Annotated in this window: 113 protein-coding genes, 2 tRNA genes and 1 pseudogene (2 of these 116 cut by a window edge); 39 read left to right on the top strand and 77 right to left on the bottom strand. The window is 72.3% G+C overall.

Annotated elements, in window-relative coordinates:
• The 8 genes from FB454_RS24915 to FB454_RS24880 all read right to left on the bottom strand — a co-directional run.
• A protein-coding gene (locus FB454_RS24915) for a hypothetical protein (RefSeq protein WP_145823609.1) crosses the window boundary here: on the bottom strand, nt 1-70 show its start. 467 nt of this gene lie to the left of the window's left edge; only the first 70 of its 537 coding nucleotides appear in the window; it begins with the start codon at nt 68-70; its stop codon lies beyond the left edge, outside the window.
• Nucleotides 67-1,089: an AAA family ATPase gene (locus FB454_RS24910; RefSeq protein WP_145823608.1), complete on the bottom strand. Its 1,023-nt coding sequence runs from the start codon at nt 1,087-1,089 to the stop codon at nt 67-69. The genes FB454_RS24915 and FB454_RS24910 overlap by 4 nt, the downstream gene beginning before the upstream one ends.
• 1,126 nt (nt 1,090-2,215) lie before the next feature.
• Nucleotides 2,216-2,518 carry a hypothetical protein gene (locus FB454_RS24905; protein WP_145823607.1) on the bottom strand — a complete coding sequence of 101 codons (303 nt, stop codon included), beginning with the start codon at nt 2,516-2,518 and terminating at the stop codon, nt 2,216-2,218.
• Between the two features lie 63 nt (nt 2,519-2,581).
• Nucleotides 2,582-3,508 (bottom strand): hypothetical protein, encoded by a 927-nt coding sequence (locus tag FB454_RS35040; RefSeq protein ID WP_186461658.1) that lies wholly within the window; start codon nt 3,506-3,508, stop codon nt 2,582-2,584.
• 202 nt (nt 3,509-3,710) lie between these two features.
• Complete coding sequence (locus tag FB454_RS24895; protein WP_145823605.1) at nt 3,711-4,649, bottom strand: glycine-rich domain-containing protein; 939 nt, start codon at nt 4,647-4,649, stop codon at nt 3,711-3,713.
• On the bottom strand, nt 4,646-5,728 hold the full coding sequence (locus FB454_RS24890) for a hypothetical protein (protein WP_145823604.1): 1,083 nt from the start codon (nt 5,726-5,728) through the stop codon (nt 4,646-4,648). Before FB454_RS24890 ends, FB454_RS24895 begins: the two co-directional genes overlap by 4 nt.
• Entirely contained in the window at nt 5,706-9,476 is a 3,771-nt protein-coding gene (locus FB454_RS24885) for a hypothetical protein (RefSeq protein WP_145823603.1), read from the bottom strand. The genes FB454_RS24890 and FB454_RS24885 overlap by 23 nt, the downstream gene beginning before the upstream one ends.
• Nucleotides 9,477-12,302 (bottom strand): hypothetical protein, encoded by a 2,826-nt coding sequence (locus FB454_RS24880; RefSeq protein WP_145823602.1) that lies wholly within the window; start codon nt 12,300-12,302, stop codon nt 9,477-9,479.
• 156 nt (nt 12,303-12,458) lie between these two features.
• Here FB454_RS24880 and FB454_RS24875 point away from each other — a divergent pair, with 156 nt between their 5' ends.
• The 11 genes from FB454_RS24875 (at nt 12,459) to FB454_RS24830 (ending at nt 17,796) form a co-directional block, all read left to right on the top strand.
• Nucleotides 12,459-12,833 (top strand): hypothetical protein, encoded by a 375-nt coding sequence (locus tag FB454_RS24875; RefSeq protein WP_145823601.1) that lies wholly within the window; start codon nt 12,459-12,461, stop codon nt 12,831-12,833.
• Nucleotides 12,830-13,351, top strand: coding sequence for a DUF6879 family protein (locus FB454_RS24870; RefSeq protein WP_145823600.1), 522 nt, complete (start codon nt 12,830-12,832; stop codon nt 13,349-13,351). The genes FB454_RS24875 and FB454_RS24870 overlap by 4 nt, the downstream gene beginning before the upstream one ends.
• Complete coding sequence (locus FB454_RS24865; RefSeq protein WP_145823599.1) at nt 13,348-14,196, top strand: Scr1 family TA system antitoxin-like transcriptional regulator; 849 nt, start codon at nt 13,348-13,350, stop codon at nt 14,194-14,196. The genes FB454_RS24870 and FB454_RS24865 overlap by 4 nt, the downstream gene beginning before the upstream one ends.
• Nucleotides 14,197-14,421: 225 nt before the next feature.
• Entirely contained in the window at nt 14,422-14,679 is a 258-nt protein-coding gene (locus FB454_RS24860; protein WP_145823598.1) for a hypothetical protein, read from the top strand.
• A complete protein-coding gene (locus FB454_RS35035) occupies nt 14,676-14,879 on the top strand; it encodes a hypothetical protein (RefSeq protein ID WP_186461657.1) in 204 nt (67 codons plus the stop codon). Before FB454_RS24860 ends, FB454_RS35035 begins: the two co-directional genes overlap by 4 nt.
• On the top strand, nt 14,876-15,250 hold the full coding sequence (locus tag FB454_RS24855; protein ID WP_145823597.1) for a recombinase zinc ribbon domain-containing protein: 375 nt from the start codon (nt 14,876-14,878) through the stop codon (nt 15,248-15,250). Before FB454_RS35035 ends, FB454_RS24855 begins: the two co-directional genes overlap by 4 nt.
• Nucleotides 15,251-15,307: 57 nt before the next feature.
• The gene (locus tag FB454_RS24850; RefSeq protein WP_145823620.1) at nt 15,308-15,526 is read left to right on the top strand and encodes a DUF397 domain-containing protein; all 219 of its coding nucleotides are present in this window, start codon (nt 15,308-15,310) and stop codon (nt 15,524-15,526) included.
• A gap of 173 nt (nt 15,527-15,699) precedes the next feature.
• The gene (locus FB454_RS24845; RefSeq protein WP_145823596.1) at nt 15,700-16,563 is read left to right on the top strand and encodes a peptidoglycan-binding domain-containing protein; all 864 of its coding nucleotides are present in this window, start codon (nt 15,700-15,702) and stop codon (nt 16,561-16,563) included.
• A 29-nt stretch (nt 16,564-16,592) separates the two neighbouring features.
• On the top strand, nt 16,593-16,925 hold the full coding sequence (locus FB454_RS24840; protein WP_145823595.1) for a hypothetical protein: 333 nt from the start codon (nt 16,593-16,595) through the stop codon (nt 16,923-16,925).
• A complete protein-coding gene (locus FB454_RS24835; RefSeq protein WP_145823594.1) occupies nt 16,903-17,463 on the top strand; it encodes a hypothetical protein in 561 nt (186 codons plus the stop codon). Before FB454_RS24840 ends, FB454_RS24835 begins: the two co-directional genes overlap by 23 nt.
• Before the next feature lie 18 nt (nt 17,464-17,481).
• A complete protein-coding gene (locus FB454_RS24830; protein ID WP_145823593.1) occupies nt 17,482-17,796 on the top strand; it encodes a hypothetical protein in 315 nt (104 codons plus the stop codon).
• Between the two features lie 200 nt (nt 17,797-17,996).
• Here FB454_RS24830 and FB454_RS24825 read toward each other — a convergent pair whose 3' ends face one another.
• From FB454_RS24825 to FB454_RS24775, 11 genes are all read right to left on the bottom strand, one after another.
• Nucleotides 17,997-20,669 carry a DEAD/DEAH box helicase gene (locus FB454_RS24825; RefSeq protein WP_186461656.1) on the bottom strand — a complete coding sequence of 891 codons (2,673 nt, stop codon included), beginning with the start codon at nt 20,667-20,669 and terminating at the stop codon, nt 17,997-17,999.
• 153 nt (nt 20,670-20,822) lie between these two features.
• Nucleotides 20,823-21,122: a hypothetical protein gene (locus tag FB454_RS24820; protein ID WP_145823591.1), complete on the bottom strand. Its 300-nt coding sequence runs from the start codon at nt 21,120-21,122 to the stop codon at nt 20,823-20,825.
• A complete protein-coding gene (locus FB454_RS24815) occupies nt 21,083-21,433 on the bottom strand; it encodes a transglycosylase SLT domain-containing protein (RefSeq protein WP_145823590.1) in 351 nt (116 codons plus the stop codon). The genes FB454_RS24820 and FB454_RS24815 overlap by 40 nt, the downstream gene beginning before the upstream one ends.
• A gap of 12 nt (nt 21,434-21,445) precedes the next feature.
• Nucleotides 21,446-21,877, bottom strand: coding sequence for a hypothetical protein (locus FB454_RS24810; protein WP_222433940.1), 432 nt, complete (start codon nt 21,875-21,877; stop codon nt 21,446-21,448).
• Entirely contained in the window at nt 21,877-22,140 is a 264-nt protein-coding gene (locus tag FB454_RS24805) for a hypothetical protein (RefSeq protein ID WP_145823589.1), read from the bottom strand. The genes FB454_RS24810 and FB454_RS24805 overlap by 1 nt, the downstream gene beginning before the upstream one ends.
• The gene (locus FB454_RS24800; protein WP_145823588.1) at nt 22,140-22,688 is read right to left on the bottom strand and encodes a hypothetical protein; all 549 of its coding nucleotides are present in this window, start codon (nt 22,686-22,688) and stop codon (nt 22,140-22,142) included. Before FB454_RS24800 ends, FB454_RS24805 begins: the two co-directional genes overlap by 1 nt.
• Nucleotides 22,685-23,464: a hypothetical protein gene (locus tag FB454_RS24795; protein WP_145823587.1), complete on the bottom strand. Its 780-nt coding sequence runs from the start codon at nt 23,462-23,464 to the stop codon at nt 22,685-22,687. The genes FB454_RS24800 and FB454_RS24795 overlap by 4 nt, the downstream gene beginning before the upstream one ends.
• Nucleotides 23,465-23,472: 8 nt before the next feature.
• Nucleotides 23,473-24,417 carry a hypothetical protein gene (locus tag FB454_RS24790; protein ID WP_145823586.1) on the bottom strand — a complete coding sequence of 315 codons (945 nt, stop codon included), beginning with the start codon at nt 24,415-24,417 and terminating at the stop codon, nt 23,473-23,475.
• A gap of 126 nt (nt 24,418-24,543) precedes the next feature.
• Nucleotides 24,544-24,735, bottom strand: coding sequence for a hypothetical protein (locus FB454_RS35030; RefSeq protein WP_186461655.1), 192 nt, complete (start codon nt 24,733-24,735; stop codon nt 24,544-24,546).
• A gap of 305 nt (nt 24,736-25,040) precedes the next feature.
• Nucleotides 25,041-25,445 (bottom strand): PIN-like domain-containing protein, encoded by a 405-nt coding sequence (locus FB454_RS35025; protein ID WP_222433939.1) that lies wholly within the window; start codon nt 25,443-25,445, stop codon nt 25,041-25,043.
• Nucleotides 25,446-25,464: 19 nt separating this feature from the next.
• A complete protein-coding gene (locus FB454_RS24775; protein WP_145823585.1) occupies nt 25,465-26,124 on the bottom strand; it encodes a DUF433 domain-containing protein in 660 nt (219 codons plus the stop codon).
• 209 nt (nt 26,125-26,333) lie between these two features.
• Between FB454_RS24775 and FB454_RS24770 the strand changes: the two genes are divergently transcribed.
• Nucleotides 26,334-26,723, top strand: a complete 390-nt coding sequence (locus tag FB454_RS24770; protein ID WP_145823584.1) for a hypothetical protein — start codon at nt 26,334-26,336, stop codon at nt 26,721-26,723.
• Between the two features lie 146 nt (nt 26,724-26,869).
• Here FB454_RS24770 and FB454_RS24765 read toward each other — a convergent pair whose 3' ends face one another.
• From FB454_RS24765 to FB454_RS24685, 19 genes are all read right to left on the bottom strand, one after another.
• Nucleotides 26,870-27,154: a hypothetical protein gene (locus FB454_RS24765; RefSeq protein WP_145823583.1), complete on the bottom strand. Its 285-nt coding sequence runs from the start codon at nt 27,152-27,154 to the stop codon at nt 26,870-26,872.
• On the bottom strand, nt 27,154-27,540 hold the full coding sequence (locus FB454_RS24760) for a hypothetical protein (RefSeq protein ID WP_145823582.1): 387 nt from the start codon (nt 27,538-27,540) through the stop codon (nt 27,154-27,156). The genes FB454_RS24765 and FB454_RS24760 overlap by 1 nt, the downstream gene beginning before the upstream one ends.
• Nucleotides 27,537-28,043, bottom strand: a complete 507-nt coding sequence (locus FB454_RS24755) for a hypothetical protein (RefSeq protein WP_145823581.1) — start codon at nt 28,041-28,043, stop codon at nt 27,537-27,539. The genes FB454_RS24760 and FB454_RS24755 overlap by 4 nt, the downstream gene beginning before the upstream one ends.
• Nucleotides 28,040-28,588, bottom strand: a complete 549-nt coding sequence (locus tag FB454_RS24750; protein ID WP_145823580.1) for a hypothetical protein — start codon at nt 28,586-28,588, stop codon at nt 28,040-28,042. The genes FB454_RS24755 and FB454_RS24750 overlap by 4 nt, the downstream gene beginning before the upstream one ends.
• Before the next feature lie 147 nt (nt 28,589-28,735).
• Nucleotides 28,736-28,924 (bottom strand): hypothetical protein, encoded by a 189-nt coding sequence (locus tag FB454_RS24745; RefSeq protein WP_145823579.1) that lies wholly within the window; start codon nt 28,922-28,924, stop codon nt 28,736-28,738.
• Nucleotides 28,925-28,953: 29 nt separating this feature from the next.
• Nucleotides 28,954-29,130 carry a hypothetical protein gene (locus tag FB454_RS35020; protein WP_186461652.1) on the bottom strand — a complete coding sequence of 59 codons (177 nt, stop codon included), beginning with the start codon at nt 29,128-29,130 and terminating at the stop codon, nt 28,954-28,956.
• A 118-nt stretch (nt 29,131-29,248) separates the two neighbouring features.
• On the bottom strand, nt 29,249-30,259 hold the full coding sequence (locus tag FB454_RS24740; RefSeq protein ID WP_145823578.1) for an N-6 DNA methylase: 1,011 nt from the start codon (nt 30,257-30,259) through the stop codon (nt 29,249-29,251).
• Between the two features lie 93 nt (nt 30,260-30,352).
• Nucleotides 30,353-30,634: a hypothetical protein gene (locus FB454_RS24735; protein WP_145823577.1), complete on the bottom strand. Its 282-nt coding sequence runs from the start codon at nt 30,632-30,634 to the stop codon at nt 30,353-30,355.
• Nucleotides 30,635-30,664: 30 nt separating this feature from the next.
• Nucleotides 30,665-30,976, bottom strand: coding sequence for a hypothetical protein (locus FB454_RS24730; RefSeq protein ID WP_145823576.1), 312 nt, complete (start codon nt 30,974-30,976; stop codon nt 30,665-30,667).
• Between the two features lie 165 nt (nt 30,977-31,141).
• Nucleotides 31,142-31,744: a hypothetical protein gene (locus FB454_RS24725; RefSeq protein WP_145823575.1), complete on the bottom strand. Its 603-nt coding sequence runs from the start codon at nt 31,742-31,744 to the stop codon at nt 31,142-31,144.
• A gap of 163 nt (nt 31,745-31,907) precedes the next feature.
• A complete protein-coding gene (locus FB454_RS24720) occupies nt 31,908-32,246 on the bottom strand; it encodes a hypothetical protein (protein WP_145823574.1) in 339 nt (112 codons plus the stop codon).
• 9 nt (nt 32,247-32,255) lie between these two features.
• Nucleotides 32,256-33,083, bottom strand: coding sequence for a hypothetical protein (locus FB454_RS24715; RefSeq protein WP_145823573.1), 828 nt, complete (start codon nt 33,081-33,083; stop codon nt 32,256-32,258).
• A 65-nt stretch (nt 33,084-33,148) separates the two neighbouring features.
• Nucleotides 33,149-34,858, bottom strand: a complete 1,710-nt coding sequence (locus FB454_RS24710; RefSeq protein WP_486485452.1) for a major capsid protein — start codon at nt 34,856-34,858, stop codon at nt 33,149-33,151.
• A 676-nt stretch (nt 34,859-35,534) separates the two neighbouring features.
• A complete protein-coding gene (locus FB454_RS35015; RefSeq protein WP_186461651.1) occupies nt 35,535-35,693 on the bottom strand; it encodes a hypothetical protein in 159 nt (52 codons plus the stop codon).
• A gap of 11 nt (nt 35,694-35,704) precedes the next feature.
• The gene (locus FB454_RS24705) at nt 35,705-37,912 is read right to left on the bottom strand and encodes a phage minor head protein (protein ID WP_145823571.1); all 2,208 of its coding nucleotides are present in this window, start codon (nt 37,910-37,912) and stop codon (nt 35,705-35,707) included.
• Between the two features lie 3 nt (nt 37,913-37,915).
• Entirely contained in the window at nt 37,916-38,176 is a 261-nt protein-coding gene (locus FB454_RS24700; protein ID WP_145823570.1) for a hypothetical protein, read from the bottom strand.
• A complete protein-coding gene (locus FB454_RS24695) occupies nt 38,169-38,399 on the bottom strand; it encodes a hypothetical protein (RefSeq protein WP_145823569.1) in 231 nt (76 codons plus the stop codon). The genes FB454_RS24700 and FB454_RS24695 overlap by 8 nt, the downstream gene beginning before the upstream one ends.
• Nucleotides 38,396-40,282, bottom strand: a complete 1,887-nt coding sequence (locus FB454_RS24690; RefSeq protein ID WP_145823568.1) for a hypothetical protein — start codon at nt 40,280-40,282, stop codon at nt 38,396-38,398. The genes FB454_RS24695 and FB454_RS24690 overlap by 4 nt, the downstream gene beginning before the upstream one ends.
• Nucleotides 40,283-40,285: 3 nt before the next feature.
• Complete coding sequence (locus FB454_RS24685; RefSeq protein WP_145823567.1) at nt 40,286-40,600, bottom strand: hypothetical protein; 315 nt, start codon at nt 40,598-40,600, stop codon at nt 40,286-40,288.
• 196 nt (nt 40,601-40,796) lie between these two features.
• Here FB454_RS24685 and FB454_RS24680 point away from each other — a divergent pair, with 196 nt between their 5' ends.
• The 4 genes from FB454_RS24680 (at nt 40,797) to FB454_RS24665 (ending at nt 49,137) form a co-directional block, all read left to right on the top strand.
• Nucleotides 40,797-42,371, top strand: a complete 1,575-nt coding sequence (locus FB454_RS24680) for an HsdM family class I SAM-dependent methyltransferase (protein ID WP_145823566.1) — start codon at nt 40,797-40,799, stop codon at nt 42,369-42,371.
• Entirely contained in the window at nt 42,364-43,560 is a 1,197-nt protein-coding gene (locus tag FB454_RS24675) for a restriction endonuclease subunit S (protein WP_186461650.1), read from the top strand. The genes FB454_RS24680 and FB454_RS24675 overlap by 8 nt, the downstream gene beginning before the upstream one ends.
• A gap of 3 nt (nt 43,561-43,563) precedes the next feature.
• Entirely contained in the window at nt 43,564-46,665 is a 3,102-nt protein-coding gene (locus FB454_RS24670) for an HsdR family type I site-specific deoxyribonuclease (protein WP_145823564.1), read from the top strand.
• 375 nt (nt 46,666-47,040) lie between these two features.
• Nucleotides 47,041-49,137, top strand: coding sequence for an AIPR family protein (locus tag FB454_RS24665; RefSeq protein WP_222433938.1), 2,097 nt, complete (start codon nt 47,041-47,043; stop codon nt 49,135-49,137).
• Nucleotides 49,138-49,290: 153 nt separating this feature from the next.
• Here FB454_RS24665 and FB454_RS24660 read toward each other — a convergent pair whose 3' ends face one another.
• Complete coding sequence (locus FB454_RS24660; protein ID WP_486485451.1) at nt 49,291-50,379, bottom strand: ATP-dependent DNA ligase; 1,089 nt, start codon at nt 50,377-50,379, stop codon at nt 49,291-49,293.
• A 169-nt stretch (nt 50,380-50,548) separates the two neighbouring features.
• Here FB454_RS24660 and FB454_RS24655 point away from each other — a divergent pair, with 169 nt between their 5' ends.
• Nucleotides 50,549-50,944 (top strand): hypothetical protein, encoded by a 396-nt coding sequence (locus FB454_RS24655; RefSeq protein ID WP_145823562.1) that lies wholly within the window; start codon nt 50,549-50,551, stop codon nt 50,942-50,944.
• A 239-nt stretch (nt 50,945-51,183) separates the two neighbouring features.
• Here FB454_RS24655 and FB454_RS24650 read toward each other — a convergent pair whose 3' ends face one another.
• On the bottom strand, nt 51,184-51,519 hold the full coding sequence (locus tag FB454_RS24650; protein ID WP_145823561.1) for a CBS domain-containing protein: 336 nt from the start codon (nt 51,517-51,519) through the stop codon (nt 51,184-51,186).
• A 138-nt stretch (nt 51,520-51,657) separates the two neighbouring features.
• Nucleotides 51,658-52,089, bottom strand: a complete 432-nt coding sequence (locus FB454_RS24645; RefSeq protein ID WP_145823560.1) for a rhodanese-like domain-containing protein — start codon at nt 52,087-52,089, stop codon at nt 51,658-51,660.
• A 205-nt stretch (nt 52,090-52,294) separates the two neighbouring features.
• On the opposite strand from FB454_RS24645, the gene merA reads away from it, so the two are divergent.
• Nucleotides 52,295-53,683, top strand: coding sequence for a mercury(II) reductase (gene merA / locus FB454_RS24640; protein ID WP_145823559.1), 1,389 nt, complete (start codon nt 52,295-52,297; stop codon nt 53,681-53,683).
• 71 nt (nt 53,684-53,754) lie between these two features.
• Complete coding sequence (locus FB454_RS24635) at nt 53,755-54,039, top strand: hypothetical protein (protein ID WP_145823558.1); 285 nt, start codon at nt 53,755-53,757, stop codon at nt 54,037-54,039.
• Between the two features lie 47 nt (nt 54,040-54,086).
• On the opposite strand, the gene FB454_RS24630 is transcribed toward FB454_RS24635, so the two are convergent.
• Nucleotides 54,087-54,497 carry a heavy metal-responsive transcriptional regulator gene (locus FB454_RS24630; protein WP_486485450.1) on the bottom strand — a complete coding sequence of 137 codons (411 nt, stop codon included), beginning with the start codon at nt 54,495-54,497 and terminating at the stop codon, nt 54,087-54,089.
• A 72-nt stretch (nt 54,498-54,569) separates the two neighbouring features.
• Between FB454_RS24630 and merB the strand changes: the two genes are divergently transcribed.
• A complete protein-coding gene (merB, locus tag FB454_RS24625) occupies nt 54,570-56,234 on the top strand; it encodes an organomercurial lyase (protein ID WP_145823556.1) in 1,665 nt (554 codons plus the stop codon).
• A 54-nt stretch (nt 56,235-56,288) separates the two neighbouring features.
• A complete protein-coding gene (locus tag FB454_RS24620) occupies nt 56,289-56,771 on the top strand; it encodes a YdeI/OmpD-associated family protein (protein WP_145823555.1) in 483 nt (160 codons plus the stop codon).
• A 37-nt stretch (nt 56,772-56,808) separates the two neighbouring features.
• Here FB454_RS24620 and FB454_RS24615 read toward each other — a convergent pair whose 3' ends face one another.
• The 16 genes from FB454_RS24615 to FB454_RS24545 form a co-directional block, all read right to left on the bottom strand.
• A complete protein-coding gene (locus FB454_RS24615; RefSeq protein WP_145823554.1) occupies nt 56,809-57,144 on the bottom strand; it encodes a YnfA family protein in 336 nt (111 codons plus the stop codon).
• On the bottom strand, nt 57,141-57,407 hold the full coding sequence (locus FB454_RS24610; RefSeq protein ID WP_145823553.1) for a hypothetical protein: 267 nt from the start codon (nt 57,405-57,407) through the stop codon (nt 57,141-57,143). The genes FB454_RS24615 and FB454_RS24610 overlap by 4 nt, the downstream gene beginning before the upstream one ends.
• 28 nt (nt 57,408-57,435) lie before the next feature.
• Nucleotides 57,436-57,885: a MerR family transcriptional regulator gene (locus tag FB454_RS24605; protein ID WP_145823552.1), complete on the bottom strand. Its 450-nt coding sequence runs from the start codon at nt 57,883-57,885 to the stop codon at nt 57,436-57,438.
• Entirely contained in the window at nt 57,882-58,238 is a 357-nt protein-coding gene (locus FB454_RS24600) for a hypothetical protein (RefSeq protein ID WP_145823551.1), read from the bottom strand. The genes FB454_RS24605 and FB454_RS24600 overlap by 4 nt, the downstream gene beginning before the upstream one ends.
• Nucleotides 58,239-58,419: 181 nt before the next feature.
• On the bottom strand, nt 58,420-58,713 hold the full coding sequence (locus FB454_RS24595) for a hypothetical protein (protein ID WP_145823550.1): 294 nt from the start codon (nt 58,711-58,713) through the stop codon (nt 58,420-58,422).
• 11 nt (nt 58,714-58,724) lie between these two features.
• Complete coding sequence (locus FB454_RS35010) at nt 58,725-59,465, bottom strand: hypothetical protein (protein ID WP_186461649.1); 741 nt, start codon at nt 59,463-59,465, stop codon at nt 58,725-58,727.
• A gap of 2 nt (nt 59,466-59,467) precedes the next feature.
• Complete coding sequence (locus tag FB454_RS24585; protein WP_186461648.1) at nt 59,468-61,099, bottom strand: ParB N-terminal domain-containing protein; 1,632 nt, start codon at nt 61,097-61,099, stop codon at nt 59,468-59,470.
• 88 nt (nt 61,100-61,187) lie between these two features.
• Complete coding sequence (locus FB454_RS24580; RefSeq protein WP_145823548.1) at nt 61,188-62,582, bottom strand: terminase large subunit domain-containing protein; 1,395 nt, start codon at nt 62,580-62,582, stop codon at nt 61,188-61,190.
• A gap of 3 nt (nt 62,583-62,585) precedes the next feature.
• The gene (locus tag FB454_RS24575; RefSeq protein ID WP_145823547.1) at nt 62,586-62,969 is read right to left on the bottom strand and encodes a hypothetical protein; all 384 of its coding nucleotides are present in this window, start codon (nt 62,967-62,969) and stop codon (nt 62,586-62,588) included.
• Nucleotides 62,966-63,124 (bottom strand): hypothetical protein, encoded by a 159-nt coding sequence (locus tag FB454_RS35005; RefSeq protein WP_186461647.1) that lies wholly within the window; start codon nt 63,122-63,124, stop codon nt 62,966-62,968. The genes FB454_RS24575 and FB454_RS35005 overlap by 4 nt, the downstream gene beginning before the upstream one ends.
• Nucleotides 63,102-63,719: a hypothetical protein gene (locus tag FB454_RS24570; RefSeq protein WP_145823546.1), complete on the bottom strand. Its 618-nt coding sequence runs from the start codon at nt 63,717-63,719 to the stop codon at nt 63,102-63,104. The genes FB454_RS35005 and FB454_RS24570 overlap by 23 nt, the downstream gene beginning before the upstream one ends.
• Before the next feature lie 56 nt (nt 63,720-63,775).
• A complete protein-coding gene (locus tag FB454_RS24565) occupies nt 63,776-64,066 on the bottom strand; it encodes an Acb2/Tad1 domain-containing protein (protein ID WP_145823545.1) in 291 nt (96 codons plus the stop codon).
• 186 nt (nt 64,067-64,252) lie between these two features.
• Nucleotides 64,253-65,173, bottom strand: a complete 921-nt coding sequence (locus FB454_RS24560; protein ID WP_222433937.1) for a ParB N-terminal domain-containing protein — start codon at nt 65,171-65,173, stop codon at nt 64,253-64,255.
• A complete protein-coding gene (locus tag FB454_RS24555; RefSeq protein ID WP_145823544.1) occupies nt 65,170-65,628 on the bottom strand; it encodes a hypothetical protein in 459 nt (152 codons plus the stop codon). Before FB454_RS24555 ends, FB454_RS24560 begins: the two co-directional genes overlap by 4 nt.
• Nucleotides 65,625-66,971 (bottom strand): putative antirestriction adenine methyltransferase, encoded by a 1,347-nt coding sequence (locus FB454_RS24550; RefSeq protein WP_145823543.1) that lies wholly within the window; start codon nt 66,969-66,971, stop codon nt 65,625-65,627. Before FB454_RS24550 ends, FB454_RS24555 begins: the two co-directional genes overlap by 4 nt.
• 34 nt (nt 66,972-67,005) lie before the next feature.
• A tRNA-Gly gene (locus FB454_RS24545) sits at nt 67,006-67,078 on the bottom strand.
• Between the two features lie 174 nt (nt 67,079-67,252).
• On the opposite strand from FB454_RS24545, the gene FB454_RS24540 reads away from it, so the two are divergent.
• Nucleotides 67,253-67,432 carry a helix-turn-helix domain-containing protein gene (locus FB454_RS24540; protein WP_176737422.1) on the top strand — a complete coding sequence of 60 codons (180 nt, stop codon included), beginning with the start codon at nt 67,253-67,255 and terminating at the stop codon, nt 67,430-67,432.
• Between the two features lie 192 nt (nt 67,433-67,624).
• Here the strand turns inward: FB454_RS24540 and FB454_RS24535 are convergent, their stop codons facing one another.
• Both FB454_RS24535 and FB454_RS24530 read right to left on the bottom strand, forming a co-directional pair.
• Nucleotides 67,625-68,845: a site-specific integrase gene (locus FB454_RS24535; protein ID WP_145823541.1), complete on the bottom strand. Its 1,221-nt coding sequence runs from the start codon at nt 68,843-68,845 to the stop codon at nt 67,625-67,627.
• A 252-nt stretch (nt 68,846-69,097) separates the two neighbouring features.
• Nucleotides 69,098-69,184, bottom strand: a tRNA-Leu gene (locus FB454_RS24530).
• A 158-nt stretch (nt 69,185-69,342) separates the two neighbouring features.
• On the opposite strand from FB454_RS24530, the pseudogene FB454_RS35510 reads away from it, so the two are divergent.
• From FB454_RS35510 to FB454_RS24495, 6 genes and pseudogenes are all read left to right on the top strand, one after another.
• Nucleotides 69,343-69,558, top strand: a pseudogene (locus tag FB454_RS35510) (hypothetical protein); the annotation flags it as partial.
• A 2,907-nt stretch (nt 69,559-72,465) separates the two neighbouring features.
• On the top strand, nt 72,466-73,296 hold the full coding sequence (locus tag FB454_RS24515) for a hypothetical protein (protein ID WP_486485453.1): 831 nt from the start codon (nt 72,466-72,468) through the stop codon (nt 73,294-73,296).
• Between the two features lie 197 nt (nt 73,297-73,493).
• The gene (locus tag FB454_RS24510) at nt 73,494-76,058 is read left to right on the top strand and encodes a fibronectin type III domain-containing protein (protein WP_186461659.1); all 2,565 of its coding nucleotides are present in this window, start codon (nt 73,494-73,496) and stop codon (nt 76,056-76,058) included.
• 24 nt (nt 76,059-76,082) lie between these two features.
• The gene (locus FB454_RS24505; protein ID WP_013287288.1) at nt 76,083-77,078 is read left to right on the top strand and encodes an AAA family ATPase; all 996 of its coding nucleotides are present in this window, start codon (nt 76,083-76,085) and stop codon (nt 77,076-77,078) included.
• Between the two features lie 2 nt (nt 77,079-77,080).
• On the top strand, nt 77,081-78,235 hold the full coding sequence (locus tag FB454_RS24500) for a DUF58 domain-containing protein (protein ID WP_121686565.1): 1,155 nt from the start codon (nt 77,081-77,083) through the stop codon (nt 78,233-78,235).
• Complete coding sequence (locus tag FB454_RS24495) at nt 78,229-80,553, top strand: transglutaminase TgpA family protein (RefSeq protein ID WP_145823539.1); 2,325 nt, start codon at nt 78,229-78,231, stop codon at nt 80,551-80,553. Before FB454_RS24500 ends, FB454_RS24495 begins: the two co-directional genes overlap by 7 nt.
• Nucleotides 80,554-80,638: 85 nt before the next feature.
• Here the strand turns inward: FB454_RS24495 and FB454_RS24490 are convergent, their stop codons facing one another.
• Complete coding sequence (locus FB454_RS24490; RefSeq protein WP_145823538.1) at nt 80,639-81,439, bottom strand: SDR family oxidoreductase; 801 nt, start codon at nt 81,437-81,439, stop codon at nt 80,639-80,641.
• A 1-nt stretch (nt 81,440) separates the two neighbouring features.
• A complete protein-coding gene (locus FB454_RS24485; protein ID WP_145823615.1) occupies nt 81,441-82,415 on the bottom strand; it encodes an LLM class F420-dependent oxidoreductase in 975 nt (324 codons plus the stop codon).
• 144 nt (nt 82,416-82,559) lie between these two features.
• On the opposite strand from FB454_RS24485, the gene FB454_RS24480 reads away from it, so the two are divergent.
• Both FB454_RS24480 and FB454_RS24475 read left to right on the top strand, forming a co-directional pair.
• Nucleotides 82,560-83,771: a low temperature requirement protein A gene (locus FB454_RS24480; protein ID WP_145823537.1), complete on the top strand. Its 1,212-nt coding sequence runs from the start codon at nt 82,560-82,562 to the stop codon at nt 83,769-83,771.
• A 46-nt stretch (nt 83,772-83,817) separates the two neighbouring features.
• The gene (locus FB454_RS24475; protein ID WP_071098520.1) at nt 83,818-84,657 is read left to right on the top strand and encodes a DUF1028 domain-containing protein; all 840 of its coding nucleotides are present in this window, start codon (nt 83,818-83,820) and stop codon (nt 84,655-84,657) included.
• A 4-nt stretch (nt 84,658-84,661) separates the two neighbouring features.
• Here FB454_RS24475 and FB454_RS24470 read toward each other — a convergent pair whose 3' ends face one another.
• Nucleotides 84,662-85,333: a maleylpyruvate isomerase N-terminal domain-containing protein gene (locus FB454_RS24470; RefSeq protein ID WP_071098518.1), complete on the bottom strand. Its 672-nt coding sequence runs from the start codon at nt 85,331-85,333 to the stop codon at nt 84,662-84,664.
• A 6-nt stretch (nt 85,334-85,339) separates the two neighbouring features.
• Entirely contained in the window at nt 85,340-86,221 is an 882-nt protein-coding gene (locus tag FB454_RS24465) for a phosphatase PAP2 family protein (RefSeq protein WP_145823536.1), read from the bottom strand.
• 93 nt (nt 86,222-86,314) lie between these two features.
• Here FB454_RS24465 and FB454_RS24460 point away from each other — a divergent pair, with 93 nt between their 5' ends.
• A complete protein-coding gene (locus FB454_RS24460; protein ID WP_071098514.1) occupies nt 86,315-87,004 on the top strand; it encodes a DUF3159 domain-containing protein in 690 nt (229 codons plus the stop codon).
• 288 nt (nt 87,005-87,292) lie between these two features.
• Here FB454_RS24460 and FB454_RS24455 read toward each other — a convergent pair whose 3' ends face one another.
• Nucleotides 87,293-90,190, bottom strand: a complete 2,898-nt coding sequence (locus FB454_RS24455; protein ID WP_030272767.1) for a glycoside hydrolase family 48 protein — start codon at nt 90,188-90,190, stop codon at nt 87,293-87,295.
• Nucleotides 90,191-91,042: 852 nt separating this feature from the next.
• Between FB454_RS24455 and FB454_RS24450 the strand changes: the two genes are divergently transcribed.
• Nucleotides 91,043-92,536, top strand: a complete 1,494-nt coding sequence (locus FB454_RS24450) for a GH1 family beta-glucosidase (RefSeq protein WP_071098512.1) — start codon at nt 91,043-91,045, stop codon at nt 92,534-92,536.
• A gap of 46 nt (nt 92,537-92,582) precedes the next feature.
• Here FB454_RS24450 and FB454_RS24445 read toward each other — a convergent pair whose 3' ends face one another.
• Genes FB454_RS24445 through FB454_RS24435 form a run of 3 tightly spaced genes read right to left on the bottom strand, consistent with a single transcriptional unit; the run spans nt 92,583 to nt 97,061 of the window.
• Nucleotides 92,583-93,005, bottom strand: a complete 423-nt coding sequence (locus tag FB454_RS24445) for a roadblock/LC7 domain-containing protein (RefSeq protein ID WP_013287300.1) — start codon at nt 93,003-93,005, stop codon at nt 92,583-92,585.
• A complete protein-coding gene (locus tag FB454_RS24440) occupies nt 93,002-95,659 on the bottom strand; it encodes a sensor histidine kinase (RefSeq protein WP_013475985.1) in 2,658 nt (885 codons plus the stop codon). Before FB454_RS24440 ends, FB454_RS24445 begins: the two co-directional genes overlap by 4 nt.
• A gap of 31 nt (nt 95,660-95,690) precedes the next feature.
• Nucleotides 95,691-97,061, bottom strand: a complete 1,371-nt coding sequence (locus tag FB454_RS24435; RefSeq protein WP_013287302.1) for an FGGY family carbohydrate kinase — start codon at nt 97,059-97,061, stop codon at nt 95,691-95,693.
• A 259-nt stretch (nt 97,062-97,320) separates the two neighbouring features.
• Between FB454_RS24435 and FB454_RS24430 the strand changes: the two genes are divergently transcribed.
• The gene (locus tag FB454_RS24430) at nt 97,321-99,240 is read left to right on the top strand and encodes a chorismate-binding protein (protein WP_030272760.1); all 1,920 of its coding nucleotides are present in this window, start codon (nt 97,321-97,323) and stop codon (nt 99,238-99,240) included.
• 66 nt (nt 99,241-99,306) lie between these two features.
• Here FB454_RS24430 and wrbA read toward each other — a convergent pair whose 3' ends face one another.
• Complete coding sequence (wrbA, locus tag FB454_RS24425) at nt 99,307-99,924, bottom strand: NAD(P)H:quinone oxidoreductase (RefSeq protein WP_013287304.1); 618 nt, start codon at nt 99,922-99,924, stop codon at nt 99,307-99,309.
• Nucleotides 99,925-100,009: 85 nt separating this feature from the next.
• Here wrbA and FB454_RS24420 point away from each other — a divergent pair, with 85 nt between their 5' ends.
• Both FB454_RS24420 and FB454_RS24415 read left to right on the top strand, forming a co-directional pair.
• The gene (locus tag FB454_RS24420; RefSeq protein ID WP_071098507.1) at nt 100,010-100,501 is read left to right on the top strand and encodes a GNAT family N-acetyltransferase; all 492 of its coding nucleotides are present in this window, start codon (nt 100,010-100,012) and stop codon (nt 100,499-100,501) included.
• 202 nt (nt 100,502-100,703) lie between these two features.
• On the top strand, nt 100,704-101,807 hold the full coding sequence (locus tag FB454_RS24415; protein ID WP_083395327.1) for a winged helix DNA-binding domain-containing protein: 1,104 nt from the start codon (nt 100,704-100,706) through the stop codon (nt 101,805-101,807).
• A 120-nt stretch (nt 101,808-101,927) separates the two neighbouring features.
• Here the strand turns inward: FB454_RS24415 and FB454_RS24410 are convergent, their stop codons facing one another.
• From FB454_RS24410 to FB454_RS24395, 4 genes are read right to left on the bottom strand one after another with little or no spacing between them, the layout of a single operon-like run.
• Entirely contained in the window at nt 101,928-103,136 is a 1,209-nt protein-coding gene (locus FB454_RS24410; protein ID WP_013287307.1) for an ABC transporter ATP-binding protein, read from the bottom strand.
• Between the two features lie 9 nt (nt 103,137-103,145).
• The gene (locus tag FB454_RS24405) at nt 103,146-103,982 is read right to left on the bottom strand and encodes a carbohydrate ABC transporter permease (protein ID WP_013287308.1); all 837 of its coding nucleotides are present in this window, start codon (nt 103,980-103,982) and stop codon (nt 103,146-103,148) included.
• A gap of 1 nt (nt 103,983) precedes the next feature.
• The gene (locus FB454_RS24400) at nt 103,984-104,985 is read right to left on the bottom strand and encodes a carbohydrate ABC transporter permease (RefSeq protein WP_013287309.1); all 1,002 of its coding nucleotides are present in this window, start codon (nt 104,983-104,985) and stop codon (nt 103,984-103,986) included.
• Complete coding sequence (locus FB454_RS24395; RefSeq protein WP_030272752.1) at nt 104,982-106,265, bottom strand: ABC transporter substrate-binding protein; 1,284 nt, start codon at nt 106,263-106,265, stop codon at nt 104,982-104,984. Before FB454_RS24395 ends, FB454_RS24400 begins: the two co-directional genes overlap by 4 nt.
• A gap of 397 nt (nt 106,266-106,662) precedes the next feature.
• Between FB454_RS24395 and FB454_RS24390 the strand changes: the two genes are divergently transcribed.
• The 3 genes from FB454_RS24390 to FB454_RS24380 all read left to right on the top strand — a co-directional run bounded on the left by FB454_RS24390 (nt 106,663) and on the right by FB454_RS24380 (nt 107,770).
• Entirely contained in the window at nt 106,663-107,094 is a 432-nt protein-coding gene (locus FB454_RS24390; protein WP_013287311.1) for a RusA family crossover junction endodeoxyribonuclease, read from the top strand.
• 47 nt (nt 107,095-107,141) lie between these two features.
• Nucleotides 107,142-107,417 carry a hypothetical protein gene (locus tag FB454_RS24385; protein ID WP_013287312.1) on the top strand — a complete coding sequence of 92 codons (276 nt, stop codon included), beginning with the start codon at nt 107,142-107,144 and terminating at the stop codon, nt 107,415-107,417.
• 71 nt (nt 107,418-107,488) lie between these two features.
• Nucleotides 107,489-107,770: an SCO0607 family lipoprotein gene (locus FB454_RS24380; RefSeq protein ID WP_225319692.1), complete on the top strand. Its 282-nt coding sequence runs from the start codon at nt 107,489-107,491 to the stop codon at nt 107,768-107,770.
• A 38-nt stretch (nt 107,771-107,808) separates the two neighbouring features.
• Here FB454_RS24380 and FB454_RS24375 read toward each other — a convergent pair whose 3' ends face one another.
• The 3 genes from FB454_RS24375 to FB454_RS24365 form a co-directional block, all read right to left on the bottom strand.
• Entirely contained in the window at nt 107,809-108,510 is a 702-nt protein-coding gene (locus FB454_RS24375) for an AMIN-like domain-containing (lipo)protein (RefSeq protein WP_013287314.1), read from the bottom strand.
• A 389-nt stretch (nt 108,511-108,899) separates the two neighbouring features.
• Complete coding sequence (locus tag FB454_RS24370; protein WP_123111099.1) at nt 108,900-109,685, bottom strand: DUF4184 family protein; 786 nt, start codon at nt 109,683-109,685, stop codon at nt 108,900-108,902.
• 22 nt (nt 109,686-109,707) lie between these two features.
• Nucleotides 109,708-110,406, bottom strand: a complete 699-nt coding sequence (locus FB454_RS24365) for an HAD family hydrolase (protein WP_013475977.1) — start codon at nt 110,404-110,406, stop codon at nt 109,708-109,710.
• A 138-nt stretch (nt 110,407-110,544) separates the two neighbouring features.
• Between FB454_RS24365 and FB454_RS24360 the strand changes: the two genes are divergently transcribed.
• Nucleotides 110,545-111,870, top strand: coding sequence for a hypothetical protein (locus FB454_RS24360; protein WP_486485449.1), 1,326 nt, complete (start codon nt 110,545-110,547; stop codon nt 111,868-111,870).
• Between the two features lie 101 nt (nt 111,871-111,971).
• Here the strand turns inward: FB454_RS24360 and FB454_RS24355 are convergent, their stop codons facing one another.
• Nucleotides 111,972-114,464, bottom strand: the 3' portion of a protein-coding gene (locus FB454_RS24355) for an MGH1-like glycoside hydrolase domain-containing protein (RefSeq protein ID WP_145823535.1). Its footprint extends 228 nt past the window's final position; 2,493 of the gene's 2,721 nt are visible here — the last part of the coding sequence; its start codon lies off the right edge, out of view; it ends in the stop codon at nt 111,972-111,974.

Raw genomic sequence — 114,464 nt, 5'->3', positions numbered from 1 at the left:
CCTTGCGCACCTCGTCGAGCAGCGCCTTCAACACCGCCGCCAGCATGGCCTGCTGCTGCACGTCGCTCACCGAGCCGCTCCCGCCGTCTCCGGCTGCCGGCCGTTGACCTGCGCCGGCCCGGCCGCCTCGGTGAGCGCCTGGTCCAGCTGCGACCCCGGGACCGCCGCCGCGTTCCGGGCGGCCGCGATCTCCGCGCCCCGCTGGTTGAAGGCGTCCCGCAACCTCTGCGTCTTGCCGAGCCGCTGCGCCCGCTGCCACAGCACCGCGAGGTCCTCCCGCGACGCGCACGCCGCGAGGGCCTTCGGCCAGTCGACGTCCTTCGGCGGCTCGCCGTTGTCCAGCCAGTCGAGCAGCTGGTGGCCCAGCTCCGCGCCCGGCTTGTGGATCACCTGGTCGGCCAGCGCGTCGCACCGGCTCTTCGTCACCCGCAGGTAGTGCCCCTGGTCGAGGTCACCCACCAGGTCGAACTCGTACTCCAGGCCATCGCGCTGGTCGGGCTGCATGCCCAGCTTGGACACCTGCTTCCGCCCGTCGGCGCCCTCGGTGATCTCGTACTTCTGCTTCGACCGCAGGCACACCACCACGTGACCGGGGAAGCTCATCAGCGCCTCGATGTACGCCCGCTCGACCGGGCGCACGTCCTTCCAGCCGTCCATCGACCGGCCGCCGTGGTTGCGGGCGAACAGGTCGACCAGCTCCAAGATGCCGCCCGGCCCGAACCAGTAGTGCGAGGCCGAGTCGAGCATGAAGCCCGTGAAGCCGGCCAGCGCCGCCTCGTCGATCAGCTCGACGAGCTGCCGCGGGTCGTACTTGATCGGCGAGAACTTCATGAAGCCGTAGCCGCCGGCCTCCTCGGGCGTCATGTCGCCGACGCCGGGCAGCTCCGGGTTGACCGCGTACTTGTCGGCCGAGTCCCGCTCGGTGTCGACGAACGCGATCCGCTCCAGGCCGTCGGCGATCGTCACCGAGCCGGTCAGCGTGTACAGCAGCTTCAACCCGGTCAGCGTCTTGCCTGCCCCGCTCGGCCCGGCGAGGGCGATCCGCGCCTTCGCCTTCTTGCGGCTGGCGGGCATGAACCGTGAACTCATCCTTCGTCCCTTTCCACGTGAACGAACGTCCTACATAGACTTTATACGGTCGCCGTCGGGTATTGCGACCCGACATCTCGCGACGACGAAAAGGCACCCGCGCAGCCCGCGCAGGCCTCACTCCCGACAGCGGCCGGCAGGTCGCAGTCCGGGTGCCGGCAGATCACCGGCGAGGCCAGCTCGGTGCAACCCGTGCCCTCGCGGTGCCGCCAGTCGTCTCCGGCGGCCACGAGCACGCCGCTGCACGCCGCGCACTGCGCAACGTCTACCGGCGCGAGGATCACCCTCACTCCCCCATCACTCTCCTTCCCTCCTCGGGCACCGCGCGAAGGCTCGCGCCGTGCAGCGGGGCCGACTTGGAGCACCCAGGGTGGGCGCACCGGCCGTTCGGCCCCTCGACGTACCGATGGTCGGCGCCGCTCGCGGTGCGGCGACCAACCGTTTCTTGTTCCCTGTATGTCTTGAGTCCGCGTGGCGGACCAACTCGGTCCGCCTGGCGGACTAGTTCTAGTCCGCGACCCGGACTAGAAGCGCCCTTCACTGGTCCGCTCACCGGACTACCAGACCCGGGCGATTCGGGCGCGGCTGGTCCGGCACGCGGACCAACTACCCCCAGCTCGGTGAGTGCTCGCAACAGGTCCGGCGGCACTCCCATCCGGTAGACCGTCCGGGCCTTCTTGCGCCGCGCGTCGGCCACGGTCGGCCGGTCGCGCCACACCCACTGACCCTCCAGCTTGTTCAGCCACGCCGCGACCGTCGACCGGGCGAGCCCGGTCCCCTTCTCCAGGTCGGTCAGGCTTGGCGTGAACTGCTCGGGGATCGTCGCCGTGGCCGCGTCGGACCACGTGAGCAGCGTCAGGACGAGCTGCCGGCCAGGCGGGTCGAGCGTGCAGAGCTCGTGCCTCACCGCGCGCTCGACCGTCCAGCGGTCCACCATGCAGGCGGCCTCTCTGTGCAGCGCCGCCAGCGCACCGCCGCCCGAACTGGCGTACGATGCGCGTGCGACCCGTTCTCCGTTCCGGGTTCACCTTCGGCCCCGCCAGATGACCGCCTGGCGGGGTCGACGCGTTTTCCGGCACCCTACACCCCATGTGTACGGCCGCAATGGCTTCGACGCTGCTCATACCTACGCCGCCTCGTCGGCCTCTTCGAGCACGTCCCACGGGTCCCACACAATCTTCCGGCCGGTCTCCTCGGCCCAGGCGTAGATCGTCATGAGCTTCCACTGCGGGTTGTTGCTGACCTCTCCGTCCTCCTTGGGCAGCTGGCCCTTCGACCGCCACTGGTAGGGCGTGTTGTCCTTCACGCCGAACATCCGGACGATCTCCTTGAGCCCCACCATCGAAGGAATCTCCACCGGGCCCGGCGTCATCAGGTCGGCCGCGATCCTCCGCGTGACCGCCTTCAGCTTCACCTGGTTCACCTTCACTGTTCCTCTCCTCCCACGGCCGGATGCCATACAAGGTCAATGTACGGCACCCGCCGGGGACGGTCAGGCCGCCACCCGGGCGGCGAAGTACGGCGCGCTGCGCAGCAGGTCCCGCGCCAGGTCGAGCAGGCCGCAGCGGTCGATCAGGTGCACTCGCCCGTCGGAGAAGACCGACACCGGCTCCAGCGGCACCTCGGCCATGAACCGGACCCCGAACTCGCGGGCCATCTCCTGCGCCGTCGTGTCGTGCATCCACGTCGGCACCAGCGCCCACCGCACGCCCGCCTCGGACAGCTTGGCGGCGACCCGCCGGCTGGCCATCGCGTTGCGCCGCGCGTTGGCGACCAGCAGCACCACGTCGCACTGCCGGGCCACCTCGATCTGCCCGGCGTCCAGCGCCCGGTCCAGGTCGACCACCTTCACGTCGGCCGCGTGCCGCTCGACCGCCCGCAGCGGCCGGAACGGCTCGTCGACCACCCGCAGCAACTCGGCCGGCATTCCCAGCCGGTCGTCCACGCCGCCGCGCCCGGCCGCGTCGACGAGCAGCGCGCGCCGCCCCTCCTCGGCCGCGACCAGCGCCAGCGCCACCGCCAGGGTCGTCGCCCCGGCGCCGCCGTGGCCACCGACCACGCCGACGCGCACCTCGGCCGCCTGACCCTTGGCCGCCTCGGCGACCAGCTGGCTGACCGCCTGCGCGCCGGTCGGCAGGTGGTACACCGGCACCTCCGGGTAGTCGGCCTGCCAGCCGCGGTACGCGGCGGCCAGCCGGTCGCCGTCCAGCTTCTCCGGCGCGACGACCACCATCCGCGGGTGCGCCGGCATCCCGGCCGCGAGGGTCTGCACGCGGGCGTCGACCACCACGAGCGGCGCACCGCGCCACTGCGCGACGGTCGGCTTCCCGACAACGACGTCCACTTCCACGTCGCCGATGGCGTCCACCACCTCGTCCACGTACTCGTGGCCCCAGGCCACGACCAATGCCTTGCCCATCCATTCCTCCTCGTAGAGACGGCGAGACGTACAAAGACATTGTATAGGAATCGGCCCCTGGCGTCAATGTTGTATGTACGGGCGGCGCGGCGCTTTGCTCGCTGTCCGACCCGGCCGCTATGCTGGTGTCTCCACGTGAACGCAGCACAGCCCCGGATTTCGCGGTCCGGGGCTGCGCTGTTTCCAAGGCCAGGTCAGACGGTCAGTAGACGACCTCCACGACGCACAGGCCGCCCCCACCCTTGCCGCCCGACCGGGACACCGAGCTGCCGATCGCGCCGGCACCGCCGCCGCCCCACCCGTCCGCGTTGTTCCCGTTCCCACTGACCGACCCGGACTGCGGCGCGCCGAACCCCAGCAGCGAGTTGCCGCCCTGCCCGAGGAACAGGTGCCGGTTGTCGAGGGTCCGGTTGTAGGCACCCCAGCCGCCCGGCGAGTTCACCGCGTTCCCACCAACCGCGGTGCCGCCGCCGCCGCGCGCACCCACGGTGTCCCCGGCGCTCGCCGCGATCCCGCCGCCACCCTGGCCGCCGCCGGCCGTCCACAGCCCGCCGAAGCTCGTCGCTCCACCCTGCGCGCCAGTGCCGAACGCCCCGCCGGCCCCGCCGATCCCGACCGTCACGTCCACCTCGGCCGGCAGGTCCCCCGGCTCGAAAACGCTCTCGCAGTAGCCACCGCCGCCGCCACCGCCGCCCGCGCCGTTGCCGCCGGCCGCGCCGGTCACCCCGCCGCCGCCACCGCCGCCGCCGACGCCGTACGCCCGGATCAGCCGCGCGCCCGCCGGCACGGTGAACGTCCCGCTCTGCGTGAACTGCTGCACCAGCAGGCCCGGCGGCTGCCCCGGCGCCGGCGTGCCGACCCACCCGACGATGTGGTTCCCGGCCGGCGGCGTCTTGAGCACCATCACCCGCGCCTGCACCGCGACCGGGCCGACCATCGACGCCACCCGGATCGGCACCTGGTCGCCGTCGTGCAGCGCGCGGATCGTCCCGTCGCTGCCGACGCTCGTGACCGTCGCCGGCCGCAGCCGCCACGTCAGCCCCAGCCGGATCGCCTTCTCCAGCACCGCCTCGGCGATCGCCTTCACCTGCACGGCACTGACGGCCGGCTGCTGCTTGCCGCCGTCGCCCTTCCCGGTCATGCCTCCCCGCCTTCCGTCTCCGGGTACGCCCGCCGCAGCGTGTGCCGCATCGCCCCGCCCGGCACCAGCGGCATCGTCCAGGCCACCTCCAACCACCGCACCCCGTCCCAGCGCACCACCTCGTAGGCGTCGTGCCGCGGGTCCACCGGGGTGCTCAGCTCCACCGACTCGTACACCGTCTGCTGGAGCCCCAGCGTCCGCGCGTACACCGTCGCCTGCGCCTGCGACCGCACCTGCACGTCGACCGTCTTCGGCAGCACGAACCCGCGCTGCGCGATCGAGTGCGGCGCCGACGCCGGCACGTCGTACACGCCCACCACCGGCTCCGCGTCCGAGCCCGGGTCGTTGGACACCACCACGAACCGGTTCGGCGCGGTCAGCAGGTCGTTCACCCGCGAGATCGACCCGCGGATCACCCGGCGGGAGGCGTCCAGGTCGATCGTCACCGCCTGGTGGGCCGGGTCGAACGCCCGCCGCAGCCGCAGCCGCCCCTGATGGTTGAACCACGGCATGAAGTACCCGCCCGACGCGGCCAGGTCCCGCAGCGCGTTCGCCCGCGACGTGCCCGGCGACCACGCGGCCACCGACGTGAACTCCGTCGCGTCGACCCACACCTCCCCGATCGGCAGCCCGTCGACGAGCCGCACGACCGCCTGGTCGACGAGCTGCCCGTCCGCGTCGAAGCCGACGTCCAGCTCCTGGTCGACCACGAACATCTCGTCCAGCAGGGTCAGCGGCGCCGTCGACCCGGCGCTGGTCACCAGGTCCGCCGAGTCCGCCACCATGTAGCGGCCCAGCGGGTACGCCGCGCGGTCGCCCAGCACCATCCACGGCGCGATCCGGTCGGTCAGCTGGTTGACCCGCGCCGCGTCGGCCACGCCGAGGGTCACCCCGGACAGCCGCCGCGGGATCGTCGACGTGCTGTCGTGGCTCAGGCTCGGCGACGTGTCCCGCAGCGGCGTCAGCTGACCCCGCCGCACCCCGGTCCGCCCGTCGATCAGGTCGAACCGGAACGACGCCGACCGCTGCCCGACGTGCCCCGGCAGGTCGAGCAGGTCAGGCGGGCGCGCAGATGCCACGGCCGTCCACCTCCCACACGTTGCCCTGCGCGTCGGCGAACTGCGTCGTGCCGGCCGGCTGGCCCTCGAAGTCGGGGCTGGCCAGCAGCGGCCCGTTCTCGCCGTGGCGTATCTCGGCCCTGGCCACCGTCACATCGCCGGACAGCACCAGCGACCACCGCCCCGGGTCGAGCGTCGGCGGCTCCGGCGCCGCCGGCCCGCCGCCGAGGTCCGTCCAGTTCACCCCGTCCGCCGACCAGTAGAGCGACGCCGCCCCGTCGCCGGCGATGTCGTTGCGGTACACCGCCCGCAGCCACCGCCGCTGCCGGGTCGCCACCAGGTCCCGCGTGTCCAGGCACTGCTCGTAGCCGACGCCGCCCCACAACTTCATGCACGTCGACACCGGGTCGGCGGTCAGCTTCCACCCGATGCCGTCGTCGAACTCCGTGACCGGTGCGTCGGTGGTGCGCGACAGCTCCGCCGACCAGTCGTCGCCGGTCGGGCGCAGCTCCACCCGCACGTCCAGGTCGTTCGTGGGCGGCTCCAGGACCGTGAAGTCCGCGACCGACACGGTGGGGGCGGCGTTCGTGTTACCGGAGGACAGCACGCCCCGCACGCCCACCTTGCCGACGCCCTGCACCGAGAGGTCCTTCACGGACTGCTCCCACCGCAGCATCTGCTTCCCGTCCGGCCACACCGCCACCCGCACGGCCCCGTCGCGGATCTGCAACCGCATCCGGTACCAGGGCCCCACCTGGTAGGTCTGGAAGCCCATCCACTCGTCGCGCACCGCCGTCAGCTGCGTCAGCGCGGTGAGCGCGCCGCCCGACACGGCCTCCAGCTGCACCGCCAGGAAGTTGTCGGTCTGCGCCGCGAGCCGCGCCCGGTATTCGGTCCCGCCGTTGACGTGCCGGCCGATCAGGTACGCGTTGATCGGCGCGCCCGTCGCCTTCGCGCTGAACCGGAACCGCGCCTGCACGTCGACGTCGGCCCAGCCCGCGCCGACCACTGCCCGCCGCTCGCCGGCCAGGGTCAGCTCGATCGTTGCCGCCTCCGCGGCCACCGAGAAGTCCGCCGGGGCCCCGTCGACGATCGTCCAGTCGCCGCCCAGCCCGTCCGGCACCGACCGGTTGAACCCGTCGCCGAACACCAGCGGGGCGAGGGCGGCGGCCGGGACCGGGCTGCTCGCCGTCACCGACTCCACCTGCCCCTCCGGGCGCAGGCCCTCGCACGGGGCCGGCCCGCCGTCCATCGGGGCCGGCGTGCCGGTCACCTCCACCACCGTCAGCTGCGCCAGGTGCAGGTGGCCCGCCTTGCGGCTGCGCTTCACCGACGCCGACGGCACCAGCAGCGTCGACAGCCACCGGTTGTTCAGCTCGTCGCGCACGCACACGTACGGCACCGTGTCCCACGCCAGGTCCCGCAGGTCGCGGAAGCCGCGGTCCATCGTGGCCGGCGGCACCGCCGCCGCGTTCACCAGCACCGTCCGGGTGAACTCGACCCCTCCGCGCTCCAGCGGCCGGAACGCTGCGCGGTAGTCCCGGTCGAACATCTCCTGCAGCTCGACCTGACCCGCCTCGGGGAACGCGAAATCCTCCACCGCCTGCCGGTCCCAATTCATCACGTACGCCAGGTTCCCGGCCGGGTTGTGGTTGCTGGTCAGGATCAGCACGCCGGTGTCGACGTTGCGGCCCTCCACGCCCGGCGCGGCGATCGTCGCCGCCACCGGGGCCGACCACGGCCCGGCGATGCCGAGCCGGTGCACCATCCTGATCCGGTACCGCGACGCGACACCCACCCGCGCCTCGTAGTCGTCGACCGCCGCCACGGACGGCTCGACGACTTTCGCGATCGTCTCCCACTCGTCGGCGGCCATCGTGTCGTCCTGGCGCTGCACCTCGTAGTGGCCCCAGCCGGCCACCACCGCCGAGTTGACCGCCGTCCACGACAGCCGGTGGTAGCGGATGCCGGTCGGGATCTTGGCCGCCGGCCGGTCGCACTGGTCGTCGACGACGGTCAGCGGCTGCACCGCCGGGGCCACCGTCAGGCCCGTCACCGCGTCCATCTCCTGCGCGAACATCAGCGTCAGGTCGGCGCTCGCGTCGGCGTTCCCGTCGACGGTGGCACTTCCGCCATAGCCCGACGCCTCGTCGATCGCCGTGGTGACCGGGTTGGCGTCAGCGCCGAGGACCTGCCACGGCGACTGGCCGTCCGCGCTGCTGGAGAACGACCACCAGGTCAGCTCGCCGATGCCGTCAGACAGGTACGGCGGGTCGAGGCGCACCGTGACCTCCCGCCAGCCTTCGGCGATCTCCGGCAGCGCGTCGAACTCCTCCACCGTGATCCGCGCCTGCGGGCCGACCCGCTCGGTCGTGTTCAGCTCGTTCACCTGCGCCAGCTCCAGCGGCGCGCGGGTGCCGGGCAGGTGCCGGGCGTAGAAGCGGGCCCACACGAAGTCGGCGCTGGCATCCTCGACGATCTTCTGCATCGTGTAGCCCTGCGGCGTCAGCTCCGACACCGTGGCGACGGCCTGCGTCAGGTAGGCGTGGCCGCTCAGGTCCTTGGTGCCGGGCGGCCCCGGCCACGCCCCGTCCCACAGCTCGATCGACGGCAGCTCGTCGATCGTCTCCACCGTCGGCGTCGACCCGGCGCGCAGCGTCTTGCGCAGCAGCACCCCACGGTGGGCGGGGAACGGCTCGACCTGCCCCAGCCGGTCCGCCTTCACCGGCACGGGCGACGCCACCGACAGCTGCCCGGCGTACGCCTGCCCGACGGTCACCGTGTACTCGCGCCCGGCGACCAGCTCCACCCCGCCCATCATCAGCTCGGTGTCCCACATCGGGATCTCGTAGTAGAAGCCGCTGATGTTCGTCGCGCCCTGCGACAGCTCCAGGCCGCCGCCACCGATCCGGTTCTCGACCCCGTACGTCACCTCCAGCGCCAGGTAGTGCACCTGGAACACCGCGCCGGCAGCCGCGTTGGCGGCGACCTGGAGCCGCACGTTGATGTTCGTCGAGCCCGACTGCGACAGCGACGTCAGGCCGCCGGTGAGCGACCCGGTGCCGCTGACGGTCCGCGCCCGCCACGGGAGGCGGCCCCGCTCCGTCGTCGGGGCGGCGCTGCTGTTCCACCACGGGTTCAGCTCACCGAGCCGGGACCGGCCGACCGCCGTCACCCCGTTGTGGACCGCCGGCCCCGTCAGCGTCTCGTCCATGATCCAGTTGACGCCCATCGACGGACGCTCGAGGCCGAGGGCCACCGCCGGGGCCAGGTCGGCGAACGGACCCGAGATCACGTACAGCACCGACACGTCGAGGATCCGCCGGCCGTCCAACGCCGCGTGGGTCAGCGCCGAGTTCGTGTCGAACCAGAACCTCGCCGCCGCGTTCGGCCCGGTCAGGGTGATGTGCCGCGGGTCGGACGGGTTGCTCACCGCGTCCGGCGGTGCCGTCGAGCCGCCCGCCAGGGCAGCGCCGGTGACCAGCGCGCCCTCCCGCACCGGGATCACCAGCTTCCGCACCGGCCCGGTGCCGCCCACCTTCCCGGCCGGGTACAGGTTGACCAACAGCTCCTTGCGGGTCGGCAGGCCGGGCGGCGGCAAGGTCACGTTCAGCCGCACTCGCTTGAGGCCCTGGCCGTCCGCGTGGCCGCGGCGGGCCCGGAACGTGTAGCCGACCTCGCTGGCCGTGTCGAGCAGCACCGCGTCGGCCACAAGCGGCGCCCACTGCATCCCCAGCACGTAGGGCCGGTCAGGGTTGTACTCGCCCACTCAGATCGTCCTCACGGTCGTGGCCACGTCGCGGCGGGCCAGCGTCTCCAACACGCCCTCGCCGACCGCGCGGCCGGTGTCCAACGCTTCCTGCCGCGTCGGCAGGACACCCTCGAAGGTCACGCGGATCGCGTCGCGCCCGAACACCACCGACGCGCCGCCGCCGCCCTCGCCGAGCAGCCGCATCAGCCCGGACTGCTCGGCCAGCTCCCGCGCCCGGCGCGGCCGGGTCAGCGGCACCACCACCTCGTCGCCGGCCTCGCCGCCGAGGAACAGCGTCGGCCGGCGCAGGATCGCGCCGTTCGCCAGCGCCGGGATGCGGGGCAGCGACCCGGGGAGCTTCGCGTCGACCGCCGCGATACCCGAGTTGATCTTGCCGATGACCCGGTTGATGAACCCCGTGATCGCCGACGTGATCGACCCGGCGACGTCGCCGATGAACCCGCCGACGTTCTTCAGCCCGTTCATGAACCCGCTGATGAGGCTCTTCCCGGCGGACACGAACTTCCCGGCCAGCCCGGCGATCCGGCCCGGGACGCCGCTGATGTACGACACCAGCCCGTTCACGCCGCTCGTCGCCGCGCTGCGGGCCGCGTTCAGCGCCGACGACAGGGCGCTGGCCATGATGCTCGGCAGCCGCGACAGCCCCGACATGATCCGGCCGGGCAGCCCGGTCACGAACGTCACCACCGCGTTCACGCCCGCCGTGGTCAGCGACCGCGCGCTGGCCCACAGCTGGGTGAAGAACCCGGCCAGCAGGCCGGGCAGCGCCGCGAGCCCGTTGAGGACGAGGCCGGGCAGCTGCGTCACCGAGAAGATCAGCAGGCCGATGCCCATGCCGACCGCCTGCAACGCCATGCTCAGCGCCGACGTGAACAGGCTCCACAGCAGACCCGGCAGGCTCGCCAGGAACCCGCCGATCTTCCCCGGCAGCTCCGCGAACCACTGGCCGATCGACGTGAAGAACCCGGCCACGGCGGTCCACGCCGAGGAGAAGGCCCCGCCGATCGCCGACCCGACCCCGGCCCAGTCGATGCTCGACAGCCACCCGCTGATCTGCGACAGCCAGCCCGACACCCCGGACAGCGGTTGCAGCAGCCACACCAGGGCGCTCGCGATCCCCGAGAGCAGCGGCGCGATCGCCTGCGCCGCCAGGAACTGCAACAGCAGCGCCGCGAGCTGGATCAGCGGCGCCGAGACCTGGATCGCCATGGTCATCAGCTGCGCCAGCACCCCGATCAGCGGGGTCAGCGCCACCACGATCTCGATGATCGGCGGCAGCAGCGACAGGATAGTCGGGATCAGCGGCATCAGCGCGTTCACCAGCACCCCGGCCAGCGGCGCGACCTGCGCCAGGATCGGGGCGAGCGCACCACCCAGCGCCGTCACCACCTGGCCGAGCGGCGGCCCCAGCTGGGTGAACAGCTGCACCAGCAGCCCGGCGGCCGGCGCGAGGATCGCCGCGATGGTCTGCCCGACCTGGAGCAGGATCGGCGCCAGCGCGGTCACCAGCGGCCCGACCAGCGGGCCCAGCGCGGACAGGGCCTGCGCCAGCGGGCCGACCAGCATCGTCACCAGCTGCCCGATGACCGGCAGCAGCGGCGCGACGGCCAGCGCGATCGACGCGATCACCTGCGCGATCGGGCCCAGCGCCGGGGCGAGCGCCTGGATGCCCGCCGACACGGCGGCCAGCACCGGACCGAGGGCCCCGGCCAGCGTGGCGATCGCCGGGCCAAGCGCCGTCGCGACGGCCTGCAACGCCGGCACGACCGCCTGCACCAGCGGCATCAGCGCCGGCACGATCGACTGGCCGATGATCCCCAGCAGCGTCATCAGCACCGGCGACAGGCCCGACGCCGCCGCGCCCAGCGCGGTGAAGATCCCTTGCAGCGCCGCCCCGCCCTCCGCCGAGGCGAAGAACCCCCGCAGCGTGCCGGTGGCCAGCACCAGGCTGCCGAGCAGCCCGCCGCCGCCGCCCGCCGCCTGGCTGACCGCCTGGAAGACCGAGCTGAGGATGCCGCCGACGTTTGCCGCGACCTGGCCGAGCTGCCGCACGATGCCGACCGCCGTCTGGATCGCCGCGGTGGCCGCGCCGCTCTGCGCCATCGCCGTCAGCCAGCCGCCGAACTTCGCCGCCAGCCCACCGGCCACGCCGGACAGCTGACCCAGCGACGGCAGCGCCACCACGGCGATGTCGCGGAACCCGGCCAGCAGCGGCCCCACCGCCACACCGAGGTTGGCCACCGCGCCCCTCGCGGTGTCGAGCACCCCGCGCAGCACCGACACCGTGGCGCCCTGGCGGGCGAACTCCAACGCCTGCCGCGCCGCGTTGCCGTACTCGGCGGCGATGCCGGCGAGGCCGGTGCGCAGCGGGCCGGCGAGCACCGAGGCGGTCTGCTTGACCTGCCCGACCATCGGGCCGGCGAAGGCGTCCTGCGCCGCGTTGCGGATGCCGTCGAGGGCAGGCTTCACGCCCCGGAACTCGCGGGCCAGCTTCTGCGCCTGCGGGGACAGCCCCTCGATCGCCTTCTCGAAGGCCGCCATGTCGCCGCCGGCCGCCGCCTTGAAGGCGTCCCCGAGGCCCGCGGTGGCGACCCGCAGCGCGCCGACCGCCGCCGCGCCGACGGCGAGGGCCCCCGGCAGGGCGAACGCCGCGCCGCCGACCTGCGACAACGCACCGGTCAGGCCGACCAGGGCGCCGGTCGCGCTCGCCGCGAGCGCGGGCACCGCCCCGATCTTCAGCGCCTTCTTCAGCCCGCGCTTCAGGTCCGGCGCGAACTTACTCACGTCGCCGACGATCTCGATGTACGCACGCCCCAGCGCCACGTCCCCAGCGTAGGCCAGCTCCGGCGGTCGCATTCATCCACTGCGGCCGTATATCTCGACCGCAACCGACGAAGACGATCCCTTGACGTTGCACGCGCAGCGGCTCACGATCAGCGGACGGGCAACAACGTGCAACTATCGCTAGGAGGCAGGGGCATGCGGTTAACGTTCTTGGGCAAGGAGTCGACGGGCGGGCAATCCCCCACGCTGTATGCCACGGACCGAGACAGCTACGTTGTGCAGGGCTGGAAGGTTGCCGATCCCGCGGTCCTCGCCCTAGAGACAGACCAGGAGACAGTCGTTGAGGTGCCCGCTCCACTGATGCGCCACTTGGCCAAGAACGGTCTCGACGGGGAAGTGACCCGGATCGAGGCGCCCATCATCGACGTCACCGCGGAAGGCAACTACATCATCCAGGGCGCGCGGGTAACCGACGAGGCCGCTCTCGCTCTCATGGACATCCCGAGTCACGAAACCTGTGTCGAGGTTCCGGCTCGCCACATGCAGAATCTGGTGGCCAGCAGTCGATGAAACCCATCACCAGTGCCGAGTTTCGGTCGATGTTCCGCCCCGGCACCCGTGCCTGGCATTTGGAGCTGCGTGACACGTACCACGTCGAAGACGAGGACGTTCCGTTTGACTTGTGGCTGCGCGGCATACCGGACGACTTCGCATGGCGGAAGGACTGGCTGTCCTTCATGAGCCAGGTGACGTCGGCAGGGACTCAGGTTCAGCGGCTGCGCATCGTGACGGAGCCCCTGTCGGACTACATGCGCTGGGCGATGGAGCTGGACCCGGGCAACATCGAGGCCGGCGAGGAAGTCAGGTACCTTCCGCGTGCGCAGGTAGCCGAACACACCCTGCCCGCCGAGGACTGCTGGCTCTTCGATGACCACCTGCTCGTCCTCAGCCTGTTCAAGCCGGATGGGCGTGGTGCCGGCTACGCCGTAGAGGACGATCCAGAGCAGCTGAACCTGTACCGGGCAACCCGTGACGACCTGTGGCCGCGTGCGGTTCCGTACGCCGAGTACCGACCTGCAACGACGTGAGCACACCTGCCCGTCAGGCCCGGGAAGCGCTGGGGGTCAGGCTCAGGGACATCCGGCAGGACGCCGGCCTGACGGGCAGAGCGCTTGCCGCAGGCGCCGGTTGGCACTACACGAAGGTCTCCAAACTGGAGCACGGCGTCATCAACGCCTCCGAGGAGGACGTACGCACGTGGTGCCGGCTTTGCAGGGCCGACGACCAGGCGGCGGACCTCGTCGCGGTCGTGCGCTCCATCGACACCATGTTCGTCGAGTGGCGGCGGCTGCTCAGGTCCGGCACGCGGACACGGCAACGGGAAAGCGTCCGCTTCGAGGCTGACACGAAGCTGTTTCGCGCGTTCGAGCCGCAGGTCATCCCGGGACTCCTGCAAACAGCCGAGTACGCCGCCGCCATCCTCAGCGCGTTCATCGACTTTCACGATCTGCCGGACGACGTGGAAGAAGGCGTCGCCGCGCGAATGGAGCGTCAGAGCATCCTCTACCGGGGTGACCACCGGTTCCACATGGTGTTCTGCCAGGCCGCTTTGACTCTGGGCGTCGCGCCTCCCGACGTGCTCGCCGGTCAACTGGACCGGCTGCTCGCCCTTTCCACCCTCCCCCGCGTTCACCTGGGTGTCATTCCCACCCGCGCCGCGCACGGTTTTCTCCCCTTGCACGGGTTCTGGATCCTCGACGCGAAGACCGTCCTCGTCGAAACCATCTCCGCAGAACTCAAGCTGACCCAGCCCCGGGACATCGCCGTCTACAGTCGGGCCTTCGAACGGCTCGCCGGGTCAGCCGCCTACGGCCGGGAGGCGCGGTCCCTCATCACGGGGGCGCTCCGGGATCTGAACGACGACGCGAGTTGATGCAACATCGTGCAACATCCTCGCACGCCATCGGCGACCGCCCATACGGTCGCTGGTGGGCGTGATGCACAGTGACCGCTCGATCACTGATGAGCGCCCGGGTTCAGAGAAGGCTGGGGGCTACTCGTGGTCGTTCTATCTACCGGTCGGGGCCAATCACACAGCGGCAGGTCCGGCGCCGCCTCGGCAGGCCGCTCGGGCTCCCCTCCATTTCGGGAGCAGCTCGTGGTCCCGCCCCCGCCGCCCGGCGAGGTCGTCCCCAGCTACGGCTATCTCGTGCTCAGCCCCGGCGAGAGGCTGATCCTTGCCGGGCACATGCTCGCCACGCACCAGCCCGACGGCCCTGTCGTCCGCGTCGGCTTCGCCTGGCCGTTCATCGCCGTCAACGACCGCCGCTGCACCTGGTGCCGTAACGCCTGGCCGTGCGGCGCCGCTAGCTGGGCGGAGCAGGTCCAGGTCGACGCCTACGGCTGGGCGCTGTGACCGCCCCCGCGAGGCACCGCCGCTGGTCCCGCTGGCTGCGCCGCCGCTCCATCCCCGACCGCCGGGCGTCGGTACCCGAAGCCGACGCCCGGCCCACCCCCCCGGCCACCCCCTCCTGGAACGGGCCGACCGTCATCCTCTCCACCGCGGTGCTGACCACGCCCGCGCAGCGGTGGCGCGGCAACGGGGGGCGGCCGTGAACGCCAACCGCCCCAGCCTGATCTCCGGCGGCTCCCTGTGCGGCCGGGCCGCCGCCTGGAGCCGGCGAAACATGGCCGCCAGCACCGACCCGTACCTGCTGCGCACCCTGCTGTGGTGCGGCCGGTGCGACGTGCCCATGCACCCGCACCCGCACTGCGGCGAGCGCACCTACAAATGCCCGCTCGGCTGCCGGAAGGTCCCCCTCTCCGCCGAGGCCATCGAGGCGGTCACCTGGACCGCCGCCGAGCGCCGGGCCACCCTCTCCGGCATCGCCCCGCCCTTCCGCAAGTCGGTGCTGGAGCAGCTGCTGGTCAAGGTGATCCTCCGCGCCAACGCCCCCGACGACCTGCGCTACATCTGGCGCACGTAGACCCGCCCGCCGCGACGGGAGCGGCCGGCAAGCAACCGAAGGAGCACCACCGTGGACATGCAGGCCCGCCCGACCGGCCAGTGGTTCAAGTCCAGCAAGTCCGGCCCCAACTGCGACAACTGCGTCGACGTGCGCTTCCTCGGCGGCGGCAACGTCGAGCTGCGCAACAGCCGCGACCCGCAGGGCCCGACCCGCGTCTTCGACGCGGGCGAGTGGGACGCCTTCATCGCCGGCGCGAAGGCGGGCGAGTTCGACCTGCCCGCGCAGGCCCGCTGACCCGGGGGCCGGCCCCAGCGTCGTGGCCGGCCCCCGCACGACCCCCGCCGGTCGCCGCTGCCCGCGCAGCGGCGGCCGGCGGGCCTCATTCCCGGCCCGCGCCCGTCACCCCAGGCCGCTACCGTAGAGCCGCTGTCCCCCGACAGACGATCCACGCTGCCGGGAGGACACCAGTGGACATCATCAGCCGCGCCGAATGGGGCGCCCGCCCACCCGAGTCCCGCTCCACCGTGCCCTGGTCCAAGCGGACCGTCTTCATGGGCCACTACTCAGCGGCTAGCGCGACGCAGACGCCCCGCCAGATCCAGGACTACCACATGCGGGTCCGGGGCTGGTCGGACGTGGGCTACAACTTCCTCATCAACTCGATCACCGGCCACATCTATGAGGGCCGCGGGTGGACGACGGTGGGCGCTCACTGCGCCGGCCACAACACCGAGGCCATCGGCGTGTGCATCATCGGCAAGGACCAGGCCGGCCGCCAGGACGTCTCCGACGCCGCCCGCCGCGCCTTCAAGTGGCTTTACGACGAGGCCAATGACCGCAAGGGCCGGCGGCTCACGCTCCTCGGCCACCGCGACCGCGGGAACACCTCCTGCCCCGGCGACGAGATCTACGCCTGGCTCAAGGCGGGCCTGCCCCTCGTCGGCTCGTTGACGCCGCAGCCACAGCCGCAGCCGAAGCCGCCAACCGCCGGACGCCCCGCGCCCGGCACGCCGATCGCCTTCCCCTTGCCCGCCGGCTGGTACTTCGGCCCGGCGTCCGGTCCCGACTACTCGGTGTCCGGCCTGCACGAGCGCTACTTCCGGGGCCGCACCGACCGGGCCTGGCTGCGCGAGTGGGCCAGTCAGCTGTCCCGCCGGGGCTGGTCGGTCGGCAAGGGCATGCGGTGGCTCGGCGGCGCCGGCAACGACGGCATCTACGGCCCCGAGTACCGCGCGCTCGCCGAAGCGTTCCAGCGCGATCAGCGCTTGGACGTCGACGGGCTGATCGGCCGCAACACCTGGAACGCCGCCTACCGCAACCCGGTGCGGTGAGCGCCCCGCCGATCCGGTGAGGGGGCAGCGTGTGGCTGGCAGGGCAGATCATCCGTGCTGCCGGCGGGGACGTCTCCGGCCTCACCGTGGCCGTCGGGGCGCTGGCGGTGCTGGCGACGCTGGCCACCGCGCTGCTGGGACTGCTCGGCACGCGCCGCACCGCCGACGTGCAGCGGGAAGCCAACTTCGACAGGCGGGTCGACGACCGGCTGACCCGGCTGGAGGAGCGCAACCAGTTCCTGGAGTCGGAGGTGGCCCGCTACCGGGAGATGTACGCCCGGCTGCGGCTGGACGTCTTCGCCGCCGGTCTCGACCCCGACGCGCTCGGCGGGAGGCCCGGTGACCACGCCCAGAACCGATGACACCCGGCGGCTCGCGACGGTGGCCGACGACCCGGTGGTGGCGCACGACCGCCGCAGGCTGGGGCGACTCCTCGCGCTGTACGCGCTGCTGCCGCTGATCTGCGCGACGGCGGCCACGGTCATCGCCTACGACCTGGCCAGCGGTCGCATGGATCGGCGGGTGCAGGCCCTGGAGGCCGACCAGGCCGGACGGCGGGCGGCCGAGGCCAGCGCCAACCGGCAGCGGGACGACCGGCTGGAGCAGACCCGGAAGGACCTGTGCGTGGTGCTCGACCGCCTGACCGCCAGGGACGAGCCGGTGCAGGACATGCGCCGGCGGTACGGCTGCACCGCCCCGGATCCGGCCCCGCTCCCGTCGACGGGCGCACCGGGCCGGGCCGGGCCCCGGCCGCCCTCGAGTACGCCCCGCCCGGCACCAGCCCCCGGCCCGGCCGGACCCGGAGGCCCCAGCGGGCCACCCGGCCCGCCGGCACCCAACTCCACGCCCCAGCCCACCCCGGCGCTGGTGTGCGTGCCACTGCTCGACCTGTGTGTCTGACCAACCCGAGGAGGGACCATGACCCCCACCACCACGCAGACCCGCCACCCGTGGCGGGCGACCGCGCGGACCATCTTCGCGGCCGTCGTCGCGCTGCTGTCGCTGCTGCCGACCATCGCCGCCGTCGCCGGCATCGACGCCGTGCCGCTCATCGCCCAGGCCATCGCCGCGGCGGCTGCGGTGACCCGCGTCCTCGCCATCCCCGGCGTCGACGACTTCCTGCGACGGTACCTGCCGTTCCTGGCGTCCGCGCCCGTCCACGAGGAGCCACCGGTCCCGCTGCCCCGCCGCGAGCCCGGCTCCACCCTGTTCCGGGGCGACGGCTTCCGCTGATCCCCGATGGAAGGGAGACGGCCCCGGTCCGGGGCCATCTCCCTTCTATCTGGAACCCGCGCCGGCCATGCTGCCCAGCGCGCCCGGGCGACTCCTGTCCTTTCACGACTGTCTGACGTCCCGCATCCCATCCGACGCTTGATGATCCCCAGATCAGCGACGATGAGCCCGACGAACCGAAGCACGGAGGCAGACGGCACTCAAGTTCCGCGGACCGAGTCCCGGCACAGACGTTCCCGCACCTGCGTCGGCAACACGCGGTGCTCCCATTGGACGCGGGCGACGTCGGCATGCAGTATCTCGCCCGACACCCCCTTGGCCATGCCCCGCAGTTCTTTCCACGCCCGCACCGTGTCGTGCGCGACATCCAGGACGAGCTTCGGCGTCGCCAGGTAGACGTGCGGGGCCGCGATTGGTACGGCGTCCGGGTCAACCACACTGCGCGGCGTCACAACAACCGAGGCGCTGCCGTCGGGTGGTGCATCTACGTCACGGTCACCAGCCAGGGAAGCGAGTTGAGTGTTGGTCTGCCGCACATAGTCCATGCTCAGCATGCCTTCCGACTCTTGCTCACTCTTGGCCTCGACGGTTATCCACAGCGGGCTCCACACCCACGCGGCGTCGGCTCGCCCCTTTCCGGGCGGCTTGAACGACTCTGCGCCCAGGAGCTCACCCAGCGCCACGAGCCCTTGCTCGTATTTGGGGGCCTCCCGTTGGTTCAGGTTCGCGAGCATGGTCGAGGACTCGCGCTCGAACTTCGCGGGCGAACTCAGCCTGCCCTTGAGCAGGGCGATGATGCGCTCCACACCTTCCTCGTCGATGGGGTCGGAGTCGTAGGTAGCACTCGGGAGCGGCTGGACCTCCTTGAGCCATGTGGTCCCGACGGCGGCGCTGTGTGCCTTACGCAGCAGGTCAGCGCTGCGCAGGGCGGCGGGGGAGGCGTCGTCCGTGGAGGCCTGGGCGGACCAGGCGCTGCCGAGGTAGGCCCACAGGGCGCGGTATGGCCGGAGGCCGGCCGCCGTCAGGTTCTCGAACACCTCAACGGCCGTGCGGGCTGCCGACTCCCAGTCCTGCTGCCAGGCATAGGTCCAGGCCCGCACTTCGCGCACCGCGCTCGCAGCCAGCTCAGCCACGTTCGGCTGCGGGGCGCGGGTGGCCTCGCGACGCAACTTCGCCAGCTCCGGCTCGGCGTCTTCCTGCCAGATTTCGTCTTGGTTCAGTGCACTCTCGGCGAGGTAGAGCAGATCATCGGCTGGTGCCTGGCTCTGCTCAAGGCCAAAGGTGATCTCGGCCTGCAGCTCGACCGGCAACGACTTCCTCACCTCCGCACGCGACAAGAAGCGCAGGATGTCCTCGCCGGTCACCACGACGACGGCCCAGTCCTTTGGGCCGCGGGTGCATCGGCCGGCACCCTGGAGCACGCGGGTGCGGATCCGCTCGTGGAGCACCTCGGAGGCACGCAGCTTGGTCTCCAGGAACCGGTCCTGTAGATGAGATGCCATCGGCAAACCGGACATGAGCATCATCCGGCAGGCGTCGTCGGCCAGGTCCATGCCGTCGTAGCGGTTGGGAGCGAGCAGCGTGCCAGTGTCTGCGTCGATGAACGGTTGGATGCCAGTGTCCGAGTCCTTGGCGGTGAAGCGCTTCTCAGCAGGAACGCCGAGCAGGTCGGCGATCCGGGTGGCCGAGTCGTTGTCAGGCGTCAGCACTAGTCGCTTCTTGGCCAGGTCGAGCAAGCCGCCCACCAAGCCTGCGTCTGGCTCCTTCGCGTCCTCAAGGTCCTCATCGGCCGGAGCCTCGCCCGCCGGAGCTTCGGCCGCCGGAGCTTCGGCCGCCGGCGCCTCGGCCGTGAGAGCCGCGAGCTCGGGGAAGACGAAGAAGCGCCGCCCACTGCCGGTCCTGTCCCACGCCGTTGGCACGGGGACACGCTTGATGCCGGTGCGACCGAAGGCGCGTTCCAACTCGCCGGCGTCACCGAGGGTCGCCGATAGGTAGAGCCGCTGGGCCGGTCCGGTGAAGGGCTCGTGCTCAAACGTCGGAGGAATCAGGGGGCGGATGTAGAACTCGCGCCGCGACACGTAGAAGAGGCACGAACTGAGGTTGGCGCGCAGCATCCTGAACCGGTAGGAGGCGCTGTCCTTCAGCCCAGCCAGGACCCGGTCTATGTCCTCGGCGTGGCGCGCGACCGCACCGATAGGAATGAGCCGTACCTCTCCGGCGTCGGCAGCTGGCCCAGCAGGCGCGGCCATCCGTGCGACGAAGGACGGCTCGATGGAATCGCCGAGCGCGTCGAAGAGCTGCTCGTACTGGTCCAACTCGCGGTCGACGCTTAGCGCCCACGCCTCGGCGACGAAGCCCTCCCCGGCGTGGGCGTCGTCGAACACCAGGGTTTGGGCGTCACCCAGGTATGAGTTGAGGTTGAAGATGGCGCTGTAGGTGCTGACGGCGATGGCGTCGCCTCGGGTGTACCGGGCGAGCTCGGCCTGGTCCCAGTCCCAATGTGAGCCGATCAGGAGCACAGCCGGGAGGCCCTGAGCCGTCGCCTTCTGCAGCACCTGGCGGGCGAGCTGCTTGGTCGGGCAGGCGTAGACCACCCGCTGACCGAGCGTTCGGCGCCTCCACTCCGAGATGAGGAGACCCACGAGGGTCTTGCCAGACCCAGTCGGGAGTTCGAGCGCCACGTCCGGGGTGCCGGAGTGCTCCTTGGCGTACGTCCGAAGCTGGTCGGCCTGATGCGACCACAGGGCACCCACGCCGCTAGGTGTCCGGGGAAGCTCGCCAAACAGGGCTTCCGGATCGACCGCGCCTACCACCGGCTCGGTGCGCCGCCTGAAGCGTGGTCGTGGGCGGCGTTCGTCGTCGTTCGTCGTCACCTCTACAGTCTTCCGCACCGCACAAGCCCTAGCTGGTCACGCAACTACCCTGCGTGCTCATCGGCTATGACAGCTCGGAACGCGTCCCATCAAACATGAGCTGCGACGGGTCTGGAGGCAGCCAGCTAAACAGGCTGGCACCCAGCCCGGACATCAACTGGAGCCTGACAGCGCCCGGGCGAAACTCTGGTCGGTCTCCTCGTCGGACCACTCCTCGCGGCCCTCCATCTCCGCGTCGACGGGCGGGGCCTCCAACGCCTGCCGGAACTTCGCCACGTCCTTCTCCGTGCCGCCCTCCACCCACCAGGCGTAGATCACGTCCAGCAGCGACGGCAGCGGCAGGTCCAGCGGCTCCCGCCCGGTGCGCAGCAGCAGCGTCCCGTGGAACTCGGGCCAGCGCCTGACCGCCAGGGTCAGGAGGCGCTGCCCGACCCAATAGGGCGGCCGGACCACTCCTCGCACACGTGCTGGAAGATCGCCATGGCGTCGGTGAAGTCGAAGCTGTCCTCGGTGGACAGCAGCCGCTTGCGGAACACCGCCAGGCTCGCCGGCTCCAGCGTCTGCTCGAAGAAGTCGAGCACCGCCGCCACCTGGTCGGCCTCTGTCCGGCTCGACGACGCCGCCGCCATCAGGTACGCCAGCTGCGCGTCCTTCGGCGCCCGGCACACCATGTCCACTCCGTCCAGCTTGAATGGCACGTCCGGCAGCTTCTTCTCGCCGCCGTCCTGCTTCGCCACCTTCGCGCTGGTCGTGAACTCCCGCATCCTGTCTCCTCACTACGAGCGAACGAGCCGGAACCCCTCCGGCACCGCCACCTCTTCCATCGCCTCCCGCAGCCACGGCTGCGCCCGCGTCCCCGGGTGGTTCACCAGGCTGGTGAACACCACCTGGCCGCCCGTCGCGAACCGCAGCATCCCGCCCGGCCGGCGGGGCCGGATGACGTGCGCCCCGGTGCCGTCGTGCACCGCCGCCGCGTACTCGACGTCGTTCTCCACGAACCCGTACACCTGGCCCGCCCGCACGCCGACCTCCTCGCGGTGCGCCGCCCGCAACCGGCCCGTGTCCACTGGGCACTTGAGCACCGCCCGGGTCCGCACCTTCCGGGTCACGCTGCGGACGAACGCCAGCACCGGCCCCGTCGGGCCGGTCAGCAGCTTGCGCACCTCGCCGGCGAACAGGTCGACGCGGGGTCGGACCACGACCGCCATCAGCGGCCCCGTGCTCGTCTCGTCCTGCCGTCGCCGTCGCCGTCGCCCGGCGTTGTCGGCGCCGGGGTCGGCTCGGTGCCGTCCGGCGCGTCGGGCGCCGCGGTGGCCGCCTGCTCGGCGTCCTCGCCCTCCAGGACCTCGTACCGGCCGGCGTCGACGAGCGTCGCCAGCCGCGGCCCCCACTCCAGGTGCTGCACCGCGCCGTCCTCGACGCCGGGCATCGCCGTCAGCGCCCGCACCGTCACCTTCTGGCCCTTGCGCATCAGCCGTCCTCCTCGCACACGCAGATGTTCGTCATCACCGCGACCAGGACCTCCTGGCCGACGCAGCCGCCGGACGGGCCGACGCTGGACTGCTCCCCGATCCACACCGCCTCGACGGCCGGCAGCTTCTGCATCTCGCACAGCACCGTCCGCCGGATCCGGCCGGCGTCGTCGGCCAGCTCCGCCGCGCTGCGCTCGAGCTGCGCCGCCGTCGGCGGGTTCCCCGCGTCGTCGATCGTCGGCGCGCACCGGGCGCTGCCCGCCCCCAGCTCCACCGCCCAGAACACGCCCGGGTCGGCGCCCTCGTCGAGCGCCGAGCCCCGCCCGTTCGGGAACTCGCCGGGATCCACCGGGTACGTCCGCACGATCCGCACCCACGCCTGGCCCTCGCAGCACGAGTCGATCGCCACATCCCGGCCGGGCACCACCGACACCACCGCCGGGGTGCCGCCGAGCGCCCCGTCCAGCGCGCCGCCGACGAGCTCGCGCAGCTTCACCGCCACCGGCCACGCCACGTCGTCGACGGGCTCCACCACAGGCTCGGTCACGACGTCCTCCTTCGTCCACGGTCCAGGTCCGGCGACCACACCACCGAGTCGCGCGGCAGCCGGTTCGGGTTCACCACCCGCAGCCACTGGTCGACCTCCGGCAGCCCGGTCATGCCGTCGCGGGCGAGCTGCGCCGGGTCGACGAACGACGCCTGCACGCCCTGCCGCACCAGCGTCTGCACCCGCCGGGGCAGCCGGCACGTCGTGTCGGCGACCATCGCCTTCGCCACCTCGCACGCGTACGTGCCGGCGGCGACCTTCCCGCCGGCCGGCACCTCCACGCCCCGCTGGTAGGTGACCGCCCACGCGCCCGGCTGGTCGTCGGCCTTCGTCAGGTCCTGCCCGCTCGGCCAGCTCCCACCATCGAGGCGCATCAGCCACCGCCGGTCGTACACCGCGTACGCCGCCGCCGGCAGCTCCTGGCCGTCGATGACAACCCGGGTTACCGCGTGGACCGGGCCGGGCAGGGTCAGCTCCGTCCCGGTGGGCCCGCAGGCGCAGCCGAGGCCGGGGCAGCCGCAGAAGCCGGCCGCCACGCTGCCGTACGGCAGGTCCAGCCACGACTCCCACCGCCGCCACGCCTCGCCGTCGCCGCGCCGCACCGGCCGCACCGTCGACGAGCACAGGCCGAACCGGCGGCCGGACAGCGCCCACAGGACCTCCGTCGCCAGGTCCGTCGCCGCCGTCCGCACCGCCTCGTCGTGCTGCTCCCAGCCCTTGCAGTACGCCGTGTTCAGCGGCCACGCGCACGGGCCGGTCCGCGCCGGCTGCGTCACCGTCTACCTCAGGCCGGGGCCGGGGCGACGAACGACTTGAAGCGCTCCGCGCCGCTGGCCGTGTGCCTGACCGTGATGAGGTACACGCCGGCCGCCCCGTACTGGTGGCTGACCGTGGCGGCCATCGCCGGCCCGGCGGACGACGCCCCGTCGCCCCAATCCACCGTGTACGTGTCGTTCGGCGCGGCCGGCACGTACGTCGGCGCGAACTGCGCCGTCATGTTCGTCGCGTCGGTGCCCGAGGCCGTCACGTTCCCGTCCGGCGGCCGCGGGGTCAGCCCGCACGTCGGCGCCGGCGGCGGCAGGTACGTCCAGTCGAGGTGCAGCAGGTCCTCGTCGCCCATCGGGTCCATCAGCCGCGCGACGCCCGTCTTGCGCAGGTAGACGTCGTACGGCCCGGTCCCCCACCCCGGGTTCTCGATCGCCTTGCCGGTCAGCGTGAAGCTCGCCGCCCCGTTCTCGACCGTGAAGTCCCCGATCTGCCCGTCGATGATCTGCGGGAGCAGGAAGTACCCGAACCGCGGCCGCTGCACCGCGCCGGCCACGCACTTCTTGAGCGACGTCCCCGACCACAGCTCCAGCGCCACCGCGGTGTCGAGGTTCACCTTGCTGGTGATCCTCATGCCGGTCGCGTTGCCGTCCTCGTCGAGCACCACGGGCATCCCCGTGAACAGCGTGTACAGCTCCGGGTCGACCCGCCCGGCCGTCACCGTCACGTTGTACAGCTTGATCCGCCGCCGGGCCGGCTCGTACACCAGCGGGTCGCCGTTGGCATCCTTCTGGTCGATCTCCTCGCCGTCGTCGACCTCGGCCCCGTACTCGACCGAGACGAAGCCCTTCGACGTGACGTGGACCGGCCATCCTCCGGCGCCCAGGATCGGGTCGCCGCACACCCCGAGCTTCGTGGCCCGGAGCATCTTCCCCTTCACCGGGGTGTCGCACACTGCGGTCATTTGGCATCCCTCAACAGCGAAGGTCCATGCCCGGCCCGCAGCCAGCGGCGAATACCCCGCCAGCGTAGCCGAGAGGGCGCTGGCCCCGGGTGGGACACAGCGCCCTCGTCGACGAGCTGCCGGCCGCTACTTCCGCGCCGCCGGGTGGTTGCCCCGCACCAGGTCGCGAATCAGCGCCTCGATCTGCTCGGCCCGGCCGTTCGGCACCCGGAACTCGCGGGCGTTGACGGTGGCCCACCGGCGCGGGCGGGTCGCCCGCAACGTCTGCACCTTGATCGACGCGCCGAGCGTCAGTCGGGAGGAGATCCGGCCACTCACGGCGGACGATGCGAAGGCGATCCTGGCGGCGGCGGCCGGGCGGCGTAACGCGGCCCGCTGGTCCGTGACGCTGGCCCTCGGGCTCCGACAGGGGGAGGCGCTGGGACTGACATGGGAATGCGTCGTGCACACGGATAGGAATCCGCCGTTGCTCCGTGGGAGGCGACTGCGCTCGGCCCAAGGTCGGATGCCGACGCCGGTATCTCCGAGGCGATCAAGGGAGGCGTACAGCGGCCCTGATCCCTGGCCCGGCGTGGCCCGGTGGCGACAACTCGATCATACGACGACCGAGTGACAGCCGTCGATCACCGGGGGCGCGGAACCCGTCGCCGCTGGGCTTCGGCTCGCCGCCGCTCATACGGCACGACGCCGGTGGGCATCAGCCAGTAGACGTTCGGCTTCCGTGCGGCAGCCAGCGCGCAGATATCCCTGAGGTTGAACGAGAGCAGCTCCACGATCTGCGCCCGCGTCGCGTTGCCCGGCAGCATGAACATGTGGACCTTCGCGTCCAGGTACGCCTTCAGCTCCAGCTCGCGATCAAGGATGTGCTGATCGCGACAGAAGACCACCCACCCCCGCTGCCCAACGACGGGAAGCCATCGCTGGTCCTCGACCCGTTTCTCTAACTGCTCCCTGCTGAAGACCGAGGCGGGGGTGTGGACCGCGTAACCAAGTTCTTCGAAGAACCGCCGAACCGTGCGTCCGGTCATGTTCTCGTCGATGTAGAACTCAGGCGGCGCGGCCAAGGAGGATGCGGGTGGCGGTTCGAACGTCGCCGATGCTGAGTCCGAACTCCTCCGCGACCGCGTCAGCGTCCTCACCCGCCTTAATCATCCCGGCGACGTCCGCCACCCTGGTCCCGGTACCCGCGAAGACAGGCTGCCCGAAGGAATGGTGCAGATCGACGACCACCTTGGACGGCAGCCAGTGCCGTAGCTCAAGCTGCGCCGGGTAGCCGTCGCTGTCCCACGCGATGTAGGACATGTAGTCCTGGACGATCTCGCGGATGACGTGCTGGCCCGTGTCACCCGCGATCAGGCCCGAGCCCGCCCTGCTCTTGGAGAAGTCCCAGAGGACGTCGATCCCGTCGGTCGCCAGTTCCTTTGCTACGAGCACGTAGTCACGCCCGAACTCTTCCTGGAGTCGGTTGAGAGCCGGACGGATCTTCTGGGGTCGAACGCCCGCATCGCGCAGCGCCTCCAGGACGTGACCCTCGGCCAGCGCAATGAACGTCACCGGCAGCGACGTCTGCTCGCGCTCGATGACATGCAGCAGGGCCTCCCCCCGCTGGTAGCCCCGAGCCCACCGGTGGAACGTTTGCTGAGGGACACGCAGGTAGCGGCTCGCGTCAGTCAGGTTGAGCAGGCCCTCCGTGAAGCGGGCATCCATCTCCGACACCATCCCGGTAAGCCCCCCTTCACCGAGTCACGACCTCGCCAACAACGTCAGATTGCCACATCCCCTGCGCCCAAGGCATCAGGAGATCGCCCACATGTCTACGAGTTGTGTCCGGGAGGGCGACCTCGGCTGCATCCACTCCCCTGCCAACATCCGTCAGAAACCTTTACCGAGGGCAGTTGCTGCATTACGCATCGAGCATGAAGATGCTTCGCCGTTACTGGGGGCTCGTCGCGCTCCTGCTGTTGGTGACGCTGTGGTGGACCGGCAACGCAGGCCCCGAGCTGCTCTACCTGCTCTCCGGCGGCGTGATGATCTGGTCGCTCCTCCAGGCGCCTGCTTGGTGCGGTGCCGTGACGCGCAGACGCGCGGTCACTTGCAGGAACAACTCCTACGGCCTGCTGCTCGGCTGCCACCTGCGGGAACACCGCTGGCAGAAGTTCAAGCTCCTGTTCTACTCGCGCCGCTGGGCGGACTTTAGCCGTGGGACTTGGGCGACACCAAGCGCGAAGCTGGCCACCGTGTCGGGCCTCATCGGCACCGTCTCGGCCATCGCGACCGGTGTAAAGGACTTCGTGTTGCCGTCATGAGGACCATGCTTGCGGCGGAAGCTCCGACGTGCACCGCCCGCATGGCGAGCATCTGCCGGCAGTGCTTCCTCCACAGTGAACGGGGCCGTACCCGAAGGCACGGCCCCGATCCTGCCAACCAGCGGCAACAGCCGCCACCCGGCCGGTTACAGCTCCCGGCCGTCGATCACCTCCAGCTCCGCGCCCAGCTCAGCGACCTTGGCCCGCACGCTCTCGCCCACCTCGTCCCAGGCCTCGCCCGTCACCACCACGGCGCTGCGGCTGTCGCCCTTGATCCAGGTCACCATCACCGCCGTGCGGACGTCGAGGACCTGCCCGGTCCGCTCGCAGGTGATCTGCCGCATCACCGCGTACCGCAGCACCTCCCGGTTGAGGAACTTCTCCCGGTCGGCGTCGTTGTCGGCCATCAGGGCCGCCAGCACGTCGTTCATCAGTACCGCCCCGCCGGGACCGGCTGCGACCACCGCGCCGTCCCTTCGACGATCCGGCCACGGCACCGCCCGCACACCACGGCGGGCGGCGGACCCTGCGCCAGGTCGACCGGCACCTGCACGACCCCCTTGCAGCCCTGGCAGGGCATCGGCAGCAGCCGGGGCAGCCGCATCCCGAGCAGCAGCATGTCCCGGGGCACCAGCGTCTCCCTCGGCTGCCCGCCGCCGTGCGGCAGGATCACCAGGTTGACGCACGTCGGGAAGTCCCGCACCTGCTGCACGTCGGCGACCTCCACCACCTGCCCGAACAGCAGCACCTGGTCGCGGCGCTGCAACTCCTCGGTCCGGACCGTCGGGTCCGCCGGCTTCCTCGTCTCGACGGTCACGCCGCCGCCTCCTCTCGCTCCAGCCAGCAGTACCTGGCCTCGATATCGGTCACCAGTTGCGTCGTCAGGTCCGCCCACACGTCGGCGGGCAGGGTCGCCAGGTGGTGCCACCGGCCGCCGTGCGCCGCGTAGACGTGCAGCGCGCCGAGCCCGTGCTCCCACAGGTACGCCCAGCCCTCGTCGTGGAACGGCTGGTCGGCGCCCATCAGCCCGACGGCCGCCGGGCTGCACACCCGGTCGCTGTAGCCCCGGCCGACGCCGCACACGTACGTCCACTCCGGCCGGCGTTCGGCCACCAGGTCCACCGGCCAGTGCGTGACCGCCAGCAGCGACCAGTGCCGGTGCAGCAGCTGCCGCACCATCGCCGCGGTGTCGCCCTGGAAGGTGCGGGCCCACATGACCCGCATCTGCGCGAGGGTCCAGCTGGGCTGGCCCTCCAGCTCGACCAGGCGGGCCCGGTACCACCGGCTGTCCGGGGCGAAGTGCCCCACCAGCGCCCTCACCGGCCGGCCTGCATCAGTTGGATGCGGGTCGAGTCGCGGGCCGCCTCGCGGACGGCCTCCATGTAGCCGCGGTAGTCGGACGCCCGCCACTGCGCCGCGTAGCCCGCCTTCTGGACCTCCAGCAGGTCCAGCTGCGACAGGTCGCCCAGCTCGTGCAGCGACCAGCACGCCCACGCTTCCCACCGCTTCGGGCCGCGCTCGGGGAACACCCCCAGGTAGACGTGCAGCCGGTGGCCGCCGAACAGGTACGCCCACTCGCGGTCGCCCGCGCGGGCCTCGGCGATCCGGCCGAACTGCACCGGGTAGCCCTCGGTGGGCACGCCGACCAGGTGGCCGGTCGGCCCGGTGCCGGGCACCGCGAACAGCCGCGACCAGTCGGTTTGCAACAGCACCGCCGCCGCCCGCTCCGGGCGGTGGCCGCACAGCTCGTGCACCAGCACCGACAGGGCCGGGACGACCATCGTCGGGCAGCCGTCGTGCTGGACGTGCCGCGCCACGTACGTGCCGTTGGCACCTTCGGTGCCGACCAGCGCGCGTAGACCCATGGTTTACCTCCACGTGAACCGGGTCTTGCTTCGGACAGTTACCTTGCGCTGTCCGGCCGCAATCGTCAATAGCGGCCGTACAGCAGAACCCCGGCTAGGGGCTCCGCACCGGAGCCGGACACCCGCCCGGCCCCGCCTACGCAGCCACTAGTCGACGTCCGCCGGCCGCGCGTCGCACTCGTCGACCGGCTCGTCCGCGTGCGGGCAGTCCGGCTGGTGCGGGTCGGCGATGTGCTCGCGGCAGTGCACGCAGCGGTCCTCGCCGTCGTAGCAGTGGCCGCCCGGCCTGCACTGCACCGCAGCGCGCTTGCCGGCCTGGATCGTCCTCTTGCCCATCTCGCTCTCTCCTCGCCCTCGGTCCCTGCTCACGCGCGCCGCATCCGCAGCGTCCGGCCCTCGTAGCTCGTCGACTTGTTGGCGTAGACGAAGCCCTCGGGCGCGCGGGCGTCGACGTCCACCCACTCGTCGCGCACGTACCGGGTGCGGTAGACCGCCCCGCCACGCCACTCGGTCACCTCGAAGAGCTCCACCAGCTTCTCCATCTCCGCCTCCACTGCTCAGGGTGCGCGTGCTGTACACATTCATTGTATGCGACCGACTCCCCCGCGTACACGTTCTATGTACGTGGGGGGCCGTGTAGCGCGTCACACAACCGGCCGGTCAGAACAGCCGGCCCTGCCGGAACACCGCCTCCGCGTCGAACGTCGACGAGTCCGGCGCCGGCGGCGGCGGGGGCGGCGGGGGCGGCGGCTTCGGCCGCGCCTTCCGCATGTGCCGCTCCAGCGGGCTCTCCGGCGTCGGCAGGTCCAGCACGTTCCGCACGGCGCGGATCTGCATGGCGAGCTGCCACGCGCGCCGCATCTCGTCGATCGCGATCTGCCGGTGCTCCAGGGCCTCGTGCATCCAGGCGTCCAGCAGCCCGTCACCGCAGCCGACGACCACTCGCCAGCCCAGCCCCCACAGGTGCACGTTCACCGCGCACAGCGCCGCGGCGAGCGGGTCCAGGTCGTTCGCCCACCACTCGCACGTCGTCGGGTCGAGGCCGTTCTCCCGCATGGCCCGCGCCGCGCCGAGGAACATCGTGCCCGTGCCGGCGCACGGCTCCAGGATCCGGTCGCCCTCCTTCGGCGCCGCCATCCGGCCGAGCAGCTCCGTCACGTCGACCGGCGTCAGGAACTGGCCGATGCCCTTCCGCCCGCCGTGGCTCTTCATCTGCTGGAGCAGCGTCCCGAGCAGGTCGTAGTCACCCCACCCGTCCGGCCCGAACCGGCCGAGCAGCCCGCGCCGCAGCGCCGCCTGGCCGACCGCGTGGATCGCCCTCTGCGTCGTCTCGTCCGGCTCGTCGTCGATCCACGACCACAGGTGCTTCGTCCGCGGGTTCAGGTCCGGTCGCAGCGCCGCGAACTCGCACCACAGCCGCTGGATCAGCAGCGTGAACCCCTCGTGGTCGAGGCGCTCCGCCATCTCGCCCACCCGGTCGAGCTGGTCGGCGGCCGGCGCCTCCCGCGCCAGCACCGCCAGGACGGCCACCACCGACATCGGCACCTCGATCCGCGAGCCGCCGTACCGGCTGTGCCACGCCTCGTCGACCGCCTCCGCGATCATCCGCGCGTGCTCGCGCGGGTCGGCCGGCACGGCGTTCGCGCGCCGCGCCACCGTCGTTGTCGTCATGCTCTTCCTCCACGTGAACTGCCGGCGGCCCTCCCGCCGGCGGGAACGGCAGCGCCCCCGCAGCCAGCACGGCTGCGGGGGCGCTCGGGCGGCTCAGACCAGCCGCAACAGCTCCATCTCCGGTACGCCCACCACCGTCGCGTTGGTCAGGTCGTAGAAGTTCAGGCGCACGCTCCCGGCAAACTCCTCCTTGACCGCCACGGCGTGCGCGTCCTCCATCACCCGCGACCAGTCGACGCGCGGCGCGCTCTCGTGCCGCCGCTCGGCCAGCGCGTCCAGGTCGAACGTCACGACGTCGCCGTCCTCCACCTCGGACAGCGCGACGACCTCCCACTGGTCGGCGGTCGGCTCGGTCTCCATCAGCTCGATGCTCACGGTCAGCTCCCTCTCTCTCGTCTCGCTCGCTCAGCACATCCCGCAGACGCCCGACGCCGGCAGCTCGCAGAAGCAGCTGTCGCACAGCCGCTTCCGCACGGCCGCGATCTCCCGCGCGTTCACCCGCGCCTGCCGCTCCCGCTCGATCCGCTCGCGCTCGGCCAGCACCCGCGCGTTGTGCTCGCGCACCCGCCGGTTGTGGGCCATGCGGGCACGCTCCTGCTCCTCCGTCTCGCGCGGGATCAGCCCCTGGCCCGAGGTCACGCGCCACCGGATGTTCTCGGTGAACGCCTCCAGGGCGGCGATCGTCGCCTGCATCTCGTAGCTCATCTCCTTGGCCATCGGGCACTCCTCACGCAGTCGGGGCGGCTTGCTGTACAACTTCATTGTATGCGAACGCCAGGCCTGCGTACAAGTTTTATGTACGCCTCGGGCTGTGGAGCGGGCCACACAACCACGACGCCCCCCGCGCCCACGTGGGGCGCGAGGGGCGTCGGACCGCTCGGCTCAGAACTGCTGGTTGAACAGGTCGTGCGTGTAGCAGTGCCAGTACGTCTCCTCGTTGGCGAAGCCCCGGCACTGGTAGTGGTCGTCCGCCTTCGCCGGCTCGACCTTCGTCACCTCGGCCGCCAGCAGCACCCAGGTCACCTCGTTCTCGGCGTCGATCACCCACACCCGGCCGTCGATCACCTGGTCGACCTTGCCGCGGTGCGCCGTGCGGCCCAGCGTCCAGGTCACCTCGTCGCGCTCGGCCAGCTCGGGCGCCGGCTTCGGCCGCGCCGCCTTCACCCTCTCGGCGACGAGCGCCAGGGCCTGCCGCCGCTCGGCCACCTTCATCAGCGCCGCGTCGACCGCCGCCGCCTTGTCGCTCACGGCGGCCAGCAGGTCGCCGCGCACCGACGTCCGCAGGTCGCCCGCCTTCGCGGTCACCACCGCGTCCTCGGTCGCCCCGGTGAGCTCGGCGGCGTGCCGCGCCAGCTCCCGCTCGGCCTCCACCACCGACCGCGCCAGCTGGGCGATCAGGCCCCACTGGTCGGCGGCCTCGGCCTCGACGCCGAACTGTGCGGCCAGCTCGTTGACCCGCTCCTGCATCTCTCTGTCCTCCTGCATAGGTGGCGCGTTGCGTACATCTTCATTGTATGCGAGTTTCAGCCTCGCGTACAAATTTTATGTACGCCTCGGGCCGTGGAGCGGGTCACACAAAAAGCGCCGCCCCACCTGGCACGGGGAAGAAGCCAGGTGGGGCGGCGCGGCCCAGGGCGAGGGGTACCGGTCAGCTCCGCGAGCTGCGCGAGGTCGACCGGGACGCCTTCGCCGGCGGCTGGGAGGAACCGTCCGCCGGCTTGGCGTCCGCCCCGGACCCGTCGGCCCCGGCGTCAGCCGACGTGCCCTGCGCGGTGACCTCAGCCTCCGCGGGAGCCTCCACACGCTGCCGGCCGTCGCCGGAGCTCAGCACCTTGTCCGCCAGGTCGTCCGGCACGTCGAACGCCAGCCCCACCGGGCCGTCCGTCGTCGTCCGCACCTCGAAGCGGCGCTCCTCGCCGGCCGCCTCCAGCAGCTCCTTCGCGAGGACCTGCGCGTCCGCGCGGTCCTTCGGGTAGATCACCGTCATGTCACCCTCCTACGCCGGCACGGCCGGCAGCTTGACCTTCACCGCCGCCGTCGTGCAGCTCCACCCCACCGTGTAGAACCGCTCCGCGACGGCGAACACCTCGTTGTCCTTGCGGTCCAGGGCCTCCGGCAGCTTCGGCAGGAACACCATCGACCGCCGCACCATCACCGGCCCCGTCGCGTACAGCCACGCCTCGTCGTCACCCGGCGCGGCGCCACCCGGGCCCACGCCGGTCGTCTGCGCGAACACGATCGGGTCGCCCAGCGGGGCCACCATGCGCGGACCCTCGACCCGCGTCAGGCCCTTCCCCACGAACCACCCGGCCGTCCACCTCGGAGCCCACACCGCGCCGAGCACCCCGGCCCGGTCGGCGATGTGCGCCTCCAGCCGGCCGACGCCCTCCTCCAGCGGCACCGGCGCCACGTCCGAGCCCGCCAGGACCTCCGTGTCGGCCGCCGCCAGGAACTCCTCGCTCCCGGCCTCGCCGGTCCACACGTAGTGCTCCAGCGACTGCTGCTCGACCTGGCCCATCGCCCGCCGCGCCCGGTCGATCAGGTCCGGCCGGGCCACCGACCGGCCGGTCAGGCCGGCGTACAGCCGGATCACCGCCGACTGCACCGACGGCACCCCGTCCGGCACCGCCATCGGCGCGCGGTCCGGGTCCGAGGCCGCCGCCGCGCTCGTCGGCGCGGGCGCGTCGACGCACAGCGGCTCCCACTCCACGCCGGCCTGGAACTCGCGCTGGTCGGCCGGGTCGACCACGACCGCCGCCGCGAACAGCCCGAAGCGGTACGGCGTCGTCGCCGGAGCGTCCACGTACACCAGGGGCTGCGTCACCCGTCATCTCCTCACCGGCTGGAGGCCGCGCCCAGCGCGGGCACGGCCCCGACCAAACGGGTAGCTCAGACCGCGGAGCAGTCGAAGGCGACTGTCGACCCGGTCACGCCGGTCGGGCACAGCGGCACCGACACCTTGTAGGACACGAAGCACCGCTTCACCAGCAGCGTCGCCTGCTCGGTGAACAGGGCGATGTACTCGTTGTCCTTCAGCTTCGTGCTGTCGTAGACCGCCGACAGGTCGATGATCGGCTTGGTGCCCTTCACCCACGTGCCCGGCGCGTAGATCAGCAGGTCCGCGGTGCCCGGCCACTGGCCCGGGGCGGCGCTGCCGCCGAAGCCGTTGCCGCCCGCGTCGGCGTACCCGTCCTGCCAGTCGTAGACGAACTGCGGGCGCAGGTGCCGCCTGGTGAACCACGCCGTGATCTGCTCATCGGTCACGTCGAGGTAGTTCACCCCGGCCCGCCGGCTCATGTCGGCGCGGATCCAATCGATCAGCCACAGCGGCGCCACGCACTCCAGCAGCTGCCGCCGGCTCAGCCGGTAGCGGTACCGGTAGTCCGTCGCCGCGAGGGAGATCGCGCCGAGCAGCGCGGTCGTCGTCTCGTCGCCGTCGACGTCGCCACCGAGGGTCAGCGCGAACTGCGTCGACTGTGCCGGGGCGGTGGCCATCCGCTGAATCAGCCGCGCGTTGATCTTGTGCTCGTGGGCGGTCAGCGCCCGCCGCACCACGTCCCGGGTCAGCTCCGGCCACACCGCGTTCTGCACGATGTCCTGCTCGATCTGCACCCCGTCCACCTCGAGGCGCGTCTCCGCCCAGTTCACCGTCGGCACCCGGTACGAGGACTTGTCCACCCCCGCGGTGCTGTCGGCCTCGGTCTGCACGAACCCGATCCCCGAATACAGGTCCCGGAAGTCCAGGTTGGCGGGGACCTTGATACCGCCGCCGCGCGGGATCGTGATGCCCGGAAGGTCCAGCAGGCCCTCGGTCGTTTCCAGGCCCTCGCACAGCTCCCACAGCGTCTCCGACGGGGCACCCCACCCGCCGGCCGCGACGAGGTTGCCGCCCGACAGCCGCGACTCCGACGCGGCCAGATCCACCAGCTCCATGTCGGTCAGGCCCCTGCCCCCAGCGACAAGTGCCTGGTCGACGGGCAGCTCCACCCGGGCCACGTTCTGCTTGATGCGGGTCGCCACCCCCACCCCACGCGGGAAGCCGGCGAACTTGTCGTCGAACGCCGACGCGACCTCCGACACCGAGGAGAACACGTGCCCGTGCGGCACGTTCGGCACGTCGGCCGCCGCCTTGATGACCGCCGACTTACCGGCGCTGGTCACCTTCGGCTTCGGCTGACGGCGGGCCGCCCGGCGGGCCAGCGACGCGACGACCGGCCTCGGCTGCTGCTGCGCCGGCTCCTCGGCCGCCGGCTCCTCGGCCGGCGCCTCCTCCGCTGGCTCTTCCTCGGCCGGCTCCTCCTCGGCTTCGCCGCCGTCGCCCTCGTCACCGTCGCCATCGCCGCCCTCCGGAGCGCCGTGCACCGTCGCGGTCAGGTCGTCCAGCTCGGAGGCGACCTGCTCCGCCGCCTGCTCGATCCGCGCCTGCTCGGTACGCACCGACTGAACGAACGCGGCCAGCTCACGCAGCCGGGCGAGGCCGTCCGCGTCCAGGGCCGGGTCGTCGCGGAGAGCGTCGAACGCCGCAACGGCCTGGCTCTCCAGCTCGGTCAGCGCATCGAGATCGAGCCCGTCCAGGCTCGGAGGGATCTGAAAGTCCACCGTCGGCTCCTCAGCACGGTAGGGATCTCGTCCCGACCGGCCCGCAGCCAGCATCGGCGGTTCAGCGCACAGCGTAACCCACCATGCGACAAGCGCCCGGCTGCGACGATGGTGGTCGACCGGGGGTTTCGGCAGCCGCCGTCATCCTCCGTGGCTACAACCTGCGTGAGCCGCCAACGCAGCCCCACTCGAAGGCGGAACGGCAGTGTGTAACTGCCCACCACCACGCCTGAGTCGCAGGCGCCTACACGGGCAGCGACGACAAGAGGAGTTGGAAGCACCGAGCAGGAAAGGTGGGCATGTCATGAAGCCCAGTACCGCCAGGTAGGTACGCAACAGTGGGAGAAACCGCGAGCTGGATCGCCGCGGTTACTCCCCTATCGATCCCAGTGCTGCTCATCGTCTCGGCTCACTATTTTGTGGGGCGGGTCGAGAGGACGGGCGGACACGTCGAGGTCGAGTGGAAAGCCGTTGCGTTCCGCATCAAGTGTTCGTTCTCGCCAGAAAACCCTGGCGATCCACCCATCGGACATCAGCACCAGGCAGTACCGCCTGACGTGAACCCGGAAGGAAGTCCCCCGGAGCTCACCCCAGGCGCCGCTGGCCCCGGGAACGGGGGTGGCGGCCCATGACATAGACGCTGCGGTGCGGCGCCACCAGGGCGCCGCACCGCTGCCTACTTCTGCACCTGGCGGATCGTGCCACCGCCGCCCTTTCGCACATCGGCGATCTCCGCGTCCGTCTTCGACGCGTACTCGCCGCCCTGCCAGCCGTCGCCGTAGGACAGCACGAACACGCTGCTGCCCCGACGCTTGTTGCCGCAGTTGCAACCCACAGCTTCCCTCCCTACTCGGCGTGCACCTGGTCGGACAGCGCCGCCACCAGGGTCCGGCGGTCCCGGCCGATCGACGCGGCGATTCGCTCGGCCTGCGCCGCGGTGGCGGCCCGCTGCCGCTCGGCCGCGAACCCGGCCGCCACGGCGCGGCGCACCGCCGCTTCGAACGCTGCCGGGGACAGCGCCGCCAGGTCCCGCCGCCGGCCGGCGTCCGGGTCGGACGGACGCCAGCCCGCCCACCCGGAGGCGACCATCGCGTACGCCCGCCCGCCCGACGAGCGGCCCCGCACCACCGGGAAGCCGCCGACGTTGACGCACAGCGCCGCGACGAGCTGTCGCGCCCCGCCGATCCACCGCCAGTCCCCCGACAGCGGCGACCGGCGCAGCAGCTGCACCTGCTCCTCGGTGGCCTCCGGCACCAGCGACCCCGCGACCCACGTGCCGTGGGCGTCCCGGCCGGCCCGCACCACCGCCACCTGCGTTCCCGTGTCGTCGTAGTGCGCCACGGCGGACGCCGCGCTGGTCTGCAGGTCGGCGTGCCCGGTGCCGGCCGTGATGTGCCCGACCGCGACCAGCTCCCCCTCGGCGGTCTGGATCTCCGGCCGGTGGAACCAGTCGAAGCCGCCCTCCTCCGGCGGCAGCACGCACTGCCCTCCGGTCAGGAACGACAGGTGGCAGTCCTTGTCCGCCAGGTGCCCGAACACCCGGCCGTCCGCGGTGACCGTGATTGGCGTCAGCTCGGCCAGGCCCGGGTCATCGAACCAGTCGCGCGGCGGGTACAGCGGCGCGACCTGCTTCTTCGCCGCCGCCGCGCCCGACGCCGCGACCGCCTCTTCCTCCTTCGGCTCGTCGTCTGCGGGCTCCTCCTCGGCGGGCCCGTCGTCGACGAGCTCCAGCTTCGCATCGGGGAACGCCTGCGTGCCGACGAGCGTCACCGCCATGACCCGGCCCTTGGTCACCGTGATGTACGGCTCCTCGCCGGCCTCCATGAAGGCTTCCCACTCCTCGTCGGACATCTCCTCGATCGGGGTGCCCTTCTCGTCGGTGAACATGAACTCGAAGTCGTCCAGGTCCACGCTCGGGAACAGCACCCCGGCGCGCAGCAGCTCCAGCGCCTCGCCCAGCTCCGGCACCGCGTCGATGAAGTCGCCCGCCCCGGACAGCCGGCTCTTCTGCACCTCGCCGGCCGTGATCCGGCCGATCGTCACCGCGCCCTCGTGCCCGGGGGCGTCCTCCCGCGCCCACCGCAGCGGCAGCGGCAGGTCGCGGAACGACCAGTCACCGTCCGCCGCGAAGATCCGCCGGTCGCCCGACTTGGCACCCAGCGGCGCCAGCACACCCTTCCACGTCGCCATCTGCTTGCCACCCTTCGCGGCTGCCGCCGCCGTCACCGTGATATCCAGCCCGGTGGCCCGGTCACGCCGGGGCCACCGGTGCTTCGGGACCACAGGCAGGGGCTCGTCGGCCTCCACCTCGATCATCGTGCAGCGGCAGTTCACCGTCTGCCCGGGCGGCGCGGCCGGATCGCCCGGGTACCGCATCGGCACCCCGCCGACCATGAACACGCCGTCCAGGGCGACCCGCTGCCCGTCCGCGTCCCGGTGGTCGTGCCGGGTCCGCTCGTCGTGCGTGACCACCCACACCTTGTCCAGCTTCTCGTCGAGCGCCTGCTCGGCGGTCAGCCACGCGGTCAGCGTCCCCGCGTTGTACGCGCCGATCGTCTCCGTCCGGGCGATCGTCACCGCCCGGTCCTCCCACGACCGCTCGCCCAGGATCGCCTCGATCGCGTCGCGGATGCGCGGCACGCTCGCGCCTTCGGTGGTCAGCTCGGCGACGGCCGCCGTCACCAGCTGCCACGCGCTGTCGGGCACGCCGACCAGCCGGTTCGGCAGCGCCGCCAGGTACTCGTCCTTCATCTGCGCGACCCGCAGCAGCTCCAGGTCGCCGCCCGCGTCGGCGACGCCCGCGAGGAACGTCTTTTCGGCGGCCGGCACCAGGTGCACCGTCATCGCCTCGAACCACGCCTGCCCGGCGCCGGCGAGCGCCGACGGGTCGGGCGGCAGGGCGGCCGCGGTGACCGGCAGGGTCGTCGCCCGCGCGTCGGCCAGCCAGGCGCGCAGCGCCGCCCGGGCGGCCCGCAGCATCCGCCGCTCGGCGGCCACCACCCGCGCCTCGTGGTCGAGGCGCAGCGGCAGCCACGGGTCCCGCTTGTCGGCCACGGCTCAGCCTCCCGCCGGCGGCGGGTCAGCGACCACGGCGATCTGCACGCCCGACACCTGCACGCCGCCGTCGGGGCGCGACACCGGCAGCCCGGCCGGACTGCGGATCAGCCGCTCCACGATCAGCACGTCGTCGTGCAGCTCCAGCTTCACGAAGTCGGCCCCGAGGTCGATGCCCACCGCCGCGAAACAGTCGCGCAGCTGGCTCAGGGTCACGCTCGCCGGGTCGGCCGCCGCCGCCAAGGTCATCTCCGGGTCAGCCATCGGTTCTCCTCCTCGCCTCGTTGCGCCGCGCCACCGCGTCCGGGTCGCACACGTGGCCGGCGTCGGTCAGCGGCGGCTGGTCGCCCTCCCACAGGTCGCCCCACCATCCGCAGGTGCGGCAGATCGTCCACCGCAGCCGCTCGCAGCCGTCCTTGCGCCGGGACCGCTGGCAGGCGTACCCGTGGGCGGCCACCAGGTCCGGCACCAGGATCGTCGCGCTCATGCCGGCACCAACTCCCCGGCGACGGTGCTGGCCAGGTGCTCGCGCAGCTCGTCGACGTCGTGCCGCGCGCCGGTCACCAGAAGCCCGCCGACGTACGCGGTCAGCGCCGCCGTCAGCTTCTCGTCGTCGACGCCGAGCTTCGCCGCGACGGCCGGCACCGCCGTCCACGCTCCCTCGAGCAACCGGGCGACCGACGCTGGCGTGGCCGGGCGCACCGTGTGGAACTCCCACGCCTTCAACCCCTGGTGCCGGTACCTCTCCCGACCGAGCGCCCGCTTCCCGGCGATCTCCAGGGCCCGCAGCGCCAGCACCTCGCACGCGGCGACGAACGGCGCGCTCAGCGGCCCGGCCGCCGCGGCGGCGATCACGTTCTGCTCGGGCGGGCCGCGGTTCTCGGTGTCGCCGGGCGGCTGCTCCTCCGTCGTCGGCTCCTCCTCGGCCGGCGGCGGCTCGTCGCCGCCGGGCGGCAGCTCGGCGGGTGCCGGCTGCGGCTTCAACGCCTCCGGGTCGAGCTGCACGCTAACCCCGGCGACCTCCAGCAGCCGGGTCACCAGCAGCGGCCCGGCCGCCGGCACCGTGCGGATGATCTCCAGCAGCCGCCGCAGCTCCCGCTCCTCGTCGGTCGGCTTGTCGCCGTCGCCGAACCCGGTCTCCCGGCGCAAAGCGTCCCCGGACAGCTCGCCCAGCCCGTACAGGTCCTTCGCGTCGGCACCCTTGTCCGGCGTCTGCGTCAGCTCGCTGGTGTCGTACCAGACGATCCACCGGCGCGGGTCGGCCACACCCTGCGCGCCTTCCAGCGCCGGCCACAGCATCTGCTCGGTCAGCGCCGCACAGAACAGCTCCAGCTTCGACTCGACGTGGTACTTGATCGTCGCCTCGTCGGTCATCCAGGCACCCCAATGGTTCGCCTGCGTCATGCCCAGCAGCATCTCCGGCGGGGCGTCCAAGCCCAGCGCCAGCCGCCGAATCGCGCCGTCCAGCATCGCCGGCACCGCGCTGCTCAGCTCCGTAGCGAAGCTCAGCAGCCGGGCCTTCTCCAGATGCTCGGCGGGACCCTGCACCACGATCGGGACGAGGGCGGCCACGCTGTCGCGGTCCTTCACCGCGGTGGTCATCGCCTCGGTCAGCGTCGACAGGAACGACGACACCCCGTCCTCGGCGTCCTCCTCCTGCTCCGGCGCGACGAAGCTCAGCTCGTTGGGCAGCAGCAGAATGCCCGCCCCGGCCAGCCGGGAGTCGATCTGCGACTGCACGTACTGCGTCAGCCGCTCGATCAGCCGCAACACCCGCCGGTTGGACTGCACCTGGCTGGACGGCAGCGCGTGCTTGCGGGGGCTCGGCACCCAGATCCGCACGATGACCGTCTCGTCGGACTCCAGCTCGCGCGCCCCGTCGCCCTGGTCGAGCACGTACTTCCCGGCCCGCTCGGTCAGCTCCTCCACCGACGCGATGAACCACCGCTCCCGGTCGGTGGCCTTGCCTTCGGCGTCGCGTTCCGGCTCGCCGATCAGGTAGCACTCGCCGGGCACGCCGAGCTGGATGCCGGCGTCGCGTAGCAGCTCGGCCTGGGTGCTGGGGCCGCCGAGGAAGGTCTCGTTGACGCCGGCCGGCGCCTGGTCGGGCGTCTCCATCGGACGGCCCTCGTCGTCGACCTGCGTGATGTACAGCCGGGCCCGGCCCATCGCCTTGGCGATCAGGTCGACCAGGAACGCGAACTCGCCGCACTCCTCGTAGTGCCGCCACGCCTCGTCCTGCCACTGCTGCTTGGTGACCTTGCGCAGGCTGCCGCTGGACTCGTAGCGCATCTTCGCCGCCGAGGCCACGACAGCGGTCGCCTGGCCCACAGCGCTGTCGACGTTTGGCTTCGTGCCCCACCACCCCATGCGCTACTCCCCCGGCTCGGCGCGCACCAGAAGGCCGGTCGCGTACGACAGAGCCAGCGCGACGGTGGGCACGTCGACCCACCACAACCCGGACCAGCGGGAGACCTCGGACAGGTGCCACCAGCCGGCGGCGGCCGGCGTGGCGATCCACACCGACAGGCACCAGCGGCAGAACAGCAGGTACGCCAGCGGGCTGCCCTCAGGCAGCCGGCGGACGATGGCTTCCCGGGGCCGGCGGGTGATCTCGTCGGCGACGATCAGCCGGGTCACCCGCGCGACGAAGAGCAGCATCACCACGATCTCGATCAGCCCCGTCACGCATACGAGCATAGGCAATGGCAATGCGACCGCATACCCGTCGCATCGCCAGCTGCCACAACCTACGCAAATCGAAGTAGCTCAAGGTAAACGACGACCGCGGGACGGCGATCTCATCGGCGCGGCTGTAACGTCCCCATCGGCCGACGATCCCGTTCGGATCGCCACCCTTTGACGAGCAAGGACATCCCGACTGATGGCAGTGACGCAGCAGGAGATCGAGAACCGGTTGTGGGACGCCGCCGACGAGCTGCGCGTGGCGATGCCCGAAGCGCAATACTCCTCGGTCGTCTTCCCGCTGATGTTCTGGAAGTACCTGTCGGACACCTGGGAGCACCACCACCAGGAGTTCCTGGACGACAACGAGGGCCTGGACGGCCTCTCCGCCGAGGAAGCCCACGAGATCGAGTACCGCGACTACCAGTCGTTCGAGATCCCGTTCATCCATCCCGGCACCGTCCAGCAGCGTCGCGCTTCCTGGTCGTCCATCCTTGCCACCATCACCCAGCCCGGGCTCGGTCAGCGGGTCCGCACCTCCCTGCAGGCCATCGAGACGGCCAACCCTGACAAATTTTCCCGCTTGTTCGGGTCCATGGCCTGGACCCGCGAAGAGGTGCTATCGGGTGAGGTGTTGGCGGCGGTCATGCAGGCGATGGACCGCACCCCGAAGATGCACGAGGGCAATATGTCCCACGACGTGCTCGGTGGGGCGTACGAATACCTCCTGAAGCGGTTCTCTGACGGGTCCGGCACCCGCGCCGGCCAGTTCTTCACCCCGCGCGAGGTCGTCGAGCTGATCGTCGAAGTCCTGGCCCCCAAGAGGTTCGAGTCGGTGTACGACCCTGCCTGCGGGTCGGGCGGAATGCTCATCGCCTCTGCGAACCTCCTGAAGGCCCACGGCGGGCGTGGCTACACGCTCCGCCTGTTCGGGCAGGAGGCCGTACCGGACACTGCGGGTGTGGCACGCATGAACCTCTTCATGCACAACCTCACCCAGTTCCAAGTCGAGATCGGCGACACCCTGAAGAACCCGCGCTTCAAGAAGCCAGACGGGTCTATCGCGCAGTTCGATGTGATCGTCGCTAATCCGCCCTACAGCCTGAAGTGGCAGCCCTGGACCAAGGATCCGCGCGCCATCGGGGGTGTCGCCCCGCAGTCGTCGGCGGACTGGGCGTTCGTGCAGCACATGATCGCCAGTATGAACCCGAAGAAGGGCCGAGCCGGCGTAGTCCTGCCTCACGGCGTCCTCTTCCGCGGCGGACAGGAGGCTGCCATCCGCCAGCGCGTCCTGGACGACGACCTCCTGGAAGCCGTGATCGGGCTGCCTGCCAACCTCTTCTACAGCACGACGATCCCGACCTGCATCCTCGTGTTCCGCGCCCCCGGCACGAAGACCGACGAGCGCAAGAACGGGGTGCTGTTCATCGACGCCTCCAAGCGGTTCACCAAGGCCAAGAACCGCAATGTCCTCACCGACGCAGACATCGCCGACGTCGTGACCGCCTACCACTCGACCTTTGATTTCGACGGCGGCCCGGTCGACCCTGACGGCGACGCTGGACTCGCGGCGCGATTCGTCCCCGCCACGGAGATCGCGACGAACGGGTACGACCTCAACATTGGGCGGTACATCAAGCAGGCCGCTGCCGAGCAGGAGGACCTCGGCACCCTCATCGACGCCTACAACATCGCCCGGGCAGAGCGCCAAAAGACTGAGCAGCGCATGCTCGCCGTCCTCGCCAATGCTGGAATCGAGGGCTTCGATGAGTGACTGGCAGCGGACCACGCTTGGGAAGGTGACGACCCAGGTTTCCCGCGCAGTCCGGGTCGAGGACCTCACCGAGGCCCGATATGCCGGGGTGCGCTGGTATGTCGGAGGGGTGTACCACCGTGAGACGGTCCCCGCTGAGAAAATCAAGGGCAAGCTGCTCTACCGGATCAAGCGCGACGACATCGTGTACAACCGGATGTGGGCGACCAACGCCTCTTTCGGAGTGGTCAAGAACGACGCTGACGGCTGCTTGGTCACCAACGACTTTCCCGTGTTCACGGTCAATCCCGAGGCGATCCTCCCGGAATATGTCGAGGCCGTCTTCAACACCGCGTCGTTCCAGTCTGAGGCGGCAGGCCGAGCGGTCGGGACCACAGAGCGACGACGCCTCCACGTGCGGGACTTCGCGAACATCCCCGTCGTACTGCCGCCGCTGCCGGTGCAGAAGCGGATCGTCGAGGTCATCGCTGCGGTGGACGACCAGATCACCGCACTCGACGGTGAGGCTGAGGCCGCGACGCGGGTCAGAGGCGGACTGCTGGACGAGTTCACGGGTGCCGGCAGCGACACGAAACCGCTCGGGGAACTTTGCCCCGTGATCGGCTCGGGGCCCTCGTGGGCAGCCACGGATGAGTCATCGGCTCCGTCAGAGAGAGCGTGGACGGTCCTGAAGATCACGAACACGAGGCCCGATGGATCCATCGACCTGAGGGAACTGGCTTATGTGGTGGGGCTTCCGGCTCGCACGAAGGTCATCGGTCCGACAAGTCTGGTCATGATCCGCACCAACGGAAACCGCAAGCGGATCGGCAACGTCTACCTCCCGCCGGAGGAAGTGCACGGTGCGGCGGTGTCCGCCTTTCAGTTCATCCTGGATGCTGCCGATGTCGAGACGAGGGACTACCTCTACGTCGTGCTGCGCAGTCCGAGTATCCAGCACCAGATGAGTGACTCTGCTAGCGGCAGCACCGGGCTTGGGAACCTCGCAGTTCGGTGGCTGAAAACGCTTGAGATTCCCTGGCCCGACGCTGAGATGCGCGAGCTCCAGGTTAAGACGGTGCAGGCCATCGACGCCAAGATCGCCGCGACCCGCGCCGAGGCTGACCACCTCCGCAGCGTCCGTCGTGGGCTGCTATTGGGGCTTCTGGACGGCACCGTCGACATCGAGTCTGCCGAACTGGAGGTGTGACCCGTGGCGAAGGGCATTCGGGAGCGTGAGTTCCAGAACCTGGTGATCCAGTGGTCTCTCCCGATGGGCTGGGGCTACGCGGCGGGCAGGTCGCTGCCGCGTGAGACGACGCAGACGGTGGTCGCCGGCCAGCTGCGGGACGCCATCGTCCGGCTCAACCCTGGGATGATCGGCGGGTTCGACCTGGACGCGGTGGTCGATGAGATCATCGCCACGGTCAACGCTGTTGAGGGCGGGCTGGTGCGGGCCAACGAGCAGGTGCTACGCCTGCTGCGCGGGCATAAGGAGTTCCGGGACGCCGACGGCGCATGGCACGCCCTGAAGGTCATCGACTTCGAGCACCCGACCGCCAATACGCTGGTCGTCTCGGACGAGGTGACCATCACCGTCCCCGGCAAGATCTCCCGCCGGTTCGACCTCGTGTACTGGGTGAACGGGCTGCCTCTAGTCGTGGTCGAGGTGAAGTCGCCAACCGCAAAGTCCAAGTGGGCTGACGCCGCCCGCGAGATCAACGACGTGTACGCCGCCGAGTACCCGTGGTTCTTTACCCCGAACGTCTTCGCCGTCGCCTCCGACGGGCTGAAGCTGCGGTTCGGTGCCGTTGGCTCGTCCCTGAACCTGTGGCAGCCGTTCCGGTCCACCGCCGACGACGAAAACCTGTCCGGGCAGGCTGACGTGCAGCGCTCCGTTGAGCTGCTGCTCAACCCGGCGATCGTCCTGGACATGCTCGCGAACTTCGCCCTGTTCGACACCGCCGGCGGCGGGGTGGACAAGAAGTACCTGCCCCGCTACCCGCAGATGGAAGCCGCCCACCTGATCCACGAGCGAGTCCTGGCCGGCGGCCGGAAGGGCCTGATCTGGCACCACCAGGGCAGCGGGAAGACTCTGCTGATGGTGTTCGCCGCCTCGCTGCTGCTGGCCGACACCCGTACCGAGTCGCCCACGATCATCCTGCTCTCCGACCGTACCCAGCTCGTCCGGCAGACCTCCGGGGTGTTCACCTCCGCGATGGGGCACGCCTACTTCCACCAGCCAGCCACCAGCCACGAGTTGCGTTCCCTGCTGGCCGACGACGTGCGCGGCGTCATCTCGACGACCGTCCATAAGTTCGCCGACGCCGGCAAGGACCTGTCGACCCGGGACAACATCATCGTGCTGGTCGACGAGGCGCACCGCACCCAAGCCGTCAGCCGGGACCGAGGGAGTCTGCCCGGCAGGCCCACCCTGGCCGAGCAGATGCGCGCGGCATTGCCTAACGCGAAGTTCTTCGGAATGACCGGCACCCCCCTCAGGAACCTCGCCACCGACACCTTCGCGCTCTTCGGCGAGGAGGCCGACCCGGGCAGGGTGCTGCACCGGTACTCCGTGTCGAGGTCTCTGCGGGACGAGGCGACCGTTCCGGTCATGCTGGACCCGCACCCGGTCTCGTTCGAGATGAACGACCAGGAGTTGCAGGCTGAGTTCGACCAGTTCGCCGATGACTTCGACCTCGATGACCCCGACCGTGAGGCCCTGTCCCGCAAGTTCGGGCGACTCACCTCGGTGTTCGCCAACCCCGACCGCATCCACACGGTCTGCCAGGACATCGTCGACCACTACCTGGCCGGCGCCTACCGCAACGGCCTCAAGGCCCAGGTTGTCGCCTATAACCGCGAACTGGCCGTCGCGTACACGGACAAGATCAACGAGCTGCTGGCCGGCTTCGAGGCCTCACAGGTGCTCGCCGAGGTCGGGAAGCACGACCGGATCACCGCCGAGGTGAACATCTCCGTCTCGGACTCCAAGGACGAAGACCCCGCCATGCGGCCGTACCGCCTCTCGGAGGCCGAGGAGGAGGAACAGAAGCGGCGGTTCCTCACCCCGGACGACCCGCTGTGCTTCCTGGTGGTGACCGCGAAGCTGATGACCGGGTTCGACGCCCCCAACGAGGGCGTCCTCTACCTGGACAAGCCGCTGAAGGCCCACACCTTGTTCCAGACGATCACCCGCCCGAACCGCACCTGGGTGTCCCCGACCGGGTTCGTGAAGACTTCCGGCGTGGTCGTGGACTACATCGGCCTGGCCGAAGAGGTCCAGCGGGCCGTCGTCGACCCCACCGCGGAGGGGGCTGGCAAGGGCGGCGGGTTCGTCACCGACCTGTCCGAGCTCGTCGCCGAGTTCCGCACCACCTTCGCCCGCATCGAAGACCTCCTCGCGGACGTCGACGGCCTGGACCTCACGGTCCACGGATACGAATCCGTGCGGGCCATCAACGTCTTCCTGGACGCCAACCCCGGCGTCGCCGAGGTGTTCTCCAAGGACTACCGGCTCCTGGCCCGCCTGTACCCGCTCATCAACACCGACAAGCGAATCGCCAAGTACCGGGACGGCTTCGGGCTGTTCGGGTCCGTGTACACGACCCTGTTCAAGAAGTCCTCCGACGAGGAGAGGAAGGAACGGCTGGGCGAGCTGGGGCCGATGGTCCTGGAGATCATCAACGCCCACGTCCACTCCTTCTCGGTGGTCGCCTCGCAGGAGGAAGCCCTCGTCCTGGACGCCCAGGGCATCACCATCCTCAAAGAGCTGATGGCCCTCGTCCGCCCCAAGCCCGGCGAGGACGACGGCGAGGACAAGACACCCCCGTCCGCGGCGGAGATCCTGGACCAGATCAAGGCCGCCCTCGACAAGGGGGTTGAACCAGGGTCCGCGAAGTACACCGCCCTCGCGGAACGGATCAGGCTGCTGCGGGATCGGATCATCCAGAACGCCCAGGACGCCCTGGAGTTTCTGGCCGAAGCCCTCCGGATCGCCCGCGCCATCGTGAACGCCGAGAAGCACCCCGACGAAGCCGTCGTCGTGCTGGACGACGACCGCGTGGGCGTCCTGTCGCGGATCATCCACGACCACGCACCGTCCGGCCTCACAGTCACGGAGAGAAACCTGGCCGAGGAGATCGACCAGGTGGTCACCCGAACCCTCGCCCAATCATGGGACAACGCGGACGCCCGCAACCGAGGCGTCCGCCGCGCCACCGCCGCCGTCTTCCGCCGGTACATGTTGAAGCCGGTGGGGGAACCGTATGACTCCACCGTCGCCTACATCGAAGCCCACTACCTCGTTGACTGACGACAAAGTCTGCGCCCGGGGGGGGCGAGCGGGGCGAATCCGGGGATTGATAAGGATCAGGCCCCAGGTAAGACAGTAGTCGACCAAGAGCGGTGAAGCGTCCTCATGGGATATCCGGGAGAGCGCTTGAGCCGCTACGATAGGTGACGCGCGCGTCAAGGTCCAGTCTTCGGCGATCGGGACGCGTCTCGCTGCGTGGATCAGCCCAGCCCGGCGTAAGGGAAGACTCGTCAGCCCTGCTGCGGTCCCGGACCGTCTGACGCGACCTGTGGCGATGACGGTGAAGGTCGACAGTTAGGTAGTCGTGTGAGCGGAAACCCTGTTGCGTCCGGTGCACCGCCCTACGAGGCGCCCCCCGAAACGCAGGTCCGACAGGTGCGGGATGCGTTGCTGCGAGAATTCGGCGAACTGATAGACGTATCGGATCTTGCCAACAAACCACCCAACGAGCGTGAGCAGTCGCTTCTGTCGCGCGCCCTGGCCGCCCTGGCGGTGCGCGACCTGACCGGCTGCGAATCGGCAGCGGCCGCCGAGGCGGTCATCGACGGCCGGGACGACATCGGCATCGACGCGGTGGCCACCGATGAGAGCGCGTCACATCTCTGGCTGGTCCAATCGAAGTGGAGCGACAGGGGCAAGGCACGGTTCGAGCTTGCCGACGGGCTCAAGTTCATCGAGGGCCTCCGGTATATCGACGCTCGCAAGTTCGACCGCTTCAACATCCGCTTCCAGAACCTCGCGGACCAGGTCGCCGCCGTCCTCAGCAACCCGGGATCGAAAATCACCCTGGTGACCGCCGTGATGCGGACCGACCCGCTCGCGCGTGACGTCGTGCAACGGCTCTCAGATGCCCAGGACGAGTTCAACCAACTCGGCAACATTCTCGACCAACGCAGCTATCTGGCCCGCGACATCTGGGAGGTGGTGCGCAACGACTTCACGGAACCTCCCATCGCGCTGACCGTCAGGATGCAGGACTACGTCAAGATCACCGAACCGTACGAGGCGTTCCAGGGTCTCGTCTCGGTGGCCGACATCGCGGCCTGGTACGACGACCACGAGGACCGCCTGTTCGACCGCAACATCCGCAAGCCGCTCGGCATCACGCAGGTCAACCAGGGTCTGATCGACACGCTGACCGACGAACCGCACAACTTCTGGTTCTTCAACAACGGGATCACCCTGCTCTGCGACACCCTTGTCCCCGACTACTTCAGTCGGGCCACACGGTCACCGGTCGCGCTCAAGCTGGACGGCGCCAGCGTGGTGAACGGAGCGCAGACCGTCCACGCGATACACCGGGCTTCCCGGAAGGACGCCGCGGCAATCGGCGACGGATACGTGACCGTCCGGGTCATCTCTCTCACGAACTGCCCGGCGGGCTTCGCGGACGCGGTGACCACGGCCACGAACACCCAGAACCGGGTCGAGCGGCGTGACTTCGTCGCTCTCGATCCCGTGCAGAGAGCCATCAGAGAGGACTTTCTCCTCTCGCTCCAGAAGACGTACGCGGTCAAGCGCGGAGAACCAGAGCCCTCACCGGAGAGCGGCTGCTCGGTGGAGGCCGCAGCCACCGCCCTGGCCTGCGCGCACCGGAACTCGGATCTCGCCGTCCGGTCCAAGCGCGGCGTGGACCTGCTCTGGGAGCAGGGCACTCAGGGCGCCTACCAGCTGTTGTTCAACGCGCAGGACCGGCCCTCTGCCCACCAGGTCTGGCGCAGCGTCCTCGTGCTGCGGGAGATCGATGCCACGCTCCACCGCACTGCGAAGAGCCGTCAGGCGCGAGCCGAGGCGATCGTGGACCGAGGAGACCGGCTCATCGCGCACATCGTCTTCCAAGCTCTGGACCTCGACGGCATCGACGATCCCGACACCGACTGGGACGCGGTCCTCACCCAGGTGCCGAACGCTGTCGAACGTGCCACCGCCTGGCTCGTCCATCACGTTGATGCCGAGTTCGGCCAGAGTTCGATCGTGTCCAGCACGCTCGCCGACCCCGACCGCTGTCGTAGCCTCGCAGGTCTGGTCCTGACGGACCTGAAGCGCGGCGTCCCGGTCCCCGTCCTGCCGTTGGAATACCGGGTCGTGAAGATCCCGAAGCAACAGCGCCGGCCCAATGCCGTGCCCACCCTGATCGATGCCAGAGCACTGGCTGACGGCACGCCGCTGACCTACCGGGCAGGCGGCCGGCCCGAACGGGAAGCGATGGCCGCATGGCTCGCGGAAGACCCGAGCCGGGGCACCGCGACGTGGGTCAACCAACGGGTACGCCCGATCTTGTGGGCGGCCGACGGGAAGCGCTACTCCCCTTCGGGCCTGGTGCAGGAGATGTGGCGGTTGGCAGGGTGGAGCAAGGCGCCCGTCGCCGCCCAAGGCCCGTCCCGGTGGTACGTCTCCGGTGGGAAGTCGCTGTGGGCACTGGCGCGGGAGACCCTGGCCTCCCTCAGCGACGAGGCTGACGAGGACGTATGAGACCCATCCACCATGCGCTCGGCGACCACACCGCTGTGGGACTGGTGGCCGTGCCGGGGCGGCAGGCACCTGGTCGTCCCGTGCCGGGTCTGCCCGCTGCATGAGCTCAGCAGTTGCGGTGCCCTTCTGTAGGGGGAATTGGGGTGACCTCAGTTAGGCGCTGCGTGGGTAGTCGGAGAAGGGATCTTCGCCTTCGCCGAGGATCAGCGGCACGTCGTACACCGACAGGTCCGGCCTGGGCCGCGCGTACCGCACCCGGTGCCGCCACCGGTGGTGCTCGTAGGCCGTGTCCACCTGAATCTCGGCCACCACGGTCGGCTCGACCTGGGCGTAGCGCAGCGGCTCGGGTCGCTCGAACTGGCCCGACCAGGTGGCCGGTAGTGGATCGGGCCAGGGGTGGGTGACCACACGGCGCTCGGTCGGGCGTGGCGGGGACAGTAGCCTCGCCAGCTCCTGGCGCTGCAGCGCCGTCAGCGGGTGGGTGCGGCCGGTGTATCGCAGCCGACCGCGCCGGTCGAACCGGCCGAGCAGAAGCGTCTCGGGGTCGCGGATGCTGCCGGTGACGCCGCCGATGATCGCCTCCGTGGTGGCACGGGCCCGGAACTTCGCCCACCCTCGCCGGCCAGGTTCATACCGGCTGTCGAGCCGTTTGATCACGACGCCTTCCACACCTGCCGCGGTCCAGGTGGTCAGCCATTCGCTGACCTCGGTGAGGTCGGCGCTCTGCGGGGTGACTGCCAGCTGCGGTGGGGCGCCGGCGAGCAGCCGCACTAGGCGGGCCCGGCGCTCGACCAGTGGCACGTCGAGCACCGGCTCTGCGCCAACGTCGACGAGCAGGTCGAAGGCGACGTAGTAGGCCGGGTGCGCACGGGCCTCGCGCAGCAGCCCTCGGCCGGCGGTGACCCGCCGTTGAAGCAGGGCGAAGTTCGTCCGCCCCCGCTCCCAGACGACCAGTTCCCCGTCGAGCACCGCACCGGGCGGGACGAAAGCCCGCACCGCCCGGGTGATGTCCGGGAAGTACGGCGTCAAATTCCTGCCGGCGCGCGACTGCAAGTAGACGTCGGAGGCTCCCCGGAAGGCCAGCGCCCGCCACCCATCCCACTTCGGTTCATAGGCCAGGTTCGGACCCTCGGGCACGGAGTCGACCGGCGCGGCCAGCATCGGGGCAACCGGCCGGCGTAGCACCAGCCCACCGGGCGACGTCTCCCACCGCCAGGCCGGACTCACCCCCTCCAGCCCCATCCGTCCAGACCACGAGCGCCGCTCATGTACGTCCCTCCCTGGCCATCGTTGGGCATCGGGAGCGGACCCGGGGCGCAGATCAGACACAACGAATGCATGGGAGCCCCGCCCCGGCCACTATCTGTCGGTCCCGCCCGCCCTAGAACGTATGTTCGACTAACCTGCGAGCGTGGAGTGGCGAACGCGCTGGCACATCACGATCCGCTGGGACCGGGCCGACAACTCGCCGGCCGGCGTGACCGTGGTCGAGCGCGTCGTCGACTCCCCCGCCGACCTGCGCCGCCTGATCGGCCGGGCCCGCGCCGATCCGCACGTGGTCGCCTTCCCCTACCGCCAGGTCCGCGAGCTGGTCGGCGACGAGCCGGGCGAGTGCCGCAACGGGCACGGCTACGCAGGCGGCTCGGCGACCACGCCGATGCGGGACTGGTGGCCGTGCCGCTGCGGCGGGCACCTCGTCATCCGCTGCCGCATGTGCCCGGACGTGCAGGTGGAGCCGCGGGTCGGTGCCGAGTGCGACCCCACCAGGCCTGGCCCCGCTCGCCCGCCAACTTCCTGCCCCCGTTGATGGGGCCGGTGTGCATGGTCAGGGAGTTCTCTCGCGTGAGATCCCCCGAGGCATCTGACCCGCTTAAGCAGAATGTGACTCCGCGCGGGAAGAGGCCGGATCCGAACGGCAGGTGCTAGTCCGTCCCGGGGTCTCACCTACCTGGCGTGGCCCGGCTGGTCCGCTCAGCGGACTAGCTCGACAGTCGGGGACTCCTGTCGCCGTCGCCGTCCGACCGAATATTTCTCCCCGCGATCTCGTTATAGCTCGTCTTTCAGGTCGGCGGCGTGGACGGTACCCAGCAAGCGCCCCTCAGGGTCTGTGACGATCATGTAGGTCATCTGGTGGTCACGTAGATGGGACTGGACGGAGGCGAGCGGGGAGTCGGGTCGCGTGGTCGAAGGCCCCAGTTCCATCACCTGCTGCGCTGCCGCCTCAGGATCGCCTGCGAGCATGGTGTGGCGCAGCCGGCCGAGCAGGGTGCGATCGGCGGCGAGGACCAGGGCGAACCGGTACGGCGAGGCGTCGACGCGGGCGCGGACGGCGGCGATGGTTTCGTCGGGGCCGGCGGTGGGCACGTCATGGCGCAGTTTCATCCCGGCGGTGGGTGCGTTAGCGCGCTCGCCTTCGGTTGGCAGGTTGTGTGCCAGCCAGTCGGCCTTACCGGCGACGTAGTCGTAGACATCGGTGAACCCGAGGGCTTCAAGCCGGCACGCGGCTCGTGGGCTCAGGTCTCAAAGGGCGTCCGAGCAGTAGACGACCACGGCACGACTACGGTCGAGGGCTGCGGTCGTGCTGGCGTCAAGGGTTTTCAGAGGGATGTTGACCGCACCGGGTATGTGCTGGTCGGTGTACTCGGCGGTGGGCAGCACCTCAACGAGTTGAGCGCCCGCGTCCAGGAGGGAACCCAGTCGCGGCAGGTCGATGCGGGTAACCCCGTTCATTGACCTGTCCCTGCAGAGGATGTTCGAGACGACGACATGTGCTGCGCCGGGATTCGATGCGCGACGCCGCGACGACCAAACCTCGTCCGGAACGGCTTGATCAAACCCTCCATATCCAAAGCCTGCCACTTCGCAACAGCCCTTGAGCGAGAGCGGGAAGCCTGTCGCCAGGACGAGTGACCAGACGCCAAGGCGATGGTTGCCTGTGAAGCAGAAGATCATCGGGCGGGCATCGACAAGGCAGCGGTCGGCGTGCGCGATCCCTGCCCGGCGCAGTGGTCAACATCGGTACTACGGCACCCTGGATGGCGGTCCTCTCCGATCCGCGCCGGGGTTGCCTCGTGTCGTCGGATCTTGACCCTCCCCCGCACTGGAAGGTCCAGTCTGGTTGGGGCAGAGACATGACGGCCAGCAGAAGGATGAGGCGATGGCTTCCGGTTTTGATGCCGACCTCGCGGTGGTCGGTTCCGGTGGGGCGGCGATGGCGGCCGGTATCGCCGCACGGCAGGCCGGCGCGCGCGTAGTGCTGGTCGAAGGCGGTGTGGTGGGCGGCACATGCGTCAACGTTGGCTGTGTGCCGTCGAAGACGCTGCTGGCGGCCGCCGGTACCCGGCACGCCGCAGCGACCAACCCGTTTCTCGGGGTGCCGACCTCGGCTGACGGGGTGGACCTGGCCGCGCTGGTGGCGCAGAAGGACGAGCTGGTGGGGCGGCTGCGGCAGGCCAAGTATCTGGACGTCGCCGACGCCTACGGCTTCCCGATCCGCTCCGGGCAGGCAACGTTCGGCGACCCGGACACCCTGACCGTGGACGGGCAGCCGCTGCGCGCACGCGCCTACGTCGTCGCCACCGGGGCGCAGCCCGACCGGCCAGACCTGCCGGGCCTGGACCAGGTGGACTACCTGACCTCGACCACGGCGATGGAGCAGCACCAGCTACCCGCCTCGCTTGTCGTGGTCGGGGGTGGCTATGTGGGGATGGAGCAGGCGCAACTGTTCGCCCACCTGGGTGTGCCCGTGACGGTGGTGGGACGCCTGGCGCCCCGCGCGGAGCCCGAACTGGCCGAGCTGCTGCGGCAGGTGTTCACCGCCGACGGCATCACGGTGGTCGAGCAGCGGGCCACCGCGGTCGAACCCACCACCCACGGCGTGGTGGTCGTCGCCGGTGACGGGCAGCGAGTCACCGGACAGCGCCTGCTGATCGCCACCGGTCGGCGGGCCCGCACCGACGGCCTCGACCTGGCCGCCGCCGGGGTGACCACCGACGAGCGCGGTTTCGTCATGGTCGACGAGGCGCAGTCCACCTCCAACCGTCGCGTCTACGCGGCGGGGGACGTGACCGGCGCACCCCAGTACGTCTACGTCGCCGCCGCGACCGGCCGGGCGGCGGCGGTCAACGCCCTGGCAGCAGACGGGAGCCGGCCGGCTCGGGTGGACTACACCGGCCTGCCGTCCGTGGTGTTCACCCGCCCGCAGCTGGCCTCCGCCGGCCCCACCGAAGCCGAGGCGCTGGCCCTCGGCCACGACTGCGTGTGCCGGGTGCTCGGGCTGGCGGACGTGCCCCGGGCGCTGGTCAACCGGGACACCCGCGGCGCGGTCAAACTCGTCGCCGACGCCGGCACCGGACGGCTGCTCGGCGTACACGCCCTCGCCGAAGGCGCTGGGGAGCTGATGCTTGCGGCCACCTACGCCATCCGAGCCCGGATGACCGTTGACGACATCGCCGACACCTGGGCCCCTTACCTGACGATGGCCGAGAGCCTGCGCATCGCCGCTGGGCTGTTCCGCAACGAGCTACCCACCTCCTGCTGTGCGTGACAGCCCAGCCACCACACCAGCACCGCATGGCCGGCCCGATCCCGTACGCACCTACCCCGGAGGAGACTCGAATGCTGAGCCACGTGGACCACGCCCGACGACTGCTGCCGTCCGGGCTGACGGGGGCCGGTGTTGCGGGCGTCGCGTGCTGCGCCATCCCGCTGCTGCTGGCCGCCGGGGTGCTCTCCGGGGCCGGCTGGGCGATCGCCGGCCGGTGGATGCCCGGCATGACCATCGTTCTGGCCGGGCTGGCTGCTGCCGCATGGTGGTGGGCCAGCCGACAGCGACACCGCAGCGGCCGCACGGGCCAGGCGGACTGTGCTTGCTGCACGACCGCAGCTCGTCGGATTCCGTGAGACGGCCCCTGGCCTTCAACGTCTGAAGCCCTGCGACACCCCCTCAGCTACAGGTAGCGGCACACCTGCTCTGGTGGGCAGGTGTCCGGGTCCGCGTTGGTGGCAGAGTCGTGGAGCTGGGCCACGGTGGCGCGGAGCGCGTGCAGGTCGGCGAGCTGGGCGTCGATGGCGTCGAGCTGTCCGGCGAGCAGTTGGCGTACGTGCCCGCAGGGGGCATGGCCGGTGTCGCGGACGGTGAGGATGTCGCGGATCTGGGCGAGGGTGAGTCCGGCGGCGCGGCCGCGACGGATGAAGTCGAGCCGGGCAACCGCGTCGTCGCCGTAGTCGCGGTAGCCGGCGGGGGTCCGTGCGGCGGGTGAGAGCAGGCCGCTGGCTTCGTAGAAGCGCAGTGTCTTGGCCGTGGTGCCGGTTGCCTCGGCGAGTTCCCCGATCCGCATCCGGTGACCTCCTGTCGTCACGCCTTGACCTTCCCCTGCACTGGAGGGTCCAGTCTGCTACGGGTAGAACCGTGTCGGCCACGGGGTGTCGTTTTGCCCATCGAGGCTGCTTGCTGGGAGGAGGCTGTGATGACCGCAGCAGATGCTGAAGGGACCAAGGCCGGCGCGCTGGACCAGCTCCTGGCGGAATACGTCAAGATCATGCCGGTGCTTGATCCGGCGCAGGCTCGCATCGCGGTCGGGCTGTGGCGGCTGCTCGCCGAGGGCACGCCGGTCACCGTCGCAGCGCTGGCCCAGCGACTCGACCTGCCGGGAGAGCAGGTGACCGCCGCTATCGACGGCGTGCTGGCCGGCACTCACCTCCAGGACGACCAGGGCAGGATCATTGCCTTCTGGGGCCTGTCGCTGCCCGACATGCCGTCCCCGCACCGACTGACAGTCGACGGGCAGACGCTGTACGCGTGGTGCGCGCCGGACACCCTGTGGCTACCGCGGGTGCTGGGCAAGGCCATCGACGTGCAGTCGTCGCTGGAGACGACCGGGCAGCCGATCTCCCTGCGCATGGGACCGAACGGCATCGAAGGCATCTCCGTCGACGGCGCTGTCGTGTCCTTCGTGCGAGCTCACGGCAAGAGTGTGGGCGACACGGTTCCCGCAGTGCTGTCCAGTTACTGCCACCACCAGCTGTTCTTCCCCTCCGAGCGGGCGGCACGCCATTGGGCTGAGGCCGAAGGACGCGACGACATCGCCGTTTTCCCTGTCGACCAGGCCGTGGGTGGCGCGGTCCGCTTCCTCGAAGCCCTCGTCGGCTCAGCTCTGCCTCGTGGGGTGAACGTTGAACTCCGTTCCGTTCCGGAGTGCCCGAATCTTGCCCCGGCTCGGGAGGAGCTGCACGCCGCGCTGGCCGACCTCGGGCTGCCTGCGGTGGTCACCGAGGTCGTGGGCGACTATCCGTCGCCGTCGATCCTGGTCAACGGCGTGGACGTGATGGGCGGCACCGGCGACGGGCCGGCGGCCTGTCGCCTGGATCTCCCCACCGGCGAGCGCATCCGCGCTGCCCTGCGCCGGGCAATGGGCGCCGAATCCGCTCCCGCCGCGACTGACCAGAACCTGGTGGATTGCTGCACCCAGCCGGGCAACGCCATCCGGACCGACCGGCCCCGCCGCGCCGAGCAACTGCCAGACAAGCTGCGGCAGGTGCACCGGGCGATCCTGCGCCACTTCGCCGCCACCGGGACGGCCCCCAGCGACGCCGACATCCGCGCTGGCGTCAGCGCGGCGGACCTGGACACCGCGAAGGCGCTGCGCGAACTTGCCCGGGAAGATCTTGTCGCCGTCGACAGCGCCGGGCGCCTGGTCGCGGCCTACCCGTTCTCCCCCACGCCGACGCCGCACGTGGTGTCACTCGGCGACGTCGAGGCCTTCGCGATGTGCGCCATCGACGCGTTGGGCATGCCGTTCATGCTCGGCACCGACGCGGTGATCACCTCCGCCGATCCGCACACCGGCCAACCGGTCCGCGTAACCATCACCAACGGTGCGGCGACCTACCAGCCGGCGGAAGCGGTGATCGTGTACGCGGCCACCGGAGCCGTCGGCCGCTCCGTGGACACCTGCTGCTCCACCATCAACTTCTTCACGAACGTCGCCAACGCCCGCGAGTGGATGACGGCCCACCCCGGCCTCGCCGCCACCGTCCTCGACCAAGAACAGGCCCTGACGCTCGGCCGAAACATCTTCGAACCGCTGCTCGCCTGAGGTCGACACCAACCCCGGCCCGCGCTCTGCCGAGCCGGACATAAGGTGCCTCCCATGCACGACTCCGTGAAGAGTCAACAGTTCACCGCCACCGTCGCCGCAGCCACCCGTGGCCGCGTCCTGATCCCGGTCCCCTTCAACCCGGACACCGTCTGGGGGGCCAAGCCCCGCCACCACATCCGCGGCACCGTCAACAGCATGGGTGTGCGCGGCGTCGTCGAACCACACGGTGACGGCTTCGGGTTCACCCTCGGCCCGGCCTGGCTACGCGGCTGCGGCCTTGCAGCCGGCGACACCGTCACCGTGACCATCGAGCCGGAAGGTCCCCAACGTGACGACCTCGCCGAAGACGTGGCCGCCGCGCTAGCCGCACATCCGCAGGCCGCAGCGTTCTTCGACTCCCTGGCCCAGTTCTACCGACGCGCCTACCTGCGCTGGATCGACGCCACCAAACGCCAACCCGATCAACGCCCTCAACGCATCACCGCGATGATCCAACTCCTCGAAGCGGGGCACAAGGAACGCCCGAGCCCCTGACGATCTTGGGTTCTGGCAATGTTGGGCACCGACAGGACTAGCCGCTGCGCGGGGCGTACATGATGATGGCGACGCCGATGAGGCAGATGGCTGCGCCGATGAGGTCGTAGCGGTCGGGGCGGAACTTGTCGACGACCATGCCCCAGGCGAGGGAGCCGGCGACGAAGATTCCGCCGTAGGCGGCCAGGATGCGGCCGAAGTTCGGGTCGGGTTGGAAGGTGGCGACGAAGCCGTAGAACCCGAGCGCTATGACTCCGGCCGCGATCCACAGCAGCCCTCGCTGTTCACGCCAGCCCTGCCATACCAGCCAGGCGCCGCCGATCTCGGCGAGCGCGGCGAGCAGGAACAGCAGGATCGAGCGGGCAACGGTCATGCGTCGGACCGTAGCGGGATCACCTCGCGGTCGTGCTGCTCGGGGTGACCGCAGGAGCAGTTGCCGCCGGCGCAGCCGCCGCTGTTGGGCCGGCGTTTGGTGGCCCACCACCAGGAGAGGCCGGCGAGCAGGGCCAGGGCGACGGCGACGCCGGGCAGGAAACGGTTTACCGCTGCCCAGCCGGCGCCGCCGAGGATCCCGGCGGCCAGCAGCGCCGGCAGCACGCAGCAGGCGGCGCAGGCGGCTCCCGCGAGTCCGGTCATGCCGGAGGGCAGTAGGCGGCGCAGTCGGTTAGCAGGTGTCGGCACGGTTGTTCCTCTCGACCAGTTCAGCGAAGGGCAGGGGGCAGCAGGAGCTTTCGGCGCAGGCAACCAGGTCGTCACAACCGGCCGAGATGGCGGCCCGCAGGGTGTCACGGATGACCGTCAGGTCAGCGAGCTTCTGCTCCACCTCGATGAGCTTTTCCCGAGCCCGTGCCTGTAGGCCGCTGTCCGGTCGACCGCCGTGCTGGTGCCGGCCGGCGTCGAGCAGGTCGGCAACCTCGTTGAGGGTGAAGCCGAGGCGTTGCGCGGTCTTGATGACCCGCAGCAGAGTGACCGACTCGGCCGGGTAGAGACGGTGCCCGCCCGGGGACCGCTGCGGCGAGGCGAGCAGGCCCCGGCGCTCGTAGTAGCGCAGCGTCTGCTGGTTGACCCCGGCCGCGTCGGCCAGCTGGCCGCTGCGCAGTCCCGACCCGGTCATCCCTGATCCCGGACAGACGCAGCCCGCTGGGCGAGGGCGTCGAGCACGTCGACGTGTGCCGCCGGTACCCGGACGTCTAACGACAGAGAGTCCGGGTCGGGCCGGGAGAGGTCAAAGGCGAAGAACGAGCAGCAAGACGACTCCCGGGCCGTCAGATCCCGCGCCGTCTCCTCGACCTGCGCCGCGCCGTCGAGCTGCAACCGCAGATGCTGTGCCGACAGCCGGTCGACGCCGCGGACGGCGTCAGTGAAGAACTGGTCAAACTCGGCGAGCCGCAGGGGCCTCTCAGCCGTCGGCAGGGTGCAGGCATCCGGCACCCAGGCGTCGTCCGTCGTGATGTGGTGGTCACTCATACCGCGAGGGTAAGCCTGTACCTAGGTACCAGATGCAAGCCCGAGGTGGAGTTCTCCGCCACTCAGTGAATGTAGTCAGGCCGCCAGGCCGTCGGAGGCCCGAGGGGGGCGGGGCACGGCATCGCCGTGGCCCGCCCCGGCTGGTCCGCACAGCGGACTAGCATCTGGTCCGCACAGCGGACTAGCCCGGCAGCCGCGGTCGGCCCTGGCCGCCGCCGAGGTGCCCGACGGCGCCGCCGCCCCGCTTGGCCTGCTCCACGATCGCGCAGGCCATGCACAGCAGCAGCGTCGCCTTCGGGGCGCGGGCAGCGACGAGGCGCTGGTTCGGCCCGATCCACATGTCCGCGCCGCAGTCCACGCACGAGGCCAGGCTATGGTCAACGCTCGGCACGAACGGCGGGACGCCGGTGCCGCCCAGCAGCTCGTTGATGTTCGTCGGCGGGCACGCCAGCATCACCCGCTTCTCTCGCTCCATCTCCGCCTTCCTCACGTCTCGGCGGTCGCCGTGGCGACGACCCGCCCGTCCGCGTCGATCCGCACGCCGGGGCCGGCGACGTCACCGCCCACCGCGCGCACCGCCGCGATCCGCTCGAACACCTGCTTGCCGAGGCCCAGCCGCTCCATCGACGGCACCACCACCACGTCCGCCACCCCGTCGGCGACGTCGGCGACGGCCTCCCGCCAGCCGCGGGCGCCGACGTGCTCGCCGACCACCTCGTAGCCCTGCTCGGCGCACCACCGCTGCGCCTGGCTCGTCAGCTCCTCCAGCGTGGCCCGGCCGCCGCGCACCGCCCGGGAGAACAGCACCGCCCGGCGCCGCACCCAGCGGCGCGCGGCCTGGTCCCACCGCGCGTGCTCGTACAGCCGCGACAGGTCCGGCCCGGAGCCGTCGACGTCCGGGGCGCACCGCACGAACTTCCGCGCCTCGGTGTCCCACCGCACGTGCCAGCCGAACTCGCGGGCCTCCGCGTGCGCCGGCCACCAGCCGGTCCAGTCGGCCCGGCCGCAGTCGTGGCCCGCGGTGTCCGGCTGCGCCCGGCACCACATGCGCTTGCGGCCGGTGGCCAGGCACTCGGCCACGTCGCAGTCGTCGCGGTGCACCTCGCCGATCGCCACGTGGCAGGCCGGGCAGGTGCCGCGCGGCAGCTCCTCCAAGCTGTCGGTCGGGCCGGCGCCGGAGGCGCGCACCAGGTCGGTGCGCGCCTCCGGCTGACCCGCTGGGGTCACGCTCACTCGTCGCCCTTCGCGTCAGGCTCGGCCGCGTCCAGGTCGGCCTCCGGGCACGGGTCCGCCTCGGCCTCGGGCTCGGCCTCCTCGGGCTCGGCGTCGGCGTCCGGCTCGGCGGCCGGCTCGACGTCGCCCTCCGGCAGCTGCACGTCCTCGATCGGCCGCACGCCTTCGGCGTCCTCGACGTAGCCCTCGGCCTCGTCGTACTCCAGCGCCTCCTCGGCCTCTTCCTCCTCCATCGCGCGCTGCCGCTCGGCCTCCTCCTCGACCAGCTCGGCGTGCCAGGTCTTCTCGGCTTCCGACAGCTCGTAGCCCTCGGCCACCAGGCGGTCCAGCCACGGCAGCACCAGGTGCTCCCGGTTGGAGTACCGCCCGGCCGCCACAGTCGCCGTGTTCGCCTCGTGCGCGGCGACGAACCGGGCGACCAGCAGCCGGTTCAGCCGGTCGATGCCGGCCGTCTGCCCGTCGCGCGGGTCACCGCCGGCCAGGGCCGCGACCATCTCCTCCTCGGCCCGGTCGTAGAAGCCGGGCATCACCACGGCGGCGCGCATCGCGTCAACCAGCAGCGTCTTCGCCGCCTTCGCGCTGCCCCACGTCTCGACGAGGAACCGCCGCCGCACCTCGCCGGCGTCGAGCAGCTTCTGCCGCCGCTCCTCGGCCTCCCGCTTCTTCAGCTCCTCGGCGACCTTCGCCGCGGGGCTCTTGTACTGCGTCCACTTCGTGCGCTTGTACCCATGGGCGTCGGGGTCCTCGCACACGATGACGGCCCGCATGTTCCCGTACGAGCCCTCGATGATCGCGCCGAAGCCCTCCAGCGTCTTGACCTTCTCGACGTCGATCGGCTGGTCGTCGGCGTCGGCCAGGTCCTCGACCTTGCACGCCGCGCAGTTCCACGGCCAGTCCTTCGGCTTCTTCAACACCCGGACGCCGGCCGCCGTCAGCTCCTCGGTCAGCTGCTCGGTCGCGCTCTTGTCGTCGCGCTTGCGCTTCTCCTCCTGGACCCGGTGGCGCACACCCCAGCCGGACTCGACGCCCTTGAGGATCCGCTCCATCGCCTTCGGGTCGTCCTCGAACTGCTCCAGCGCGGCGACGTCCTCCAGCGTCAGCTTGCCCGCGTCGGCCGCCTCGGTGGCCACGTCGCCGAGCGTCTTGAGCTTCAACGCCGACTTGACGTGCACCTGCGTCCGGCCGGTGCGCCGCGCGATCTCGGCGACGTCCAGGCCGAACAGCTCCAGCTGCGCATACCCGTTCGCCCGCTCGCTCTCGGTCAGGTCGGCGCGCTGGTCGTTCTCGATGAGCATGGCCACGACCTGGGAGGGGGCCATCCCCTCCATGTCGGGCCGCACCAGGCACGGCACGGTCTGCGGCTGGCCGTCCGGCCACTCGCCGGCCGCGATCGCCTCGGCGGCGGCCGCCGCCCGGCGGTGCCCGGCGACGATCCGCATGCCGCCGTCCTCGGGGACGACGGTCAGCGCCTGCAGAACGCCGCTCGCGGCGATCGAGGCGCGCAGCTCGGTCAGGTCGCCGAGCTGGGTGCGCAGGTTGGTCGGGTGCGCGACCAGCTCCCGCGGGTCGAGCTGCGCGAGGTACGGCGCGCTCTTCTTCGCGCGCCGGCTCTTCGTCGGTGCTGTCACTTCCGCTCTCTCCTCTTCCACGTGAACACGGAGGTACACCGCGTGGCATACATAAACATTGTATCAGTCAAGATCATCCACCGTCCAATCAGGAACCGCTCTGACCTGCGGCTTTGCCGCGCAGCGGCGACGCCACCACCGCCCGCCGGGACTCCTTCGACCGCAGGTACGTCACCCCGTGCACCAGCGCATCCAGCCGGTCCGGCGAGTCGCCGGACTCCGGGGTCCAGGTCGTCAGCTGGTCCTCCAGCACCGGGTACGTCCCGACGTGGTGCACGCGCGGCGGGTCGACCTCGTACCGGGCGGCCACCGGCTCGGCGCGCACCCGCTTGCTCGCGCGGGCCTGCACCACGTCCAGCGGCGGGTCACCGCCGGCCAGCAGGCCCTCCTTCTGCATGGCCACCCACGCGTCGACGAGGATGTCCCGCAGCCACGCCGACGACCCCTCGTACACCACGACGTCCGCGTCGACGTCCAGGTAGCACTGCCAGATCCGGCGGGCCGCCGCCATGCCGGCGATCTTCATGCTCCGGTCCGCCAGCACGTAGTGCTCGCCGTCCTCGCCCCGGCCGACCGCGACGATGCCCGTCTCGTCGCTCGTCTCCGACACGGTGTCCGCCGGGTCGACGCTGACCACCGTGCGGACCAGCGGCGGCACGTCCTCCTTGTCGACCCGGCCGGCCTCGATCCACGCCGACTTCCACAGCGCGCCGTCGACGTCGGACAGCAGCTCGGCGTCCAGCTCCTGCCGGCCCAGCCGGGTGCCGCCGTACTGCTCCAGCAGCTCCTCCAGCGCCTCCTGGCTGAGGTTCGCCGCGTTGTCGAGCGTCCGCCCCCGGGTGATGACCACCCGGGGCCGGCGGCTGCGCGCCCGCTGCTTCTTCGCCCGCGCCAGCAGCTTCTTCACGTGCGGCAGCGGCTTCGGCGTCGTGCTGATGACCATGCGCGGGTCGGGGGCCTCGCGCATGCAGAACCACAGCATGTCGAACACGCCCTGCGCCGTCTGCAACGGCCAGGCCGCGTACTCGTCGAGCCAACAGCCGTCGAAGTCGTAGCCCCGCAGCGTGTCCGGGTCCTGCGCGCCGAACCCGCGGATGATCGCCCCGTTGGTCAGCTCCAGGTACGGCTCGCTCTTGTTGAACGTCCGCACCTCCTTCGGCGGGATCACCGCCAGCAGGCCGGCACGCCGCGCCGTGAAGCAGACGTTGAACACCTCGCGGTGCGTCTTGGCGATCACCGCGTAGTGCCCGCCCGGCCTGGTCCCCGCCCAGCCGCGCACCGTCTCCGACCCGGTGCGGGTCTTGCCGAAGCCACGGCCCGCCAGCAGCATCCAGATCCGGTAGTACGCCGGCTCCATCTGCTCGGGCCGGGCGTGCCGCCGCCAGTCGTACCGGACGAGGCCCTGGACCTCCGACACCTCGCGCAGGTACGCGGCCAGCTCGGCGTCGGTCATCAGGGCCGGGTCCGGGTACGCCAGCAGCACGGCTCAGCTCCCGGCCCGCATCTCGGCTTCGCGCTGCCGCAGGTCGACGGCCGCAACCCAGGCCAGCACCAGCAGCGCCGCCAGCATCAGCGCCGGGCAGCCGAGGGCGGCCGGGCCGACCCACCGCAGCCCGGCCGACACCGCCAGCACCATCAGCGCGAACCACGCGCCGAGCAGCAGCCGCCACGTCCAGGCGCGGAACCGCAGCGTCCGCCGCTGCACCCGGGTCAGCCGCCGCGGCGGCGGGGCGAGGCGCACCGGCGGCGGGGGCTTCGCGTCCACCTCCGCCCACGCGCGCACCACCCCGCCGGGCCGGTACGCCGGCTGGGCGGTGACCGACGCGCGGTGCGCGAGGAGCAGCCGCGCCGACCGGGGGCTACGCCTCACCGCGTCGCCACCCACAGCAGCACGCCCATGCCGCCGGCCCCGGCCAGCCCCAGCAGCAGCACCCCGCCGGCCACGCACCACACCGCCCACCGGGGCACCCGCGCCTCCACCGCGACCCACGCCTCCCCGTCGTCATTCCTGCTCCGCTGGCCCACCGGCCACCTCCTCGTCCTCCTCGTCGTCGCCGCCCGGGTCGTCGGGCGCCGCGGCCGGGTTCGCCTGCCCGGCGCGGGCGGCGGCCTCGGCCATCAGCGCCCGGAAGAAGTCGGCGCGCTGCTGTTCGCTCATCTGCTCGACCTCGGCGCGGATCGGCCCGCCGTCCGGGCCGGTGTGCGCGGTCGTCGAGTCGGGCAGGCCCAGGGCCAGCCGCTCGACCCGCGTCGACACCTCCAGCCAGCGGGCGACGTCGCCCGCGGTGAGCTTCGACGCGTCGAGGGTCTGCAACCGGGCGACCAGCTTCGCCTGCAACGCCGACGCGACCCGCGCGTGCCGGCGGGCCATGTCGCGCCGCTGCTCGGCCAGGCCCTCGGCGTACAGCCGGTCCTCTTCCCGGTCCCACGCCTGCGCCCGCTGCACCCACTTCCAGCGGGTCGCCAGCTTGTGGAGGTAATCCCGGCTTTTGTGGACCTGCTCGGCGACCTTCGCGACGGTGCGGGTGCGGCCCAGGTCCCGATACAGGGCGAAGTACCCGTACGCCTTCTCGGGCTCGCTGCGCTGCCGGTCCCAAGGCAGGACTTCCGGCTCGCTCATGGTCACCTCCTCCAGCTGCGGGAGGCCCGGCCCGAGTCAGGCCGGGCCGTCCCCGGTCAGTGCCCGACCTTGCGGCCCCCGCTCATCGGCGGCCGGGCGATCGCCGCGTTGCCGTACATCAGGGCGTCGTCCAAAGCGGACAGCACCATCGACGTCTCCCGGCCGGCGGGCAGGCTGCGCATGGCCTCGGCCATCGCGCCCTTGATCGTTCCGCGCCACGCCTGGTGCGCCTCGGCGGTCGCCAGGTCCTTCGGCGGGTGGTAGTCGCAGCGCCGGTCCAGCTCGTACCGCTGGCGCTCGTCGAGGCCGGCGTACAGGTCCTCGCCGCTCTGGGCGGGTCCGGTCATCTCTCCTCCAGGAGTCAGGCCGCGGTGTCTCACTGCGGCCGGATCACCGGCCGGCGGGCTGCCGGCCGGGGGTCGTGCGGGCGCGGCCTCAGAAGGGCCAGTGCCCGATGCAGCCGGCGATCAGGCCCCCGACGATCGCCACCAGGTAGACCGCGACGATCACCTTCGCCGACCGGGGGACGCCGCTCATCCGGCGAGGAAGTCGGCGGCCAGCAGCTCCAGCGCACGCCACCGCTGGTCGGCGGGCACCTCGCCCGAGCGGACCAGCTTGTCCACGGCGCGGTGCAGCACCGCCGCCGCGTCGGCCGGCATCGAGCGCGTCTCCAGCACCGTCTCGATCGGCACCAGGCGGTGCGCGTGCCCGATCGGCTCGCCGGACTCCGGGTCCCACCACACGCCGTCGCGCAGCTCGCCGAGGTGCCGCTCGAACACCGCCAGGATCAGCCCCAGCGCGGTGGCCACGTTCCCGACGTTGTGCGCGCCGTGCGCCGTCGCGAGGGCGTCCAGGGTGGCCTCGTAGTCGGCGTACCCAGCGAGCCACCGGCCGTCGGCCTGCACCAGCTTCCGCGCCTCGTCGAAGCTGACCCGGGCGGCGTCCAGCTCGTGCGGCAGGAACACCAGCTGCACCGTCGCGAAGTCCAGGTTCGCCTCGGACAGGCCCTCCAGGTCGACCTGCGCGAGCAGGTCGAGCTGCTTGTCGTCCAGGCCCGAGTAGGCCCGCCAGTCCACATCGTCCAGCTCCTCGTACAGCTGCTTCAACGTGGCCGGGTCGTCCTCGCCGGCGATCGCGTTGTGCGACAGCTGCAACGCGACCTGCCGGGCGCGCGACAGCTTCTGCTGCACCACCATCACCGTGATCTCGCTGAGGCCCGCGTCGATCGACGCCTGCACCCGGTGGTTGCCGGACAGCACCACCTTCCGGTCGCCGTCGACGTCGTGCCACACCAGCGGCACGCTCGTCAGGCAGCCGTCCCGCTTGATGTTCGCCACCAGGCGGTCGTACTGCTCCTTGCGCATGTACCGCGCGTTGACCTCCAGCAGCGTCAGGTCCTGCGGCCGGACCGTCATCAGCCGCGGGTCCAGGGGCAGCTCGTCGACGTCGCTCACCGCCGCCCGCCTCCCTGCCGGTACTGGATCGCGTACCCGGGGATCCCGAGCCCGAAGTCCCGGTCAGCGCTGCCGGGCCGGATCGGCGCGTACATCGTGAACTCGTCCGGCGAGCAGGCGGGCCGGTCCGGCATCAGGCCGGCGGGCACGCCCGACCAGCGGAACCGCTCCTGGCAGCCCAGGCAGCGGATCTGGAGCTCCACGATGTACGCCACCACCGTGGGGTCGTCATCGGTGGCGGTCAGCCGCTGCACGTCGGCATCCAGGTGCATGTCGGGGTGCTGGCAGGGCTTGTCCGGGTCGGCCGGCTCGTGCCGGAACTTCCCGTGCGTCGGGCACACGCCCGTCTCGGCGCCCTCGTCGCACTGGTAGGGCGTCAGCCTGTCCCACAGCGTCTTCGGGCAGCCGGGCTGCTCGGCGGCCGGCGGCTCGCCGCCGCGGTGCTCGTCGCTCATCGTCGCTCGTCCTTCCCGTGGCGGCGCTTCCACTCCGCCAGCGCCTCGTGCAGGGTCCAGTCGCCCAGGGGGCCGCCGTACTGGAGCTGGTAGCGGTGGATGCCGTCGGCGGCCGGCTCGCTGCGCTTCTGCAACTTCACTCCGGGGATCCCCCGGCCGTACTTCGCGCTGTTCGGCCGGTCCGTGAACGCCGTCGTCGACCACGCGGTCAGCCGGCGCGAGAGCGACCGCTGCAACAGCAGCTGCGCCTCGCGGCTGGCGGCCGCCATCACGATCAGCTTCGCCAGCCGCCGGTACCGGGTCCACGACACCGGGAAGTCGCTCATCAGGTAGGCGCAGGCCGGGTCGAACTTCGGCGGCAGGTACGCGAACGCGCCGATCAGCTTCCCGTCGACGCTGGCGCCGCAGGCCAGCAGCGGGGAGCCGGGCAGGATCGTTTTGCTCATGAACTGCGACCGCACGGCGGCGAACTGCCCGCCGGTCAGGACGTGGATCGCCATGCGGTCGCCGAGGTCCTCGTCGGGTCCGATCTTCGGCAGCAGGATCGGCGCGACCTGCTGGGCGGGCGCGACGACCCGCCGCGCTCCCGACGAGGCGTAGACGTAGATCGGCATGCCGCGGTTGCTGGTCTGGACGACGCCGCGCAGCCAGGGCCGCAGCTCGTCGCGGGCGATGTGCAGGCCGAGGATCCAGTGCGGCCGGTCGAGCACCGCCCCGATGATTTCCTCCTTGCCGTCCTCGTCCAGGACGTCGTAGGTCGGCGCCGGCCAGTCGAAGAACTCGTCTATGCCGGCGAACTGCGCCTCGTAATCTCCGCTGAAGAACGGTGGGAACATCGCCACCGGCGCCACCGCCGGCACCACGTCACGCAGGTAGTCCCGCACGTCCCCGCAGTAGTAGTCGGCCAGGCGCAGCGTCAGCCCGGACAGCTTTGCCACCGTCTTGGCGTGCATCGTCGGGAACTGCCCGACGGTCGCCCGGACCATCCGCTCGTAGTAGACGCCCTGGCGGCCGACGTACTGGAGGAACCGGGTGCCGAGCATCAGCGTCGCCAGGGTGTCCGTCGACGTCGCCAGGTACGGCTCCAGCCAGGCCAGCTCCTCGCGGTGCTCCTCTTTCAGCCGGTAGTCCAGCTCCCGGCCCGCGAGCCACCAGCCCAGCGCCGAGCTGTACGCCTGCACGTCGTTGCCGTGGATCGCGCGGCCCTCACCGGGCCGGCTGTGCAGCGTCCGCTCGATCGTGAAGTTCCCCGAGCAGCCGACGTACAGGTCGGTGTCCGGCCACGACTCGGCGTGCTCGTAGATGATCGAGCGCAGGTCCGCCGGGATGCTGCCGTGGAACACGCGCCGTCACCACCTTCCCCTGTGGCCGGCGTCGAGCGCCGGCCAGGACTCGAACCTGGGCCTCCACCGTGGAACGGCGGCGTGCCAGCCAACAGCACTTCCAGCGCACCGCGTGCCATGCACGCGCAGTACCGGATGGTAGCCGTACACCCGGCGGCCGGCGAGGGGAGCTGGCGGCTTCCGATCTCGCCGTGGCCGGGCGTAGCCCACCGTAGACCTATCGGGCCGCAGTGGTCTACAGTGACCCGACATCTAGTGCCGGAGGGCAGGAGGAGGACGAGGTGGCCAGGGACTACACCTACGCCGAGGCCGCGGCGAAGCTTCGCATCGCGGAGACCACCCTCCGGCGCTGGGTGTCCAAGGGCCGCATCCCCTGCCACCGGCTCGGCCGCAAGGTCCGCTTCACCGACGAGGACCTGGCCGCCGCCTACAAGCCGGCGCCCGCCACGGCCCGGCGCTGATCGTGGGGGCCACCGGCACAGCGATCGCTACATCGCACTCATCGGTTCTCGCCGGTCAGATGCCGGCACCCGGTGGCCCCCCGCACCACCCCTAGACCGTCCTAGGAGGCCGGCGACCCGACGCCGGCACACGAGCGGGCGGCGAGCCATCCCCCACTGGCTCGCCGCCCGCTCCTCTGTGCGGGGCCGCCGCTACCTGGCGGCCACCAGCTCGTCGACGCCGAGGAAGTCCCCGACGATCTGCCGCACCGGCTCGTGGTGCCGCCGCGTCGCGTGCACGTACACGTTCATCGTCGTCGACACGCTCGCGTGCCCGGCCATCGTCCGCAGCGCCGCCAGGTCCACGCCCTCCGTCGCCAGCAGCGTCAGCAGCGAGTGCCGCAGCCCGTGCATCGTCATCCGGCGCGGCAGGCCCTTCTCGCGGGCCAGGTCGCGGATCTTCACCCACCGGTCCGTGTAGAAGTCCTCGTACCGCCAGTGGTTGCCGCGCGGCGCCACGAACACGAACTGCCGCCCCGGCTCCCGGCTGGCCGCCGCCACCCGCTCGGCGACCACCCGCAGCACCGCCGCCGTCAGCGGCACCTCCCGGTAGCCCTGCTTCGTCTTCGGCTTGGGCTCGACCACCCACCGCCGGTTCACCTTCCGCAACACCTGCACGATCGACACCGTGCCCCGCGCGACGTTGACCGCCCGGGGCGGCAGCGCCGACACCTCACCCCAGCGCAGCCCCGTCGACAGCTTGCACAGCAGCAGGTCCGCCGCCTCCGGGTCGACCGCGTACGCCGCCTCGAGGAACAGCCGGGCCTCGTCCGGGCTCTCCAGAATGTCCCGCTCGGCGCGCGGGCCCTCCGGCAGCGGCAGCCCGTCCATCGGGTTCGACGTCCGCACGGCCGGCTCGCCGTCCTCGCCCGGCCGGCACGCCGCCTTGAAGATCGGCACCACGCTCTCGCCCCGGATGTTGGCGATCGTCTTCGCCGACAGCCCCGCGTCGCGCAGGCCCTGCTGCCACTCGCGCATCTCCCGCCGGGTGATCTCGACGATCGGCCGGTCGCCCAGCCGCGGATAGACGTGCTTCTCCAAGCGCTCCCGGTACTTGCGCATCGTCTCCGGGTGCGGCTTCACCAGCGTGCCCAGCCACTCCTCGGCGTACGCCCGGAACGTCAGCTTCTCCTCGGCCGGCTTCGGCGCCGGCGTGACGCCGCCGGGCACCAGGTGGCCGAAGCCGTGCTCGACCAGCTGCTCCGGCGGCGGCACCCGGTGGCTGTTGGCCTCGACGAGCGCCTTGAAGCGCTTCGCGTCCACCTGGTAGTCGAACTGCTGGCTGGCCCACTTCCCGCTGCCGCCGGTGCGCCACTTCACCCGCCAGCGGATCTTCTTGCCGTCCTCGGACGGCCTCTTCTCGACTGTCGCCACTGTTCCTCCACGTGAACCGGCGGCCGTGGGCGTCGTCCGGGCCCGCCGCCGGTCGCGCACCTATATGCGCAACGGTGGGACCGTAACCGTCTCCCTCAGCCCGGCGCAATGCCGGGCTCGGGCTCCGTCCTGATGGCTCCCCGGGAACGCATGTTCCCGAGATGTTCCCGGCGCGAAGATCAACCCGGAAACGACGAAGGCCGCCTAGCTGGATTTGCCCAGCTCAGCGGCCTGATTCGGTCGTACTTCGTTTGGTGTCCGAGGGGGGACTTGAACCCCCACGCCCTATACGGGCACTAGCACCTCAAGCTAGCGCGTCTGCCATTCCGCCACCCGGACCTGCACGTACCAGCCTACCCGTTCGACCAATGTGAGTTACTCACCGCATCGGTCGGCCTGGCGGGCCGCACGGGGCATTACTGTACACGGCCCGGAACGATCATGCACATCAGCTCCAGCGCGGCACGTTTGCGCAGGTCAGCGGCCACAACGATCGTGTGGGTAGCGCGCAACAGGCGATTCCGGGCAGCATTGCTCACGTGTCCCACCCCTCCCCGTTGATCGCCACTCAACACCAGGCCCTCGCGCTACGCGCCGCGGGTGACCTGACAAGCGCCCGCCGCCTGCTCGCCGACGCGATCATCGCGGCCCGCCCGGCGTACGGCGAGGACCACCAGGACGTCCTGGCCACCGGTCACCTGCTGGCCCGGCTGCACCGCGAGGCCGACGACCCGGCCGCCGCCCGGCGCGTACTCGAGGAGGCCTACGCGGCCGGAGAGCGCCGCCGCGGCGAGGCCGACCCGCTGATGCTCGCGCTCAGCTTCGACCTCGCCGGGGTCTCCGAGGAGCTGGGCAACCGGCACGAGGCCCGCCGCAACTACAGCCGCGTGGCGACCGCCGGGTCCGCCGTGCTCGGTCCGGACCACCCCGCGGTACGCGCAGCCCGCCAGTACCTCGGCGGCTCCGCCGCCGCTGCCGCACCGCATCCCGCTCCGCCCCCGCCCGGATACCCGAATGCGGGCCGTCCCGGGCACCCCCATCCGTCAGTGCCCGGACATGCCGATCCGGCGTTGCCCGGGAGCCCCGGCCCGGTCCGGCCCGGCCAACCCGGTCCCGCCTCCTCCGGGTACCCCGGGCACGGAGTGTCCGAACCCACCGTCTCGCTGCGGCCTGTCCCACCGCAGCACCCACACGCTCCGGCACCGCCCCGGCCCGTCGCCCCGGGTGCGCCCGCAGCGAATCCGCCGGTACCCGGCTCACAGTGGGCTCCCCACCCGGGCCCGGCACCGCATGCGCCCCACGCCGGGCAGCCACCTCAGTCCGCGCCGATCATCCCTCCGCCCCCGGTGGCGCCTGCCCCGCCGCACCACCCTCCCGCCGCCGGGCCGAGCGGACCCGCGAGTCCGTGGGCGCCGCCCTCGCCGGCTGCCTCGGAGGCGACGACCCGGTTCGCGCCCATCACGGAGGAGGCCACCTCCCGGTTCCCGGTAGTTCCCGTCGAACCCACCGCACCAGCGACGCCGCCGACTGCCGGGACAGCCCCGCAGATTCCCGGTGTCCGCCCGCTGGCCCCGGCTCAAGGCGTCATCCCGGTTCCGCCGGCTCAGGGCGTGACCGCGGTTCCACCGGCCCAAGGTGCGACCCCGCTTCCGCCGGGAACCTACGGTCGACCGGCCGTCGCTCCCGGCGTGACGCCGGTACCGCCCCGCGTCCCCGTTGCCGCACCCCTGGACCCGGCGACCTCCGGCATGTCCGTGCCCCCGCCGCCCCCCGGAGCCCCGGCGGCAACCCCGGGAACACCGCGAACGCCGGGAACGCCGGGAACGCCGACGACGGCACCCACGGCCGGCGCGCCGGTACCCGCGAGGCCGGCGGTGCCTCCGATGCCGGGCCCGGCGTCCTCGGCCGCCGCAGCGCGTGTCGCGCCCGTCTCGGCGCCGTCCGCCCCCGCACGTCCGGTCCCGCCACCACCGAGCGTGGCCGGCGCGCCTCCAGTCCCGCCACCACCGGCGCCGAGCGTGGCCGGCACGCCTCCGATTCCGCCTCCGCCGGTGCCGGGCACCGCTGGGAGACCGCTACCGTCCCCGCAGACACCCGGCACTGCCGGCGCCCCGCCGCAGACGTCCGGCACTGTCGGCGTCTCGCCGCAGACGCCGGGTAAGGCGGTTACGCCGCCCTCACAGATGCCCGGGACAGTCGGCGCGTCTCCGCTACCGCCCCCGCCGGTCATCCCGCCCCCGCCCGCAACGCCGGTCGTCGAGACGCCGCCCTCCACCGGAGGCACTCCGCCTGCGTCACGGACGCCATCGGGAGTCCTGCCACCGCCACCTTCGACCGTCCTCCCGCCGGCGCCGCGCGTGCCGTCGACGGAGCGCGGTGTCCTGCCACCACTGCCGGCCGTTCCGGTCGCCCCGCCGGTCCCCGCGCCGGGGTCGACCCCGTCCGCCCCGCCACCGGGCACCACTGCGGGCTCGACGGCGCCTCCGGTGCCGGTTTTCCAGCCGGTGGCGGAATCCGCTGCGGCTACTGCCACCCCAGCGGCACCCCCCGTGGCGCCCCGACCGGCACCGGCCCAACGGGCGACACCGACGACCGAGGCCGTCCCCGCTCCCCCACGCGCCGATACGAGCCGAGCCGCCGATATGGATCGGACTGCCGATACGGACCCGGCCGATACCGAGACGAGCAGAGCCAGCGCCACTACTGTGCCGCCCGTCCCCGGTGGACCGGGCTGGGACAAGCCGACGATCCAGGTGCAGCAGATCGGCCCGCTGCTGGAAGAGGAGGCGGAACGCAACGCCGCAAAGGCAGCACGCGACGCTTCGGCGAACCCCGCAGCGACCGCTTCCGCCGACGAACCCCCTGTCAGCGCACCACCGGCCAGCAAATCCCCTGCTAACACGCCCTCGGCCGGCTCAACCGGGATGATCGCGCCCGCAGCGAGCGCGCCACCGCTGAGCACGTCCCCGGTCAGCGGACCGCCGGTGAGCCCGTCGGATACGAGTGAAGGCGGCTCGGATGGTGCACCGGTCACCGACGCCGCCGCGAGCGTGAAGCATCCGGGCGCCCCCTCCGCAGGCGCGTCGGGCACCCTCGGCACGCCCGACGCCGGTGCGCCTCCGGCAGGCCGAGCACCGCTGCCCGCCGCACCCCACATCAGCCCACCGCCCACCAGCGCCGTGCCCGTCAGTGCCGCACCCGTCAACCCAGCACCCATCAGCGCACCGCCGGTCAGCACACCGCCCGCCGGATCACCCCCGACGTCGCCGGTCAGCGCGCCGCCCACGCACCCGGTCAGTGGCCCTCCCGGACAGCCGGTCAGCGGACCGGCCGACTACCCGGTCAGCGGAGTTCCGGTAAGCGGTTACCCGCCACCGGTCAGCGGCCCGCCCGCCGCGCCGGTCAGCGCCGCACCGGCAGTGGGTTACCCGCCACCGGCCGGCGGACCCGCGCCCGCCTATCCGCCGCCGATCAGCGCACCACCCGCACCCGGCTACCCGATGCCGGCAGGCGGACCACCCGCCCCACCCGTCAGCGGGCCTCCGGGCCCTCCGATCAGCGGACCACCCGGACCCGGCTACCCACCGCCGGTCAGCGCGCCGCCCGCCGGACACCCACCGGTGAGCGCTCCCCCCGGCACCTATCCACCGCCGGTCAGCGGACCACCCGCGGCACCGGTCAGCGCGGCACCCGTCAGCGGTTCCTCCGTACCGCCGTGGGGCATGGTCGCGCCGCCGTGGAGCAGCGCCGCCCCGTCCCAGCCGGTCGACCGGCCCACCGACCCGGAGCCGGAGGATGACGAGCCGGCGCCCGCCGACGCGGCAGGCGAACCGGAGCAGGACGCGCCGGAGCCGAACCGGCCGATGACGATCTACGAGGACCTGCTGGACTTCCCCGAGTCCACCCGACCGGAGCCGCCGGCCCAGCCGGATCAGGGCGCGTGGCCGGCGACCCCGCCGATGTTCCACCAGCCGCCGGCTGCGTACCCCGAGACGGAGGAACCGGAGCACGGCCGCAACCGGACGGTGCTGGCCCTGGTGGTCGGGGGTGCGGTGCTCGCGGTGGTCGCTGCGGTCGGTGTCGGCGTGGTGTTGCTGAACCGGGAGGCGGCGCCGCCTCCGGCTCCCGTGCCCGCGTCCGGCGCCGCGTCGCCGAAGGTGGCCGGGCCGCCGCCGGGGGACCTGAAGCTGCGCGACGACACCACCACCGTGACGGTGACCTGGACCGACCCGACGAACGGCGGGGTGCCGTTCGTGGTGGCGGGTGGCCGGGCCGGGCAGAAGCTCGGGGTGATGGCGACTGTGGACGCCGGGCAGACCCGGTACACGGTGAACGGGCTGAGCGCGAAGCTGGACTACTGCTTCACGGTGCTGGCTGTCTATTCGACCGACTCGTACGCCACCTCGGGTCAGGTCTGCACGGACCGGGAGGGCGGCGGCACGCCGAACTGAGACGACACGCTCGGTGTCCACAGGAGGACGGTGCGGGTTTCACCGGCTCCGCACGGCACCTATGATGGCTCCCGGCTCTGGGGAGGGTCCGCCGTGCTCGGCGGTTCTCCCGCACCGACACGGGGAGGCAGCCGGCAGTGACCACCATCGAGGACGTCACGGGCACCGGGCCGGAGCCGGCCCGTCCACGGTCGCGGATGCGGGGCGGGCTGGTCACCATCGGCACGGTGGCCGCGCTGCTGGCCGCGATGGGCCTGACGGTGCTCGGGCTGGGCGCGGCCGACAACGCGGTGGCGAGCTTCGACGCGTCGTCCTGGTTGTGGAGCACCACCCGCAGCGAGCTGGCCCGGGTCAACGGCGTCACCGCGCGGGTCGACACCCGGATGGAGGTGCCGGGTGGGCGGCGGCACCAGATGCAGGTGGCGCAGACCGACCGGCTGCTGATCCTGCGCGACCTCAACACCGGGCAGGTCAGCTCGCTGGACCTGGCGACGTTGCAGATCACCGCCACGACGCCGACCGCGCCGGGGTTCGGGGTGAGCGTGGCGCTGCACGAGGACGCGGCGTTCGTGGTGGACGCGGTGCAGGGCATCGTCCGGCAGCTCGACCCGCGGGCGCTGACGCCGGTGGGCGAGCCGGTGCGCTACCCGCCGGGCATCACCGGCGGCACGTTCGACGGCGCCGGCAAACTGTGGGTCGCGGTGCCGAGCGAGGGCACCGTCTCGGCGGTGACCGCCGCCGAGCTGCCGGAGACGCCGGGTGACGCGCCGCCCGCGGGGCTCAGCCCGAAGCGGGTCGAGACGTACGACGTGGCTGAGCCGGCGCACGAGCTGGTGGTGTCCACGCTGGACGAGGGTGTCGCGGTGCTGGACCGCACCTCGGCGTCGCTGGTCACAGTGGTCGGCGGGCAGACGCAGCGGGCGGAGCTGAGCATGAGCGCGCCGGGGAATCTGCCGACGCGTACCAGCGGGCCGCAGGTGCCGGTCACGGTCCCCGGTGACAGGTCGGTGCACGTGGTGCGGGACAGCCGCGAGGTGAAGCGGTTCACGGTGCCCGGCACCGGCGCCCGGCTGAGCCCGGCGGTGGCGTGGGCGGGCCGGTTCTACTGCGCCGACGAGAACACCGGCACGGTGTACGCGTTCGACGCCGAGGGTCAGCTCGTGCAGACCGTGAAGGGCTCCGGCCGCCCGGGCCCGGTCGAGCTGGAGGTGCGCGAGAACCACCTGTTCATCAACCCGCCGGACTCGTCCACCGCGCAGGTGGTCGACGACCGTAACCAGGTCCGTGAGGTCGACAAGTACGCCAACGACGTGCTCGGCGGCGACCCGCCGCCGGTGGCTCCGCCGCCGCCCCCGCCGAAGAAGCCGAAGGTCGGTAAGCCGGGTGCGCCGAAGTCGGTCACGGCGGCCGCGGGTGACGCGTCGGCGCGGGTGAGCTGGCAGGCCGCCGCGTCCAACGGCGCGGAGATCACCCGGTACGTGGTGGAGGGCGCCGGTCAGACGCACCAGGTCGGCGCGAACCAGCGTGCGCTGGAGATCACCGGTCTGACCAACGGTGAGACGTACACGTTCTCGGTGCACGCGGTGAACGCCAAGGGTGAGGGGCCGGCGCGGCGCAGCAACCCGGTGGTGCCGACCGCCGAAGTGCCGGACCCGCCGGCGTCGGTGACCGCCGAGGCGCGGCCGGACGGCACAGTGCGGGTGAGCTGGCCCGAGGCCGACGGTCAGGGCAACACGATCGCGACGTACGCGGTGACGGCGACCTCGGCCGGCGCGAGCGCACCGGCCGGCGAGTCGGCGAAGACGGAGCTGGTGGTGCCGGCCGGGCAACTGGAGTACGGCACCCAGTACGCGTTCACGGTGACCGCGGTGAGCGACAAGGGCGCCGGGTCGAAGGCGTCGCCGGTGAGCAACACGGTGGTGCCGTTCACCACGCCGAAGGCGCCGACCGAGCTGCGCGCGTCCACTGTCGCCGACCAGCCGGGCACGATCGCGGTGCAGTGGTCCCCGGCGGTGGACAACGGCCGCCCGGTGACGAAGTACGTGGTGGAGGCCGCCGGGAAGTCCGTCGAGGTGACCGACGTGCAGGCCACCGTGAATGGGCTGGGCAACGGCCAGAACGTGACGGTGAAGGTCAAGGCGGTGAACGAGGCCGGGCCGGGACCGGAGGCGAGCACCACCGCACGGACCGTGGCCGAGCCCCGGATCACGGTGACCGGCTCGTCGGCGGACGCCACGTCGGTGACCGTCACGTTCACTGTGGACGCGGGCGGCGGGCGCGCCACCTGCACGGCGGCGACCGGCGGGAAGACGGCGAGCGGCAGTTGTTCCAGCCTGCGGGTGACCGGGCTGACGCCGGGTACCGCGTACACGGTGACGCTGACCGCGTCCAACGCCGCCGGCCAGGGCACTGCGTCCCGCGCGCAGACCACCGACCCGGTGTACGGCGTCGCCACCTGCAAGAACGGTCCGGACGGCGACCAGCGGACGTACTGCGACAAGGACGTGCCGGGCCGCAACGGCAACGAGATCTTCGAGGTGCCGAGGCAGGACAACGACCGGCAGGCCGGCTGGGTGCCGGACGGCCACCGGCTGCGCACGTACTGCAAGGTGAAGGGCGAGGACGTGGACGCCTGGATCTACAACAACAACAAGCAGAGCACCTGGTGGGTCCAGGTGGAGTACAAGGGCAAGACGTACATCCCGTGGGCCTGGCTCAACCTGGAGGGCGGCGACGACCTCGGCGTCCTGCCCAGCTGCTGACCGCACCGTCCGAGAGGCACACCCGTGAACACGCACGAACCGCTGAGCCAGCCGGAGGTGCAGGGCTTCGCCGCCCTGGCCGCCCGGCTGGCCGACAACGTCAACGCGGTCGTGCTCGGTAAGCCGCAGGTGGTGCGGCTGGCGCTGACCGCGCTGTTCGCGCAGGGGCACGTGCTGCTGGAGGACGTACCGGGCGTCGGCAAGACCACGTTGGCGCGGGCCGTCGCGGCCACGGTGAAGGGGCAGTGGCGGCGGATCCAGTTCACGCCGGACCTGCTCCCCTCCGACGTGTCGGGGGTGACCATCTTCAACCAGGCCAGCCGGGGCTTCGAGTTCCACCCGGGGCCGGTGTTCGCCAACATCGTCATCGCCGACGAGATCAACCGGGCGTCCCCGAAGACGCAGTCGGCGCTGCTGGAGGTGATGGAGGAGCGGACCGTCACCGTGGACGGCGTACGGCACCCGGTGCCGCAGCCGTTCCTGGTGGTGGCCACGCAGAACCCGGTGGAGATGGACGGCACCTACCGGCTGCCCGAGGCCCAGCTCGACCGGTTCCTGGTGAAGCTGTCGGTCGGCTATCCGGACGAGGCGGTCGAGGTGGAGGTGCTGCGCGGCGCCACGGTCCGCTCCCCCGACTCGCTGACCGCCGTCACCGACACCGCGACTGTGGGCGAGATGGTGAAGATGGCCCGGCGGGTGCACATCGCCGAGCCGCTCTACGCGTACGCGGTGCGGCTGGCCGCGGCGACGCGTACCCATCCGCAGGTGCGGGTCGGGGTGAGCCCGCGCGGGGTGATCGCGCTGACCCGGGCGGCGTGCGCGTACGCGCTGATCGACGGCCGGGGCTGGATCATGCCGGAGGACCTGAAGGCGCTCGTCGAGCCGGTGTTCGCGCACCGGCTGCTGCTCACCCCCGATGCGCAGGTGCGTGGTGTGACGCCCGCCGAGGTGCTGCGCCAGGCGGTCGCGTCGGTGCCGGTGCCGCTGCCGTCGGGCCAGGCCACAGCGGTGCACGGCTGAGCGTGGGGATCACCGCCCGTGGCATCGGGCTGCTCGTCGCCGCCCTGGTGCTGCTCGGCGTGGGGTTCCGGTACGCGTACCCGGAGCTGACGGTGCTCGGCGCGGCGGCCGGCGTGGCGGTCGGCTACGCCGTGGTGAACGCGGCCTGGCGGCCCCGGCTGAGCGTCGAGCGGCGGGCCGACCCGGACCGGGTGGCCCGGGGTGAGCCGGCGGCGATGGAGCTGACGGTGCGCAACACCGGCCGGTTGCGGGCGGCGAACCTGGTGGCCGAGGACCGCTGCGCCGGCGCGCTCGTGCCGGTGCCGCTGCTGCGGTTGCGCCCGGGCCGGGACACGGTGGCGCGGTACGAGGTGCCGACACATCGGCGTGGGGTGGTGCCGGTGGGGCCGCTGCGGGTGGTGCGCCGGGATCCGCTGGGGCTGGTGGCGCTGGCGCGCGGCTACGGCGGCACGGTGCCGGTGTGGGTGCACCCGCGCATCCACCCGCTCTCCGCGGTGCCCACCGGCGCCGGGCGCAGCCTGGACGGGCGTACCGACAGCGTGCCGCACGGGTCGATCACGTTCGACTCGCTGCGGGAGTACGTGGTGGGTGACGAGTTGCGCCGCGTGCACTGGCGCACCAGCGCCCGGGTGGGTGAGCTGATGGTGCGGGAGAACGTGGACACCAGCCTGCCGCGACTGGTGGTGGTGCTGGACAACCGCGCCTCGGCGCACCCGGACCGGGTCGGTGGTGTCGCGGAGTCGTTCGAGTCGGCGTGCGAGGCGGCGGCGTCGGTGGTGGCCGCCGCGGTGCGGGAGGACCTGCCGGTGCACCTGCTGCTCGTCGTACCGGCCGAGGTGGAGCCCGCGGGCGCGGCCGGGCCGCTGGATCGGCTCGCAGCGGTGGAGCTGGCGGATGCCGGGCCGGATGTGCTGCCCGCCGCGACGGGCAGGCTGCGCCGGGACCGGCTCGGCGACACGCTCGTCTTCCTGACCGGGCCGGGTGGCCGCGACGACCTGGGGCACGTGGGCGCGCTGCGTGGCGCGTACCCGTCGGTGGTGGTCGGGATGTTCGGCGCGGACGGGCCGACGCCGGCGGGCGCGGCGGGCCTCACGGTGCTGGACGCGGCCGACGGCGCGGCGTTCGCCGCCGAGTGGGACGGGGTCCGCCGGTGGTGACGCCGCCGCGGGTCGAACCGTCGGCGGACGGGCGCGTGGCCCGGGCGCTGCGGGCCGTGCCGGTCCCGGCCGCGCTGATCGTGCTGGTCGCGCTCTCCGGCGTGGTGCTGGGCCGGGTGTACGCGGACCCGCTGCTGACCCGGCTCATGGCCGGCGCGGCGGTCGGCTCGGTGCTGGTCAGCGTGGCCGCCCGGCGGCTGCCGTCCTGGCTGGTCGCGCCGCTGTCGGTGGCCGCGCTGGCCGGGTGGACGCTGCTGTCGCTGCGGCTGGCCGCCGCGCACGCCGCGCTGCCCGGCGGGCTCGGCGAGGTGACCGCCGACGCCGCCCGCAACGCGATCCCCCGGCTGCTCACCGCGATGATCCCGGTCGAGCCGGCGCCGGACACGGTGCTGGTCCCGGTGGTCGCGGCGTGGCTGGCCGGGCTGACCGCCGCCGAGGTGGCGCTGCGGGCCGGGCGGGTGCTGCTGGGCTACCTGCCGCCGGCGCTGCTCTACGCGGGCGCGCTCTACGTGGTGGGGCCGAACGCCGATCCGGCGATCGGCCCGACGGTGCTGTTCGCGGCCGTCGCGGCGGCCGGCCTGGCGACGCCCGGGCGCCGCGACGGCCCGGCGCCCGATCCGGTCGCCGGCCTCAGTCCTGCGGTACGCGCGGCGGTACGGCTGCGGCTGGTGGCGGCGAGCGCGGCCGGGCTCGCAGTGGTGGTGGCGCTGGCGGCGCTGCTCGCCCCGGTGGTGGCCGCCCAGGTCGACGAGCGGCCGGTCGACCCGCGCCGCTACGTGGAGCCGCCCCGGGTGGAGTCGCTGGACGAGAACCCGCTGATCCGGATCTCCGGGTGGGCGCTCAACCCGGACCAGCGGCTGCTCGACGTGCGTACGAGCGGGGGCGCGGCCGGGGACGGGTCGCCGCGGATCCGGCTGGCGGTGCTCAGCGACTACGACGGGGTGACCTGGCGGGTCGGCGCCACGTACCGCAACGCGGGGCGGATCCTGCCCGCCGCCGAGCCGGCCCCGAACGCGGCCACCGACGAGGTGCGCCAGGAGATCACGGTCGGCGACCTGACCGGGCGGCTGCTGCCGGCGGTGCCCACGCCGCGCGAGGTGACCGGCGCGCGGGTGGCGTACGACCCGGCGACCGGGACGCTGATCCGGCCGGAAGGGCTCGCGCCCGGCCTGCGGTACGAGGTGTCGTCGGTGCGGGAGCGCCCGGACGCGAACCTGCTGCCCACGGCGAACGTGCCCGCCGGTGACGAGGTGGCCCGGGTGCTGCGGGTGGCCGACGGCGCGCCGGAGCCGGTGCGACGGCTCGCCACCCAGCTCGCCGAGTCGAACGGCGCCCCGTACGCGCGTGCCGACGCGATCGCCACGTTCCTGGCCGAGCACTACCGGGTGACAGCCGACGCGCCCAGCGGGCACGCGTACCCGAACCTGGCGTTCTTCCTGTTCGGACCGCGTAACGGCGGCGGGCAGCGGGGCACGTCGGAGCAGTTCGCCGCCGCGTTCGCGGTGCTCGGCCGCCTCGCCGGCCTGCCGACCCGGGTGGTGGTCGGGTTCGAGCCCAAGGGCGACGGTCCGGTGCGGGCCGCCGACGCGTACGCCTGGCCGGAGGTGCTGTTCGACGGCGTCGGCTGGGTGCCGTTCGACCCGATGCCGCGTCCGGACTCCGAGCCCCGCCCGGTGGAGGAGGACTTCCGGCCGCAGCCGGAGGATCCGCCGCCGTCGGAGGTGCCGGCGCCCACCGAGGAGCCGAGCGCCACTCCCCCGGCCGCCGCACCCGCGCCCGGCCGGAGCGGGGGTGGGCTCGGCACGCCGGTGCTGGTCGGCGGCGGTGCCGGTGGCCTGCTGCTGGTGGTCGGGGCGGTGCTGGCGGTGCTCGTGGCGATGCGCCGTCGGCTGACCCGCTCCCGGTTGGACGCCGGTGACCCCGGCGAGCGGGTCGCCGGTGCGTGGCGGGAGCTGACCGACGCGCTGCGGCTGGCCGGGCACCCGGTCGGGCCGGACCTGGCGGCGGCCGAGGTCGCCGAGCGGGCCCGCCGGACGCTCGCCGAGGCCCGCGCGGCGCGGCCCGGAGAGAGCGCGGCCGGACCCACGGACCGGACCGGGGACGGCGCGGCGGCCGGCGGCCCCGACGAGGCGGCGGTCGACGATCTGGCCGCCCTGCTCAACCAGGCGGGCTTCGCGCCGGGCAGTGTCACGCCGGAACAGGCGGAGCAGGCCGCGCGGCTGAGCCAGAGCTTCGGCGACGCGCTGCGCTCGGCCCGCCCCCGGTGGGGCCGGTTGTTGTGGACGGTCCACCCGGGGCCGCTGCGGTGGCGCCGCTGACCGGACCGGCCGGGCGACGGCGAGGCGCGGCCCTCTGCCGCGGTGCTGCCGGCCATGCCCGAGGCAACCGCCGCGACGGCCGGGCTCAGCGATCGGCGGCGCGCAGCTTCCGGACGAGCTTGCGCAGCCCGGCCTGCCAGCCGTCCGGGTCCTCGGCGCGGCGGCGGGCGTAGTCGGCGACCTCGGGGTGCGGCAGGATCAGGAACCGCTCCTCGGCCAGCCCGGCGACGACAGCGTTGGCGACCTGGTCCGGGGTGAGGATCGTCCCGGACGCGGCGATCACCCGGGCGCCCAGGTGTCCCTCGGCGAGGCCGTCGGCGAGCATCGGGGTGTCCACGCCCTGCGGGCACAGCGCGCTGACCCGGATGCCGGCGTCCCGGTAGGTGATCGCCAGCCACTCGGCGAGACCCACGGCGGCGTGCTTGGTGGCGGTGTACGGGGCGTCGCCGACGGCGGTCAGCAGTCCGGCCGCCGAGCAGGTGAGCAGCAGGTGTCCCTGGCCCCGGCTGAGCATCCCGGGCAGCACGGCGCGGGCGCTGTGCAGGTGCCCGAGCACGTTCACCTTCCAGGCCCGGTCCCAGTCGGCGTCGGGCGCGTCGATGCCACCGCCGGTGGCCACGCCGGCGTTGGCGCAGAACAGGTCGATCCGGCCGTGGCGGCGCTCGGTCTCGTCGACCAGCGCGTGCACCGCCGCCTCGTCGGTGACGTCCAGCCCGACGCCGCTCGCGACCGGGCCGATCGCGTCGGCCGCCGCGCGGGCCGCGTCGGCGGCCAGGTCGGCCAGGACGACGGCGGCGGCGCCCTCGGCGGCGAACCGGCGGCCCAGCGTCGCGCCGATCCCGCCGGCCCCTCCGGTGATCACCACCACCCGGTCGGTCAGGTTCATCTCAGGCCGCCTTTCCGGGGGCGAGCCGGGGCAGCAGGTCCATCCAGGCCGCCGCGCCGCCCTCGGTGATCTCCGGCGTGGGCAGCACCGCGATGACCGGCACGTCGACGCCGTTGTCGGCGTACCGGCGGACGGATGCCACGCACTGCTCGGGCGAGCCGTGCAGCACCAGCGCGTCGACCACCTCGTCCGGTACGGCGGCGGAGGCGCCCCGCCGGTCCCCGGCGGCCCACGCCTCCCACATCGGGCCGAGCGAGTCCTCGCGGCCCAGCCACCTGTGGAAGGCGGCGTACGCGGGCACGGTCAGGTACCCGGTGATCATGCGGCGGCCCAGTGCGCGGGCGTAGGCGACGTCCTCGGTGGGGCAGACGAAGATGCGGGCGGCGACGTCGAAGCCGGGCCGGCGCTGCCCCACCTCGGCGAGCGCGGTCGGCACGTCGTCGGCGGCCAGCCAGTTGAGGATCACCCCGTCGGCCTCGGCGGCGGCCAGGCGCAGCATGCCGGGGCGCAGCGCGGCCAGCACGACCGGCGGCGGCACGCTGGGCGGGCGCTCCAGCGTGAACCGCCGGACGGCGAACGTGTCGAACGCACCGTCGACGGTCTCGCCGCGCAACGCGGCCCGCAGGAACCGCAGCACGTCCCGGGTGCGCTTGAACGGCTCGTCGAACGCGATCGCGTTCCAGTCGCGTACCAGCACCGGCGAGGAGGAGCCGACGCCGAGCGCGAAGCGGCCCGGCGCGGCCTCGGCCAGCGCGGCGGCGCTCATCGCGAGCAGTCCGGGCCCTCTGGTGAACACCGGCGTGATCGCAGTGCCGAGGCGCAGCCGTGGCGACCACGCGGCGGCCAGGGCCAGCGGGGTGAACGCGTCGGCGCCGGCCACCTCCGACGACCAGACGTCGGTGAACCCGGCGTCGTCCAGGGCCGCGTAGACAGCGGCGTGGTCGGCGAGCGGAATTCCGCCCAACGGCACGGTCATTCCCCATCGGTTCGTCACCCGTCGATGGTGCCCGTCCGGCAGCGCCCGGAGCAAGATCCAGGCAGATATGGGTGATCCGCTCCGAGTTGCCGGGAAAGAGTGTTACGACTGCCGCATGAGTCGGACCGGGGACGGGGCCCGGCGGTGAGGACCGCCGAGCCGGCCGCACTGCGCAGCTCCGGCGGCGGACCCGACCGGGCCACGTTCCTGGAGCTCTTCTTCGACCTGGTGTACGTGTTCGCGCTGACCCGGATCTCGGCGCGCGCCTTCGAGGACCTGGTGCTGGAGGGCGGGCAGACCGGCTGGTCGGCGGTGACCGGCGGCGGCAAGACGCTGCTGTTGCTGCTCGCGCTCTGGGCCGTGTGGCAGGGCACGGCGTGGACGACCAGCCGCTACGACCCGCACCACCTGTGGTTGCAGGTCATCGTGATCACCGCGTTGATCTCGGCGATGGTGATGGGGGTGGCGATCCCGCGCGCGTTCAGCCACAGCGGCCTGATCTTCGCCGCCGCGTACGTGGTGGCACAGGTGAGCCGGCCGGCGATCCTCGTGCTCGTGCTGCGCAAGCAGCAGTACCGCCGGCTCAAGCTGCGCATGCTGATCACGTTCTGCGCCACGGGTGTGCTCTGGCTGGGCGGCGCGCTGCTGCCGGGCAGCGCCCGGGTGGTGCTGTGGACCACGGCGCTGCTGCTGGAGTACCTCGCCGCCCGGTTCGGCTGGCCGCTGCCGGGCCTGGGCCGCTCGACGGTGTCCCGGTGGGACATCCACGGCGAGCACCTGGCCGAGCGCTACCAGCAGATCTTCCTGGTCGCGCTCGGCGAGACGATCCTGCTCGCCGGCCTGTCGTTCACCCGCTCCTCCACCAGCCCGGGCATGGTCGTCGCGTTCGCCGTCGCGCTGGCGACCTCGGTGCTGCTGTGGCGGATCTACGTGCAGCGGGCCGGGCAGATCCTCGGGGAGGCGGTGACCCGGGCCGCGCACCCGGCCACCATCGGGCGGTCCGCCGCCGACACCCACCTGGTCATGGTGATCGGGGTGGTCGCCACCGCGATCGGCTACGAACTGGTCATCGAGCACCCGGCCGGGCACAACGAGCTGCCGTGGATGGCCGTGGTCCTCGGCGGGCCGGCCGTGTTCCTGGCCGGCCGGGCCCGCTTCGAGTACGAGGTGTTCGGCCGTGTCTCCCCGTCGAGGCTGGTGGGGATCGCCGCGCTGCTGCTGCCCGTACCGCTGCTGGTGCGCCTCGCGCCGCTGGTCGCGGCGATCCTCGCCGCGGTGGTCCTGACGGCGGTGGCGGTGGCCGACGCGCGCCGCGCCTGGGGCCGCCCGCCGGAGGAGGCGGCGACGCCGTTCTGAGCGGCGACGCCGGTGCGGCACACCGCGACCGGGCTACGATCCGCGCGTGACCTTCTCGCTCGTCGCCCGCTCCGCCGACGGGCACCTGTACGGGGTGGCGGTGGCCAGCCGGTTCCTCGCCGCCGGGGCGCTGGTGCCTGCGGCCGAGGCACTGGTGGGCGCGGTCGCCACCCAGGCGCACGCCAACCTCGCCTACCGGGCGCAGGCGCTCGCGCTGCTGCGTACCGGCGTCACCGCCGGCGACGCGGTGGCCGGGCTGGTCGCCGCCGATCCCGGCCGCGACGACAGGCAGCTCGCCGTGGTGGGGGCGACCGGTGACGGGGCGACCTGGACCGGGCCGCGCTGCCACCCGTGGGCCGGCGGGCAGGCCGGCGACGGCTGGGCCGCGCAGGGCAACATCCTGACCGGCCCGCAGGTGATCGACGCGCTGCGCGACGCCTGGCTGGCCCGCGACGACCTGCCGTTCCCGCAGCGCCTGCTGGCCGCGCTCACCGCCGGTGACGCGGCCGGCGGCGACCGGCGCGGCCGGCAGAGCGCCGCGATGCTCGTGGTGCAGCGCCACGGCGGCTACGCCGGCACCGGCGACGAGCTGGTGGACCTGCGCGTGGACGACCACGTCGACCCGGTCGCCGAGCTGCGCCGCCTGCTCGGCATCCACCACATGCTGTTCGGCCGCCCCGACCCGGCCACGCTGCGTGACCTCACCGGCCCTCTCGCGGCCGAGGTGACCGAGCTGCTCGCCGCCACCGGTCACCCGGTCGGCCCGGCCGGCCTGGACGACGCGCTGGCGGCCTGGACCGGCCTGGAGAACCTGGAGGAACGCTTCGTGCCCGCCCGGATCGACCCGATCGTGCTGGAGCACCTGCGGCGGTGCGCCGGGCGCTGAGCCGTCAGCCGCCGAAGGCCAGCCGGCCGATGCCGGCCCGCGTCAGCTCGGCGCGCTCGTCGCCGGTCAGCGGCAGCCGCCCGGTGGCCTTGCGGAGCACGGTGAGCGCGTCCCACCGCAGGCCCGGCGGCACCGGCACGCCGCCGGTGAGCACGCCCACCACCACGTCCGCCGCGGCCGGGGTCAGCCACGGCGGCCCGTCCAGCGCGTCGGCCAGGTCCAGGCCGTGCACCGCGACCTCCACCACGCGGGTACGCAGGAACTCCGGCAGCGCCATCGCGTCACCGTGGCGGGTGCGTACCACCCGGCCGGGCGGCGCTGCGGCGACCGCCTCGCCGGTGGCGCGCCAGGCTCGGGCGAACTCGTCGGCCACCTCGGCCGCGCCCGGGTGCTCCCGCGCGGCCCGGCGGGCCGAGTCGATGCGGTCCCGGTCGACCGGCGGGCTGAACTTGGCCGCGCCGAAGTAGGCGGCGGCGTCGACCTCGGGCCGGGGCGGCGCGGGTTCGGCGAGCATCCCGGCCAGGCGTCCGGCTCCGGTGCTCACGTGCGCGACCAGGTCACGCACCCGCCAGGGCGGGCACGGGGTGGGCCGGTCCAGCGCCGCGTCGTCCAGGTCGCGCAGCACCCGTTCCAGGCGTTCGCACTCGGCCCGGAACGCCTCCCGTACGGTCCGCACCGGCGGTCAGCCCTTCCAGCGGGGCACCAGCCGGTGCACCACGACCAGCACCAGCGCGGCCACCACGGCGATCGCGCCGACGATGCCGGCCGCGCTGCCCGCGTACCCGATGAACAGCGGACGGCGGCCGAGCGCCTCGACGGGGATGGTGGAACGGTCCACCAGCCAGGACAGCGCCACCGCGGAGGCCAGCAGGGCCACCACGCCGATGCCGCCGAGCACGGCGCCGGCCACCCGGTGCGCGTCGCCCGGCTCGACCACCGCCTGCTCCCGCTGGAAGAACAGCAGCACCAGTCCGGCGGCGGCGGCCCAGGCGCCCACCACCAGGTACGCGGCGACCGCGTCGCTGGGCCGGTGCCAGCCGGCGGAGAGCGTGGCGACGCCGGCGGCGGCGGCGTACCCGGCGCCGAGGAACGCCCCGGCGACCCGCAGCTTGCGCGGCAGCACCAGGATCAGCGCGATCGCCACCGAGGCGGCCACGGCGGTGTGACCGCTGGGCAGGCTGTTGCCGGCGGCGGCCCGTTCCGGGTCGATGCCGAAGTCGGGACGGACCAGGTAGTACTTGAGCAGCTGCGTGGTCACGTTCGCGCCTGCGATGAGCAGCGTCGCGGTGACGGCGAGCGCCTTGCGCCCCCGGATCAGCGCGATGAAGCCGATCACGGCGGTCGCGGCCAGCAGCGACACCACCGACATGGCGTTGAGGATCGTGTCCACCGGACCGTCGATGCGGTCCTGGCCGATCCGGTTGCCGGTGAGCGCCACCGTGTCCAGCCACTGGCCCAGTTCGGTGTGTACGGCGAAGCGCCACACCAGCCCGAACGCGGCTGTCTGGATCAGGGCCAGTACGACCAACCAGACTGCCGTCCAACCCCTCGCCGTCTCCCGCACCCGGACAACTTAACGGTAGGTCCGCTCCGGCGCGCGGCGGAGCGCCATCGGCGGCGGCGTACGGTGAGGCGGGCGATTTCGAGGAGGTGGCGCGTGACCGGCACGCCACAGCGGCAACCGGAGGACGGGCCGCGGCCGGAGTCACTGGCCGACCTGCTCGGCGGCCGGCGCGGGGCGGTGGACGCGACGCTTCCGCCACTGGCGTTCGGGCTCGGCTGGGTGCTCGGCGGGCTGGGCGGCGGCGTGCTCGCGGCGGTGCTGACCGGCACGGCGGTGGCCGGCTGGCGGTGGCGGCGCGGCGACCGTCCCCGCTCGGTGCTGGTCGGGCTGCTCGCGGTCTGCGTGGCAGCGCTCATCGCGTTGCGCACCGGCAGGGCCGCCGACTTCTTCCTGCTCCAGATCGCCGCCAACACGGCGAGCGCGCTGGCCTGGGCGGTGAGCATCGTGGTGCGGTGGCCGCTGCTGGGTGTGGTGGTCGGCACGGCGCTGGGCCAGCGGACCCGGTGGCGGCGCGACCCGGCGCTGCTGCGGGCGTACGGCCGGGCCAGCTGGGTGTGGGCCGCCACCTACGTGCTGCGGGTCGCGGTGTTCGTCCCGCTGTGGCTGTACGGGCAGGTGGTCGCGCTCACCGTGGCGCGGGCGGCGCTGACCTGGCCGCTGATCGCGGCGGCGCTGGCGGGGAGCTGGGTGGTGATCCGGCGCTCGCTGCCGGCCGGTCATCCGGGGCTGCGGCACCCGATGGACCCGGCGGGCACCGACGGTGTGGCGGCGCGCACAGAATAATGGAGAGGCCGCCACGGGGGGAGCGGCCTCTCCGTCAATTACGTTACTCCGTCCAGGGCCCGGATGTGATCCCGTGGACCGCTGAATTTTCCGTGCCTTTTCGCGCCATGGGTCGTCGCCGGGCGGAGTGGTGGGCCGGCCGGTCCGCTGCGTCGGCCGGACGGCCGGCCCACCCGGCCTGACCGTGGGCGTCAGGCCGTTCGCCGACCCGGCCGCTCCGTTCCCCCATCGGCCGGGTCGGCCTCCTCCGCAGGCGGGCTCTCACCCGCCTGCGGAGGAGGGGTCACCTCACCCCTGCGGGAAGTAGGTGCCGTAGTCGGCGTACGCCATGGCGATGTCCGCCTGCGCCCAGAACCGGTGGTAGTTGAAGACCGGCTCGGGACCGCCGTCCAGGTACGCCTGCACCTTCGGCCAGTCCGGGTCGTTCTTGTAGAACGAGCGGATGTCCAGGAAGCTCTTGCCCGGGGCGATCGCGTCGCCGTTGGGCATCTTCCCGGTCCAGCCGTTGGGGACGTAGAGACCCTGGCCGTCGGCGGCGTTGTAGACGTCGTCGAAGCGCTTGTAGTCGCCGCGCTTCTCCGGCGTCGAGACGCCCTTGCTGTCGGCGGACGCCGAGAGCGCGTCCAGCAGGCCCTTGGCGGTGTTCTTCGCCGCGGTGTTGCCGGACTTGGCCGCGTACGCGATGAGCGTGCGGGCGTAGGCGCCGGCGACGCCGACGTCCTGACCCTTGACCGTCACCTCGACGTGCAGGTTGGTGTTCGGCTGCGGGCTGCTCGGGTTCCAGTTGGCCGGCTGGCCGGTCCACTTCATGTCCGACGGGATCGACCAGTTGGTGCCGACCGTGGTGTTGGCGATGGCCCACGGCACCCACTTGTCCAGCAGCGCCTTGGCCTTCGCGTTGCCGGTCTCCAGGTAGAGCTCGGCGATGCGCTGCATCGACCAGGCCTGCATGCCGAACCACTGGTTCGACGGCGGGTCGTTGTAGACCGGGTCGACGTCGTAGTACATGCCGTAGAAGGTGGCGGTGCCGGCCGGCGGCTGGGCGTAGCTGCCGTCCCAGCTGTTGGTGGCGCCACCGGCGATGCCGCCCTCGGCGGACTGGAGCCAGGTGTAGAACTCCAGCTGCCGGTCGAGGCTCTTCTGCCAGTCGGAGACCGCGGTCGGCGACTTCGGCTTCAGCTCCGCGACGTTGGTCATGGCCCAGGCCGCGAACGGGTTCTGGTAGCCGAAGTGGCTGTGGCTGGAGCCGATCCGCCACGACCAGTTCTGCGAGGCGTCGTACGCGCCGCCCCAGGCGTAGTACCAGGAGAGCAGGTAGTGCGCCGAGTCACGGCCGCTGCCGGCCGGGCAGGTGGACGCCCCGACGCAGTTGCCGATCTTCTTGAAGTACTTGTCGAACAGCGCGTAGCGCAGGTAGTCGCCCATCTTGGCGGCCTTCGCCACGGTGGCCGCCACGTCGGCCTGCTTGCCCTGCGCCTTGGCCCAGGTCAGCGCCCAGTAGGCGGCCTGGACGGCACGCGCGTCGGCGTCCGGCGCGTTGGTGTACTTCCACTGCTTGGCCGGGGCGCTGGACTCCTTGACGAACAGGTCCAGGTAGCCGTTCGGGCCGCCGTGCTTGAACGTGTCGCAGGACGGCTGCGGCACGGTCTCCCACACCGACTCCTGGGTGCCCCGCTGGAAGGTGTTGATGTACGCGGGCCGGGTGGTGCCGTCGCCGCAGCGGCCGTAGCCGTAGGTGTTGTCCACGTCGAGCAGCCAGTGCATGCCGTAGATGTCACCGGTGCCGTAGGTGGACTGCAGCTCCGAGCGCAGCGGGTCCTGGCCGACCGGGACGCTGGCCTCCAGCGCCGACGGGTACTGGCTGGGCAGGTTGTGCTCGGCGGCGTACTGCGGAGTGCCGGGCGAGCCGGCGGTGGCCTGGTCGGCGTGCGACGGGATGATGTACTTCTCCATCACCGTCCAGGCGTTGTTGAACGGGGCCCAGTTCTGGGTGACCCGGCCGTACTGCGCCTCCAGCCAGAGCCAGAAGCTGAACGCCTCCGAGGTGGTCTCGTGGCCGTGGTCGGGCGCCTCGACGATCAGCGTCTCGATCGAGTGGTACGGCACGCCCTCGGGGCTGAAGTAGCCCGAGTTCTTGATCTTGCCGTACTGGTCGAGGAACTTCTTGATGTAGGCGTTGTCGCCGCCGGGGGTGTCGTTGTCCGCCTCGGTGGCGACGACGGAGATCGGGGCGTAGCCGGTGGCCGACGCGGTGATGGTGGCGGTGCCGCCGACCGTGTCGGAGTCCTCCGCGGCCGAGACCGTGGCGGTGACGCCGGTGCTCCAGTTGCTCGACGTGAGCGTCAGCGTGGACGGCGAGACGGTGATGTCGCTGTCACCGGTGACGGCGAGGGTCACCGGCACGCTGGCGGTGGGCGCCGCGCTGAGCGTGTACCGGACCGTGGCGCTGCCGCCCTCGGCGACGGTGACCGCCGACGGGCTGGCGACCAGCTTCGGCCCGCTCGCCGCGGTGACCGTGAACGACTTCTCCGAGACGGCCGTGCCGCCCGCGTTGTCGTACGCCTTGGCCTGCACGGTGTAGCTGCCGGCCGGCAGGTCGAGCAGGTCGTAGCCGTACGGCGCGGTGGTGTCGGTGTTGACCAGCAGGCCGTTGCGGTAGAACTCGACCTTGCTGATGGTGCCGTCGGCGTCGCTCGCGGTCGCGGTCAGCGGCACGTCCGCCGGCGCCTCGAACGGGCCGGACGGCACGCTCAGGGAGACCGTCGGCGGCTGGTTGGTCTGCGCGCCGTTGCAGGCGACCCCGTTGAGGGTGAACGCGGTGGGCTTCGGGTTGCTGCCGCTGTAGCTGCCGTTGAAGCCGATGCTGGTGGACGCGCCGGTGGGCAGGCTGCCGTTCCACGACTCGTTCGTCGCGGTGACCTCGCTGCCGGACTGGCTCCACCGGGCCGACCAGCCCTGGGTCACGCGCTGGCTGCTGTTCGGGAAGGCGAACTTCAGCGACCAGTTGTTCAGCGCGTCACCCAGGTTCTTGATGGTGACGTTGGCGGTGAACCCGTTGTTCCAGTCGCTCGTCGCATAGGTCACGTCGCAGGCGGGCGCGGCCTGTGCGGCACCCGCGGGCAGGGCCACCCCGCCTATGACGAGGGCGGTGGCGGCGACCATCGCCGTACGGCGACGTCTGGCCAGAAGTCTCATGTGGGCGGTGTCTCCTCGGACCGGGCCGGGACCGTGGGCCCCGGCAGGGCGCCTCCACGCGCCGACGGGGCGTACGCGGGGGGACGGAGGCGTCCGGAAAGGTGGTCGTCCCGGCCGTGCCGGGGATCGGGGCGCCGCACCGGTTCGTCACCGGGTGCCCTCGGCGGCCCGCGCTCGCGTTCACTGGCTCCGCGTGGCGTGACGAGAGTGTGACATGGAAGCGCTCCCACCACAACGGCCAGCGCAGATACGCGCTTCCATGTTTCGATCTCGTTTAGGGGCTTTTCCAAACCCGTGACGGGCGTTACAGTCGCAGCATCGCCGATGGGAGCGCTTCCATCGACGGTGATACAAGTACTGGATCGCCGGGTGCACCCGTGCCCGGCGCGGCCCAGAGGCCGACGGCGGACCAGCCCGGACGCCGCCGCCGGCCGTCACCCGCCAGACGGAGGGAGGTGGAACCAGAGCCACTCGCGTGGCCCGGCTCCCGCGCGACGCGCACGACGGACGCCAATTCCACTTCGTGCGTGTGTGCACCATCGTTGGGGACGGGGGTTGCCCTCCCCCGTCCCCACACTAAACCCCCGTTGTCGACGGCAAAAGAGGCCGACGGGACAGGCGTGACACGCCACCCGGACGGCCTTTCTCGCTATCCGCCCCACCCCTCGCCGCTCACGCCGCCGCGAGCGACGTTCCCGAGCGACGCCCCCGCCCACCCACTTTCCGGCCGCCCGCCGGCCGCGCCGCACCTCGCCGCGACCGCCGGATCGGGGCCGGCCGCTCCCTGGCTATGATGGGAGCGCTCCCGGCCCAGGGCGGCCCGTCACTCCGAGGAGAAACCTCATGTCGTTACTCACCCGACGGCGCCTGCTCCGCCGCGCCGCCCTGTCCGCGACCGCGGCCGGCGCGGCCCGGACCGGGCTCGCCGGCACCACCGCGGCGGGGGTCGCCGCAACCACAGTCGCGCTCGGCGGCTGCGACAGCCCGCCCGAGCGCACCACCGACCCGGAGCCGGACCGCGGGCTGCGTTTCCCGGACGGCTTCGCCTGGGGTGCGGCGACCTCGGCGTACCAGATCGAGGGGGCCGCGAAGGAGGACGGGCGGGGTGAGTCCGTCTGGGACACCTTCAGCCGCACGCCGGGCCGGATCCGCAACGGCGACACCGGCGACGTCGCGGCCGACCACTACCACCGGTACGCGCAGGATCTGGACCTGATGCGCGACCTCGGGCTGCGCAGCTACCGCTTCTCCATCTCCTGGCCCCGCATCCAGGCCGACGGCTCCGGCCGCCCCAACCAGCGCGGCCTCGACTTCTACCGCCGCCTGGTGGACGGGCTGCACGAGCGCGACATCGCGCCGATGGCCACGCTGTTCCACTGGGACCTCCCCCAGGCCCTCCAGGACGCCGGCGGCTGGGAGAACCGGGACACCGCCGAGCGCTTCGCCGAGTACGCCGACGTGGTGTTCCGCGCCCTCGGCGACCGGGTGCCGGTCTGGCTGACCGTCAACGAGCCGAAGACCGTGGTGCAGAACGGCTACATCTGGGGCCACCATGCGCCGGGCATCCGCGACGAGGACGCCGCGTACCTGGTCGCCCACCACCTGCAGCTCGCCCACGGCCTCGCCGTGCAGGCGCTGCGCGCCACCGGCCTCACCGGCCGGATCGGCCCGGCGCTCAACCTGCACCCCTGCTACCCGGCCGACGACTCCGCCGAGTCGGCCGCCGCGACCCGGCTCCACGACGGCTACGAGAACCGCCTCTACCTCGACTCGATCTTCAAGGGCGCGTACCCGCAGGACGTGGTGGACGACCTCGGCCCGGACAGCCGGATGGTCCGCGGCGTCCGCGACGGCGACCTGAAGATCATCTCCAGTCCGGTCGACCTGCTCGCCGTGCAGTACTACACGCCGATCTACGTCACCGGCGACGGCGGCACGGTCCGCAAGTGGCCCACCTCCGAGGCGGAGTGGCAGCAGATCTACCCGGAGGGCATGTACGACATCCTGACCCGGGTCACCCGCGACTACGGCCGGGTGCCGATCACCATCACCGAGAACGGCCTGCCCTGCCCCGACGTGCCCGGCCCGGACGGCAACGTCGACGACGCCGGGCGGGTCGCCTTCCTGCGCGACCACTTCGCCGCCGCGCACCGGGCCGTCGGCGACGGGGTGCCGCTGGAGAGCTACCACGTCTGGTCGCTGCTGGACAACTTCGAGTGGGCCGAGGGGTACGAGCAGCGCTGGGGCCTGGTCTACGTGGACTACGCGAGCCAGCGGCGGGTGCTCAAGCGCAGCGCCCACTGGTACCGCGACGTGATCCGCCGCAACGGTCTGTAGGCCACGGCTGCCCGGCCGGCGCGACGCCGGCCGGGCACCGGTCACCTCAGCGCGGCAGCGCCTGCTGGAGTTCGGCGCGCAGCGCCGGGGTGAGCATCTCGCCCGCCTGCTTGGCCAGCCGCGCCATCTCGTAGCCGACCACGCCGATGTCGGCGTCCGCCCCGGCCAGCGTGGCCAGGATCGAGCCGTCCCGGATCTGCATCACCAGGAAGTAGCCGCGCCCCATCTCGACCACCGTCTGCTTGACGACGTCACCGTCGAACATCTGGGCCGCCCCGGCGGTGATGCTCATCAGGCCGGAGGTCACCGCGGCGAGCTTGTCCGCGTGGTCGCGCGGCAGGTGCGCCGAGATCGCCACCAGGAGGCCGTCGGAGGACACCACCACCGCGTGCGCCACCCCCGGAACCCGCTCGGCGAACGCGTTCACCAGCCAGCTCAGGTCGCGTGCCTCCTGGCTCAACGTCGTCACTGTCGTCGTCCTCCTTCATCGCGCGGCAGGTACATCTCGGTGGTCTCCTCGGCCTCGGCCCGCCGTACCCCGCTGTAGAGGCGCGACAGCATGCCGCCGACCGCCTCCGGGTCCGGCTCGTGCCGCACCGCCGGACGGTCGGCCGGGGCGGCCGAGGCGAGCTGGGCCATCGGAACGCGTACCGGCAGGCCCCGCTCGTTCGTCCCTCCGGTCACCGGCGTCGCCGCCGGTGCCGGCGTCACACCCGGCGCCGGCGCGGCCGGGCCCTGCCGGCTGAACCACCCGCCGCCGGCCGCGCCGGCGTCCGGCGTGAGCACGTCCTCGGCCCGCCCCGGGCGGGGACGCGGCACGGTCACCGGCGCGGCGGCCGGTACCGGCGCGGCGGCCCCGGCATCCGTCCCGTCACCCAGCGGCCGCCCGGTCAGCGGGGACATCGGCAGCGCCGCGGGCCGGCCCGGCGCCGGACGCCAGCCGGCCACCGGCAGCTCGGCGGTCGCCGCGGCGAGCGCACCGGACGCGGCGACCGGGCCGGTGAGCGCCGGCTGCGACGTCCCGCGCGCGAGCCGGGCCGGCGTCGCCTGGACCACCTCCGGCGCGGGCGCCTCGGCCAGCAGCTCGACCGGGATCCGCACCCGGGCCACCAGGCCCTCCCGGCCCGCGCTCAACCGCACCCGTACGCCGTGCCGGGCGCTGAGGTGGCTCACCACGAACAGACCCATCCGTTCCGAGGCCGACACGTCGGCGGCCGGCGGCTCGGCGAGCACCGCGTTCGCCTCGGCCAGCGCCGACGGGCTCATGCCCAGCCCTTCGTCGACGATCTGCACGAGCGCGCCCCGGCCGTCGGGCTCGACGACCACCCGCACCGCGGTGTCCGGGCGGGAGAAGGCGGTGGCGTTCTCCAGCAGCTCCGCGAACAGGTGCACCAGGTCGCCCACCGCGTGCCCGACGACGTGCAGGTCGGTCCGGTTCTCGTGGCGCACCCGCTGGTACTGCTCGATCTCCGCGCTCGCGGCCAGCAGCACCGCGCCCAGGCCCACCGGGCGGTTCCACCGCCGGGTCGACTCCGTGCCCGCGAGCACCAGCAGGCTCTCGTCGTTGCGGCGCATACGGGCGGCGAGGTGGTCGAGCTTGAACAGGTTCTCCAGCTGTTCCGGGTCGCTCTCCTCGCGTTCGAGTTCGTCGAGCAGTTCCAGTTGCCGCTCGACGAGCACCTGGCTGCGCCGGGCCAGGTTGACGAACATGGCGTTGACGTTGCGCCGCATCATCGCCTGCTCGACCGCCACGTCGACGGCGCTGCGGTGCACCGCCACGAACGCCTCCGCCAGCTCGCCGATCTCGTCCTGCGAGTCGATCACCGAGGGCGGTACGTCGATCGCGCCGATCGGGCGGTCCACAGTGCGCAGCCGTTGCAGTGTCAGCGGCAGGTCCACCTGCGCGATCCGCAGCGCCTGGCCGCGCAGCTGCCGCATGGCGCGGGCCACCGACCGGCCGACCAGCAGCGAGATCAGCACCGCGACCAGGAGCACAGTGGCGATCCCGCCGGCCACCAGCAGCGTGTCGCGCAGCTGGCGGGCGCTGGCGTCGTCGGCCTGGCGTACCGCGTCGGCCACGATCTCGCTCTCCAGCTGGCGGAACAGCTCCTGCCGCTGCTCGCTGGCCGCCCACCACTGGGTCGCGTCGAGCAGGACCGGCTTCGCGTCACCGCCGGGCAGCGTCCGCTCCTCCAACCGGGTCGCGGCGACGAAGGCCGGGTCGACCGAGGTGCGGTCGTAGCGGCGGATCTGGTCGGCGGTCGCCGCGACCCGGAACGCGCCGAGCGCGGTGAGCTGCTGGGCCCGCAGGTCGCTGAGCGTCACCTGGTCGTCGGCCTCGTACCGGCCGGACCGGGCGGCGGCGTAGAGCTCGGCGCGGATGCGGGAGGACAGCTCCTTCACCCGGGACAGCTGCACGTACCGCAGCACCGCCTCGGTCAGCTCCTGCCGGCCGCTGCCGGGCGACGGCTCGGCCAGCAGGCTCAGCAGCGCCGCGATCGACCGGTGGTAGTTGCTCAGCACGGTGTCGCTGGAGAGCACCGCCGGCGCCACCGCCGCCCGGATGTTCACCACCTGGTCGTACGCCTCGAGCGCCTCGGAGTAGGAGACCCGCCAGGCGGCGTCCGCGTCGGCCAGCGGCGCGGCGGCGGCGCGCAGCTCGGCCATCGCCCGGTCGGTGGCCTCCTGGAGCGGCTTGAGCGCGGCGACCGCGGCGTCCCGGTCCGCGCCGGTGCCGGCGCGGCGCAGCGCGGCCAGTTCGCCCGCGGTGCGGTCCCGTTCGTGCTGGAGCCGGTCGACGGCGGTGGAGATCTGCCGGCCGATGCCGACCTGCTCGGCGAAGGCGCTCAGCGTGGTGGTCTGCCCGACCAGCCCCCGGGTCTGGATGCCGGCCAGGACGAGGAACGCCAGAGAGGGGATCACCAGCACCGTGGCGAGCTTGGTTCCCATCCGCCAGTCCCGCAGCCGGAACCCGGAGCGCCGCCGGTGCGGCGCAGGGGCCGCACCGCGAGCCGGGTCGGGAGCTGCGCCCACGGTTGCCTCCTCGTCCCGCCCCACCACGTCGGGGAGCGGAGTCCATCCAATCAGGCCGTCGGTCGGTGTCAACGGCCGCCCGGACGGCATGACCAGGACGGTCAGCGCCTCGGGTGGACGGTCACGCGTGCGAGGCGGCCTCGTCCGTCCGGCCGATCCCGGCGATCTCGTCCGCCTCCGTGAGCCGGCCGAGCGCGACGAGCGCGGCGCCGGTGGCGCCGATCTCCGGGTTGCGTTGCCAGCACACCCGGCGGGGCGCGAGCACGTCGAGGAACGCCCCGCGCCACCACGGCGAGGCGGTCAGCGCCCCACCGCCGAGGATCACCTCCATCGGCTCGCCGATACCGGCCTCCAGCAGCGTCAGGTCGTCCGCGACGAGCCGGCACAGGCCGCTCATCAGCCCGGCCAGGATGTCCACGGCTGTGGTGCCGAAGCTGAGCCCGCGCAGCTCCCCCGAGCCCGCCGGGGCGACCCCCGGTGGCCGGTCGCCGCCGAAGCGGGGGTTCGCCCGCACCGAACCGGCGACGCGATCGAGCGCCGCCTCCAGCTCCGTGCCCTCCGGCAGCCGCAGCTCGCGCGCCGCCCAGGCGAACAGGTTGCCGCCGCTGGAGTACGCCGCGCCGGTCACCACGTGGTTGTGGTCGACCCGGTACCGCCAGAGCTGCTCCGGCAGCGGCGGCGGCTCCGCACCGGCCGGCACGGCCTGGATCATGCGGACCGCCGCGGAGGTGCCGACTGTCACCGCCGCGCGGGTCGGGTCGACGCAGCCCGAGCCGACGTTGGCGGCCGCGCCGTCGCCGACCGGCGGCGCCCACCGCGCGCCGGCCAGCTGCGGCCAGCGCCGCGCGTACGCCGCGTTCAGCCGGCCGTGCCAGCCGTCCGGGGCCAGCCGCAGCATCTGATCCGGGCGTACGCCGGCCAGCTCGCACGCCTCCGGATCCCAGTCCAGGCGGCGCAGATCGAGCAGCCCGGTGCCGGAGGCCAGCGAGATCGACATCGGCGCGTCGTCGAGCAGCGTGCCGAGCACGTACTCGGCGAGCCCCGTGAAGCGGGCGGACCCGTCGACGCGCTCACGCAGCCAGGGCAGCCGCACCGACCAGTAGCAGCGGTGCCACCAGGTGCCGGTACGCCCGTGGAAGTCCGCCGGGTCGGCCGGCCCGGTCGCTCCGGGAAGCGGCTCCGGCCGGGTGTCCAGCCAGGTCAGCACCGGCCCCGACGGTGTGCCGTCGGGTGCCACCGGCAGCACCGAGTGCCACTGCGCGGAGGTGGCCACGAGGTCCACGTCCCGCAGGTGCCCGCCGGCGGCCAGCTCGTCCAGGCACTCCACCAGGCACGCCAGGTAGGCCGGGCCGTCGAGCGTCCCGCTGCCGTCGTCCCCGGTGACCAGGCGCACCCGGCGCCGGGCCAGCGCGCCCGGGCGCGGCACGGCGTCCGCGTCGAGCACCAGGCCGCGCACCGAGGAGGTGCCCAGGTCCAGAGCGAGAATGTCCATCGCCGGTCAACCTACCCGGCGGGACCGGCGGTCACGCCAAGATCCGTACCCGGTGACGCGCGATCGGGTTCCACGGCGCCTGCCGATCGCGTACAGTGATCGTCATGCCCGCGCACCTGTCCTGCTGGTGGCCCGCCGACCCGGCGGCCCACCCCCGCGCGTAGCTTCCCCACGCGGCCGCCCGACGAGGCGGCCGCCGGTCTTCCCCGGCATCCCGGGTCGCCTTCACCGGCGGCCACCGGCCCACCGAGGAGACCCGATGACCCGCCTGTCCGACCCGCTCGCCGCCGTCGCGGCCGGCCGCGACCCCGGCCCGTTCGCGCTCGTCCGCCGCGAGGGCGCCGACCACGTCGACCTGTTCACCGGCCCGGTACGCACCGCCGGCCGGCTCGCCGACCTGCCGCTGCCCGAGGACGGCGCCGGTCCGCACACGCTGGCCCTGGTGCCGTTCCGGCAGGTCACCGAACGCGGTTTCGAGTGCGTCGACGACGGGCTGCCGCTGGAGTTCCTGGCGGTCGAGGCACACCGGCGGATACCGCTGGCCGAAGTGCTCGACGACCTGCCCGACGCCGAGGTGCGCACCCGCGACGCCGGCTTCGACATCGCCGACGACGAGTACGCGGCGATCGTGGAACGGGTGCTGGCCGACGAGATCGGCCGGGGCGAGGGGGCGAACTTCGTCATCCACCGCACCATGCGCGCCACAGTGCAGGGCGACCCGCTTGCGGCGGCCCTGGCCGCGCTGCGCCGGCTGCTGCTGCGCGAACGGGGCGCGTACTGGACGTTCCTGGTGCACACCGGCACCCGCATCCTCGTCGGCGCCAGCCCCGAGCGGCACGTCAGCGTCGCCGACGGGCTGGTCGAGATGAACCCGATCAGCGGCACGTTCCGGCACCGGGGCGAGACCGTCGACCGGGCTGAGCTGCTGCGCTTCCTGCACGACGAGAAGGAGGTGGAGGAGCTGTACATGGTGCTGGACGAGGAGCTGAAGATGATGGCCGTGGTCGCCGAGCACGGCGGCCAGGTGGTCGGGCCGTACCTGAAGGAGATGGCGCACCTGGCGCACACCGAGTACCTGCTGGCCGGGCGCTGCTCCCGGGACGTACGCGACGTGCTGCGGGAGACCATGTTCGCGCCCACCGTCACCGGCAGCCCGATGGAGAACGCCTGCCGGGTCATCGCCCGGCACGAGCGCACCGGCCGGCGCTACTACGCCGGGGTGCTCGCACTGCTGGGCCGCGACGAGCAGGGCCGGCAGACGCTGGACGCGCCGATCCTGATCCGTACCGCCGAGATCTCCCCCACCGGCGCGCTGCGGGTGCCGGTCGGCGCGACGCTGGTCCGGCACTCGACCACCGCCGGGGAGGTGGCCGAGACGCACGCGAAGGCCGCCGGTGTGCTGGCCGCGCTGGGTCTCGGCCCGGACGCGCCGCGCTCCGCCGGCGAACCGGCCGTCCGGTACGCCGACGACCCCGAGGTACGCGCCGCGCTGGCCGCCCGCAACGCCCCGCTGGCCCGGTTCTGGCTGGAGCAGCGGGAACCGGGCGCGCTCGCGCTGCGCGGGCTGGCCGGGCGCCGGGCGCTGATCGTCGACGGCGAGGACACGTTCACCGGCATGCTGGCCCACCAGCTCGGCGCGCTGGGCCTGGCGGTGACCCGCCGGGACTGGCCGGACCCGGGCCCGCTGGACGGCTACGACCTGGTGGTGGTCGGCCCCGGGCCGGGTGACCCGCGGGACGCGACCGCGCCGAAGATGGTGGCGCTGCGGACGCTGCTGACCGAGCTGCTCGCGTCGGGCCGGCCGACGCTCGCGGTGTGCCTGGGCCACCAGTTGCTCGCCGGGCTGCTGGGCCTGCCGCTGCACCGCCGCGACGCGCCGTACCAGGGGTTGCCGCGGGACGTGCCGGTGTTCGGGACGACCCGCCGGGTCGGGTTCTACGCCAGCTTCACCGCGCTCGCCGACGCCGACCGGGTGGCCGGCCCGTACGGCCCGGTCGAGGTGTCCCGCGACCCGGCCGACGGCGCGGTGCACGCGCTGCGCGGCGCGGGCTTCGCCGGGGTGCAGTTCCACCCGGAGTCGGTGCTGAGCCAGGACGGTACGAGGGTCCTGGCTGACCTGCTCGGGCATCTGCTCGACCGGCCGGCGCTGAGCGCGCATGGAGCGGCCGATCGCGGGTAGGGCTCTGGCGACCGGTGGTCCGGACGGGTTCGAGAGCCCCCGTCCGGCCACCGGTCGCCAGTCGGGTCAGCCGGCCATGCCCCGCTTCAGCGCGGCGCCCATCAGCACGGCCCGCTTGGCGGTGAGCGCGGTGGCCGCCAGTGCCACGTGGTCCGGTGCGACCTCACCGTTGTTGCTGGTGTGCGAGGCGCCGTACGGGTTGCCGGCGACGAACTGGCTCGGGTCGGTGTAGCCGGGGGTCACCACGATGCCGCCCCAGTGGTAGAAGACCGTGTACAGCGACAGCAGCGTCGCCTCCTGGCCGCCGTGCAACGTCGCGGTCGAGGTGAACCCGCTGTAGACCTTGTCGGCGAGCGCGCCCGCTGCCCAGAGCGGGCCGGTGGTGTCGATGAACTGCTTGAGCTGGGCGGCGATCATGCCGTACCGGGTCGGCGAACCCATGATGACCACGTCGGCCCAGGACAGGTCGTCCGGCTGCGCCTCCATCACGTCCTGGGTCTCCAGCCGGTGCGCCTGCCAGCCGGAGTTGGAGCGGATCGCCTCGTCGGGCGCCAGCTCACGTACCTTGCGCAGACGCACCTCGGCGCCGGCCTCGCCCGCCGCCTCGACCGCCGCCTGCGCCATCTGGTAGGTGATGCCGGTCGCGCTGTAATAGATCACCGCGACCTTGACCTGGCCATCCATCAGACGTTCCCTCCTCGTTTCGGGTCAGCTCCGGCGACTACCCGTTACTTGTTCCGTCAAACTCCGGGCGTGGCATGCTCTCCGGGTGGAGATCCGCACCGCCACGCCGGCCGACTGGCCGCTGATCTGGCCGTTCCTGCGTGCGATCGTGGCGGCCGGCGAGACGTACACCTGGCCCCGGGACGTCACGGAGCAGCAGGCCCGCAGGCTCTGGATGCCGGCCCCGCCGGCGCGGACGGTGGTCGCGGTGGCGCCGGACGGCACGGTGCTCGGCTCGGCCAAGCTGGCGCCCAACCAGGGCGGTCCCGGCGACCACGTGGCGAACGCCTCGTTCATGGTCGCCCCGGCCGCCGCCGGGCGCGGCGTCGGCCGGGCGCTGGCGGCGTACGTGCTCGACGCGGCCCGGGCCGACGGCTACCGCGCCATGCAGTTCAACGCCGTGGTGGCCACGAACACACGGGCCGTCGAGCTGTGGCGGTCGCTGGGCTTCGAGGTGATCGGCCGGGTGCCGGAGGGCTTCCGGCACCCCACCCGGGGGTACGTCGATCTGCTGGTCATGTACCGGCGCCTGGACTGAGCCGGCTCAAGATTTGCGCAAGTTCCGCCGGCAACCGCTGTACCGGCCCAGCTCACACGGGATGCTGGTCGAACCGGCGCCGGCCGCAGCGGCCGCCCCCGCGCCGGGAACCTGAACGGGGGATCGCGCTGGTGTCGGCAGCGCCGCCGGCGCAGCGCGATCAGGGGCCGCGTTGTCGTACCCCGGGCCTACGCTGACGCCCGTGACCGTACGCCTCAACCGCGCCGAGGCGCTCGCGCTGCGCATGACCGGCCTGCTGTTGCGCCCGCACCCCACCACCCGCCCGCGGGGCGTCGCCGACGTGGTCGAGTGGTTCGGCGCCATGCAGGCGCAGGACGCGGCGAGCGGGCTGTGGTCGCTCGGCGTACGCCTTCCCGGCGCCACCCAGGACGACGTCCGCGCGGCGCTGGAGCGGCGCGAGGCGCTGCGCACCTGGCCGATGCGCGGCACCGTGCACCTGGTCCCGGCGCGCGACGCGCGGTGGATGCTGGAGCTGACCGGGGTGCGGACGCTTGTGGGCATCGCCGGTCGGTGGCGGCAGCTCGGGCTGACCGTCGCCGACGGCGAGCGGGCCTGTGACGTGCTGGGCGCGGCGCTGACCGGGGGCGGCCGGCTCACCCGCGCCCGATGCGTTGCCGCGTTGCGCGCCGCCGGGCTGGACACGGGCGATCAGCGCGGCTACCACCTGCTCTTGTTCACCAGCCTGCGCGGCGTCACCTGCATCGCCCCGCACGTCGGCACCGAGCAGACGTTCGCGCTGCTCGACGAGTGGGCGCCCGAGCCGCACCGCCCGGAGCGGGACGAGGCGCTGGCGTTGCTGGCGCACCGCTTCGTACGCGGCCACGGCCCGGTGAGCCGGCACGAGCTGGCCCGCTGGACCGGCCTGACCGTCACCGACGCGACCCGGGCGATCACGCTGGCCGGTGACCTGCTCGCCCCGGTCGAGGTCGACGGCGAGCCGGCAGTGGTCGACACCGCGCTGCTCGACGCGCCCCGCGCGCCGGTCGACGACCTGCACACGCTGCCCGGCTTCGACGAATACCTGCTCGGCTTCAAGGACCGCTCGCTGATGCTCGACCCGGCGCACGCCGCCGCTGTGGTCCCGGGCAACAACGGGGTGTTCCGGTCGACTGTGGTGCGCGGCGGGCGCGTGGTCGGCACCTGGACGCGGACGCTCGGCGCGAGGGCGGTGACGGTGAAGGTGCAGCAGCTCGTGCCGTTCGACGCCGCGCTGCGCGCCCGGGTGGACGCGGCGCTCACCGCTTACGCCCGCTTCCTCAGCCTGGAGCTGCGCCACTCCTGGTGACCACGCCCCCGCGGACCGGGCACGCGCCAACCGCCCACGCTGAGCGGAACGCCATGGGTGTCAAAGCGGGGCCGAAGCACCCATGGCGTTCCACTCAGCCCGATGAGGGGCGGGGGCGGATCAGTCGGCCAGTGCGCCGGCGGAGCGGCCCTCGTGCAGCGTCAGGTTGCGGCCGCTGCCCGGGTCGAACAGGTGGATCTTCTCCAGGTTGAACCACACCCGGCGGGACTCGCCCTCGCGTACCGGCGACTCCGCCGACAGCCGGGTCACCAGGTTCGACCCGGCGCCGGCGAAGTCCGCCGCACCCGTGTCGGCGGCCAGCTCCTCCAGCTCGGCGGCGGTGGCCCGCTCCCCCTCGACGGTGAAGTAGACGTACTTGTCCGAGCCCATCGACTCGACGATGTCCACCGGCGCCTCGAACTCCATGCCCCGGCGGCGGGTCTCGTCGTCGATCAGCGCCGCGTCCTCGAAGTGCTCCGGGCGGATGCCCAGGATCAGCTCCCGGGGCGCGTCGCCGCCTTCCAGCTCGCGGCGGATCCGGTCGCCGACCGGCACGTCACCGAGCGCGGTCCGCAGCCGGCCGTCCTCCACGACGGCGTGCACGAAGTTCATCGAGGGCGAGCCGATGAACCCGGCGACGAAGAGGTTGCGCGGGTGGTCGTACAGCTCCTGCGGCGGCCCGACCTGCTGCACAGCCCCGCCCCGCATGATGACCACCCGGTCGCCGAGCGTCATCGCCTCGGTCTGGTCGTGGGTGACGTAGACGGTGGTGGTGCCGAGCTGCTTCTGCAGCCGCGACACCACGGTGCGCATCTGCACCCGCAGCTTGGCGTCCAGGTTCGACAGCGGCTCGTCCATCAGGAACGCCTTGGGCTGCCGGACGATCGCCCGTCCCATCGCCACCCGCTGCCGCTGGCCACCGGACAGGTTGGCCGGCCTGCGGTCCAGCAGCGCGGTCAGCTCCAGCACCTTCGCCGCCTCATCGACCTTCTGGTTGATGGTCTCCTTGTCCATCTTCGCCAGCCGCAGCGGGAACGCCATGTTCTCCCGCACGGTCATGTTCGGGTAGAGCGCGTACGACTGGAAGACCATCGCGATGTCGCGGTCCCGGGGCGCCTTGTCGTTGACCCGCTCGCCGCCGATGCGCAGCTCACCGGAGCTGATGTCCTCCAGCCCGGCGATCATGTTGAGCGTGGTGGACTTCCCGCAGCCGGACGGGCCGACCAGGATCACGAACTCGCCGTCGGCGATCTCCAGGTCGACGTCCTGTACGGCGGTGGTCCCGTCCGGGAACCGCTTGCTCACCTTGTCCAGCACGATGTCGGCCATTGCTACCACCTATCCCTTGACTGCGCCGGAGGTCAGACCGGAGACGATGCGGCGCTGGAAGAAGAGCACGAACAGGATGATCGGCACGGTGATCACCACGGCGGCGGCGCAGATCGCCCCGGTGGGGTCCTCGAACTGCGACTCGCCGGTGAAGAACTGCAGCGCCACCGGGACCGTGCGGGACCGCTCGGTCGAGGTGAGCGTGATCGCGAACAGGAAGTCGTTCCAGCAGAAGATGAAGACCAGGATGGCCGTGGTGAACACGCCGGGCGCGGCCAGCGGGGCGATCACCCGCCGGAACGCCTGTCCCTGGGTGGCGCCGTCCATCTTCGCCGCCTTCTCCAGGTCCCACGGGATCTGCTTGAAGAACGCCGACAGCGTGTAGATCGCCAGCGGCAGCGCGAACGTGATGTACGGCAGGATCAGTCCGGGCCAGGTGTCGAACAACCCGAGCTGCCGCTCGATCTCGAACAGCGGCGACACCAGCGACACCTGCGGGAACATCGCGATCAGCAGCGAGACTCCGACCAGCAGCTTCTTGCCGGGGAAGTCGAGCCGGGAGATCGCGTACGCGGCCATCGTCCCGAGCACCACGGCGATCGCGGTGGCGATCAGCGCGATGCCGATGGAGTTGACCAGGGCCCGGACGAACTGGTCGGTGTCGAAGATGGTCCGGTAGTTGTCGAGCGTCCACTCCCGCGGCCAGAACTTGCCGTCGGTGAGCGTGGCCGGGGTCTTGAACGACAGCGAGGCGATCCAGAGCACGGGGACCAGCGCGAAGACGACGACCACGACGTCCAGCAGGCCCCAGCGCAGCTTCGCCCGCGTGGTGGTTTCCACTGCCATGTCAGCGCCTCTCCCCATCGTCGCTGCCCGGGGCAGCGGTGCCGAACAGCTTCACGAACACGAAGGCGATGATCGCCACGGTGATGAAGATCAGCACCGACATCGTGGAGCCGATGCCGAGGTTCAGGCCCCGGATCAGGTTGTTGTAGGCGAGCATCGACACCGACGACGTCTCGTTGCCGCCGTTGGTGAGCACGAAGATGTTGTCGAAGACGCGGAACGCGTCGAGCGTGCGGAACAGCAGCGCGACCAGGATGGCCGGCTTCATCACCGGCAGCATCACCTTGGTGAACCGCTGCCACGCCGTCGCGCCGTCGGTGGAGGCCGCCTTGAGCAGGTCCTCCGGCACCAGCGCCAGCCCGGCCATCAGCAGCAGCGCCATGAACGGGGTGGTCTTCCAGATCTCCGCCAGCATGATGATCGCCAGCGAGCTGGCCCGCTCGGTCAGCGGGGCGCTGCCGTCGAACAGGTTCGCCAGGTAGCCGGTGCCGGGCGTCCAGGCGTACCGCCAGGAGAAGGCCGCGACCACAGTGACGATGCCGTACGGGATCAGCGCCGCGGTGCGGACGATGCCGCGGCCGACGAGCGTCCGGTGCATGATCAGCGCCAGGCCCATGCCGAGCACCAGCTCGACCGCGACGGTGACCACCGTGATCAGCGCGGTCACCCCGAACGCGGTCCACCAGAAGTCGTTCGTCAGCACGGTGACGTAGTTCTCCAGGCCGACGAACTCCCGCTCGTCGGGGAAGCGCAGGTCGAAACGCTGCAGCGACAGCCAGACCGAGTACAGGATCGGGTACGCGGTGACCAGCACCATGACCAGCGCGGCCGGCGCGCACAGCAGCAGGCCGAGGCGCCGCTCGGCGCGCTTGTTGTCACTCAGCGGGGCGCGGGAGCCGCGCCGGGACCGCTGCTCCGGTACGGCGGCGTGCCGGCCGCCGGGCTGCTCGGCCTCGGCCTCGGCGGCGGCCTGCGCGCCAGCCGGGGTGGCGTTCACGCTCATGGCAGAACCCCCTTGGACTCCAGCGCGTCGGAGATCGCCTTGCGCAGCTCGTCAGCGGTCTGCTCGGGCCGGATCGCCGACGGCGGCGACAGGATCGCCGACATCACCGTGGAGATGCTCTGGTACGCCGGGGTCAGCGGCCGCACCGCCGGCTCCTTCAGCTCCTCCAGGATGGTCTCCTTCATCGGGTACGCCTCGGTCATCTCCGGGTCGTCGTAGACGGCCTCGATGGTGGGCGGCACGCCGTCGTTGACGGCGGAGAACTTCTGGTTCTCGGCGTTACGCAGGCAGCGGGCCGCCTCGAACGACTCCTCCGGGTGCTTCGAGTAGGTGCTGACCGCCAGGTTGACCCCGCCGATGGTGACCTTGCTGGGGGTGCCCGGGTCGATGCCCGGCACCCGGGCCCACTTCACGTTCTTCGCCAGCTCGGGGTTGGCCTCCTGGAGCGCCGGATAGACGAACGGCCAGTTCACCTGGAACGCGCCCTTGCCGGACTGGAACTCCAGCCGCACCGGGTCCTCCAGCGCGTTGCTGAACGACGGCGAGGTCACGCCCGACGTGGCGAACTTCTTGAGCTGGTCGAGTGCGCGTACCGCGCCGGCGTCCATCTCCGCCTTCTTGCCGTCGTCACTGAGGATCTTGCCGCCGGCGCTCTCGGCGAGCGTGTTGTAGAGCACCACCAGGCCCTCGTACTGGGCGCCCATGGTCAGCACCTGGTACGGCTTGCCCTGCTCCTTGAGCTGCTGGGCGGCCGAGATCATCTCGTCCCAGGTCTTCGGCGGCTGCGACACCAGGTCGGACCGGTACCACAGCAGCTGCACGTTGGTGTTCTTGGGCGCGGCGTAGAGCTTGTCCTCGTACCGGGCGGTGTCCAGCGGGCCGCCCAGCGTGCCCTGCTCGACCTCGGCCTTGTCCTGGCCGGTCCACTCCCGGATCCACTTCGCGCTGGCGAACTCCTGGGTCCACGTGACGTCCAGGCCGAGCACGTCCATCCCGTTGTCCTGCGCGGCGAGCCGCCGCACCATCTGCACCCGCTGCTCGTCGGCCTCGCGCGGCAGCACCCGGTAGTCGATCCGGTACCGCCCCTGGGCCTGCGTGTTGCAGGTGTCGACGACCTTCTGCAGGTTCTGCTCCGGCGGGTAGTACAGGTTGATCGTGGGGACGCCGCCGTCGCCGCCGGATCCGCAGGCGGCCAGCGGGGCCACCAACGCGAGCGCGGCGGCCGCTGCCGCCGCGCGTCCGGCCGGCCGCCGTGCGGCCGTGTCGGGGACTGTCGTCATCACCCTCCCCCTCTCTTCGGCGAAGATCCGGGGAGTGAGCCGCGCCCCGGTGCACGGCGAGACGACCGGGGCATCGGCCCGATCGCCCGACGCCCCGGGCGTGTCGTGCGGCTGAACGTGCCCGACCTGCGACGGAGCGAAACATCACGGACATGTGACGGCGACGGCACGAACCGGGCCGGGGCGATCGACACGTCGTCCCACGTAGTGAAACGGCGAGGCTACCCAGCGTCAGCGGTCTGCACTAGCGTGGGGCTGGCTCCGTAGCCGGCGCGTCGCCGTCGACGCCGATGCGCCTCCGGCCGTCCCCCATCGCCCGCCCGATCGGTTGGTTCTGACGGGAAGTGCCGTGCGCGCGTTCCCCGGTTGGGCAGGATTCCCCCGAGGAGGTGCCGTCGTGCAGGACACCCGCGCTCTCGCCCTGACGTTCGAGGTGAGCGGCCTGCCCCCGGTCAAGACCGAGGCCCTGTCCATCTTCGCCGCCGGGCACCGGCAGGCGACGAGGGTCCGCACCCTGCTTCAGGCCGCCTGCACGGCGGCCCAGCGCACCGGGTGGACCCCGCTGACCGGGCCGGTCGAGGTGGACCTGACCCTGCGCTGTCCGCCCGGGCACCGCACCTCCGACGCCAGCACGCTGCTGGGCGGCGTGTGCGCGGTGCTCCAGGACAAGAAGCGGGTCTCCAGCATCGGTCTCGCCCACCTCGGGGTGCTGGTCGACGTCGCGCTCTGGTCCGACGACCGGCAGATCCGCCGGCTGTCGTACGTCGAGGAGCCGGCGGAGGATTTCTCGTATCGGGTCCGGGTGTCGGCCGTACCGACGATGGTTTGACCGACGTCCGCGGTGGGGTACCGCGGACGCCGAGGAAGGGAGTGCCGATGTCGGAGCCACACGTCACGCTCGATCCGAGCGGGCTCGACCCTGTGCAGCAGAAGCTGCGCGGCCCGCTTGAGGATCAGCTGACCTCGGCCCTCCAGGCGGCCGCCGACCGGGTCCGCGCCGGCTACGCGGGCGAGCCGGTGGAGGACGTCTGCCGTCGGTTGCTCGACGAGACCCGCTCCGGCCTGCACCCGGACATCGCGGCCGGCTTCCAGCCGGACATGGACGAGTTCTGCCGGGTGGCGGTGGCGATCGTGCGGGGCGAGCTGACCTGAGTCACCGACGTCACGAGAATTGAGTACCCGTACCGATGGCGGGGCCGTCCGCGGCGACGACAATTCTCCCCGTGCGAACTCGAATCATGGTCGTTCTTGCCGTCCTCGGGCTGGCCGGGCTGATGGCGACCACCGGTTGTTCCCTGCGGCAGAGCATCTGCGGCAGCGACGAGTACCCGGTGATCGCGGTCGGCCCGCAGGGCGGCAGTTCCTGCGTGCCGGACGGTGAGGAACCGACGCCGCCGTACGTGCGCTACCCGGAGGGCAAGGTGCCGAAGCACGTCGACGACGAGTGGGACGTCTACTGGCGTACCCACGGCATCGATGAGAACAACAACATCATCGACCGCTGACCCGTCGGCCCGCACCGGTCCCGCCGGTGCGGGCCGCGTCAGCTCCGCCGCACGTCGACCGAGACGACGTGCGTGCCGTCCGGGCGGTCGCCCTCCCCCAGCCGCACCGGCAGCCGGCCGCCCTCGGGCGGTCGCAGGCCGAGCCCGAAGCTGAGGTGCCCCTCGAAGTCGCCGGCCACGGCCCATCCGCGCAGCGTCGGGAAGCGGATGGCCGCCGGTGGCAGGTCCGCCGTACCGCCGCCGCGGGCGTCGTGCGCCTGGGCCGGCTCGAAACGCACCGACAGGTACGCCGTGCCGGGCAGCGCGACCGGTGCTCCACGCCCCTCGGTCACCACCTGCGGCACGTAGGCGACCTCGTAGGACGGTGTGGGTCCGCGGAAGGCGAACGTGATCCGGCTGAACCCCTCCGCCGGGTGGTCGCCGACGTCGACCGCCACCAGGACGGGCAGCGGTTCCCCGGGCGGCGGGGTGACCGGCACCCGTACCCGATGGGTCACCCGGGCGGGGCCGCCGGGCACCGCCCAGCCCCAGGTGACGCGCCAGGACCCGGCGGTCGACGCGGCCTCGGTCGGCACGGGCGGGGTGGGCGTGGCTTCCGGCGCATCGGTCCCGGCCGGCGCGGACGCCGCCGCGACCGTCGGGGTGGGCGCCGGGGACGCGCCGTCGTGGCCGGTCGCCGTGCAGGCCGCCGCGAACAGCACGACCAGGCCGGCGAGCAGCGGTACGCGCTGAGGTGTCATGACTCAGTGTCGCTCCGTGACCGGCCCGCGCACCAGAGGTGTCCCACCGGCAATCCGGGCGGCGGTGAGGGGTGCCGGACGGGTCAGGACCGGGTCCGCAACTCCCCGGTCCTGACCCCGGCCGTCCGGTTCGGTAGCGGTCTGCGCCGCGGGAACGCGGCAGGCGTGGCACGACGCCTTCCGCCGGGCTCCGCACGGCGAGCCGGTATGCCCGCACTCAGCTCCACGGTGCTCTTACCACCGGACTCCGGTGCGCCCCCGTCTCACCCCGACGAGACGTGGGCGCCGGCTCAGGTTAGGCGCGTCCGCGCAGGCCGGACAAGCGATGACCGGCGACCGCGCTTGTGATTGATGTCTATGCCGAATTGCGGCATGTCGGCGTAACGGGGTCAGCCGGTTTCGCGCTGTTCGACTTCGAGACGCGGACTGCGCCCGGCCGGTCGCGGCGGGACGGTCCGGGCCGCGACGGCCCCGGCGACGAGCGCCAGCGCTGCCACGTGCAGCGCCCGGACGCCCGCCGGGGCGGGGACGCCGGCCGCCGGCAGCGCGGGCATCAGCAGCGCGCCGAGCCCGGTGACCGCCAGCGCCACCCGCCAGAACACCAACGGGTTCGCCTCCGGCACGGGTTCGCGTACGCCACCGGTCCGCACGCCGCGGCGGGCCTCGGAGACGGCCAGGACGACCACCAGCAGCGCACCGGCGAGACCGGCCACCACGTCCACGAACCGGTACCAGTACACGCCGGTCACGGCGTGGAAGTCGGCGATCCCCAGCAGCCGGGGCAGCCGCTCGCTGTCGCTGACCCGGTCCCACGCCACGTGGCTGAACGCGCCGATGAGCACCGAGCAGACGGTGACCTGCCAGGGGTGGCGTACCCGGGCCAGGGTCGCGTACCAGGGCCAGCCGAACAACCGCTGCCCGGGCAGGTGCACCGCGATGCCGGCGATCACGCGGCGCACCACCCAGGCGTACACGAGAGCGACCGGCAGGCACCACCAGAGCAGGCCGCCGAGCGTGTGCGTGCGCAGGTTCTGGGCCGGCGCCGTGCCGGTGAACAGGTACGCGACGTCCGGCGCCACCGCGCCGGTGCACAGCGCCACCCCGTCGAACCAGCCCGGCCGCCACAGCTTCAGCGGCAGCACCGGCGCCAGGTGCGACGGGAAGGTCAGCGGCACGTCCCGGACGTTACCGGCCCGGTCAGAAGTGGTGGACCAGGTCGGGGAACGCGGCCAGCCGGATCACCCGCTGGTCGGACGGGTCCAGCTCGTCGTGCTCCAGGACCCAGGTGTTCTCGTTCGGGATGAAGACCGCGTTCATCCCGGCCGCCCGCGCGGGCAGGATGTCCGAGCGCGGCGAGTTGCCGATCATCCAGGCGGCGGCCGGGTCGAAGGCGTGCTCGCGGGCCAGCCAGCGGTAGGTGTCCGCGTCCTTCTCCGGCACGATGTGCGCGGCGCGGAAGTGGTGCAGCAGCCCGCACGCGTCCAGCTTGCGCTGCTGCTCCTCGCGCTCGCCCTTGGTCAGCAGCAGCAGCTCGTGCCGCCCGGCCAGGTCGTCGAGCGTCTCGGCCACGCCCGGCATCAGCTCCACCTGGTGCCCGACCAGCGCCGCGGCGAGCTGCTCGATCTCGGTGCGCTCCCGCGCGGTGGCCGGACGCTCGCGCAGCTTCTCCAGGCACTCGCCGAGGCTGCGCAGGAAGACCTTGCTGCCGTAGCCGTGCGCAACGGCGTTCGCACGCTCGATGTCGTCGAGCACCGCGCGGATCCGGGCCCGGTCCAGCGTGGGGTGGTCGAGCCAGGTGAGGAAGTCGTCGATGACGCGCTCGAACAGGACGTTGTTCTCCCAGAGCGTGTCGTCGGCGTCGAAGACCAGCACGGCGGCGTCCCGGCGCGACGGCATCGCGTCCCCCTCCCCCTCGCGGACCTCGCACACCGTACTGTCCGACCGCCGGACGGGCCACGCGGATTATCCGGTCGGCGGCCCGTTACCGGCGGCTACCCGACTGCGGAATCCCTGGTCCGACGGCATGCTTCGGCCATGACGATCTCACCCGATCATCCACCTGGACGACGGCGCCGGCGGCGCGCCGCCGTCGCGGTGGCCGCGACGCTCGCCGTCGCGGGCGCGGCGCTGCCGGGATCCCCGGCGCTGGCCGTCAACGCCTCACACACCACAGTGGTCGGCACCAACCCGGTCGACTGGACGCCGCACGCGCTGGACGGCACCGTCCACCGCATCCTCCAGATCGGCACCCGCGTGTACGTGGCAGGCACGTTCACCAAGGTGCGCAACGCCGGCCAGTCGGCCCAGCTGGCGATGCCCCGGCTGGTGGCGCTGGACGCGACCACCGGCCGGATCGACACCACGTTCCGGCCGCAGGTCAACGGCGCGGTCAAGGCGCTCGCCGCCGCGCCGGACGGCCGCTCGCTCTACATCGGCGGCGCGTTCACCACTGTCAACGGCACGGCGGCGTCCCGGCTGGCCCGGATCGACGCGGCCACCGGCGCCCGGGTCGCCGGTTTCACCACGCCGGCGCTGAACAACCAGGTGAACGACGTACGCCTGGTCGGCAACCGGCTGATCGTCGGCGGCGCGTTCCAGACCGTCGGCGGGGTGACCCGGCGTGCCCTGGCGGCGGTGAACGCCACCACCGGGGCGGCCGACGCGTCGGTCAACCTGAACCTGGCCGGCCCGCGCAAGACCACGTCCGGCGCCACCGCGCCGGTGAAGGTCGAGGCGCTGGACGTCTCCGCCGACGGCACCCGGCTGGTGTTCGCCGGCAACTTCAGCACGGTGGCGGGCGTGGCCCGGCACCAGCTGGCGGTAGCGAACCTGTCCGGCGCGGGCGCCACGCTCTCCGGCTGGGCCACCGACCGCTACCAGCCGCAGTGCGCGCGGTCGATGCCGTCGTACCTGCGCGGGGTGGACATCTCCCCGGACGGCACCTGGTTCGCGGTGGTCACCACCGGCGCGGCGTTCCCCGGCACGCTCTGCGACGCCGCGGCGCGCTTCGAGTTCGGTACGGCCACCGGCGGCAAACAGCCGACCTGGGCCAACTACACCGGCGGCGACACGCTGCTGTCGGTGGCGGTGACCGGCGCGGCGGTCTACGTCGGCGGGCACCAGCGCTGGCTGGACAACCCGCAGGGCCGCAACTCGGCCGGCCCGGGCGCGGTGTCCCGGCCGGGCATCGGGGCGATCCACCCGACCACGGGCAAGGCGCTGCCGTGGAACCCGACCAAGGACCGCGGGGTAGGCACCGGCGAGCTGTACGCCACCGACCGGGGTCTGTGGGTCGGCAGCGACACGGTGACGGTGGCCGGCGAGTACCACGCCCGGCTGGCGTTCCTGCCGCTGCCGTGAGCGTGCGGGGCGCGGCGGGGCTTCCCGTCGCGCCCCGCGCGTCAGCGACGCAAGGTGAGGGTTCGGCCGCGTCAGCGACGCAAGGTGAGGGTTCGGCCGCGTCAGCGGCGCAAGGTGAGGATCAGGTCGGCGACCAGCGCGGTCCACCCGGTCTGGTGCCAGGCGCCCAGGCCGGCGCCGTTGTCGCCGTGGAAGTACTCCGGGAAGCAGATCAGGTCGCGCCAGTCCGGGTGGGTCTGGAACAGCTGGGCGGCCCCGTAGATCGGCCGCCGACCCCAGCCGTCGCGGGTGAACAGCGAGATCAGCCGCGCGGACAGGTCGTCGGCGATCTCGTCGAGCGTGCGCTTCACGCCGGACCGGGTCGGGTACTCGACCTGGAGGTCGTCGCCGAAGAACGCGGCATAGTCACGCAGAGCGCTGATCAGCAGGAAGTTCGTCGGCATCCAGATCGGGCCGCGCCAGTTGGAGTTGCCGCCGAACAGGCCGCTGGTCGACTCGGCCGGCTCGTAGCCGACGCTGAACTCCTGCCCGCCGAGCGTGACGGTGAACGGCTTGTCCAGGTGGGCCCGGGACAGCGTGCGCAGCCCGTACTCGGAGAGGAACTCGTCGGTGTCGAGCATCCGGGCCAGCAGCCGTACCACCTGGTCCGGGGCGACCATCGACAGCAGCCGCTGCTGGCGGCCGTCGGGCCCGATCCGGCGGGCGCCGATCACCTCGGCGTACTCGGGGCGGTTGGTGAGGAACCAGCGCAGCCGGGCGCCCAGCTCGGGCAGGCGGCGCATGGTCCGGGCGGTGAGCCGGGTGACGGCTGCGAGCGGCAGCAGCCCGACCACCGAGCGCACCTTCAGCGGCACCTTCGTCCCGTCGGCCAGGCGCAGCACGTCGTAGAAGAACGCGTCCTCGGCGTCCCACAGCCCCTGGTGGTACGCGGCGGCGGCGATGTACGCGAAGTGCTCGAAGAACTTGGTGGCGGTGTCCACGTACGCGCGGTCGTGCTCGGCCAGCACGATCGCCATGTCGAGCAGGTTGAGCGCGTACATGGCCATCCAGCCGGTGCCGTCGGACTGCTCCAGCACCCCGGCGACCGGCAGCGCGGCCGAGCGGTCGAACGGGCCGACGTTGTCCAGCCCGAGGAAGCCACCCTCGAAGACGTTGTTGCCGCCGGTGTCCTTGCGGTTGACCCACCAGGTGAAGTTGAGCAGCAGCTTGTGCATCACCCGGGCGAGGAACTCGTGATCCCGGGAGCCGTCGATCTCGAAGACCTTCAGCGCCGCCCAGGCGTGCACCGGCGGGTTCACGTCCCCGAACGCCCACTCGTACGCCGGGATCTGCCCGTTGGGGTGCAGGTACCACTCGCGCAGCAGCAGGAGGATCTGCTCCTTGGCGAAGCCCGGGTCGACCCGGGCGATGGTGACGCAGTGGAAGGCCAGGTCCCAGGCCGCGTACCAGGGGTACTCCCACGGGTCCGGCATGGAGATCACGTCGAAGCTGTTCATGTGCCACCAGGCGCTGTTGCGCCCGTGCCGGCGGCCGGACGGCGGGGGCGCGGAGCCGGGGTCGCCGGCGAGCCAGCGTTCGACGTCGAAGTGGTAGAACTGCTTGCCCCACATGAGCCCGGCGATGGCCTGGCGCGCGACCAGGGCCTCGTCGGCGGTGGCGGCGGCCGGGATGACGCTGTCGAAGAACCGGTTCGCCTCGGCCCGGCGCGCCCAGAGCACGGTGTCGAACCCGTCGCCCAGGTCGGCCGGGGCGGGTGGCGCGGCGGCCGGCGGCGGCGCGGTACGGGTCAGCCGCAGCCGGATCTGCCGATGCTCGCCCGCCGGTACGTCCAGCACGTAGTGCAGCGCGCCCTTGGTGCCGGTGCGGTCCGGGTTGACGGTGGCCGCGCCGGCCACGACGTGGTCGTTGATGCCGTCCTTCGGGTACGCCGACCGCCCGGGCAGCCCCCACAGCCGCTCGGCGTTGGTCTCGTTGTCGCACAGCAGCGGCACCGGGTCACCGTCGCCCTCCAGCAGGATCTGGCCGAGCACCCAGTGGTCACCGACGAGCCGGGCGCCGCCCCACGCCCCGGCCTCCTCGCCGGTCAGCTTCGGCATCCGGTCGGTGCCCGGCAGGCCCCACGCCCAGGTGTTGCGGAACCACAGCGTCGGCAGCACGTGCAGCGTCGCGTCCTCGTCGCCCCGGTTCGCCACTGTGACCAGCACGCACATGTCCGTCGGCGACGCCTTGGCGTAGTCGACAGTCACCGCCCAGTACCTGTCGTCGTCGAAGATGCCGGTGTCCACCAGCTCGTACTCGGTGTCGTCCCGGCCGCGCAGCGCGTTCACCGCGACCAGCTCGTCGTACGGGAAGGCGGCCTGCGGGTAGTGGTAGCGCCAGCGCATGAAGGAGTGCGTCGGCGTGCTGTCGAGGTACCACCAGTACTCCTTGACGTCCTCCCCGTGGTTGCCGCCGTCGCCGCCGAGGCCGAACATCCGCTCCTTGAGGATCGGGTCGCGCCCGTTCCACAGCGCGAGCGCGAAGCAGAACGTCTGCCGGTCGTCGCAGACGCCCGCCATGCCGTCCTCGTTCCACCGGTACGCTCGGGACCGCGC

It is taken from the genome of Micromonospora sp. CNZ297 (genome assembly GCF_007827625.1).
Note: the sequence above shows the minus strand (reverse complement) of the source record. Positions and strands in the feature narration are given on the sequence as shown.

What these genes read in the sequence shown, in the direction of transcription:
- FB454_RS24400 (WP_013287309.1), bottom strand. Translation starts at nt 104,985, where the DNA reads ATGAGCGTGAACGCCACCCCGGCTGGCGCGCAGGCCGCCGCCGAGGCC.
- FB454_RS24805 (WP_145823589.1), bottom strand. Translation starts at nt 22,140, where the DNA reads ATGCGCAAGGGCCAGAAGGTGACGGTGCGGGCGCTGACGGCGATGCCC.
- FB454_RS24745 (WP_145823579.1), bottom strand. Translation starts at nt 28,924, where the DNA reads ATGGGCAAGAGGACGATCCAGGCCGGCAAGCGCGCTGCGGTGCAGTGC.
- FB454_RS24700 (WP_145823570.1), bottom strand. Translation starts at nt 38,176, where the DNA reads ATGGCTGACCCGGAGATGACCTTGGCGGCGGCGGCCGACCCGGCGAGC.
- FB454_RS24870 (WP_145823600.1), top strand. Translation starts at nt 12,830, where the DNA reads ATGAAACCCATCACCAGTGCCGAGTTTCGGTCGATGTTCCGCCCCGGC.
- FB454_RS24645 (WP_145823560.1), bottom strand. Translation starts at nt 52,089, where the DNA reads ATGATCTTCTGCTTCACAGGCAACCATCGCCTTGGCGTCTGGTCACTC.
- FB454_RS24695 (WP_145823569.1), bottom strand. Translation starts at nt 38,399, where the DNA reads ATGAGCGCGACGATCCTGGTGCCGGACCTGGTGGCCGCCCACGGGTAC.
- FB454_RS24385 (WP_013287312.1), top strand. Translation starts at nt 107,142, where the DNA reads ATGTCGGAGCCACACGTCACGCTCGATCCGAGCGGGCTCGACCCTGTG.
- FB454_RS24660 (WP_486485451.1), bottom strand. Translation starts at nt 50,379, where the DNA reads ATGGGGCTGGAGGGGGTGAGTCCGGCCTGGCGGTGGGAGACGTCGCCC.
- FB454_RS24765 (WP_145823583.1), bottom strand. Translation starts at nt 27,154, where the DNA reads ATGAACGACGTGCTGGCGGCCCTGATGGCCGACAACGACGCCGACCGG.
- FB454_RS24675 (WP_186461650.1), top strand. Translation starts at nt 42,364, where the DNA reads ATGAGTGACTGGCAGCGGACCACGCTTGGGAAGGTGACGACCCAGGTT.
- FB454_RS24650 (WP_145823561.1), bottom strand. Translation starts at nt 51,519, where the DNA reads ATGAAACTGCGCCATGACGTGCCCACCGCCGGCCCCGACGAAACCATC.
- FB454_RS24775 (WP_145823585.1), bottom strand. Translation starts at nt 26,124, where the DNA reads ATGGATGCCCGCTTCACGGAGGGCCTGCTCAACCTGACTGACGCGAGC.
- FB454_RS24725 (WP_145823575.1), bottom strand. Translation starts at nt 31,744, where the DNA reads ATGCAGGAGGACAGAGAGATGCAGGAGCGGGTCAACGAGCTGGCCGCA.
- FB454_RS24680 (WP_145823566.1), top strand. Translation starts at nt 40,797, where the DNA reads ATGGCAGTGACGCAGCAGGAGATCGAGAACCGGTTGTGGGACGCCGCC.
- FB454_RS24815 (WP_145823590.1), bottom strand. Translation starts at nt 21,433, where the DNA reads ATGCGGGAGTTCACGACCAGCGCGAAGGTGGCGAAGCAGGACGGCGGC.
- FB454_RS24405 (WP_013287308.1), bottom strand. Translation starts at nt 103,982, where the DNA reads ATGGCAGTGGAAACCACCACGCGGGCGAAGCTGCGCTGGGGCCTGCTG.
- FB454_RS35040 (WP_186461658.1), bottom strand. Translation starts at nt 3,508, where the DNA reads ATGGGCAAGGCATTGGTCGTGGCCTGGGGCCACGAGTACGTGGACGAG.
- FB454_RS24600 (WP_145823551.1), bottom strand. Translation starts at nt 58,238, where the DNA reads ATGAGTGACCACCACATCACGACGGACGACGCCTGGGTGCCGGATGCC.
- wrbA (WP_013287304.1), bottom strand. Translation starts at nt 99,924, where the DNA reads ATGGATGGCCAGGTCAAGGTCGCGGTGATCTATTACAGCGCGACCGGC.
- FB454_RS24570 (WP_145823546.1), bottom strand. Translation starts at nt 63,719, where the DNA reads ATGAGCGAGCCGGAAGTCCTGCCTTGGGACCGGCAGCGCAGCGAGCCC.
- FB454_RS35020 (WP_186461652.1), bottom strand. Translation starts at nt 29,130, where the DNA reads ATGGAGAAGCTGGTGGAGCTCTTCGAGGTGACCGAGTGGCGTGGCGGG.
- FB454_RS24555 (WP_145823544.1), bottom strand. Translation starts at nt 65,628, where the DNA reads ATGAGCGACGAGCACCGCGGCGGCGAGCCGCCGGCCGCCGAGCAGCCC.
- FB454_RS24605 (WP_145823552.1), bottom strand. Translation starts at nt 57,885, where the DNA reads ATGACCGGGTCGGGACTGCGCAGCGGCCAGCTGGCCGACGCGGCCGGG.
- FB454_RS24410 (WP_013287307.1), bottom strand. Translation starts at nt 103,136, where the DNA reads ATGGCCGACATCGTGCTGGACAAGGTGAGCAAGCGGTTCCCGGACGGG.
- FB454_RS24510 (WP_186461659.1), top strand. Translation starts at nt 73,494, where the DNA reads ATGCGGGGCGGGCTGGTCACCATCGGCACGGTGGCCGCGCTGCTGGCC.
- FB454_RS24810 (WP_222433940.1), bottom strand. Translation starts at nt 21,877, where the DNA reads ATGGCGGTCGTGGTCCGACCCCGCGTCGACCTGTTCGCCGGCGAGGTG.
- FB454_RS24830 (WP_145823593.1), top strand. Translation starts at nt 17,482, where the DNA reads ATGACCCCCACCACCACGCAGACCCGCCACCCGTGGCGGGCGACCGCG.
- FB454_RS24790 (WP_145823586.1), bottom strand. Translation starts at nt 24,417, where the DNA reads ATGACCGCAGTGTGCGACACCCCGGTGAAGGGGAAGATGCTCCGGGCC.
- FB454_RS24690 (WP_145823568.1), bottom strand. Translation starts at nt 40,282, where the DNA reads ATGGGGTGGTGGGGCACGAAGCCAAACGTCGACAGCGCTGTGGGCCAG.
- FB454_RS24750 (WP_145823580.1), bottom strand. Translation starts at nt 28,588, where the DNA reads ATGGGTCTACGCGCGCTGGTCGGCACCGAAGGTGCCAACGGCACGTAC.
- merA (WP_145823559.1), top strand. Translation starts at nt 52,295, where the DNA reads ATGGCTTCCGGTTTTGATGCCGACCTCGCGGTGGTCGGTTCCGGTGGG.
- FB454_RS24440 (WP_013475985.1), bottom strand. Translation starts at nt 95,659, where the DNA reads ATGCCGTCCGGGCGGCCGTTGACACCGACCGACGGCCTGATTGGATGG.
- FB454_RS24485 (WP_145823615.1), bottom strand. Translation starts at nt 82,415, where the DNA reads ATGACCGTGCCGTTGGGCGGAATTCCGCTCGCCGACCACGCCGCTGTC.
- FB454_RS24595 (WP_145823550.1), bottom strand. Translation starts at nt 58,713, where the DNA reads ATGGAGCGAGAGAAGCGGGTGATGCTGGCGTGCCCGCCGACGAACATC.
- FB454_RS24360 (WP_486485449.1), top strand. Translation starts at nt 110,545, where the DNA reads ATGACGATCTCACCCGATCATCCACCTGGACGACGGCGCCGGCGGCGC.
- FB454_RS24610 (WP_145823553.1), bottom strand. Translation starts at nt 57,407, where the DNA reads ATGACCGGACTCGCGGGAGCCGCCTGCGCCGCCTGCTGCGTGCTGCCG.
- FB454_RS24490 (WP_145823538.1), bottom strand. Translation starts at nt 81,439, where the DNA reads ATGAACCTGACCGACCGGGTGGTGGTGATCACCGGAGGGGCCGGCGGG.
- FB454_RS24430 (WP_030272760.1), top strand. Translation starts at nt 97,321, where the DNA reads ATGACCCGCCTGTCCGACCCGCTCGCCGCCGTCGCGGCCGGCCGCGAC.
- FB454_RS24730 (WP_145823576.1), bottom strand. Translation starts at nt 30,976, where the DNA reads ATGGCCAAGGAGATGAGCTACGAGATGCAGGCGACGATCGCCGCCCTG.
- FB454_RS24850 (WP_145823620.1), top strand. Translation starts at nt 15,308, where the DNA reads ATGCAGGCCCGCCCGACCGGCCAGTGGTTCAAGTCCAGCAAGTCCGGC.
- FB454_RS24875 (WP_145823601.1), top strand. Translation starts at nt 12,459, where the DNA reads ATGCGGTTAACGTTCTTGGGCAAGGAGTCGACGGGCGGGCAATCCCCC.
- FB454_RS35025 (WP_222433939.1), bottom strand. Translation starts at nt 25,445, where the DNA reads ATGACCGGACGCACGGTTCGGCGGTTCTTCGAAGAACTTGGTTACGCG.
- FB454_RS24450 (WP_071098512.1), top strand. Translation starts at nt 91,043, where the DNA reads ATGTCGTTACTCACCCGACGGCGCCTGCTCCGCCGCGCCGCCCTGTCC.
- FB454_RS24895 (WP_145823605.1), bottom strand. Translation starts at nt 4,649, where the DNA reads ATGACCGGGAAGGGCGACGGCGGCAAGCAGCAGCCGGCCGTCAGTGCC.
- FB454_RS24565 (WP_145823545.1), bottom strand. Translation starts at nt 64,066, where the DNA reads ATGACCGGACCCGCCCAGAGCGGCGAGGACCTGTACGCCGGCCTCGAC.
- FB454_RS24770 (WP_145823584.1), top strand. Translation starts at nt 26,334, where the DNA reads ATGAAGATGCTTCGCCGTTACTGGGGGCTCGTCGCGCTCCTGCTGTTG.
- FB454_RS24365 (WP_013475977.1), bottom strand. Translation starts at nt 110,406, where the DNA reads ATGCCGTCGCGCCGGGACGCCGCCGTGCTGGTCTTCGACGCCGACGAC.
- FB454_RS24395 (WP_030272752.1), bottom strand. Translation starts at nt 106,265, where the DNA reads ATGACGACAGTCCCCGACACGGCCGCACGGCGGCCGGCCGGACGCGCG.
- FB454_RS24620 (WP_145823555.1), top strand. Translation starts at nt 56,289, where the DNA reads ATGCACGACTCCGTGAAGAGTCAACAGTTCACCGCCACCGTCGCCGCA.
- FB454_RS24720 (WP_145823574.1), bottom strand. Translation starts at nt 32,246, where the DNA reads ATGACGGTGATCTACCCGAAGGACCGCGCGGACGCGCAGGTCCTCGCG.
- FB454_RS24375 (WP_013287314.1), bottom strand. Translation starts at nt 108,510, where the DNA reads ATGACACCTCAGCGCGTACCGCTGCTCGCCGGCCTGGTCGTGCTGTTC.
- FB454_RS24910 (WP_145823608.1), bottom strand. Translation starts at nt 1,089, where the DNA reads ATGAGTTCACGGTTCATGCCCGCCAGCCGCAAGAAGGCGAAGGCGCGG.
- FB454_RS24740 (WP_145823578.1), bottom strand. Translation starts at nt 30,259, where the DNA reads ATGACGACAACGACGGTGGCGCGGCGCGCGAACGCCGTGCCGGCCGAC.
- FB454_RS24435 (WP_013287302.1), bottom strand. Translation starts at nt 97,061, where the DNA reads ATGGACATTCTCGCTCTGGACCTGGGCACCTCCTCGGTGCGCGGCCTG.
- FB454_RS24635 (WP_145823558.1), top strand. Translation starts at nt 53,755, where the DNA reads ATGCTGAGCCACGTGGACCACGCCCGACGACTGCTGCCGTCCGGGCTG.
- FB454_RS24615 (WP_145823554.1), bottom strand. Translation starts at nt 57,144, where the DNA reads ATGACCGTTGCCCGCTCGATCCTGCTGTTCCTGCTCGCCGCGCTCGCC.